The sequence below is a fragment of the Xanthomonas sp. CPBF 426 genome, assembly GCF_903989465.1.
GTDB lineage: Bacteria > Pseudomonadota > Gammaproteobacteria > Xanthomonadales > Xanthomonadaceae > Xanthomonas > Xanthomonas euroxanthea.
The window spans coordinates 4,680,112-4,765,000 of record NZ_LR861805.1 but is presented as its reverse complement, the minus strand read 5'-3'; the positions used below and the strand labels follow the sequence as shown (position 1 = coordinate 4,765,000).

The following is an 84,889-nucleotide window of genomic DNA, read 5'->3' as shown; positions in this document are numbered from 1 at the left end:
AGTGAAATAGATCCTGAAACCGTGTGCGTACAAGCAGTAGGAGCTCGCAAGAGTGACTGCGTACCTTTTGTATAATGGGTCAGCGACTTACTGTTCGTGGCAAGCTTAACCGTATAGGGGAGGCGAAGGGAAACCGAGTCTGATAAGGGCGCATAGTCGCGGGCAGTAGACCCGAAACCGGGTGATCTAGTCATGGCCAGGGTGAAGGTGCCGTAACAGGTACTGGAGGCCCGAACCCACGTCTGTTGCAAAAGACGGGGATGAGCTGTGATTAGGAGTGAAAAGCTAATCGAACCCGGAGATAGCTGGTTCTCCTCGAAAGCTATTTAGGTAGCGCCTCGGACGAATACTACTGGGGGTAGAGCACTGTTATGGCTAGGGGGTCATCGCGACTTACCAAACCATTGCAAACTCCGAATACCAGTACGTACTATCCGGGAGACACACGGCGGGTGCTAACGTCCGTCGTGAAAAGGGAAACAACCCAGACCCACAGCTAAGGTCCCAAATTCACTGCTAAGTGGAAAACGATGTGGAAAGGCATAGACAGCCAGGAGGTTGGCTTAGAAGCAGCCACCCTTTAAAGAAAGCGTAATAGCTCACTGGTCGAGTCGGTCTGCGCGGAAGATTTAACGGGGCTAAGCAGTGAACCGAAGCTTGGGGTGCATAAAACTTGTTTTATGCGCGGTAGAGGAGCGTTCCGTAAGCCTGCGAAGGTGGATTGAGAAGTCTGCTGGAGGTATCGGAAGTGCGAATGCTGACATGAGTAACGATAATGCGGGTGAAAAGCCCGCACGCCGAAAGCCCAAGGTTTCCTTGCGCAACGTTAATCGACGCAGGGTTAGTCGGTCCCTAAGGCGAGGGCGAAAGCCGTAGTCGATGGGAAGCAGGTTAATATTCCTGCACCTCGCGTGAGTGCGATGGAGGGACGGAGAAGGTTAGGTGTACCGGGCGTTGGTTGTCCCGGGGAAAGGCGGTAGGTTTGGATCTTTGGCAAATCCGGGATCCTTTAAGACCGAGCACCGAGACGAGCCTTTATGGCAAAGTCACTGATACCACGCTTCCAGGAAAAGCTCCTAAGCTTCAGCTCACGAAGACCGTACCGTAAACCGACACAGGTGGGTAGGATGAGAATTCTCAGGCGCTTGAGAGAACTCGGGTGAAGGAACTAGGCAACATGGCACCGTAACTTCGGGAGAAGGTGCACCCTTTTTGGTGGCTCATGCGAGCTATAGCTGAAGAGGGTCGCAGAAACCAGGCCGCTGCGACTGTTTATCAAAAACACAGCACTCTGCAAACACGAAAGTGGACGTATAGGGTGTGACGCCTGCCCGGTGCTGGAAGGTTAATTGATGGGGTCAGCCGCAAGGCGAAGCTCTTGATCGAAGCCCCAGTAAACGGCGGCCGTAACTATAACGGTCCTAAGGTAGCGAAATTCCTTGTCGGGTAAGTTCCGACCTGCACGAATGGCGTAACGACAGCGGCGCTGTCTCCACCCGAGACTCAGTGAAATTGAAATCGCTGTGAAGATGCAGCGTTCCCGTGGCAAGACGGAAAGACCCCGTGAACCTTTACTATAGCTTTACACTGAACGTTGAGTTCGTCTGTGTAGGATAGGTGGGAGGCTATGAAACTGTGGCGCTAGCTGCAGTGGAGCCATCCTTGAAATACCACCCTGTCGTGCTTGACGTTCTAACCTAGATCCGTTATCCGGATCAGGGACCGTGTATGGTGGGTAGTTTGACTGGGGCGGTCTCCTCCTAAAGAGTAACGGAGGAGCACGAAGGTACGCTCAGCGCGGTCGGACATCGCGCACTGTGTGCAAAGGCATAAGCGTGCTTGACTGCAAGATCGACGGATCAAGCAGGTACGAAAGTAGGTCTTAGTGATCCGGTGGTTCTGTATGGAAGGGCCATCGCTCAACGGATAAAAGGTACTCCGGGGATAACAGGCTGATACCGCCCAAGAGTTCATATCGACGGCGGTGTTTGGCACCTCGATGTCGGCTCATCACATCCTGGGGCTGTAGTCGGTCCCAAGGGTATGGCTGTTCGCCATTTAAAGTGGTACGCGAGCTGGGTTCAGAACGTCGTGAGACAGTTCGGTCCCTATCTGCCATGGGCGTTGGAAGTTTGAGAGGGGCTGCTCCTAGTACGAGAGGACCGGAGTGGACGAACCTCTGGTGTTCCGGTTGTCACGCCAGTGGCATTGCCGGGTAGCTATGTTCGGAAGCGATAACCGCTGAAAGCATCTAAGCGGGAAGCGCGCCTCAAGATGAGACTTCCCGGGGCACAAGCCCCCTAAAGGAACCATATAGACTATGTGGTTGATAGGTCAGGTGTGTAAGTACAGCAATGTATTGAGCTAACTGATACTAATGATCCGTGCGGCTTGACCATATAACCTCAAGTTGCCTTGGTCCCAACGAACGTTGGTAGATCATCAAACGCAAGCTACGTCACAAGTTAACTATGCGAGACTGGGCGCCTTAATCCGTTTCTTGGATGGCGACGCTCCAACCGTCTCCCTGGTGAAATTAGCGCTGTGGAACCACCCGATCCCATCCCGAACTCGGAAGTGAAACGCAGCTGCGCCGATGGTAGTGTGGCTCAAGCCATGCGAGAGTAGGTCATCGCCAGGGGCTTTACCCGAAACCCTCAGTCCATCAGGACTGGGGGTTTCTTTTTGTCCAAAAATCCGCAATGCAACCGCCAAAAACACCGCGCGAGGACGCACGCTGACCACCGCGTCCGCGTCCGCAGGCTCGACGCTCAGGCTGAGACAGGCACTGGTGGCACGACACGCGCCTGGCGCTTGTGCTCAAGCAGGACGCGCTAGCAAGGCCGAAGGGTCTGAATGTCACTGCAGAACCCGGACCGGCAAGGCGCACTCGGAGCAGGGCACCGATACCAGGACACGCGCTTGACGCTGAGGGCCCACTCACTGGTACTGCAGCGGCATCCACTTTGCCCTGATGATCGCAAAGCTGGATTTACCGCGTTTGGCCACCATATTGATCCGCTCCGGCGTGCCGCCGGCCTGGTCGATTGGAGATGTGCATGCCCGAGCTGCCCGAAGTCGAAACCACCTTGCGTGGGCTGGCACCGCATCTGGTCGGCCAACGCATCCACGGCGTCATCCTGCGGCGGCCCGATCTGCGCTGGCCCATCCCTGAGCAGATCGAACGTCTGCTGCCCGGCGCGACCATCACTGATGTGCGTCGCCGGGCCAAGTACCTGTTGATCGATACCGATGCCGGCGGCAGCGCGCTGCTGCATCTTGGAATGTCCGGAAGTCTGCGCGTGTTACCCGGCGATACCCCGCCGCGGGCGCACGATCATGTGGATATCAGCCTGGAAAATGGCCGTATCCTGCGCTTCAACGATCCGCGCCGGTTTGGTTGCCTGTTGTGGCAGGGCGATGCGCACGTGCACGATCTGCTGGCGGCACTTGGCCCGGAGCCGTTATCGGATGCATTTACTGGCGATTATCTGCATGCACTGGCGAGTGGCCGGCGCGCGGCAGTGAAGACCTTTCTGATGGATCAGGCGGTCGTCGTCGGCGTGGGAAATATCTATGCGGCAGAAAGCCTGCATCGCGCCGGAATCAGCCCATTACGCGAAGCGGGCAAAGTGTCATTGGACCGTTACCGGCGCCTGGCCACGGCAGTGAAGGACATCCTCGGCTACGCCATCCAGCGCGGCGGAACTACGCTGCGCGATTTCATCAGCCCGGACGGGGCGCCCGGTTATTTCGAGCAGGAACTCACGGTGTATGGGCGCGAGGGTGAAACCTGCAAGCAGTGTGGACGTTTGCTGAAACACGCCACGATCGGGCAACGCGCGACGGTGTGGTGCAGCAGCTGCCAGCGTTGAACGCCGGCCAGCTGACCCACGTTGATCGAAACACCAGCCTCCAGCTCTGGATCAGTTACGACTGCTGGCCAGTAGCCCTCGGATAACAGCAAACAGCGCGCTTGGAGCAGCAGCGGCCGATTGCTTGATGGTGCGTTGCCGTGCATCGCGCCACAATCGTGACGTCCCGTGATTGGAGTCGTCCATGCCTGCCTCACTGCGCTACTTAATGCCGATCATGCTTGTGGGTGCATCAGCGTTGCCGCTGGCAACAGGCGCATACGCGGATGAGCTTGCGTCCAGCACCAAACCTGGAGTTGAGCGCATCCAGTTGCACAACGGAGTTGTTGAACTCAGTGCTACGCCCGCCTTCGGTGGGCGCGTGCTGTCCTTCAATTTGCGTGGACACCCCAACGTGTTGAAGACCGGCGAGGCGGTTGATCAGCAGCCCGCGCCAGAAGTGTCCGCGACTGCAGGCGATATCCCGTATCTCGGCCACGATGTGTGGGTGGGGCCGCAGAGTCAGTGGTGGGTGCATCAACAGGTCAACCTCACACGTAAGGCCGCCACCGCGGTTTGGCCACCGGATCCGTATCTGTCGCTGGCAACCACACGTGCAGTCACCCGTAGTGGCGATGAACTGATGTTGGAGGGGGTGCCCAGTCCGGTCACCGGCGTGCAGCTCCGCAAGCGCGTCGCGCTTTCATCCACGCGTGCCGATACCGTGGAGGTGGAGGCCACTGCGCGCAATATCCGCAAGGATCCGATCAGTTGGGACCTGTGGTTCAACACGCGGGTTGCGGCGGGCACGCGCGTGTTCGTGCCGGTTGCCGAGGCGGCAGACATTCGCCTGCAACCACCGACCGAGCCTGGCACGGTTGCGCCCACGTATCGGCATCACGGTGGTGTGTTTGCGTTGCGCGCCGATGCACGAAAGGACGGGCTGATTCAGCGCGGCAAGGTGTTGCTGCAACCTTCGGCGGGCTGGATGGCGGGCTTTGCCGGTGATCAGGTCCTGGTGATCCGCTTTGCGCATCAGCCGCTGGCGGCGATCCATCCGGAACAGGGGCAGGTGGAGTTGTATCTGGATGCGCCGCCGCAGCATCCCGAGCGCGGGCTGCTGGAAATGGAAGTGCACGCGCCGTATCGGCAGCTGGCCCCGGGTGCGCACATGCAGGCGAACGAGCAATGGACCTTGCTGCGTTATTCCGGGCCGGACGCGCAGCAGGCGCAACAACAGTTCCTGTGCAGCAAGGCGCAGGAGCTGCAGCTGATCAATGCCTGCGCGCCTTCGTCTGCGGGGCCCTGACCTGCGCATTACCTCCGTGCCGCGCTGTGGCTATGATGTCGGCCATTCCCTGATCAGATCGATGCGCATGCAACGACGCCATTTCCTGAAGAATGCCGCTGCCGCATTGGCCGCGCTCGGTCTGCCGGCGCTGCCGCAGTGGGCGCTGGCGGCCAAGGCCGTTGGCCTGCGGCGCTTGGGGCAACCGCAGCCGTTCGACTATGCCTGGCTCAAGGGGCAGGCGCGTGCGTTGGCCACGGCGCCCTACAAGAGCCATAAGCAGCTGCTTCCCGGGCCGCTGGAAGCATTGAACTGGGATCAATACCAGTCAATCCGCTACCGCCAGGATCACGCGCTCTGGGCTGACGGCAACGGCAAGTTCCAGGCCAAGTTCTTTCACCTGGGGCTGTATTTCCATACCCCCGTGCACATCTACGACATTGTCGATGGCAAGGCGCAGCAACTGGCCTACGACCCGGCGGCGTTCGATTACGGCAGCAGTGGCCTGGGCGGCAAGCAGTTGCCCAAGGACCTGGGCTTTGCGGGCTTCCGTCTCAATACACGCAAGGACACCGACCGCGATTTCTCCGCCTTCCTGGGCGCGAGCTATTTCCGCGCAGTCGGCAAGGAAGGCCAGTACGGGCAGTCGGCACGCGGGCTGGCGATCGACACCGGCACCGGCGGGCCGGAGGAGTTCCCGGACTTCATCGCCTACTACCTGGAGCAGCCGGCAGACGATTCGAACACCGTGGTGGTGTACGGGCTACTGGACTCACCCAGCGTTGCCGGTGCGTATCGCTTCGCCATCACCAATGGCGAGGTGCTGGTGATGGAAATCGACAGCGCGCTCTACCCGCGCAAGACCATCGAGCGGCTGGGCATCGGCCCGTGCACCAGTATGTATCAGGTCGGCGAAAACGATAACCGCATGGATTGGGACTGGCGCCCGGAGATCCACGACACCGATGGCTTGGCGATGTGGACCGGCGGCGGCGAATGGATCTGGCGGCCGTTGTGCAACCCGCCGCAGCTGCGCTTCAACATGTTCGTCGATGAGAATCCGCGCGGGTTTGGCCTGTTGCAGCGCGATCGCAACTTCGACCATTACCAGGACGACGGCGTGTTCTACGAGAAACGCCCCTGCCTGTGGGTGGAACCGAAGAGCGGCTGGGGCAAGGGTTCGGTACAGCTGGTCGAGATTCCGACCGTGGACGAGACCTTCGACAACATCGTGACGTTCTGGAATCCACAGGACAAGCCGCAGCCGGGCCAGGAATTGCTGATGGGGTACCGGCTGTACTGGGGCGCGCATCCGCCGGCCAGTTCGCCGCTGGCGCATTGCGTGGCCACGCGCACCGGCCTGGGCGGCATCGTCGGGCAGAAGCGCAGCCATTTCTCGTGGCGGTTTGCGGTGGATTTTGCCGGCGGCGAACTGGCTGCGTTGACCAAGGACCCGAACGCCAAGGTCGAGGCCATCCTCCAGGTCTCGCGCGGGAGCACCGAAATCGTGTCGGCGCGTCCGCTGCATGAGCTCAAGGGCTATCGGGCGATGTTCGACCTGGTGCCGCCGGATGACAGCACCCGGCAGATCGATATCCGGCTGTTCCTGCGCGCCAACGGCAAGCCGCTGACCGAAACCTGGCTGTACCAGTGGACGCCGCCGCCGCCGAGCGAGCGCAAGATCTACTAGCGCAAGGCCACGCGCGGCCGGCAGCCACCGCGGTCCTTGCGGCAACGGCGCATCGAGATCGCGCCGGGCCGGGGAGCCGGCACGCTGCTGCTGCTGCCATCACGCGCACGCCGAAGCGGTGCGCGACCGTGCGTCTGCTAGGCCTGGTTCGTTTTGGCGACAAGCTGCATGCGTCCACGCGGACGCATGCACGCCAGCTCCACCCGGAAGCAGGTGCCGTCCTTGCCGCTGATGATGCGCAGCTCGCCTTGATGGGCACGGGCGATCTGCGCGGCCATGTGCAGGCCCAGATCGACTTCGGGCAAGGGGCGTCCGCCGGTGTGCACGTGGGTGGAGGCGTGCAGCACGTCGAGCCGGCGCGGGTCGATACCGTCCAGATTGCAGACCTCGATGCGCAGGCGGCCCTGCTCGGTCACCGCGATCGCCTTGATCAGCGAGCTCTGTTGCCCCTGCACCACGGCGTTGATCATCAGGCTGCCGAACATCTGCGCCAGGCGCACCGCATCGCCATGCACCGGTTCGTCGATGGCCACGTGCGTGGACAGCACCTGGTTCGGATACGCGGCGCGGGTTTCGTCGACGACCTGCGATAGCGCATCGAGCAGATCGCTGCCGTTGCCGTAGTCCAGCTGCAGCCAGTCGCGCTCGATGCCGCGTGCGAAATCGCTGGCAAAGTCGATCAGCTCTTCCATGCGCCGCAGGCTGCGCTGCATCGACCGGATCGCGCCACCCTGGCGCTGGTTGAGCGAGTCGATCGCCAGCATGTCCACCACCGCATGCATGGACTGCAGCGGGTTGCGCAGGTCGTGGCCAAGGATGCCGATGAACTCTTCGCGCAGCCGGGCCGAGGCGCCGACACGCCCCAGTTCGCTGCGCGCGCGCAGCGATTCCTGCGCGCTCTCTTCGGCGCGTTGTTCGGCCTGGATCTGCGCTGCCAGCAGTTGCGCCAGCAGTTCGACCTTTTCCACCAACGGCGCGTCCATGACGCGCGGCAACGGGTCCAGCGCACACAAGGTGCCGAACACGCTGCCATCGTCGAACTTGATCGGCACCGAGACATAGCTTTCGAAGCCGTACAGCCGCGGCGTGGGGTGGTCGCGGAAGACCGGGTGCTCGGAGGCATGGCCGAACCACAACGCGTTGCCCTGGGTGCGCACGCTGTCGCAGAAGGTGGTGACCAGCGGCAGCTCGTCGCCGGGCGCCAGACCGAACGCCAGGTCGTCGCGCACCTGGCAGGTGATCCAGCGCGTATCGGTCACGCGCGCGACGGCGGCGAACCCCATGCCGGTCAGACGGGTGAGAACGGTCAGGACATCGGGCACCGACGATAGCCGGCCAACACGCGCGATATCGGCGCGTAACTCGGGAGGAAGCGGACCCATGTATTGCCTCCCGACAAGTGGATGGTCGCCAGTTTACAGGACTGCGGTTGCGCCTGGTTGCGCGCGGATCGCTGCAACGGCCCCGCAACGATACGCCTCTTGATGTGTAGCGAAGATGCAGCGGCGACCGCATGCCTGCGAGGGTTTAGCGACGCATCACAGGCGCATACCAGGCAGCGCGCCAGAGCATCCGGCTGAATTCTTCAGGCTGCCGCCCCGCCGGGGTTAGCCGTCCGCTGGCACGTAAATACGGGGCCGATAATGCCGAATCATCCGGGAGCTGGAGGATCGCGAGCCGCGCATCAGGTCCATCGGGCGGGATCGGGTAACGGCCGCCGTGTGTCGCTGCAGTTGCGCGTATTCAATGCGTCGCCAGGTGCGAAACGACGTTGGCACGCCATGCCACCCGCGTCGGTGGCCATGTCGATGGCCGGTCCGTGGACGATCGGCGTGGCCAGCCGCGGGCAACCCGTCCAGCGTCGCGCTGCCCTTCCAACAGGGCGTGGGCGTTATGCGCCCGCCGGTGGCAGCGGCAATGCGATCTGCAGCGGGTCGATGCGCCCTTCGCCACGCATGATCTTCTTGAACTCGGCGCGGCTGACCGACACGTAGCGCTCGTTGCCGCCGATCTCCACCTGCGGGCCGTCCTGCACTGCGTGCCCTTGCGCGTCCACGCGCACGGTCATGGTGGCCTTGCTGCCGCTGTGGCAGATGGTCTTGATCTCCTCCAGCTCGTCGGCCCAGGCCAGCAGGAACTGGCTGCCCTCGAACAGCTCGCCGCGGAAGTCCGTGCGCAACCCGTAGCACAGCACCGGAATGCGCAGGCGGTCGACCACCTCGCTCAACTGCCAGACCTGGCCGCGATTTAGGAACTGCGCCTCGTCCACCAGCACGCAGTGCAGCGCGCCTTCGGCCTGGATGTCGCGCTCGATCAGCTGCTGCAACTCGGTGTTGCGATCGAAGGTGCGCCCATCCGCGCGCAGCCCGATCCGCGAGGCCACCACGCCGCTGCCGGCGCGGTGATCGAGCTTGGGCGTGAGGATCAGGGTGCGCATGCCGCGTTCGCGGTAGTTGTGCGCGGACTGCAGCAAGGTGGTGGTCTTGCCGGCATTCATTGCCGAGTAGTAGAAGTAGAGCTTGGCCATCGGTGGATTTTACCGGGCCGGGCGGCCGGCGGTGACAGCCATCTGCATGAACCGGCGGCGCAGGCCTGCCCGACGCGGCGCCGGTACAATGGCCCGCTCTGTTGGAAGTCTCTATGCACGGTCTCAATCCCCCGCAAAGCGCCGCAGTGCTGCACTGCGAAGGTCCCCTGTTGGTGCTGGCCGGCGCCGGCAGCGGCAAGACGCGCGTGATCGTGGAGAAGATCGCGCACCTGATCGCCACCGGCCGCTATCCGGCCAAGCGCATCGCCGCGATCACCTTCACCAACAAGTCGGCCAAGGAAATGCGCGAGCGTGTGGCCAAGCGCATCCGTGGCGATGGCGCCGATGGCCTGACCATCTGTACCTTCCACGCGCTGGGGTTGAAGTTCCTGCAGATCGAGCACGCCGCTGCCGGCTTGAAGCGCGGCTTTTCGATCTTCGATTCCGACGATGCCGCCGCCCAGATCAAGGACCTGATGCACGGCGCCAAGCCGGATGCGATCGAGGATGCCAAGAACCTGATCTCGCGCGCCAAGAACGCCGGCCTGTCTCCCGAACAGGCGATGGCGGCGGCGCGCAGCAATCGCGAAAAGGAAGCCGCCAGCCTGTACGAGCGTTATCAGGCGCGGCTGACCACCTTCAACGCGGTGGACTTCGACGACCTGATCCGCCTGCCGGTGCAGATCCTGGAGGCCAACGAAGAGATCGTACTGGGCTGGCGCGAGCGCATCGGCTACCTGCTGGTGGACGAGTGCCAGGACACCAACGATGCGCAGTACCGGTTGCTGAAAATGCTGGCCGGGCCACGCGGCAACTTCACCTGCGTGGGCGACGACGACCAGAGCATCTACGCCTGGCGTGGCGCCAATCCGGAAAACCTGCAGCAGATGGGACGCGATTATCCGGCGCTGGAAATCATCAAGCTGGAACAGAACTACCGCTGCTCCAACCGCGTGTTGCGTGCGGCCAATGCCTTGATCGCGCACAACCCGCACGAACACTTGAAGACGCTATGGAGCGACCAGGCCGACGGCGAGCGCATCCGCGTGTGGGAATGCCGCGACAGCGAGCACGAAGCGGAAAAGGTCGCCGCCGAGATCTCGTTCCTGGGGACCGCCAAGCAGGTGCCGTGGAGCGATTTCTGCATCCTGTTCCGCGGCAATTTCCAATCGCGGCCGCTGGAAAAGGCGCTGCAGCTGCTGCGCGTGCCGTATCACCTGACCGGTGGCACCGCGTTTCTGGAGCGGCAGGAAGTCAAGGACGTGCTGTCGTGGCTGCGGCTGATCGTCAATCCCGACGATGACGCCGCGTTTCTGCGCGCCGTGCAGTCGCCCAAGCGTGAGGTCGGGGCGACCTCGCTGGCACGGTTGGCCGAGCTTGCCAGTGCGAAGTCGGTACCGATGTCGCGCGCGGCCGAGTCGATGGGCGCGCTGCAGCACCTGCCGCCGCGTGCGGCCAATGGCCTGAGTGCGTTCACCGATATCCTGCGCGATATGCGCGAGCATTCGGCCACGCTGCCGGCGGGAGAACTGGTGCGCATGCTGGCCGAAAAATCCGGCCTGCTCAACGACCTGCGCAACCAGTCCAAGGACGACACCGGCTTCCAGCGCCGCAAGCGCAATCTGGACGAGCTGGCCGAGTGGTTCGAAGGCGGCCCGCGTGGTGCCAGTGCCAGCGACCTGGCCGCGCAGCTGGCGCTGTTGTCGCGCAACGACAAGGACGACGGCGGCAACCAGGTGCGCATGATGACCATGCACGCGTCCAAGGGGCTGGAATTCCGTTATGTGTTCATCGTCGGCTGCGAAGACGGCGTGCTGCCGCATGAAGTGAGCCTGGAAGAAGGCAACCTGCAGGAAGAACGCCGGCTGCTGTACGTGGGCATCACCCGTGCCAAGGAGCAGCTGTGGATGAGCCACAGCAAGTTGACGCGCAAGTTCGGCGAGCATGTGCGGCTCAAGCCCAGCCGCTTCTTCGACGAGATTCCGGCCGAAGAATTGCAGCGCGATGGCGCCGACCCGGTGGCCGATGCCGAGCGCAAGAAGGAGCGCGCCAGCGCGGGCCTGGCGGCGATCCAGGCGTTGTTCGACTAGCGCTTGTTGCGCGCTCTACGCAGGCTTGCCAGCGACACGTCTGCACGGCAGGCTGGGTTGCCCTGATGCCGGAGTGCGCCGTGACCGTCGTGATCGAAACCCCGCGTTTGCGCCTGCGCACGCTCGACCCCGAGCGCGATGCCGATGCGGTGCTGGCATTGGTCAACGACCCCGGTTTCATCGCCGGCATCAACGACCGCGGTGTGCGGACCCGCGAGCAGGCGCGTGATCATCTGCGCGAGTGGGCGCAGGCGCACCAGCAACGCTACGGCTTTGCGCACTGGGCGGTGGAGACGCGCGCCGAGGGCGCCTTTGCCGGCACATTGGGCTTGTTGTGCCGCGAAACCTTGCCGGTGCCGCATATCGGCTTTGCACTGCTGCCCGAACATCGCGGCAAGGGGTTTGTGAGCGAAGCCGGGCGCGCGGTGCTGGCGCATGCGCGCGATGTGCTGGGGTTGTCGCAGCTGTGCGCGATCGTGTCGCCGGGCAATGTCGATTCGATCCGCGCGCTGGAAAAACTCGGGCTGCAGCGGCAAGGCCTGCGCGTGTTGAGCCAGGAGGCCGATCCGGTGCTGTATTACACGATCGAGCTGGGCCCCGTCGACATGGACAGCCGGGCAGGCCTGCGGCACCCTGGCGGCGACGCTCACCGCTGAACGCGGCCGGCACAACGTAACGAGCAGTCGTCAGCGCAGCCTGGACGGCGCGGAAGAACTCCGGTGCACACTTGGCACAGGAGACTGCGCGCACCGACCGCAGCTGCCTGGCGATGAGCGCCGTCGTGGTGTCCGTCGCCCCAACCAGGACACGTGCATGCCATTGCTGGTCAACGCCTATTCCACGCTGCGCGAGCCGATGTGGCCGGATTTCCTGCCGCGCGCCGCCGTGCAGCATCGCGACCACGCCGATCCGGAACTGGCCAATCATCTGCACGGTTTTGTCGGCTACGTGAACCAGGCCGGCGACGGCCAGATGACCCAGCCGCGCTATCACCTGATGCGGCATGTGCAACGGGTACGCCAGCACTTCACGTTCGAGGTCGACGATGCGGCGTTCGGGGAATTGGCGCAGTGGGCCGAGCAAGCCAATGCGGTGTGTTTCCTGGCCGACGGCAGCGTACGCGATCCGCACGGGCGGGTGCTGATCAGCCAGGGCGAGCCGGCGATCGATGCGCAGGCGCAGGTGCCGTATCCGCCGGATGCCTTGCAGCGGCGTGCGCAGCAACTTGCGCAGCTGACCGCGCAAGGCATTCGCGTTCCACCCGGCCTGCCGCCGGTGCCTGGCGAGGCCGAAGCGCGGGTGCGCGATGCTGCGACGGTGACGCAGCGCATGCTGGGCTTGTTTGCGGTGGCCTTGCGCGCGGAGATGCTGGCCGCCGGCGATACGCCACCGGCGTTGGAAGAGATGGACGCCCGCCTGCCCGGCGTGGCGGCGGCACTGTCGCCGCAGGAGCGCGCCTTTTTTGCCCAACCCGCGCCGGAGCCGCAGCAGCTCGCCAACTTCGGCTGGCGCTACGAGAGCCTGGCCGTGCTGCAGTGGGCCCTGGGGCTGGCCGACGCGCTGCCGGAGCCGACCGACCTGTGCGATGTGCCCCTGGCTGCCCAGCGCGCGCTGGAGCATGCCGACGCGGCGACGCGGCCGTCGCTGACGCTACGGCCGGTGCCCGAACTGCTGGATGCGCTGGACCGGCACTTGCGCCTGCACTGGGCAGTGCGCCAGGCCGGCCAGAGCGAGCAACCGCCGCCGGCCGGCATCGTGCCGGGCGTGGTCTACGAGCGGCACTACGCCCTCAACTGGCTGCTGCACTTCGAAGACGCCGACTGGGACGAGGTGGATACGCCGACGTAAGCGGGGCCGGGGCGCAACCTGCGCCATCACCGCCTGGCAGGGCCCCTCGTCCGGTAGCCGGGCCGGTCGGTGCGTGCATTGCGATCGGCGTGGGCGGCGAGGTGCAGGGGGAATCTCCAAGCGCAGACCGTCGCGCTCAGGCGCCCGCCGCCTCCAGGCGCGCCTGCACCGCGGCCAGCGCCTCCTGCAGCTCGGCGACGGTGGCTTCCAGTGTTTGCACGCGCGCGTCCAGCTCGCTGTTGTCGGCGTTGCTGCGAGGGCCTGGCGCAGCGCGCGCGGCCGCAGCCTGCAACGCCTCCACATCCAGCTCGCCACTGAGCAGATGCGCATAACGCTCTTCGCGCTGGCCGCTGGCGCGCGGCAGTTGCACGGCCAGGCCGCGCTGGGTCAGCCGGTCCAGATGGTGGCGCACGTCGTCGGCATCGTTGAAGCGTGTCAGCCGCTCGCTGCGCGCGAACAGCTCGCCCAGCGTCTGCGGGCCGCGCAGCAGCAACAGACCGATCAGGGCGACCTGCTGGCGGGTCAGGTCCAGCACGCTGCCCAGCCGGTGCTCGTAGCGCTCGGCGCGCGAGGAGAACTGCTGGCGCACCAATCCCAGGGTCTCGAGTTGACGCAGGGCGTGATGCACCACGCCGGTCTGCAGGTTCAGCACCGGCTCGCGTGCGGTCTTCTGGTTGGCGGCCACCTGCGCGGCGTTGACCGTGAGCGGATACGCATCCGGCGTGGTCGCCTCCTTTTCGATCAGGCAGCCGAGCACGCGGGCCTGGGCGGTATCGAGGACGGGCGGGGAAGGTGCATCTGTCATGGGGGCGACTCCGGGGCAATCAGCGCACAAGGATATGCCGTTCCTGCATCGGCGTTCTTCAGGCCACGATCCCGCCGGCGATGCCGGCACCGGCAGCGGAAGCGAAGAGGCGGTCAGGTGCGGAGGCGGTCGGTTGCCCGCAGCGTGCGCAGGCGCATGCAGCACTCGCGCATCGCCATGAACCCTGCGATCGCGATGTCTTCTTCCATGCGCCTGCGGCACTGCCATCAGCGGGAGCGGGCGGTGCGGCGCGAACCCGCTAAAATCGCGGTCTTCATTGCCGCTCCTGTTCTGGTGGATGCCATGCGCCCCTCGCTTTACGCACCCTTGTCCCTGCTCGCCTGCACCGCGCTGGCCCTGAGCGCCTGCAAGCCCGCTGACAAGGAGCTGGCCCAGCGCGCGCAGGACGCCGCCGTGTCCGCCAATGCGGCCGCCACCGCCGCCGCCAAGACCACCCCGCAGCCCGCAGCCGCCAGCGCACCGGCCGGCGACGACAACCTCAATGCGGTGCTGTGGATGCAGCGCTCGGAGGAGTACCGCGCGGTGGCCGAGCAGACCTATCGCGCTGCTGCCGACAAGCTGGACGCTGCGCTGAAGCAGCCCAACTGGGATGCGCTGGTGCCCGAGGAGCGCGGCAATGCCGCCAGCGGGCTGAAGCCGGCGGTGGTGCTGGACGTGGACGAAACGGTGCTGGACAACTCGCCCTACCAGGCGCGCCTGCTGCGCGAGGGCAAGGAATACGACGAGCTGAGCTGGGACCAGTGGGTGGCGGAGAAGAAGGCCACCGCGATCCCGGGCGTGGTGGACTTCGCCAAGGCCGCCAACGCGCGCGGCATCACCCTGATCTACATCTCCAACCGCGCGGTGCACCTCAAGGACGCCACGCTGGCCAACCTGCGCAGCGTCGGGCTGCCGGTGGCCGACGACAGCGTGTTTCTGGGCCTGGGCACGGTGGTCAAGGGCTGCGAGCAGAACGGCAGCGAGAAGAACTGCCGGCGCCAGCTGGCCGGGCAGACGTACCGCGTGCTGATGCAGTTCGGCGACCAGCTCGGCGACTTCGTGCAGGTCACCGCCAACACCGGTCAGGCGCGGGGCGCATTGCTGCAGCAGTACCACGACTGGTTCGGCGAGCGCTGGTGGATGCTGCCCAACCCCAGTTACGGCGGCTGGGAGCCGGCGCAGTTCAACAACGACTACGGCCAGCCCTGGCAGCAGCGCCACGACGCCAAGCGCGCCGCGCTGGAGGTGGCCCGATGAGCCGCGCACCGCTGCCGCTGGCCGCGCATGAGCGGCTGATCTTCGCGCTGGATGTGCCCGGCCACGACGAGGCGATCGCCTGGGTCGACCGCCTGGGCGAGTCGGTGTCCTTCTACAAGATCGGCATGGAACTGCTGGCCTCCGGCGAGTACTTCCAGGTGCTCGACGCCCTGGCCAGGCGCGACAAGCGCGTGTTCGTGGACCTGAAGTTCTTCGACATCCCCGCCACCGTGGCCGGCACCATCCGCCGCCTGGCGCAGTGGCCGGTGAGCTATTGCACCGTGCACGGCTGGCACGCCGGCATGCTGCAGGCCGCCGCCGAGGCCAACCACGGCGACATGCGCCTGCTGGCGGTGACCGTGCTGACCTCGATGGGGCGCCCGGACCTGGCCGCGATGGGCATCGACCGCGAGCCGGTGGAGGTGGTGGTGGAGCGCGCGCTGGCCGCACAGGCGGCCGGCATCGACGGGGTGATCGCCTCCGGCCAGGAAGCCGGCCCGATCCGCAGCGCCACCGGCGCCGGGTTTTCGATCGTCTGCCCCGGCATCCGCCCCGGCGGCCCGGTCGGCGACGACCAGCAACGCACCGTGGGCGTGGCGCAGGCCTTCAACGATGGCGCCGATGCCATCGTGGTCGGCCGCCCGATCCGCCTGGCCACCGATCCGGCCGCCGCGGCGGCTGCGATCCAGGCCGAGATTCAAGCGGCGGTGGCGCAGCGCTGACGGAGCCTCCGGCGCGCGCCGGCCATGTCTAAGCAAGCAAAATCAACAAGTTAAAGCGATAGAATTAAAGTGTTGCTTTAACGTTAAAGCCTGCGTACGATGCCCCTCGTCCGATGTCAGTCGGAAGCTGTGCCACTCATTGTCCACCGGGCTTGTCCCGGTTTTCGAAGGGATCGGGCCTTGTGCCCGATCCTTTTTTTTGCCTGCCGATCGGTGCATGTGGCGATTGCGCCTGCCGTGGCGTCGCTCAGCGCGGCGCAGCCGCCTTGCAGTAGCGATCGATGAACTGCTGGTGGGTGGGCATGACATCCACGCAGTGGCCGATGGTCTGCGCCACGCTGGCCAGGAAGCGTTCGGCGTCGTGATCGGGCACCTGGTCCACCAGCGGGTGGTAACCCTGCGGCAGGATGCCCTGGCCCACCATCACCTGCACCCAGCTGATCTCGGCAAACATCTCCTCGGCATTGCGGTAGAAGCGCCCGCTGTCGCGGAACAGGTCCAGCGTGGTCTGCAGCTCCGGGGTGATCGGCATCGTGCGGCAGTGCCGCCAGAACGCGCTGTCGTCGCGCTCGGTGGCGTGGTAGTGCAGCACCAAAAAATCGCGGATGCGGTCGAACTCGAACGCCAGCCGGTCGTTGTAGCGCTGCACCAGCACCGGGCTGATGCCCTCGCGCGGAAACAGCTCCAGCAGCCGCGAAATGCCGGCCTGGATCAGATGGATGCTGGTCGATTCCAGCGGTTCCAGGAAGCCGCTGGCCAGGCCCAGTGCGACCACATTGCGGTTCCAGAACTGCTTGCGCCGCCCGGTGGTGAAGCGCAGCGGGCGCGGGTCGGCCAGCGGCGTGCCCTCCAGGTTGGCGAGCAGGGTGGTGGCGGCTTCGTCGTCGCTGATGTGCGCGCTGGAATACACATAGCCGTTGCCGGTGCGGTGCTGCAGCGGAATGCGCCACTGCCAGCCGGCCGCGCGCGCGGTGGAGCGCGTGTACGGCGTGGGCGGGCCGACGTTTTCGCTCGGCACCGCCAGTGCACGATCGCACGGCAGCCAATGGGTGAAGTCGTGGTAGCCGGTGTGCAAGGCTTCTTCGATCAACAGCCCGCGGAAGCCCGAGCAGTCGATGAACAGGTCGCCGCTGACGACCTGCCCGGAGGCCAGCTGCAGCGATTGCACGTGGCCGGTGTCCGCATGCAGCTGCACCTGTTCGACCAGGCCCTCGATGCGGGTGACGCCGCGCTGTTCGGAGTAGGTGCGCAAGAAGCGCGCGTACTGCGTGGCATCGAAGTGGTACGCGTAGGCGATGTTGGCCAGCGGCGAATTGGCCGGCACATCGCCGGCCGAGGTCATGAACTTGCCGCGCACCGCAGCCACGGTGTTGAGCGTGTAGGCGCCCAGCGGCTGCGCCTTGCCGCGCGCGCGCTGCTTGATCCAGTACTGGTGGAACGGCAGCAGCCCGAGCGGGTGCCCGATCTGGGTGCCGAAGCCATGGATGTACGACGTGCCGGGGCGCTGCCAGTCGACGAACTCGATGCCGAGCTTGAAGCTGCCCTGGGTCTGGCGGACGAACTCGGCTTCGTCGATGCCAAGCAAATTGTTGAAGGCCTTGATGTGCGGCACGGTGGCCTCGCCGACACCGACGGTGCCGAGCTGTTCGGATTCGATCAGCTGCACCTTGAAGCCGGGGCCAAGCACGCGCGCGAAGGCCGCGGCCGCCATCCAGCCGGCGGTACCGCCGCCGACGATGACGATGTTGCGGAGTGGAGCGGGGAGCATGCGGCGTTCGATCCTGTACAAGAGTGGGAACCGCCAACAAGCGAACGGGGCCAGCTGGCCCCGTCCGGATCATCTGCCTGCACAGCGCAGGCAGATGGCGTTGGGCTGCATCAGAACTTGGCGCCCACTTCCAGCACGACACTACGGGGCACATAGCTGATTTCGCCGTTGTCGACCACGGTGATGTCAGGCTGCAGGCGTCCGTTGCTGCCGAAGCTGTTGTACTGGTACTGGGTGAAGTTCTTGAAGTTGAAGGCGTTGAGCACGTTGATGCGTGCGTTGAGCTTGAAGTCGCCCACCACCGTGAACTCCTTGTTGGCCTGCAGGTCCACGGTGCGGTAGCCCCAGATCTTGCCACCCAGCAGGAACTTGCCATTGCCCGGCGGGGTCACGCCCACGGCCTGGCAGGTGCCGCCATCGGGATCGGTAAAGCCGTAGCAGGCGATCGTGTTGATCGGCTCGGGCGTGGCCAGCACCAACTTGGCGCCGAAGGTCACTCCCCACGGGCCATCGATCGAGCCGGACGCGACGAAGCGATGCGCCGACACGGCATCGGACTTCACGAACGGGTAGTCGCGAATGGTGGCCTTGTCGAACGCGAACGGCTCGTCGATGGTGCGGTTCTGGCGCGCGCTGGTGTGGGTGTAGGACAGGTTCAAGCCCCAGCCCGATTCCTTGGTGTAGGGCTTTTCGGCCGACAGCAACACCTGGCTGCTGCGCTGCTCCAGGCCGTTGTAGCCCAGGATCGTATTGCGGTAGCCCGGCACCGGCTCGCCCCAGGGCACGCTGCCGGTGGCGTCGAAGTACGCACCATCGGGGTAGCGGTTGACCAGGCTCATCACCAGGCCGTCATAGGCCAGCACGCGCTGGAAGGTCACGTCGGTCAACCAGTCGCCGACCTGGTTGCTGATACCGATGCTGTACTGGTCGCTGTACGGGGTCTTGAGCTTGTTCTTGAACATGAAAAGCTCGGAGCTGTCACTGGTGCCATCGATCGTATTGAGCTGATCGATGCCGGTGAAATATGCCGGGTTCCACGCCGTGCACGCACGGTCGTCGCGGAAGCAGCTTTGCCCGCTGGCAGCATCGCTGAAGTACACCACCACCGGTGACAGCGCCGCCTTGACCGATTCCAGTGCGAGCTGCTCGAACAGGTTGCGATCGTAGGAGCGACCGGCGCCGCCATGCAGCACCGCGCTCTCGTCGCCGAAGAAGTCATACGAGAAGCCGAAGCGCGGTGCCCAGGCGTCCTTGAAATTCTTGCGGTTGTTGCCGGTGCTGATGTAGTCGGCCACGTTGATGCCGCTGGGCAGCAGACGGTTGGCCCACGGTTGACCCGGGTTGTCGGGGTCGTCCGAATACAGCGCATTGATGAACGGCTGCGAGGTCACGAAGTCGGTGTAGGCCGGGGTGTCCTCATAGTCGTAACGCACGCCGATGTTGAGCATCAGCTTGTCGTTCACTGCCCAGTCGTCCTGCAGGTAGATGCCGTACTGCTTGGACGGCGATTCCACCACCGGCACCTGACCGGGATTGTCGAACGCACGGATATAGCGCACCTGGAAGGGAACCGGCGCAACACCGTTCTGACCGACTTCATAGCTGAACTGCGGGTTGAGCGAACTGGACTCGCGCGACGTCAGCTTGATGTCGCGATAGGTCACACCGGTCTTGATGGTGTGCTCGCCATGCCACTGCAGTGCGTTGAAGGTCAGATCGTTCTGGAACGACCAGCCCTTCTGGCTACGTAGCTTGAAGTCTTCGCCGCTGGCGGCGCCGGTGTTGAGGAAGACCCACTGGCGCGGATCGGCCTGCGTCCGGTCGATGTAGGTATAGATGGAGCCGTTGCCGATGCCGCGCGGTGTCGGCACGTTGCGCGAATCCTCGGTGGTGAGGATGGCTTCGTTGAACCAGCTGTCGGCGCTGTGCTGCCAACGCAGGCTGGTGCGCTTGTCCTTGTTGATCTTGTCCACTGCGCGGACGGGCGCGTTCTGGCCGCCGACGTTGCTGACCTGGGTTTCGTCGCGGTACTGCGTGGCCAGCTCGATGCGGTCGTTATCGGTCGGCTCGAAGTCGATCTTGCCGAAGTACAGGTCTTCGGTGAACGGCATGTTGGACGCGCCGTACTGGTCGCGCAGATTGGACGGCAGCAGGCCGACGAACGGCGCCGCTTCGGCGCTTGGCTGCACGCTCTTGGGCGCCACGTTGTCCTTGCCTTCGTAGGCGAAGAAGAAATGCATGCGGTCCTGGATCAGCGGGCCGCCGATCGCAACGCCGTATTCCTTGGTCTGCGAGTCCACCTTTCCATCTTCTTCGTCCGGGCGCTTCTCACGCAGATCCTGATTGGTGAAGCGATAGAACGCCTCGCCATGGAACTCGTTGGTGCCGGACTTGGTGGCCGCGGTGATCGCCGCGCCACTGATCTGGCCGTATTCGGCCTTGTAGTTGGAGGTGATCACCTTGTACTCGCCGATGGCGAGCTGCGGGAACGGATTGCCCTGGGTCTCGTCCTGCCCGGCAATACCGCCACCGGAGACATAGCTCTTCTGGCTCACGCCGTCGATGTACAGGTTGCTGGAACTGGCGTTGGACGCACCGCCGCGCAACTTGGTGTTGCCGTCCTGGTCGATGGTGAACACCATGCCCGGCACGGTGTCGGCGAACTCCAGGAAGTTGCGCGTGGCCTGCGGCAGCTGCTGGATCTGCCGCAGCGAAACCGTATTACCCACCTCCGATGTCTTGACGTCGCGGATCATCGGCGCGCTGACCGTCACCGTGTCCAGCGTGGTCGCATCGCCGGCCGGCGCTGCCGCCGCCTCGGTGCCGAGATCGACGGTGGCGCTGGAGGCCACCGACAGGGTCACCGTGCGGCTGACGCCGTTGGATTCGACGGTGTAGGTGCCCGGTTGCAGGCCGACGATGGTGTAGTTGCCGTTCGCATTGACCGGTGCACGTCGCACCGAGCCGGTGGCGACATTGGTGACGACGACCTCGCTGCCGCTCTGCGCGGAAGCGACCTGGCCGCGCAAGGTGGCGTTGCTGGACTGTGCCATGGCCGGGGTGGTGGCGAACAACGAGGCAGCCAGGGCGCAGCACAACAGGCTGCGTGCCGGCAGGGTGGAGACGGTGCGGTGAGTCTTCATGACTTTCCCCCTCCCAGGGGTAAAGCGCGAACCAGTGAAGTGACTGGCGCGTCGAGGTTGGTGCTTGGTGTGGATGGAACGGGTACAGCGGCAACAGACAGCAGGGACGGCAAACACAACAAAAAAACGATCGCCGATGGGAGCGTGCTGGCTGCAGCATCGCGCGCATCGCGCGCCGCGCCACAGCAACACACCGCAATCGGGACGATGCAACAAGCCTGCAGGCGGCCCCTCCCCATTGCCGTGGGGCCGATGCAGCTTAAGCAGCGGGGGTGGCACCGGCGCCGGGACGCCGGATGCCGCCAACGCCGCCGTTACCAGATGATGCGTGCGCTCATGAACAAGGTCCGTGGCGGGGTGGACATCGCGCCGTACTGGTTGATGCGCACGCGCGGGTCGTACACGCCGGCACTGCCCCAGTCGATGCTGTACTGATCGTAGTTGCGGAAGTTCAGCGCATTGATCAGGTCGCCGCGCACCTGCACGGTGACCGCGTCGGTGATATGCATGTCCTTGGACAACGACAGGTCCAGCTGGCGGGTGCCGAAGATGTCGCCGCCGGCGATGAACTTGCCGCCGGGCGCATCCACCGACACCACGCGGATATTGTCCGAACTGGGGCCGCCGTACTGGTCGTAGGAGATCGCCTCGTTGCGTGGCGGCACCGTGGCCAGGGTCAGCTTGGCCGAGCCGCTGATGCCCCAGAACAGGTCGTAGATGCCGGTCAGTACCAGGCGGTGGCGCGGTACTGCATTGAGGTCCAGGAACGGGTAGTCGGCGATGGTGGCCGCATCGAAGCCGTAGCGATCGTCGTTGCCGCGATTGCCGCGTGCACGCGAGAACGTATACGCCGCGGTCAGGCCCCAGCCGCTTTCCTGCGTATAGGCCTTGTCCGCCGACAGCAGCAGCTGGCCGGTCTTGGTCTCCACACCGTTGTTGCCGATGATCAGGTTGCCGAAGCCCTGGGGCCGTTGCTCGAACGCCTGGGCGCCGTTCTGGAAGAAATCGCCGTTGGCATAGCGGTTGCCCAGGGTGAAGATGAAGCCGTCCTTGCTGTGGATATAGGACAGCGTGGCGGAGGTGTTCCACTCGCCCAGCTGGGTACGCAGGCCCAGTGAGTACTGGTCCGCGTACGGCGTCTTCAGATCGTTGTTGAGCAGGTTGATCTCGCCGTTGCGCACGCGCGCATCGACCAGGTTGCCCAGGCTGTCGGGGTTGCTCACATACGCCGGATCGAACGCGGTGCAGGTGCCCGGCGCCGGGACGCAGTCGGTGGGTCCGGCAAAGCGGATCGTGTACTGCGCCAGCGCGGATTTGATCTGCTCCAGGCCCATCACGTCGAACAGGTTGCGGTCGTAGCTGCGGCCGGCACCGCCGAACAGCACCAGCGACTCGTCGCCGCGGAAGTCGTAGGAAAAGCCAAGCCGCGGTGCGAAGTTGTTGTTGTCCTGCTTGCGATTGCGGCCGTTGCTGATGTAGTCGTTGATGTTCACCCCGCCCTTGGCCAGCTGCTCGGCGTAGGTGGCGCTCACCGCCGGATCGGTGCCGGGGCCGTTCAAGGCCGCTACCACTTCCGGCGGGGTCACGTTGTCCAGGTACGAGGGAATCTTTTCGCCATCCCAGCGCACGCCGAGGTTCAACTGCAGCTTGTCGTTGACGTCCCAATCGTCCTGGATGTACAGGCCCAGCTGCTTGCTGGTGGTGGTCACCGACGGTGCGGCGCCGGCGAACGGCAGGTTGAAGCGCACCTGGTAGGGAACGGCCGAGGTGCCGACGCCATCGCCCACTGCGTAATAGAACGACGGATTGACTGCCGAGTTCTCGCTCTGGGTCAGCTCCACTTCCTTGTACTTCACGCCCATCTTGATGACGTGGTTGCCGTGCCACTCGAGGTTGTTGAAGGTCAGGTCGTTCTGGAAGCTGGGACCCTTCTGGCCCTTGCGCTGGATCGCCAGGCCGCTGGTGGCGCCGTCGTTGAGCAGCACGTCGTCTTCGGCGATGCCGCGCGTGTACACGGTCTGGCTGCCCAAGGTGTAGGCGGTGGGATTGAACAGCACGTCCTCGTAGGACACACGCGCTTCGTTGACGTAGCGCTCGCCGTAATGCTGCCAGCGCAGGTCGACGCGTTTTTCGGTATTGAGGTTGATCTTGGAGGCGATCGCGGTGGTCTGGCCGCCAACGCTGTCGCGGCTTTCCTCGTCGCGATACTTGCCGGTCAGTTCCAGACGATCGTTTTCGCCGATGTCCCAGTCGACCTTGCCGAAGTACAGGTCTTCGTTGAACGGGCGGGTCACCGAGCCCAGCCGGCCCTGCACGCCGGCCGGCAGGTCGTCGCTGAGCGCGCTGAAGCGGTCGGGCACGGCCACCGGATCGGCCGAGACCTCGAAGCCCTTGCCCTCGTAGCTGAAGAAGAAGTGCGCCTTGTCCTGCACGATCGGCCCGCTCAGCGCGAAGCCGTATTCGTCCTGGTGGGTCTTGCGCTTGCTGCCGTCGGCGTTGGGCGCGCCGGCGCGCTCGTCGGGCTGGCGCGCGCGGAAATCGGTGTTGCTGGTGCGCCCGAAGATCTCGCCGTGGAATTCGTTGCCGCCGGACTTGGTCGAGGCCACGATCGCCGCCGAACCGACCTGGTCGAACTCGGCCTTGTAGTTGGAGGTGATGACCTTGTACTCGCCGATGGCCAGCTGCGGGAACGGGTTGCCCGCGCTCTGCTCCTGCCCGGACACGCCGCCGAACAGGTAGCTCTTCTGGCCGACGCCGTCGATGTAGACGTTCACCGCCGAGCTGCCCTGCGCGCCGCCGCGGATCTGGCTGTTGCCGTTGGAGTTGGTCTCGAACTGCATGCCCGGCACGGTGTCGGCGAACTCCAGGAAGTTGCGCGTCAGCTGCGGCACGGTGCTGATCTGCTTCAGCGACACGTTGGTGCCCACTTCGGACGTCTTAACCTCCTGCAGCGTGGTGGCGGTGACCTGCACCGCATCCAGCGTGGTGGCATCGCCGGCAGGCGCCGCCGCCGCGCCGCCGCCCAGGTTCAAGGTGACCGACGAGGCCACCGACAGGGTCACGGTCTGTTCGCTGCCGGGGCCGGCGTCCACCTTGTAGGTGCCCGGAGGCAGGCCGACCAGCGCGTAGCTGCCGTCGGCGCCGGTGGGCACGCGCCGGACGGCGCCGCTGGCGACATTGGTCGCGGTCACGGTGGTGCCGGCCTGCGCCGAAGCGACCTGGCCGCGCAAGGTGGCGTTGCTGGACTGGGCCATGGCCGGGGTGCTGGCCAGCAACGAGGCGGCAAGGGCGCAGCACAACAGGCTGCGCGCCGGCAGGGTGGAGACAGTGCGGTAATGCTTCATGACTTTCCCCCTCCCAGGGGTAAAGCGCGAACCAGCGAAGTGGCTGGCGCGTCGGTACGGCGTAAAGCGGGACAGCTGGCAACAACGGCAGGGACTGCAAGCAACACACGTTCGGCAAGGCGCGGTGGCGCGTCTCAGGTGGGAGGCGCCGCACGCGGCGCGCTGGATGCGCGCACGATCAGTTCGGGCACCATCTCCGAGAACGCCGGCGGTGCGGCGTCGGGGGGCGGTGCAGGCGCATCGGCCAGTTGCTGGCCCAGCAGCAACTGCAATGCGCGTGCGCCCAGCCCGGCGATATCCACCCGCATGGTGGTCAGTGCCGGCAGCACGTAGCGCGCCATCGGCACGTCGTCGAAGCCGGCCAGCGCGATGTCCTGCGGCACCTTCAGCCCGGCATGGCCAAGCGCGAACAGGCAGCCCAGCGCCATCATGTCGTTGGCCGCGAACACCGCATCCGGGCGGGTGTCCTGCGCCAGCGTCTGGCCGGCGCGGTAGCCGGACTCTTCGTCGAAGTTGCCCGGCAGCACCCACGGCTGCGCGTCGGCATCCAGCGCCAGCTCGTCGCGGTAGCCGCGCAGACGCTCGTGCGCATCGAAGTTGTCGGCCGGCCCGGCGATGAAGGCGATGCGGCGGTGGCCGCTGTCGCGCAGATGCCGCGTCATCATCCGCGCGCCGCCGTAGTTGTCCACGTTGAGCACCGGGCGCTGGCTGGCGGTGCCGGCGCAGTTGAGCAGCACCGCGGGCAGGCCGCCGGGCAGGGCATCCTCGTGCACGCCGGAGTCGCCCAGCGAGGGCGACATCACCACCACCCCGTCCACGCGCCCGGGCAGGCGTTCCAGCGCCTTGCGCTGCGCCTGCGGGTCGCCGTGCGAGCTGGACACCAGCAGGTGGTAGCCCTGCTCGCGCGCCACCTGGTCGATGCCGCGGATCAATTCGGAAAAGAATTCGCCATGCAGGTCCGGCAGCACCACCCCGATGGTGTGGGTGCGCCGGCTGCTGAGGCTGCGCGCGGCGTGATGCGGGATGTAATGCAGCGCACGGGCCACCTGCAGCACGCGTTCGCGCACCGATTCGGCCACGTGCTGATGTCCGTTCATGGTGCGCGAGACCGTTGCCACCGACACCTGCGCTTCGCGCGCGACGTCCTTGATGGTGACGCTGCCGCCTTCGGAGCGTGGCCGACTCATGGCAAAACCTCCAGGACAACGCGGTTGCCGGCGCGCGCCGGGTAGGGGCGCACGGTCCGCTGGCGCAGAACGTTCGTGTCACACATGCACATGAATGACATCGGCCCCAACCGATGGCGACCTCAGAGCGAGATGGCGCGCACGCTAGCAGGAACTGCAAGCGCTTACATGATGCGCTGCACCATTGCGCCAAATGCACGTGGCACAAGGGCTTGGCGACATCACCTGGACAAGTTTGTCCGCAAGGGACAATAGCAGTCAATGTCGGACACCGGACGACATCGTGCGTGGAACTACGAAAACCTAACATTTTGTACCGTACCCGGGCGCACGGTTGTCGCGCGCCTTGCCGCCAGTGCGTTCAGCCAGCAAGATGCGCCGATCGATCAGGGGGAACAGCGTGCGCATGTCGCCATCCACCGTCCGCGCCGGCCGGTTCCAGTCCATCGCGTGGGTGCTGCTGGCAGCGCTGTGCGTCAGCAGCTGCCAGCGTACGGACAAGACCGCCGCATTGCCGGGCGCCAGCGCCGAGCCGGCTGCGGCGATGCAGTCGATGACCCTGCCATTGCGGCGCAACGACCTGGTCGCCTATGCGCGGATCCGGGTCACCCCTGCGCAATACACCCGGCTGGAAGCGGCCTGGCGCAGCGGCGCCAGCCGTTGGCCGCTGACCGAGCTGCCGTTGCCCAACGAGGTCGGCAGCCTGCTCGGGACTTTGTCCGCGCCCGGCGCCGAGCGCCAGCTGCAGCAGGCCTTCGATGCGCAGCTGGCCGGCCAGGCGCAGGGCATCCGCCAGGCCGCGCAGTCGCTGGGCCAGTTCGGCGTGCAATACCTGCGCAGCCGCAGCGACTACCAGCCCGAGCAGCGCGCCCACTACGTGCAGCTGGTCGATGCCCTGAGCGCCTGGGCCGCCACCGCGCCGCTGGCCGATCGCGCGCGCGCCAAGGCCAGCATCACCGACCTGGTGACCGCCGCCCGTGCCACCGGCATCGGCTCGGACGCCGATCTGCAGCGGCTGGGGATGGAAGAGAGCCTGCGCCGGCTTGGGCCGTTCTGGGCCGCGGCCAAGCAGGTGCTGGAGCGTTACGGCCTGTCACTGGACGGCAGCCTGGATGCGCTGCGCACCGGCCTGATCAGCCAGGACGGCGACCGCGCCCAGGTGCGGCTGCGCTATCCGCTGGCCGCGCACGACATCGACCTGAGCATCGCCCTGATCAAGCGCGACGGCCACTGGTACCAGCAGCAGACCCAGGACGAGGTCCAGGCGCTGCTCGACGCCGCGCCGCCGGCCGCGCCCGTACCCGATGCCGCGGCAACGCCTGACACCCCGGCGGCCGCGCCCGCCACGCCCGCCGCCACCGGGCAGCGCCCGGCTGGGCGATAATGACCGTGATGCCAGACCAGAATCCCCTGCCGTTCCCGGACGGCCAGCCCGCCCCGCCCAGCGCTGCCGCCGCCGATCTCGGCGCCACGGCCGCCGCATTGCCGACCGCCACACCGGTTCCGCCGGAGGTTGCGCCGTCGATCGCGCCTGCCGTCGCCGCCGCCCGCAACGCCAAGCGCCCGTGGTGGGCGCGCCTGCTCGGCCGGCTCGCCGACCCCTGGCTGAGCCTGACCATCGAACCGGACCAACCGAGCCGCTACGACGACGGCACGCCGGTGGTCTATGTGCTGGAGGACTACGGCCTGTCCAGCGCGCTGATCCTGGACAAGGCCTGCCGCGAAGCGGGGCTGCCCTCGCCGCTGGTGCCGCTGCCGGGCGACCCGCTGCAGCGCAAGCGCGCCTACCTGGCGCTGTCGCGGCGCAGCAGCAGCAACTCGCTGATCCCCGAGCAGCGCGGCGGCAAGACCCATTCCGATTCGCTGGCCAAGCTGCTGCAGGCGCACCGCGTGCGTGCCGACCTGGACGTGCACCTGGTGCCGGTGTCGATCTTCGTCGGCCGCGCGCCGGACAAGCAGAGCGGCTGGTTCGCGGTGCTGTTCTCGGAAAACTGGGCGCTGGTCGGCCGCTTCCGGCGGCTGCTTGCGGTGCTGCTCAACGGCCGCACCACCATCGTGCGCTTCGCCCCGCCGATTTCGCTGCGCCAGACCATGGCCGAGGGCCTGCCGCCCGAGCGCACCCTGCGCAAGCTGCAGCGCGTGTTGCGCACCCACTTCCGGCGCATCCGCGAGGCGGTCATCGGGCCGGACCTGTCCACCCGCCGCCTGCTGGTGGACCAGGTGCTGGCCGCCGACTCGGTGCGCGAGGCCATCGCCACCCAGGCCAAGCGCGACAACTCCAAGCCGGTCGATGCCTGGCGCAAGGCGCACGCCTACGCCTGGGAAATCGCCGCCGACTATTCCAGCCCGGTGGTGCGCTCGGCCAGCTTCCTGCTCACCCACGTGTGGAACCGCATCTACGCCGGCGTGCTGGTGCACCACCTGGACAAGCTCAAGCAGGCCGCGCCCGGGCACGAAGTGGTCTACGTGCCCAGCCACCGCAGCCACATGGATTACCTGCTGCTGAGCTACCTGCTGTACGAACGCGGCATCGTGCCGCCGCACATCGTGGCCGGCATCAACCTCAACCTGCCGGTGGTGGGCACGCTGCTGCGCAAGGGCGGGGCGTTCTTCATCCGCCGCTCCATCAAGGGCAACGCGCTGTATTCGGCGGTGCTGAGCGAATACGTGGCCCAGCTGGTGGCCGGCGGCTATTCGATCGAATACTTCGTCGAAGGCGGGCGCTCGCGCACCGGGCGCCTGCTGCAGCCCAAGGGCGGCATGATCGCGATGACCTTGCGTGCCTACCTGCGCCAGCCGCGCAAGCCGGTGCTGTTCCAGCCGGTCTACATCGGCTACGAGAAGCTGATGGAAGGCAACAGCTACCTGGACGAGCTCACCGGCCGGCCGAAGGAAAAGGAATCGATCTGGGGCCTGCTGTGGTCCATCCCCAAGGTGCTCAAGCAGAACTACGGCCAGGTGGTGGTGAACTTCGGCGAGCCGATCGCGCTCAACGACGTGCTGGCCAGGCACGCGCCCGATTGGGACGGCCAACCGCTGCCCGACGACGAAAAACCCACCTGGCTGGCACCGGCGGTGGACACGCTGTCCACCCAGATCCAGACCCGCATCAACTGCGCCGCCGACGTCAATCCGATCAACCTGCTGGCGCTGGCGCTGCTGTCCACGCCCAAGCATGCGATGGGCGAGGCCGACCTGATCGCGCAGATCGAGTTGTGCAAGAAGCTGCTGGCGGAAATGCCGTATTCGGACCGCGTCACCGTCACCCCGCACACCCCGGCGCGCATCATCACCCACGCCGAAGAGATCAACGTGCTCACGCGCGTGTCGCATCCGCTGGGCGATGTGCTGAGCGTCAGCGGCGACACCGCGGTGCTGCTGAGCTACTTCCGCAACAACGTGCTGCACCTGTTCACCGCGTCCTCGTGGGTGGCCTGCTGCTTCCAGAACAACCGCCGCATGAGCCGCGCCGGCCTGATCCGCCTGGGCCGCACGGTGTACCCGTTCCTGCAGGCCGAGCTGTTCCTGCCGTGGAGCGAGGACCGCTTTGCCGAGCGCATCGAGCAGACCATCGACATGTTCGTGCGCGAGGGCCTGCTGCTCAACGTCACCGACGACGATGGCGGCATCCTGGCGCGCAACACCGGGCAGACCGATGAAGTGTTCCGCCTGCGGGCGATCGGCCATTCGCTGCAGCAGGCCTTCGAGCGCTATTACATCGCCATTTCGGTGCTGGTGAAGAACGGCCCCGGCGTGCTCGGCGCCGGCGAACTGGAAAGCCTGTGCCAGCAGGCCGCGCAACGCCTGAGCCTGTTGTACGCCCCGGCCGCCCCGGAATTTTTCGACAAGACCCTGTTCCGCAGCTTCATCCAGAAACTGCGCGAGTTGCGCCTGGTGTGGCCGGACGAGAACAGCAAGCTGCTGTTCGACGAGCGCCTGGATGCCTGGGCCAAGGATGCCAAGTTCATCCTTGGCCGCGAACTGCGCCACACCATCGAGCGGGTCAGCCCCGAAGCGGTCAAGCCGGATGTGGTGCTGCCGCCGGCCGAGTAAGGCGGCGCTACAGACGCCAGCGCCTCCCTGCGGTAGGTGATGCGGACGACGGTAGCGCACCAGCAAGGAAAGGAAGCGCAGGTGCGCACGACGCCTTCCTTCTCCCTCCGGGAGAAGGTGCCCGAAGGGCGGGTGAGGGCAGTCAGCATGCAACCCCCCGGCGCTGCAGCAGACCAGAGTCACTTCTGGCGTCCTCCACTGACGCCCGCAACTTCACACAACAGTTCCGCCCGTTTCATCCTCCGCTTGCGGCCGTGCCGATAGCATCGCGCCACCTTTCATCACGATCGGGTGCGTTGGACCACCGGCGTGCCCGGCAGGAGATTCCATGCGCGCAGCCATCCACACCCAATTCGGCGACCCTGCCAAGGTGCTCGAACTCGGCCAGCGGCCCACCCCGCAACCCGGCAAGGGCCAGGTGCGCATCGCCATGCGTCGCTCGCCGATCCACAACCACGACCTGTGGACGGTGCGCGGCAATTACGGCTACAAGCCCGAGCTGCCGGCCATCGGCGGCAGCGAAGCGGCAGGCGTGATCGACGCACTCGGCGAAGGTGTCGACGGCCTGCAGATCGGCCAGCGCGTGGTCGCCGCTGGCGTGCATGAAAGCTGGGCGGAGTACTTCCTCGCCGATGCCTCTGGCGTGGTGCCGCTGCCCGACGCGCTCGACGACGACCGCGGCTGCCAGCTGATCGCCATGCCGCTGAGCGCCTTGATGCTGATCGAGTTCCTGCAGGTCGAAAAAGGCGACTGGATCGTGCAGAACACCGCCAACGGCGCGGTCGGCAAGACCGTGGCCATGCTCGCCGCCGTACGCGGCATCAACGTGATCAACCTGGTGCGCCGCGATGCCGGCGTGGACGAGTTGCAGGCGCTGGGCATTGGCAATGCAGTCTCCACCGCGCAGGAAGGCTGGCAGGACACCGCGCGCGCGCTGGCCGGCGACGCACCCATCGTGCGCGCGATCGACTCGGTTGCCGGCAGCGCGGCCGGCGAGCTGATGGGGCTGCTGGCCGAAGGCGGCGAGCTGGTCTCGTTCGGCTCGATGACTGGCGAGCCGTTGCAGATTTCCACCGGCGATGTGATCTTCAAGCAGGCCAGCGTGCGCGGCTTCTGGGGCAGCAAGGTCATGGCCGCCACCAAGCCCGAGGACAAGCGCCGCATGATCGGCGAACTGCTCAAGGCCGCCGTCGATGGCTGCCTGGCCCTGCCGGTGGAAGCGGTGTTCGACCTGGAAGACGCCGCCAAGGCCGCCGCAGCCAGCGCCGAGCCGGGCCGCCGCGGCAAGATCCTGCTGCGGGCAGGCTGAGCGCTGCACGCAGGGAGTCTGATTGTCTCGCCTTGGCGCTTCCTTCTCCCGCTGGCGGGGGAGGTGCCCGAAGGGCGCATGCGGGAAACGCAGCGACAGTTGGTCAACGTCTGCGGACTCGCAGTCAGGCGGTTACGTGCGCGCAACGCCACGCCAAGGCCACGCTTGCTCCACCAGCCATGACACGCCGCGTCCCCCATCGCGAATCACATGTCGCGCATTCGCAGCCCCGCCAGCCAATCTGCTTACAGGCACCGTAGAAGCACGCCTGAGCGCGACGGGCCTTCCAGGGGAACGCCTCATCGCGCCCAGGTGCGCTCCTACGCAGGGGAATTGGCCCCAAGAGCGGGCAGACGCCGCGATCAGCGCGCAAGGGTCGACAAGCGAACCCAACTGCAGGCATGGCCTCACGCCGGCTCGTCAGGCACCAGCTCCATCTCCAGCCGCGTGATGCAGTCCTTGAGATGCAGCTTGCGCTTCTTCAGGCGCTTCATCTGCAGCTCGTCCTCCAGGTTCGCGGGCACGCGCTGGATCTCCTCGTCCAACGCGCGGTGGGCGCGTCGCAACTCGGCGATCTGCTCGGCGATCTCGGCGGGTGAGAGGGTTTCCACGGCTCCGAGCATACACAACCGCGGCCCGGTCGCGTCACCTGCTTGCCAAGCCGCTTGAGGCTGCGACAACGCCGGCGCGCCGCCGGGGAAGCGGGCGGCGCACCCGATCCGCTCGTTGCCGCGCGGCCACGTCCGTCGAGAAAGGAGCCTTACGATGCGCCTGCGGTCTTCCCTGCCGGCCCTGAGACTGCTCGCCGCCGCCAACCCGGCCAGCGCCGCCGACAACGCAATGTCTGACAATTTCGACCTTGTGGATAAGGCAGCGGTGCGCCTATCGTCCACAAGCTGATGAAAGGTCTGGTAACAAGGCAGGATGATGTCACGCCCACGATGTGGAGCGTGGTCAGAGACCTCACAAGCAATGGCGACCGGAGGACATGCCCCAACCACATGGAGTTTTCACCATTGTCTGAAGTGACCTGTGATCAGCATGGATGCTCAGTCGGTTGCTCTGGATGGCGCCCACCCTGCATGCGGTTGCATGGTCACCACGCGACTCCAGTCGCGCGTCTGATTGGATTCGGGTGCTGAAGCCGGCGGCCAGACGACGGGTCTTGCTGCCTCTGCCCTACCTGCGATAACCGCGCTGCTCAGCGAGCCTCCTGCTCTGCCTGAGTACCTGCTCTCCAGTGCCGCTGGCGGCGCGCCATTGCTACGTCGCGTATGAATACCTGGTAAGAGCCAGGCGCTAGAATTCCTCCTCGGCCAATTGGCCGCAAAAAAATCCAAACCCCCATGCAACGACATCCGGACCTGTATCCCAACGACGACAACGGCGACACCCTCTGGCACATTGCCCAGCAAGGGGTGGATCTATCCAAGCCACGCGAGATTGCGTTCTCCGTGGTCTTCCCCACGAAGGAGTCGGCACTGGAGTTCTCGGTGACGCTGCTGCGCTTCGAGCAGAAGGTGCGTTGCTGCCACTACCCGGACAACACGGCGTTTCCGATGGACGTGACGGTGTATCCGACCATGATCCCAACGTACAAGGCGATTTCGGCGTTCGAGGAAGAGCTGGCAGCCGAAGCCAAGCCGCTGGGTGGCTTGAATGACGGGTGGGAATTTTCCGTGGATGACAAGAACGTCTGACGCGCACGGCATGTAAGCGCCTGCGATGCGGTCACTGCATCGCTGGGCGCGGTCGCAGTTTTTTTTCCGCAGCGGCGCTTTACCGCGTCAGCGCTGCGACTGCGGGACGCGGCGCAGCTGCGAGACGTCGTAGCCCATGGCGGCGATACGTTGGACGGCCTGCTGATAGTCGGCCTCGGAGACCTGCGGCGTGCGCGCCATATACCAGACGTAATCGCGCTTGCTGCGTGCCACGATGGTCTGCGAATAGTCTGCATCGCGCCAGGCGATCACGTACTCGGCCTTGAACGGCCAGAAGAATTGCATGCTCCACAGCGTGCCATTGCCCTCCTTCGCCACCCGGCCGATCGGATGCATGGACTTGAGCGGTGCCTCGAAACTTCCCTTGCGGTAGGTAAACGTGGTCTGGATGCGGCCATCCGGTCGCAGCGCATAGCGCTCGACGGCATCGTAGGCCTTGCGCTCGGGCCGGGTGGGAATGTGCGCGATCACGTACCAGTCGCCCATGAAGCGCGGCACGTCCACGCTGTCTGCGCGCGGCAAGGCGGAGCGCGACTCACCGCCGCTGGCACTTCCGTGGGCCGCGAGCGTCAGTAACAACAGCATCGAACCATGTCGCATGACAATCTCCACCTAAAAGAAACACGTACATGCCCTACGGAGTTGCCATGCGTGCGGATGCAACCCCATGCGATGCAGTTCCGCACTGGCGCACGCCGGCCTGCCGTGCCAGTGAGGCGACGGTAACGTCCAACATGTCATGGCCGCGTTGAAGAGCGAGGCCGACGCGTCGCGCACGCCAGGAGATGCTCGATCAAAGACTTGAGCGCTGGGGCGACGATCGGCCGCAGTAGGATCACGACGTGCTTTGAAAGCATCGCGGTGACAGGACGTGTCGTTCAGTGCCGGCGGTGGAGCCATGACGCGCTGGTGGACGTTCCGGGAAGCAGGAGCGCAACGACATTCACCAGGGTGACACCGCGTCTTCGCCATATGGATAAATCGTCGCAATCCTTCCGTCGGCATCATGCTGCAACGGTGCCATCTTGATGCTGCGCAGATGTGTCTGCCCGCCCGACAAGACAGCGTCGTGATAGAACAGATACCACTGGCCTTCGAACGCACAGATGGAGTGATGCGTGGTCCAGCCGATCACCGGTGCGAGCAGCACGCCCTGGTAGACGAATGGCCCGTACGGGGAGTCGCTGGTGGCGTAGCAGATCAGGTGGGTGTCGCCGGTAGAGTAGGACAGGTAATAGCGGCCCGCATGGCGATGCACCCAGGGGCCTTCGAAGAAGCGGCGGGTGTGGTCGCCGGCGCGGAGCGGGGCGCCGTGTTCGTCGAGGATGACGATCTCGCGGGTGGGCTCTGCCAGTTGCGTCATGTCCTCGCGCAGGCGGGCGACGCGCGGGCCGAGCGCAGGCGCAGCGTCGTCAGGTTCCTGATGGGTCGGCGCGTAGACATTATCGCGGTAGTGCTGCAGCTGGCCGCCCCAGATGCCGCCGAAGTACAGGTAATGCGCGCCGTCGTCGTCGGCCAGGACGGCCGGGTCGATCGAGTAGGTGCCGGCGATGGGTTCGGGCTCGGCGACGAACGGGCCTTGCGGACCATCGCCGACCGCCACGCCGATCTGGAAGATGCCGTCGGCACGTTTGGCGGGAAAATACAGGTAGGTCTTGCCGTCGCGCTGCGCGGCATCCGGTGCCCACATCTGGCGCTGTGCCCAGGGCACGTCGCGCACGTGCAGCACCTGCCCCAGGTCTTCCACCGGCGCGTGCGGATGCGCCATGCGCAGCACGTGGTAGTCGGCCATGTCGAAGTGCGAGCCGTCGTCGCTGAAGGCAACGCCGGCATCGATGTCGTGCGAGGGGTAGATGTACAGCGCGCCGTCGAACACGTGTGCGGACGGGTCGGCGGTGTAGAGGTGGGTGACCAGAGGTGCGGAAATGGCGGTGCGCGCCAGCGCCTGCAGTGCAGCGGTGTGCAGTTCATCGGACATGCGCGTACCTGTGCATGAGGTGGGAGGAGGGAGTCAGGGGGAAGCGAGTGGTGCGGCCTGACGGCGCAGGCCCAGCTCGTGTTCGATGCGGGTTTCCAGCGTCTTGTCGATCTCGTACAGCGCCAGCAACGCGGTGCCGAGCAGGAACGGGATGGACGCATACACGCTGATGGCCAGGCGAATGCCGCTCGTCACCGCAGCGCCTTGCAGCGGCAGGGCGGCGTCGTAGCCATAGAAGGCCAGGATGCCGGCGACCAGGGCGCCGCCGACGCTCAGGCCGATCTTCAGCCCGCACAACATCGCCGAGAAGATGATCGCGGTGGCGCGGCGGTGGTTCTTCCACTCCGAGTAGTCGGCCACGTCGGCGATCATCGCCCACAGCAGCGGGATGGTGATGCCGTAGAAGAAGCCATGCAGCACATAGGAGGCGAACACCCAGCCGATCGCCGCCGGCGGATACACATAGAACGCCAGCAAAAAAAGCGTGGAAACCAGCAGCGCGCCGCCGAACACATTGCGCTTGCCGTGGCGGTCGGCCAGGCGTTTGGAAAAGCCGATGCCCACGATCATCGCCAGGATGCCGCCGGCACTGAACACGCTGAAGGCCGAGGTCGGTGCGTCCTGCGGCCATTGCAGTGCGCTCATGCCAGCGCCGGTGAGCACGCTATTGATTGCAGCGATGAAGCGGTTGAAGCCGGCATTGTCGAGGAACTGCGCCAGCGCGCCGGCATCGAGGTAGTACTTGAAGTAGTAGATGTACATCCCGCCCTTCATGGCGAGATTGATGAAGACCAGGATGGTCAGCGCCAGCATCACCAGCCAGGGCTTGTTGCGGACCAGGTCGGTAAGGTCCTGGCGCACGCTGGTGCGTTGTTCGGCGATCGGCAGCACGCGCTCGCGCGTGGTGAAAAAGGTGATCAAAAAGCACAGCGTGCCGACGGCGGCGAACAGCGCCATGGTGTTGCGAAAGCCCTGCGCCTTGTCGCCATTGCCCAGGATCAGCACCAGCGGCAGCAGCAGCACCTGGATGATGAACTGCGCAAAGGTCACTGCCAGGAAGCGATATGCCGACAGGCTATTGCGCTGCTCCATGCTGCCGGTGAGCACGCCGCTCAATGCCGAATAGGGCAGGTTGTTGGCCACGTACACCAGCATCAGCAGCGTGTAGGTGGCGAAGGCGTAGGCGATCTTGCCCTGCTCGCCGAGGGCGGGCGTGTTGAATGCGGCCAGCGACAACGCACCGAACGGCACTGCCGTCCACAGGATCCACGGGCGGAACTTGCCCCAGCGCGTGCGGGTGCGGTCGGCCAGGATGCCGATGATGGGCGTGAACACGAACGCGCCAAGCATGCCCACCACGAAGATCAGCGTGGCGGCCACACCCGCCGGGATGCGGAACACATCGGTGTAGAAGAACGCCAGGAAGGTGACCAGCGTCTGGAAGATCAGGTTGGCGGCCAGGTCGCCCAGGCTGTAGCCGATCTTTTCGCGCAGGGAGAGCTGTTGTGACGGATCGTTCATGAGGCGGGGCGGGCTCGAGAAGTGCTGCGGGAAACGCCGCGGCGCGCGCCATGCCGCCGACCGCGATCGGTCCGGATCGCGGCGGCAGGCATGGCGCCTGAAGTGTCCGGCAAAACCGCGCGCGCCAGGGGAGCGGCAGCGGCATGCGGTGCGTGGGCCATGCAACAAGGCCACGCGCGCTCCACGGGTCGGCCACACCCGCCTGGCCTTTGTGCGGTCGTGTCGATGACCACGCTCAGAACGTGCCGCGGATGCCGAGCATGACCGTGCGGCCGGGCTCGTACAGATCGTAGGTGGCGTTGGGCCAGGCGTAGGTGGTGCGCAACGGTTCGTCGGTGAGGTTGGTGACGTTGAGGGTGAGCTGCGGCTTGGACGGCAGCCAGTCCAGCGCATAGCTGGCCGACAGGTCCAGCTGGCCACGCGCATCGGCGTTGAGGCGCGCATACGGAATGCCGTTCTGGTTGGCGCCGGAGATCACCATGTCGTCGTTCCAGGTGTAGGACAGGCGCACCGAGGCGGCGTCCTTTTCCCAGTACACGGTGCCGTTCCACAGGTTGGGCGCGACGCCGACCGCCACTGCCGGAATGCCTTCGCCTTCGGAGGATTGGGTGACATGCGTGTAGTTGACGCTGAAGCCCATGCCGTCGACCAGCTTGTCCAGCGGCTGCACCCAGATTGCCTCGGTGCCGCGGATGTTGAGCACGCCGTCGGCGTTGACCTGGGTCTGCACATCCACGGTGGCCGCATTCGGCCCGCCGCGCTGGTCCAGGCCGGCTTGCTGGATCGGCAGCAGGCTGTCGTAGGGCACGCCCAGGTCGTTGAAGGGAATGCGCCGCACGCCGTTGACGGTGAAGCCGCTGATGCGCTTGTTGAACAACGTCAGGCCCACATAGCCTTCGCCGCCGGTGTACCACTCGCCGCCGAAGTCCACGTTGGTGGACAGATACGGCGCCAGGTTCGGATTGCCCTGGGTTGCGGTCTGCGCGGAGGGGTCGCTGAAGTTGGTGTTGGGCAGCATCGCGCTGGGGTCGGGGCGGGTGAGCGTGCGCGAGCTGGACAGGCGCAGCACCACGTTGTCGGCCACGTCCCAGGCGGCGTTGAACGAGGGCAGGGTTTCCTTGTAGTCCGAATCCAGCACCTGGATGCGGCGGATGCCGTTGATGGTGACCGGGCCGGTGATGGTCTGGTCGGTGGTCACGTAGCGCACGCCGGCGTTGAAGCGCAGCGTGCGGTTCCACACTTCGGTTTCGGCGTTGGTTTCGATGTAGAAACCCCAGTTCTTTTCGCGGATGCCGCCGGCCGAGGCGCCGGTGTTGGCGGAGTTGGTTTCCGGGGCGGAATCGCGTAGCGCGTAGTAGTTGGTGTCGCCCAGGAAGCGGTTGAAATCGGCGGTGATGAAGCCGTCCGGGCCGGGGCGCAGATAGCCGGCCAGGGCCGCATTCGGAATTGCCGAGCCGGGGCCGCCGTTGCAGATGGTGCCGCCGCCGCCGCGGCAGATCACCTGCTCCCAGGCGATGCTGTTGTCGAAGCCGCGAATGGTGCGCTCGGCCTGGTCGTAGGCGGCGCCGATCTTGATGTTGCGCTTGTCTTCGCCGAATTGCAGGTCGGCACGTCCGCCACGTGTTTCGGTCACGCGTTTCTCGTTCTGGATATTGACCCGGCCACCGTTCCAGCCCCAGCCCAGGTTCGGGTCGTTGAGATCGAGCGGGCTGCTGATCGACGGGCGGTCGCCGCCTTCGTTGCGGTAGTCGACGGTGGTGAACGGCGAGGTGACCAGGATGCTGGGCGATTCGCGATCGAGCCAGCTGCGCGTGGCATTGGCCTGCACGTTGAGCTTGATGTCCTGGTCCGCGCCGAACAACAGTTCCGCACCCGGATTGACGCTCCAGAACTTGACCTCTTCGCGGTACGGGCGCGCTTCCAGGAAGTACTGCGCATTGGCGAAGGTGGCGCTGGTGACCACGTTGTTCTGGTCCAGCTGCATGCCCAGCGGGATCATGTTGCCGTTGCGGCCGATCAGATTCATGCTGATGCGCTCGGTGGTGCGCTTGGCTTCCGAATACAGCGTATCCAGGTAGAAATGCATGCTGTCGGAGGGGCGCCACTCCAGCGACATCACCGAGGCATCGCGGTCGCGATCGCCATTCATGTACACGCTGCGGCCCAGCCGCGGAATCAGCGCGTCGCTGATCTGGTCGATGCTCAGGCCCGGGTTGCGCGCCAGCAGCCAGGCCGCATCGATGGTCTCGCCGGTGGTCAGGCCGCTGCCGGCGGTGGCCGGCACGCGGTCGGGAATGCGCCAGTTGCCGCCGCCATTGACGTTGCAGGCGGCCGGTTGATTGGTGGCCGGCGTGCCCGCAGGCGGTGTGAGGCCGCACTGGGTGTAGGTCAGGCCGGGGTTGGTCCAGCCCACGCTTTCGAAGCCACGCACGCCCAGCTTGCTGCGCACCGAGGCCACGCCGAACAGCGCGCCGAAGGTGCCTGCCTCGTTGGTCCAGCTGCCCATGAAGGCGCCGCGCGGGGTGGTCTTTTCGCTGGTGCTGTTCCAGTCGGCCTGGGCCTGGTAGGTGAAGTGCACCCCGGGGCGATCGAACGGGCGCGCGCTGCGCATGTCCACCACACCGGACACGCCACCTTCGAGCATGCTCGCGGTGGGCGTCTTGCTCACGGTGAGCTGGGTGAAGAATTCGGTGGGAAACAGGTTCAGATCGACCTCGCGGTTCTGGTTCTGCGCGTTCAGGCCGATCGAGGCGGTGGCGATGCTGGCGCCGTTGAGCGTGGTCTTGGTGAAGCTGGTGCCCAGGCCGCGGATGGCGATGTTCAAGCCCTCGCCATTGACGTCGCGCGAGAGCTGCACGCCGGGGATGCGGTTGAGCGACTCGGCGATATTCATGTCCGGAAACTTGCCGATGTCCTCGGCAAACACGGTGTCGGCAAAACCCACCGAGTCGCGCTTGGCATCGGTGGAGAACTGGATGCTGCGTCGGTAGCCGGACACGGTGACGGTGTCGAGCTGGGTCACCGCATCGCCGCTGGCAGCGGTGGCCGGTGGCGGTTGTGCGGCAGGCGCGGCGCTGCTGGCATCGCTGGACTGCGCCCAGGCGGCAGGGCTGGCCATGCCCAGCAGGATGGACCCCAACGCGCAGGACAACGCGGTTCGTGCGTAGCTGTTCTTCACCGTAATCCCTTCCCTAACAGGTGAGCAGATGTCCCACGCATCGCCCCTGCGCAGGGAGTGCCGCTGCCGATGCGCGGCGCGGCGATGGTGCGGTGGGGAAGAACGGGCGATCAGTGACGCCGGATGGTAGCGCTACCAAATTCAGAACATCACGCTGCAGGGCAGCATAGGCGGCGGGGCAACGCAGCGACTGCGACTGTGGCGCTGATCGAAACCGTGCCGGCTGCGCACAACGCGCTGGCGTGCTGCACTGCGCGATGGTTTTTGCCCGATGGCGTGGTAATGGTAGCGCTATCACCCGTGGCGCAAGGCCACCTTCGTGCAGGTGCAGTGCTCGATGAATCGAACCGAAGAACGCGGCAACCAGAGGCCGGGCCACACGCGACACGTGGCAGCGCATTGCAGTGGCCGTTGCGCGATTGCCCATCGCAGGCTGCGTCCAGCAGCGCTGCGGCGCGCGGGCACATGAGCCAGTTGCCGCACGCCGCAGCGCCCGCCGGCACGCTGGCGCGCCTGGGCCGCATGCGGTGGCGCGTGTGCGCACTGCTGCTAGCCGCCACCACCATCAACTATGTCGACCGCCAGGTGCTCGGCGTGCTGGCGCCGTTTCTGCAGACGCAGATCGGCTGGAACGAGATCCAGTATGGCTATATCGTCACCGCCTTCCAGGCCGCCTACGCACTGGGCCTGTTGTGCAGCGGTGCGGTGATCGACCGCTTCGGGACGCGCGTCGGCTACGCGTTGGCGATCGGCATCTGGAGCCTGGCGGCGATGGGGCATGCGCTGGCCACCAGCGTGGTGGGTTTTGCGATCGCGCGCTTCTTCCTGGGGCTGGGCGAGTCCGGCAACTTCCCCGCCGCGTTGAAGACGGTGGCCGAGTGGTTTCCGCGTCGCGAGCGCGCCCTGGCCACCGGCATCTTCAATTCCGGCTCCAACATCGGTGCCATCGTCGCGCCGTTGCTGGTACCGCTGATCGCCACCGCCTGGGGCTGGCAGGCGGCCTTCCTGTTCACCGGCGTGCTCAGCGCCACCTGGCTGCTGGTGTGGTGGCTCAATTATCACCCGCCGGAGCAGCAGCCCGGCCTGTCGGCGGCAGAGCTGGCGCATATCCGCAGCGATGCGCACGAGCCGGTGCAGCGGCGGCTGTCGTGGCTGCAGGTGCTGCGGCACCGGCAGGCCTGGGCGTTCGTGCTGGGCAAGTTCATCACCGACCCGATCTGGTGGTTCTTCCTGTTCTGGCTGCCCAAGTTCCTGCATGCCGAATACGGTTTGAGCCTGTTGCAACTGGGCGCGCCGTTGATCGTGATCTTCGTGCTGGCCGACATCGGCAGCATCGCCGGTGGCTGGGTCGCCGGGCGCTTCATCGCGCGCGGCTGGAGCGTCAACCGCGCGCGCAAGACCGCCATGCTGATCTGCGCCATCTCGGTGGTGCCGATCGTGTTCGCTGCGCGCGCCGACAATCTGTGGCTGGCGGTCGGCCTGATCGGCCTGGCCACTGCCGCGCACCAGGGCTGGTCGGCCAACCTGTTCACGCTGCCCTCGGACATGTTTCCGCGGCATGCGGTGGCCACGGTGGTCGGCATCGGCGGCTTTGCCGGGGCGGTCGGTGGCATGCTGATCGCCACCTTCATCGGGTTCCTGCTGCAGGCCACCGGCAGTTATGTGCCGGTGTTCCTGATGGCAGGCTCGGCCTACCTGCTGGCGCTGGCGGTGGTGCACGCGCTGGTACCACGCCTGGAGCCGGCGCAGCTGCCGGCAGCGGCCTCACCGGCCGCCACCGCATCGTCCTGAGGGGAGCATCATGCACTTACGCACACTGGCAGCCGGCGTGTTGTTTGCAGCGAACATCGCAAGCCTGGCGCAGGCCGCACCGCTGGCCGCCGGCGCCCCCAGGTTCCTGGGCAGCGCCTACAGCCCGCAACAGGCGCCAGGATTCGCGCAGTACTGGAACAAGCTCACCCCGGAAAACAGCGGCAAGTGGGGCAGCGTGGAAGCGGTGCGCGACCAGATGGACTGGGGCGGGCTGGATACCGCCTACAAACTGGCCAAGGCCAATGGCATGCCGTTCCAGATGCATGTGATGGTGTGGGGCAACCAGCAGCCGGAGTGGATCAAGTCGTTGCCGCCGGCCGAGCAACGCCGCGAGATCGCGCAGTGGTTTGCTGCGGTTGCGCAGCGGTATCCGGACATCGACCTGCTGGAAGTGGTCAACGAACCGCTCAACGACCCGCCCAGCAAGGACGACACCGGCGGCGGCAATTATCTGCAGGCACTCGGCGGCAACGGCGCCAGCGGCTGGGAATGGGTGCTGCAGTCGTTCCGGCTGGCGCGCCAGCACTTCCCGCGTGCGCGGCTGATGATCAACGACTACAGCATCACCAACAGCGCCCAGGCCACGCAGAAGTACCTGCAGATCGTGCAGCTGCTGCAGCGCGAGCAGCTGGTCGATGCGATCGGCGTGCAGGAGCACGCCTTCGAAACCACCCCGAACGTGGCGATGTCGGTGCATCATGCCAATCTGGATACATTGGCCGCGACCGGCCTGCCGATCTACATCACCGAGTTCGATCTGGACGGCCCCAGCGATGCGCAGCAGCTGGCCGACTACCAGCGCGTCTTCCCGGTGTTCTGGGAGCACCCGGCGGTGCGCGGCATCACGCTGTGGGGGTTCCGCCCCGGCCTGTGGCGCGACAAGGAGGCGGCGTACCTGATCCGTGCCGATGGCACCGAACGGCCTGCGCTGACCTGGTTGCGCGATTACGTTGCCAGCCATCCCGGCACGCGCGCGCCATGAAGCGTGCAGTTGCTGGATTTCGTTTTCAGTCTCCTTTGGTGCATTGATTCCATGTCCACGCCTTCTCCCCTGACCTTGCACGACGACCGCCTGCTGCCCGCCGATCCTGGCACGCGCGCGATCGCACGGCGCCTGTATGCGCAGGTCGCCGCGCTGCCGATCATCAGCCCGCACGGCCATACCGACCCGGCATGGTTCGCCACCGATGCGCCATTCGCCAATGCCACCGAGTTGCTGCTGGTGCCGGACCATTATGTGTTCCGCATGCTCTACAGCCAGGGCATCGCGTTGGACGCATTGGGCATCCCGCGGGCGGACGGGTCGCGCGCGGCGGTGGACCCGCGCGCGGCGTGGCGCGTGTTCGCCGAGCACTACACGTTGCTGCGCGGTACGCCGTCAGCGTTGTGGCTCAACCATGTCTTCCATGACGTGTTCGATTTGCGCATCCGGCTGGATGCCGGCACTGCGGATCATTACTACGACCACATCACCGCCGCCTTGCAGACAGCGGCGTTTCGCCCGCGGGCCTTGTTCGAGCGTTTCAACATCGAGGTGATTGCCACCACCGAATCGCCGCTGGACACGCTGCAGCACCACGCGGCCATTCGCGCCAGCGGCTGGAAGGGACGCGTGCTCACCGCGTATCGGCCGGACCCGGTGGTCGACCCCGAACACGAACACTTTGCCGGCGCACTGCAGCAGTTTGGCGCGCTCACCGGCGAGGACGTGCTGAGCTGGCAGGGCTATCTGCGTGCGCATCGGCAGCGCCGCGCGTTCTTTGCCGCACACGGCGCAACCTCCACCGACCATGGCCACCCCAGCGCGGCCACTGCCGATCTGTCGCCGGCCGAGGCGCAGCGCCTGTTCGACACCGTGGTGCGCGGTGCGGCCACGCCGGCGCAGGCCGAGCTGTTCCGCGCGCAGGTGCTGACCGAGATGGCGGCGATGAGCCTGGACGATGGCCTGGTGATGCAGCTGCATCCGGGCTGCTTCCGCAATCACAACCGGCAGCTGTTCCAGACCTTCGGGCGCGACAAGGGTGCCGATATTCCGATGCGCACCGACTACGTGCACGCGCTCAAACCCTTGCTGGACCGGTTCGGCAACGACCCGCGCCTGCACCTGATCGTGTTCACCCTGGACGAGACCAGCTACAGCCGCGAGCTGGCGCCCCTGGCCGGGCATTACCCGTCGCTGTTGCTGGGCCCGGCCTGGTGGTTCCATGACGCGCCGGAGGGGATGTGGCGCTTTCGCGAGCAGACCCTGGCCAGCGCCGGCTTCTACAACACCGTGGGTTTCAACGACGACACCCGCGCCTTCCTGTCGATCCCGGCACGCCACGATGTGGCGCGACGCGTGGACAGCGCGTTTCTCGCCAGGCTGGTTGCCGAGCATCGTCTGGATGAGGATGAAGCGGTCGAGGTGGCGATCGATCTGGCGTATCGCTTGCCCAAGCGGGCCTACCACCTGTGAAGGTGGGCGAGGCAGCAGGCAGCGATGCCCACCCGTGTGCACGAGGGGCGGACATGCCGTGGGCGCATAGATGGCAGAAGGGTGCCGCGCCATGACGCGTGCCGGCAGGCAGGCACCGGTGATGCATGATTTGAGGCGCTGCGCAGGTGTTGCACGTGTGGCGATGCTCTGCATCTTCATCGTCATGCCCGCGCTGGCAGCACCACCGGCGCCTACCGAACTGCCAAGAGAGCGGATCTTGCTCAACGCGCAATGGCGCTTCCACCGCGGCGATCCCCCTGGCAATCGCCAACTCCTGGATTACGACGTCCGCCCGCAGGTGCTACGCAGCGAAGACGGCAAGGTGGCCGATGCCCGGCCCGAGCAGGCGCAGCACCTCGATGCCGCCGCAACACGCGTGCTCAAGCCGTGGATCCTGCCCACGGCCAATGCGTTGATTGCAGACCCGGCAAACCGCCACGTGCGCCCGCCCGGGCATCCGGGCAGCAGCGTGGCCTTCGTGCAGCCGCAGTTCGACGACAGCGGCTGGGAGCGCGTGGATCTGCCGCACGATTGGGCCATCGCCGGGCCGTTCCTGGCCGATGGCCCGTACGGCGGCATGGGGCGCCTGCCGAGCTGGGGCGTGGGCTGGTACCGCAAGACGCTGGACATTCCGGCCAGCGATCGCGGACGTTCGCTGTTTCTGGATCTCGATGGGGCGATGGCCTATGCCACGGTCTGGCTCAACGGCAAGCTGGTCGGCGGCTGGCCGTATGGCTACAGCTCCTGGCGCGTGGACCTGAGCCCGTACGTGGTGTTTGGCGCCAGCAACCAGCTGGCGATCCGCCTGGACAACCCGCCCGACTCGGCGCGTTGGTATCCCGGTGGCGGGCTGTATCGCAATGTATGGCTGACCAGGACCGCGCCGCTGCATGTCGCGCACTGGGGCACGCAGCTGACCACGCCGCAGGTGTCGGCCGACCGGGCGCAGGTGCAGCTGGCAGTCACGCTGGACAATGCCGCCCGCAGTGCGGTGCAGGCGCAGGTGAGCACCGCGATCTATGTGCTCGACGCTGCACGCGGTACGCGCAGTGGCGAGCCGGTCGCGCGCATTGCCGCCATGCAGGTTGCGGTTCCCGTGGGCGGGAGCGCACGCGTGCAGGGCAGCACGCAGATCGACCATCCACGTCTCTGGGGCCCGCCGCCCACCCAGCGCCCACATCGCTATGTCGCAGTGACCGAGGTCCGCCACAATGGCCAGCTGGTGGATCGCTACGAAACACCGTTCGGTGTCCGCAGCATCGTGTTCGATGCCGAGCAGGGCCTGCTGGTCAACGGCGAACATGTGCCGATTCGCGGCGTGAACAATCATCACGACCTCGGCGCGCTGGGCGCGGCGTTCAATGTGCGCGCCGCCGAGCGGCAACTGCAGTTGCTGCTGCAGATGGGCGCCAACGCCATCCGCATGAGCCATAACCCGCCCGCGCCGGAGCTGCTGGAGCTGACCGACCGCATGGGCCTGCTGGTGGTGGACGAGGTGTTCGACAGTTGGCAGATGAAGAAGACCCCGCTGGATTTCCACCTGGTGTTCCCGCAGTGGCACGAGCCGGATCTGCGCGCGATGCTGCGGCGCGACCGCAATCATCCCTCGGTGATGCTGTGGAGCGTTGGCAACGAGGTGGGCGAGCAATACACCGGCGAGCAGGGCGCGGCGATCGCACGCACACTGCACGCCATCGTGCATGAGGAAGACCCCTCGCGCCCGGCCACGGTGGCGATGAACTACGCCTCGCCCGAGATGCCACTGCCCGCTGCACTGGATGTCATCAGCCTCAACTACCAGGGCGAGGGCATTCGCGACACACCGGAGTTCGCCGGCACCGAGCGTATTCGCAAGCAACCGCAATACCCGGCGTTCCATGCGACGTTTCCGCACAAGGCCATCCTCAGCAGCGAGACCGCCTCGGCCTTGAGCAGCCGCGGCGTGTATCTGTTTCCGGTGACGCCGGACGCCAGCGCGCCGGTGCGCGATGGGCGCGGCGGCGATTCGGTCGCGCACCAGGTCAGCGCCTACGAACTGCATGCGGTGGACTTCGGCTCCAGCGCCGACAAGGTGTTCGCGGCCCAGGACCAGCATCGGTATGTTGCCGGCGAATTCGTCTGGACCGGTTTCGATTATCTGGGCGAGCCCACGCCGTACTACAGTTCGCGCAGTTCCTACTCCGGCATCTTCGATCTGGCCGGTTATCCCAAGGACCGCTACTGGCTGTATCAGTCACGCTGGCGCCCCGAGCTGCCGATGGCGCATCTGCTGCCGCACTGGACCTGGCCCGGCCGCGAGGGCCAGGTCACGCCGGTGCATGTGTTCACCTCCGGCGACGAGGCCGAGCTGTTCGTCAACGGCGTCTCGCAGGGGCGCAAGCGCAAGGGCCCGCTGCAGTACCGGCTGCGCTGGGACGGTGTGGTCTACCAGCCCGGCGAGCTGCGCGTGCAGGCGTACAGGCAGGGCAAACCCTGGGCCAGCGACCGCGTGCAGACCGCCGGCAGCGCCGCGCGCATGCAGGTGATGCCCGACCGCAGCCGCATCCGTGGCGACGGGCAGGACCTGAGCTTTGTCACCGTGCGCCTGTTCGATCGCGCCGGACGTCCTGCGCCGACCGCAGGCGACCGCCTGCGTTTCCGCATCGAGGGCCCGGGCGAACTCGTCGCCACCGACAATGGCGACCCCACCAACCTGGAGTCGTTCGCCGCGCCGCAGCGCAACGCCTTCAACGGCCTGTGTCTGGCGATCGTGCGCGGCAAGGCCGGCGTGCGGGGCACGATCACCGTCCATGTCGAGTCCGACAGCGTGCAGGCGGTCAGTGCGCAGGTGGTGGTGGAGTGATGGGTCTGCTGCTCGGCAATTGTGTGGCACGTGCAGGTGAGCTGTCGCGTGCGGATGGCGATGCGGTGCCTGCACGCAACAGATGCGATGGACGCAAACGTGTTTCCGGTATCGCTAGCGTGGTTGCTGGATTCAAACGCACCTCGCAACGCACAAGCTGCGATCCCGCACGCGCGCGCATTGCCAGTCACGGTCACCCGCGAAGAGAACAGAAAACGCATCCGATCAGGAAGCCTGTCATGCAAGAAAACAGTACGCGCGCATCAACCTGCCTGAGCATTGCGTTCGCTGTCATCAGCGCCGTCACTGCACTGCCAGCCTTCGCTGCCTGCGACACCCGCAGCACGTCGCTCCGGCGCGCCTACGCCGCCGGCTTCCTGATCGGCACCGCCGTCAATGCCGACATCGTCTCCGGCAAGGATGCCGCCTCTTCCGCGCTGGTCGCCTGCCACTTCAATGCCGTCACCGCCGAAAACGTGATGAAGGCCGAGGTGGTTGCGCCACGTCCGGGCGTGTTCGACTTCAGCGCTGCCGATGCCTTCGTCGCCTACGGCCGCAGCCGCGACCTGTTCGTGATCGGCCATACGCTGGTCTGGCACAACCAGACGCCGGACTGGTTCTTCGTCGATGCACAGGGCAAGCCCAACACCGCCGATGCGCAGCTGGAGCGCATGCGCGCGCACATCGCGCAGGTGGCAGGGCGTTATGCCGGCAAGGTGCAGGCCTGGGACGTGGTCAACGAGATCATCGACGAAGACGGCAGTTACCGCGATACCAACTGGGTGCAGCGGGTCGGCGACGGTGACACCGTGGTGCGTAACGCCTTCGCCTTTGCCCAGCGGTATGCACCGGATGCGCAGCTCTACTACAACGATTTCAACGCCTGGCGGCCCAGCAAGCGCGACGGGATCGTGCGCATGGTCAGGATGCTGCAGCAGGTCGGCATCCGTATCGACGGCGTCGGCATGCAGGGACACTGGGGGCTCAACTACCCCAGCCTGCGCGACATCGAAGACGCCATCGATGCCTACGCCGCGCTCGGCATCAAGGTCATGATCACCGAGCTGGACATCGACGTGTTGCCGCTCACCAGGGAAGGCCAGGTCATCGGCACCGGCCTTGCACACAAGCAGTTCCAGCTGCCGGAATTCAAGCGCTTTCTCGACCCGTATCGCGATGGCCTGCCAGCGCAGGTGCAGGCGCAACTGCGTGATCGCTACGCCGAATTGTTCGCGCTGTTCTGGCGCAAGCGCGACAAGCTCGCCCGCGTCAGTGTCTGGGGCGTCACCGACGGCATGTCATGGAAGAACGACTACCCCGTGCCGGGGCGTACCAATTATCCGCTGCTGTTCGATCGCAATCACCAGCCCAAGCCGGCAGTGGATGCGATATTGGCGGTGCCGGCGCACGCTGGCGAGCGCTAGCATGGTCGCCGGCGTGCGCAGCAGACCTGCACACGCATGGTGGCATCATGGCCCGACTTCGTTACTGGACTGACCGATGCGCTTACCGCCCTATCTGCTGTTGGCCGTTCCGCTGCTGGCCATTGTCGCTGCCTGCACGAAAAAGGAAGCTCCACCGCCGCGCTTCACGGCGATCGGGCACCTGGAAACCTTCGACCAGCGCTTCGGTAAGGTGGTTGCGGCCGACGCGCGCATCGAGAAGCTCACCGAAGGCTTCACCTGGTCCGAAGGCCCGGCCTGGGTGCGCAATGGCGGCTATCTGTTGTTCACCGATGTGCCGGAAAACACGCTTTATCGTTGGTCCGAGGAGGCGGGCCTGTCGGTCCTGCTGTCGCCGTCCGGTTACAGCGGCCCCGAGCAGGCCACGCTACGCGAGGCCGGCGCCAATGGGTTGTATGCCGAACCCGATGGCACTGTGTTGCTGGCCGATTCCGGCACGCGCATCGTCGCCAGGCTCGACCCGGTCACGCGCAAGAAGACACCGCTGGCAACGCAGTTCGAAGGCCACCGCTTCAACAGCCCCAACGATCTGGTCCGCCGCAGCGATGGCGTGGTGTTCTTCACCGACCCGCCGTATGGCCTGAAGGGCATGAACGACTCGCCGGTCAAGGAACTGCGCTTCAACGGCATCTACCGCCTGGACACCGACGGCAGCGTGCACCTGCTGGACGACAGCCTCAGCCTTCCCAACGGCATCGCCCTGTCGCCCGACGAGCGCACCTTGTATGTAGCCAACTCCGATCCGCAGCGCCCGATCTGGATGGCCTACGCGCTCGACGCCAACGGTGCAGTGACCGGCAAGCGCGTGTTCGCCGACGCCTCCGATCTGGTGGCCAAGGACGCGCCCGGCCTGCCCGACGGCATGGCGGTCTCCGCCGACGGCCACCTGTTCGCCACCGGCCCCGGCGGCGTCATCGTGTTCGCCCCCGACGGCCGCAGGCTGGGCCGCATCGAAACCGGCGAGGCCATCTCCAATTGCGCCTTCGGCGACGACGGCCACACCCTCTACATGACCTCGCACGCGATGCTGACGCGGGTGCGCGTCAAGGCGCGGGGCCTGGAGTTTGCAAGGTAGCACCCGATAGCCCACCACACCCAGTCGCCGCTCTTGTAGGAGCGGCCCTGGCCGCGATGGAGCGTTACCGAAAGACCCGCACGACAAGTCGCTTTCCCTTCGAGCCAAGACTGCGATCCGGCTTGGATGCACCCCACCTCGCTTAGCGTGTGGCTTCCGCCCCGCCCAACACCAACACATCATCCAGCTCCGGCCCGCCGCCACGGTTGCCGCTGCCCGCAACGATGTACAGGTCGTCGCCGACGGCGGCGACCTGGGTGCCATGCCGCCCTTGCGGCAATGCTGCCAGCGTCGTCCAGGTGGATGCGGCTGGGTCGTAGGCTTCCACTTCGTCGTGCGCCTTGACCTGCCGCATGCTCTCGCCACCGATGACCAGCAGGCGGCCATTGCGTGCGATGGCCGCAGTGCCTGCGCGCTGCGTCGGCAGCGCAGCCGGTGCTACCGACCAGGTGCCGCGCTGGATGTCATACACATCGACGTCGGGAATCGTTTGCGCCAGGGTATTGCCGCTTTCGTGCGCCGACCTGCGGCCACCGGCGGCATACAGTTTTCCGTCGAGCACCACTGCATGGAAATGATCGCGGGCACGCGGTGCGTCGGCCAGCTGCGTCCATTGCTGCGTTCTGGTGTCGAACGCATCCAGCCATGGCACATAGCCGCTCATATGGCCGCGCGTGTTGCCGCCGACCAGGTACAGCACGCCGTCGTGCTCCACCGCGCCTGCCGCGCCGCGGCGGCGATGCTTGGGAATCTCCGGCCCCACCTGCCAATGGTCGGTGCGGGGATCGTAGATCAGCAGATTGCTCAGCGACGCTTCCTCGGGATAGTCGCCGGTGAACCCGCCCACGACGTACAGCTTGCCCGACGACACCACCGCCTGCGCGTGGCTCACCATCAGCGGCGGCGCACTGCCCTGCGACCAGCGGCGCGTGCGGGTGTCGAAGATCTCCAGCGGGCGCTGATCGCGTCCACCGACCAGATACAGGCGATCGCCAATGGCCACCATGCTGTTCTCATGCCGCGCATGCGGTTGATTGCGTGTGCTCAGCACCTGCCATTGGGGCGACTGTGTCGATTGCGCCGATGTGGTTGCCGGCGCCGCTGCGTCGGCAGCCTGCGCAAGCACGGGGAGCATGCCGATTGCGGCAGCGAGCAGGCCCGCGTGGAACGAGGTCTTCAACAGGCGCATGCAGCACTCTTGCGATAGCCGTGGCAGGCCAGTGTAGCGACACATGCACGGCGATCCAGCTTCCCAAGCAGGCTGATCTGCGCCTGCGCCTGCGCCTGGCGCGGCGGATGTCGCTTGCCGGTGCATGCTGAGCGAGAGCTCGCCTTGACGAGCGCGCAATCGCGCGCCGCGTGGCGTGCCTGCGTATCGCCGAGTCACCTCCATCGGCGTGTGGCGTGCGCAGGCCCGGCTGCCAGCCTCTTCACATGCAGCAGCACAGCGCATGCGAACACTACGGTAACTCGATGCGACAGGAGCAACCCGTGGCACGCACACCAGCAAAGCAGGCGATTTCCACACTGCCACCCAGGAACGTTGCCAACGCAGCGGCACGCGGACTGCGCTTGCGCGAACAGCACGGGCGTGGCGGCACCGCGATCGGCGTTGCGCGTGCACGCGACCTGTCGGCACAGACGTCGCTGTCAACGCAGACCATCCGGCGCATGCATGCGTACTTCGCGCGTCACAGCGTGGACAAGAACGCCAAGGGCTGGGCCGATCGCAGTGCGCCGTCTGCAGGCTACATCGCCTGGCTGCTCTGGGGCGGCGACGCCGGCCAGCGCTGGGCAGCGCGGCTGTACCAGCGTCTGCAGGATGCAGCCAGCGCGAAGACCAAAGCAGGAAAGGGCACAGGCACCAGCAATACGGCCGCCGCTGGCGCCAGTGGTACGAAGACACGCACCGCCGGGAAGACCGCAGCAAAACGCACCGCAAGGAAGACCGCCGCAAAGAAGGCCGCAAGGAACACAGCGGGAACGGCCTCCGCGAAGAAACCTTCGGCGAGAAAAGACGCAGCCGGCAAAGCAGCGGCCGGTAGCACGGCGACATCAACGTCCAGGTCGTCGACCGGTGCCCGCAAGGCCACCGGCACGACGGCAGCCAAGCAGGCGGCTGTAAAGAAGACCGCAGCAAGGAAGACCACAGTCAAGAAAGCGACGGCGAAGAAAAGACCTGCAAAGAAGACTGCGACAAAAAAGACCGCCGCTCGCCGACCTGCGGCCAGCAAGAGCGCCTCCACGCGCAGCACTGCGAAGAAAGGCGAGGGCAAGGCCTCAGCGCCATGGAACAAGCCCAACCCGAAGCGTACCTCGCGCTCAGGTTCGCTTTCTCCAGCGCAGAAGACGCAGGCCAGACAGCGCGCCAAGGCAGCGGGCCGGCCCTATCCCAACCTGGTCGACAACATGGCCGTGGCACGTAAGGGCAGCGCTGCCAAGCGGGCAGGCGGAGCGGGCGCTGCGAAGAGAACCGGCACGCATTAGCCGCAACCGGGTGCGGGGATGGCCGCCCCTGGCTGGCCCGGGGCGCCGGTGAAAGCTGCGCGCGCAGTGTCTATAGTGGACAAGCTCGCCCGTGCAGATGCGATCCGGAGCTCCGGAAGAGCATACGCATACTCGCCTCATCCTGGACAAGGACGCTCGTGAAGATTTTTCTACCCGTGTTATCGGCCCTGCTGTACGGCGTTGCGCTATGCCTGCCTGCATTGCATGGCGGCAATGATCACCTGGGTGGCTTCGTCATCCTGCTGCTTGGCTGGATGCAGGTGGTCGATGGCCAATGCGTGGCCTGGATGAGCAATCCGTTGTTCTTCCTGGCGTGGCTGTGTTACCTCTTCAAGGTGGACAAGGTGGCGGCGGCGCTGTTGGTAGCGGCGTGCCTGATCGGGCTGGATACCTTTCGCGCAACCCGGTTCGACAAGAACGAGGCGGGCCACCAGGTCATGATCGACCACGTGGGTATCGCGTTCTATGTGTGGGAGTTGAGCTTTGTTGCGCTGCTCGTCGTGGTGCTGATGCGCCTGTTCGGCACCGCTGGTGCCGTGCAGGTGCGGCAGGCGAAGTGATCCGCAAGCAGGCCGAAGACGCCTGGGCAATGCGGATATTCGTCCGGCCCGCACGCCGCCACCGGCATCAGTGCAGCAGCATCGACAGCAGCCACGTGCAAAGACAGACATACGCCAGCAATCCCAGGCTGGCGGCCAGGGTGGTCCGCATGATTGCCGACTCCTGACCCACCAGTTTGACCGCAGCGGCGGCAATGGCGATCGACTGCGGCGAGACCAGCTTGGCCATCACGCCGCCGGCGGTATTGGCCGCCACCAGCAATGCGGCCGGCACGCCGATCTGTGCCGCCGTCACCGCCTGCAGATGCGCAAACAGCGTATTGCTGTTGACCACCGAGCCGGTGATGAACACCCCCATCCAGCCGATGACCGGCGACAGCAGCGGGAACACGCCACCGGCCTGCGCCAGCGCCAGACCGATGCTCGACGATGCGCCGGAATAGTTGGTGACATAGGCCACCGCCATCACCAGCGACACGGTGGCCAGCGGTCTCCACATCTCCCTCGCCGATTGGGCCAATTCGCCGGTCGCCGAGCGCAGGGTCAGGCGCGGCGACAGCAGCACCGTGAGCACCGCGGCGATCAGGATCGCCGTGCCGGACGCGTTGAGCCAACCGACATTCCACACCGCAGGCAGCGTGCGCACGCTGGCCACCAGTGGCGGCACTTCCTGCACGCGCTGATCGAGCAGGCCGATGGGCAGATGCAAGACCGTGGCGGCAAGCGCGCCGTCTGCGGCAAACAGTGCCTTGAACGCAGGCAGGCTCCAAACCAGGATCGCGCCGGTCAGGATGTAGAACGGCGACCACGCACGCAGCACCTGGGCAAGCGTCCAGCGCTGGGTGGAGCACGGCGGCGCCTGTGCTTCGCGGTAGATGCGCTTGGGCCGCCAGAACCGCATGAACAGGGCCAGCCCGCCCATGCCGGCCAGCGGGCCGACAATGTCCACCAGTTCCGGACCCAGCAGGGACAAGGTCACCGTTTGCACGCCGCTGAACACCACGCCGACAAACAGCAGCACCGGCCAGGTCTCGCGCACGCCACGCCAGCCATCGAGCATCGCCACCAGCCCCGCCGGCACCAGCAGTGCGCAGACCTGCACCAGCGCGATCAGCATCAGCGACATCTCGTCCAGGCGCACGCCGCCCTGCTGCGCGCCCACCAGCACCGGGATGCCGATCGCCCCGTAGGCACCCGCCGCGCCATTGGCCAGCAGGCACAGCATTGCCGCCTTGAGCGGACGGAAGCCCAGCTCCACCAGCAACGCCGCGCAGATGGCGATCGGCACGCCAAACCCCGCAGCGCCTTCCAGAAATCCGCCGAAGCAGAACGCGATCAGCAACACCTGGATGCGCTGGTCCTCGGACACCGTGGCAATACTGCCGCGGATCACCTCGAACTTGCCGCTGCGGATCGCCAGCTTGTACAGCCACACCGCCATCAGCACGATAAAGCCGATCGGGAAGATGCCGTTGGCAATGCCCAACAGCGCGGCGCCCACGATGCTGGCCATCGGCATGCCGAACACCAGCGACGACACCGCCCCCGAGACCAGCACCGCCAGCGACGCGGCGGTCAGCCCCTTGAGCCGCAGCAGCGTCAGCGCCAGCAAAAAGAACAGCACCGGTAACGCAGCCAGCAAGGCCGAGAGGTTGGCGTTACCGAGCGGGTCGTAGAGTTGTTGCCACATGGTTGGACCTGCGCGGGTGGTGAACGGGAAAGGTGACGCTTACGGTGTCGGAACAAGATTGGCGCACGGCGAGCCCGCAGCGAAATCAGCGAGGTTGCGCAGGGTGATTTCGGAGATCTCCTGCAGCGCCTCGGCGGTGAAGAATCCCTGGTGCCCGGTGACCAAGACATTGGGGAAGGTCATCAGGCGCTGGAACGCCTCGTCGTCGATGATCTCGCCCGAGCGGTCCTGAAAGAACAAGGCGCTTTCCTGCTCGTAGACATCGATGGCCAGATGGCCGAGCTGGCGGGACTTGAGCGCGCGGATCACCGCATCGGTATCCACCAGTCCACCGCGCGAGGTGTTGACCAGCATCGCGCCCGGCTTCATCGACGCCAGCGCCGCATCGTCGATCAGGTGCTGCGTGGCCGGTGTCAGCGGGCAGTGCAGCGAGACGATGTCTGCACGTGCAAGCAGCGTCTCCAGTTCCACCCGCTGCCCGATCGCAGCGAAGCCGGGTGTGGGATAGGGGTCAAAGCCCAGCACCTCGCAGCCCATCCCATTGAAAATACGTGCAGTCGCCAGCCCGATCTTGCCCAGCCCGACCAGGCCCACCGTCTTGCCATGCAAGGTGCGGCCGAGCAGGCCGTTGAGCATGAAGTTGCCCTCGCGCACGCGGTTGTAGGCGCGGTGCGTCTGCCGGTTGAGCGTCATGACCAGCGCCAGGGTGTGCTCGGCCACCGCTTCGGGCGAGTAGGCCGGCACGCGTGCCACGAACAGGCCAAGTGCGGTGGCAGCGGCAAGGTCCACATTGTTGAAACCGGCGCAGCGCAGCAGCACCGCGCGCACACCGCCGGCGTGTAGCGCCTGCAGCACGGGCGCATCGAGCTGGTCGTTGACGAACACGCACACCACCTGGCACCCCTGCGCCAGTGCGGCCGTCTGCAGATCCAGCGTTGCCTCGAAGTAAACGAACTCGGCTGCGCATTCCACGCCCAGGCGCAGTTTTGCTTCGTCGAGAAAGCGCTTGTCGTAAGGGCGCGTGCTGAAGACAGCCATTTTCATGCGGAAAACTCCATAGGTGCGGGAATACGGTAGCTCACCCGACCGGGCCTCTTCCACCGCGTTTGGCCAATCGCTGCGACCCCGACCAGCTCCAGTGGCGATGCGGACATCGAACCGGTGCCGAGGTTCGTTACTGCACAGCGCGCACCCACACTACGCGAGTGCGCCCGTGTGTGACGGTCTGGCGCTGGTGGGCGCGCGTGGTGGTGACCGGTAATGCGCACATCGTGCAGGTCACGGAGGCGGACGCGTTCGCTTGCTTTCGCCACGGCAACGGTCGGAGCAGTACTTCACCTGGTCCCACACGCGCTCCCACTTCTTGCGCCAACGAAACGGCCGCCCGCAGTGCATGCAGGGTTTCTCAGGCAATTCGTGTTTCTTGCGCATGGCCATGCGGCGCGTGAGCCTAACCGGAGGTGGGTGGAGCGTGGATGAGGCCAAGCATGTCATGTCGCGCGGTGCCCTGCAGATGCCGGTGCAGGCAACACGCTCCGTGCCGCTGGCGACCCACGGGCAACGCGGCCTTGCTTCGCTGCCCCGTCTCGGAACAGACACGTTGCTCTCGCGTGCAGACGGCACAGGCAGCCTTCTGTCTCCAACGCAAGCAGGATCGGGCAGGCTTCCTGCTCCAATCCGGACCAGGGCAATAGCGCACCTGCTCCCGTGCAAGGGAGCAGGTGCCGCAAGCGCCACACCAGGGCCCTCGGCCCATACGGGTCACTTTAGGCGTGGCTTCACCGCAGCCAGCGCGGGTGCCACGCGGCTGATCAACAGCACGCCGCGTCCCACCGTGACCTGCAGCGCATCGCCAACCGCGAAACCGCAGTGTTCCAGCCAACGTCCGGACAGCCGCAGCTTGGGCACCGCGCAGCCGACGACATCCTCGGCCCGCCGCACATCGTAGTGCTGGCAGCTCATGGTGACCCGCTCGGGAATACGGAAGCCGGGCTTGCGCAACGGTGGGGTGGGCGCTGGCGATGGATCTGCCGCCGACTCCATGTCGGTCACGGCGGACACCGAGCTCTGCCTTGATCCGGTACGTGCGACAACAGAGCGCTTGGCCGGCGATGCAGGGCGTGCATGGGCAGTCGCTTTGGGGTGGGTCATATCGAACTCCTTGTGCGATAGGAAGTCCGCCACCTCGCTGCTAAACAAGGGTGGCGAACGATGCGCGGTTAGCAGACCGGTCACAAGGAACCGGCAGACCTTGCGGTCTCCGCGCACCGCCCGCCGTAAAGCGAGCACGCCTGCCCACGCGACACGTCGGGCAAAAGAAAAGCGCCGACATCGTGCAATGGGCGCTGGTGCGCCTTGTGATTACAGGCTGCTAAACCCGGCTGCGGAATGTGCCGCAGCAACGAGATCTTGCTACTCGCCAATGAAGCGAGTCAAGACAGGACGGCACGGCGCTCAACCGATCTGTCGGATATGGCGTATCGTTGCGTCCAACGGCGACTTCGTTCTCCCACTACGAGAAAGCGATGACTTCCAGTGCCCAGGTGCCAGACCGTACGATTCCGCTGCTACCGGCTCGCTCCATCGAGCGCACGGTTGCCTTCTACCGGCGGCTGGGCTTTGTCGGCGATGCGCATCCGCACGATGCAGGCTACGCGATCCTGACCCGTGGCGAGGTGGAACTGCATTTCTTCGCGCACCCGGACCTGGATCCTGCTGCCTGCTATGCGGGGTGCTACATCCGGGTTGGCGATGTCGATGCGGTCTACGCCGCCATGCGTGCGGCGGAGCTTCCGCTGCACGGCATCCCCCGGCTCGATCCTGTCGGCGACAAGCCCTGGGGAATGCGGGAATTTGCGCTTGTCGACGAGAACGGCAACCTGCTCAGGATCGGGCAGGTGATCGGAGGCTGAACCTTCCGTCCACCGGCCCGCCTGATTAACTCGGGTAAGCAGGAGTGAAGCTGGTTGATTGGCTGCATCAACCAGCCTCCACGAACCTCTGATCAAGCTTCCTGAGGCAGGTAGGATGCGACAGTGGCCTTGATCTTGTCTGCAAAGCTGTAGATGTCGTCGATCGAGCCGAGGTCGAGTTGTTCTTCTTCCTTTTCCTGATTGAAGACACCAAGTCGAAGCCGTTGAAGATTGTTGAAGCGCAGCCTGCAGATCGGTTTTCTGTTGTTGTCGTCGAGTAGCACTGCGCAGTAGCTTTGGGCATCCCGCATGAAGACTCGCTTGCCAGGAATCACTTCGCGCACAATGGCCCGAACGATGTGGAACCCTTCGATTTCTTCCGGAGTGGTGACGATCAAAGGGTCAGCCAGCAATGGCGGTGTCGCGACGGCCGGTTGCTCTGCAATGACACTCCCAGCGTGATCGCTGATGGAGATTGCCTCAGGAGCCATGGCGCCTTTAAGCCGTTCATTGATCCGCTCGCTAACCAGCTGATCGAAGGCGCGACGCGTGATCGATGTGAACTGATCGCGGATCGCCGGCGTAAAGCGCCGAGCTCCGACAAGGTCTGCTGAAACCAGTTTGACGAACTCTTCGGTCGGTTGATGCATCCACTCCGTCAGTTTGGTTTGGATGGCGCGCGTATACTTCAACTCATTGGCAGTCGTCAGGATCGTATCCAGATCGAACGCCGTCTTGGCAAACTTCTTCAATTCTTCGACGTCGCGTTCCTTGAAGTCCAAGACGTTGAACTCGAAGAACGGTTTCTCATCCATCTTGTTGGGTTGCTCAAGATCGGTAAAGAACCGATAGACCAAGCCGTTGGTGAGAACTCCGAAGCGGGCAGCAGTGACGTGGAAGTAGCGAAAAAGTTGACTGGCATGGTTGATGCTCAGCTCAGCGCCTGCCTTCTTGCATTCGAAAAGAATGATCGGTTTGCCATCGCGAAGTATCGCGTAATCGACCTTCTCGCCTTTCTTGGTTCCTACATCGGCCACAATTTCTGGCGTGACTTCGAGTGGATCGAAGACGTTGTATCCCAGAATCTGGATTAGCGGCATCACCATCGCATTCTTGGTGGCTTCCTCCGTCTGAATCAGTGCCCGCGTTGTACTAATGCGCGTCGCAAGTACGCGCAGTTGATCAATGAAATCCATCCACGTTGCTCCTTTCCCCAATTTGGCAATTTCTACCACAGCAAAGGCGACGGGTGACGCAGTTACAGCGAATTTTGTCCGGCTTATGGATCAGCTCGTTTTATCGAGCTGGAGTAGCAACGTCATGCGCAGGACAAAGTCAGGCCTGCCAAAAAACTTATTCCCCGGGCCGGATTGGCTTCTGAAATGAGGAATTTCAGCCCTATTCCATTAAGGCATTTTGCACGTGTGCCGGACTGCCGGGAGACAGCGCTGCGTATGAATGTTCTAGGGCCTTCACGAAACGCGCATCGCCGGAAAGCGACGCGAATACCGCATCCACGGTGAGGAATGCCGCGATGTCATGGGCGGCATCGCCGGTGGTCGAGCGGCCGATGTCGCTTAGCTCTTCGCCCAGCGGATCGACCAGGGCCGCTCCATGACCAGCCTGCCTGCACACGAACCGCAGCCAGGCCGCTACCGGAATGCAGAGCCGGTCGATCCGCCTCCCGGCAGCCAGCGCGTCGCCGATGACGCCGAGCAGGCGTACCGGGATCTTCTGCGAGCCGTCCCAGGCGATCTGGGCGAGCAGGTGGCGGATGGCGGGGTTGCGGAAGCGGGCCAGGATGGCGTCGATGTACTGCTGCGCATCGAAGCCTGGCATGGGCTGCAGGGTGGGGGCGATGTCTTCGCGCATCAGGGCTTCGACGAAGGCGGCCAGTGGCCGGTGGCGCATGGCGTCGGCGACGGTTTCCAATTCGAGCAGGCTGCCGAGATAGGCGAGTGCGGAGTGCGGGCCGTTGAGCAGGCGCAGCTTGGCGCGTGCATAGCCGGCGATGTCGTCGCTGAGGATCACGCCGGCACGCTCGAAGGCGGGGCGGCCGTTGCAGAAGCGGTCTTCGATCACCCACTGGCTGTAGCGCTCGCGCTGGATCGGCCAGGCGTCGTGCAGGCCGGTCTGCGCTTGTACTTGCGCGCGCAGTGCGTCGTCGGTGGCGGGGGTGATGCTGTCGACCATCGACCGTGGGAACGTTGCGTGCTGGTCGATCCACGCCGCAAGCGCTGGATCGTGTTGCTGGGCGAGCCGCAGCACCGCGCGGCGCAGCAGGCTGCCGTTGTCGGGCAGGTTGTCGCAGCTGAGCACGGTGAACGGCGCAATACCTTGCTGCCTGCGCTGGTGCAGACCGGCGACGAGATAGCCGATGGCGCTGCGCGGTGTGCCGGGGTGGGCGATGTCGTGCGCGATGTCCGGATGAGTGAGGTCGAGCGTGTCGCCAGCCAGGCAGTAGCCTTTTTCCGTGATGGTGAGGGTGACCAGCCGCACGGCGGGATCGGCCAGGCGCGCGAGCACGGCGGCCTGTTCGTCGGCGGCGCATAGCACCTCGCGGATGGCGCCGATGATGCGCAGTTGCGGGTGCTCGGCGAGCAGGGCGAGGGTGTACAGGCCGTCCTGTGGGCGCAGCACGTCGCGCACGCCTGGGCTGTGCAGGGAGACGGCGCAGATGGCCCAGCTGGGATCGTCTGCGAGCAGGTCATCGATGTAGACGGCCTGGTGGGCGCGATGGAAGGCGCCTGCGCCTAGGTGGACGATGCCGATGGTGGTGGTTGCTGGATCGTAAGCGGGCGTTGAAACCACTGGCGCCAGTGTGGCGAGGGTACCGAGCGAAAGACGTGGGGCTTGCATCGTGGTGTCTGCGTATTAGGGATGTGTGGTGGAGTCGCCTGCGCCGTACCCTCACCCCAACCCCTCTGCCGAGGGGAGAGGGGCTTGGGGCAATCGCGGCCGGAGGGTTTCTTTGCCCACGTCCGCAGAGCGAGGGACTTTGCAAGGCGCTACTTGTCGGTGACGGTGAAGCGTTGCCTGCTGCGGATGTCTGCGCTGGAGGCGCCGATCTGCACCTCGTAGGCGCCTGGGTCCACCGCGTAGGCCTCGCGCTGCTCGTCGTAGATGCGCAGCGCGTCTTGTGCCTTGATGGTGAAGCGCAGCTGGCGTTGTTCGCCCGGCTGCAGGGTGATGCGTTGAAAGCCGCGTAGCTCCTTGCCGGCGCGTTCGCGTTGCGGCGTGAGCGGATGCAGATACAGCTGCACCACTTCATCGCCGGCGCGTTGGCCGGTGTTCTTCAGCGTGACCGTGGCCGTGAGCATGCCGTCGGCCGCCAAGGTGGTGCGATCGAGGCGCAGATCGGAATAGGCGAACTGTGTGTACGACAGGCCATGGCCGAACGGGTACAGCGGCTTGCCGGCAAAGTAGCGATAGGTGCGCCCGCGCATGGCGTAGTCGTCAAAGGCGGGCAGGCGCTCGTCTTCGCGGTAGAAGGTGATCGGCAAACGGCCGCCGGGGCTGGCCTGGCCGAACAGCACATCGCCCACCGCGCTGCCGCCGCGCTGGCCGGGGTACCAGGCCAGCAGGATGGCGGGCACATGCTGCTGCGCCCAGTCGATGGCCAGTGCCGAGCCGGTGGTCAGCACCGCGACCACCGGCGTGCCGGTGGCCTGCAGCGCCTGCAGCAACTCGCGCTGCGGTTTGGGCAGGCGGGTGTCGGTGCGGTCGCCGCCGGCAAAGCCGGGATAGTTGACGTCCATCTCCTCGCCTTCGACATCGCCGGTGAGCCCGCCCACGAACACCACCACCTCGGCATTGCGTGCGGCGTCCACCGCCTCCTGCAGCGGCGGTTTGGCGCCGGGCATGCGCCAGGCCAGGCGCACGCCGGCATCGCGGGTGGCCTCGTAATACTCCACACGCAGGTCGTAGGCCTTGCCGCCTTCCAGCGCCACGCTGGCGTTACCGCCGCGCATGCGCGGCGCATCGCTCCATTGATCGATCAGCAGCTTGCCGTCCAGATACAGGCGCACGCCATCGTCGGCGGCAATCTGCAGCTCGTAGCTGCCCGACACCGGCGGCAGCAGCTGGCCATGCCAACGGACGCTGAAGTCGTCCTTGGCCAGCGCACGCTCGGCCTGCAGTTCACCGCGGCCCACTGCATCATCGGTGGGTGCGTTGCGGTCCCAGCGGAAGGCGATGCGCGGGTCGATGCGGGTCAGCACCGGCTGGCCGGCCAACGCACGTCCACGGAAGTACTCGCCGGTGAGGCCGTTCTGTTTGGCATCCGGCGACGGGCGCAGGTAGCGCGTGTCGATCGGTGCGGCGGCGTTGGGGTCTTCGCGTCCTTCCACCAGGTCGCTGCCGCGTGCGTAGACCACCTGCGCCTGCGGCGCGGCCTCGCGGATGCCCTGCAGGATGGTGACCGGCGCGGCAGGCGTGCCGTAGTAGTTGCCCAGCAGCGACATCGGGTCGTCGGCGGTAGGGCCGATCACGGCGATGCGCTTGAGCGTGGGTTTGAGCGGCAGCAGGCCATCGTTCTTCAGCAGTACCAGCGATTCGCGCGCGGTGCGGCGCGCCAGTGCATCGTGCTGCGGCGATTGATTGGCCGAGGGCGGAATCTGCGCCCACGGCACCTTGGCCGGCGGGTCGAACATGCCCAGCCGCATGCGCGTGGTCATCAGCCGCTTGAGCGCGGTGTCGATGCTGGCTTCGTCGATCAGGCCCGCACGCACCGCCGCCGGCAACGCAGCATAGGTGTCGCCACAATCCAGGTCGGTGCCGTGCTTGACGCCGAGCGCGGCGGCGGCCTCGGGCGTGGGCACGATCTTGTGGTTCTGCCAGATGTCGCGGATGGCGGCGCAGTCGCTGACGATGTAGCCATCGAAGCCCCAGTCGCGGCGCAGGATGCCTTCCAGCCGCGTGCTGGCCGAGGCGGATTCGCCGTTGACGCGGTTGTAGGCGCCCATCACCGCGGCGACCTTGCCTTCCTGCACCAGGGCCTGGAAGGCGGGCAGGTAGGTCTCATACAGATCGCGTTCGCTGGGATGCACGTCGAAGTGATGGCGGTCCGCCTCCGGGCCGCTGTGCACCGCGAAGTGCTTGGCAGTGGCATCGAGCTTGCGGTACGGCCCCTGCTGCGCCTGCAGGCCCTGCACGAAGGTCACGCCCATGCGCGCGGTCAAAAACGGGTCTTCGCCGTAGGTTTCCTGACCACGGCCCCAGCGCGGGTCGCGGAAGATGTTGATGTTGGGTGACCAGAAGGTGAGCCCCTGGTAGCGCTTGTGCTCGCCGCGTGCCAGGAACGCGTGGTGCTTGGCGCGTGCCTCGTCGCCGATGGCGGTGGCCACCTCGGCCATCAACGGTGTGTCGAACGTAGCAGCCAGGCCGATCGCCTGCGGAAACACGGTGGCGCCGCCGGCACGCGCCACGCCGTGCAGCGCCTCGTTCCACCAATCGTATTCGGGCACCTGCAGGCGCGGGATCGCCGGGGTGGCGTTCTGCATCTGCGCGGCCTTTTCCTCCAGCGTCATGCGCGCCACCAAGTCGGCCGCGCGTACATCGAACGGGCGCTGGGTGTCCAGGTATGGCGGCGGCGTTGCGGCCTGCGCGCCGGTGGCGGCAAGCGCCATCGCCAGCAGTAAGCCGCGTGCGAGTGCGCGATGTGGGGCGGTGGCGAGGTGGGCGGGGTGGGAATGCATGGTCAGTCCTCCTGGGTGCGGTGCGGTTCCAGCTGGGCAAACGGCCCGATCATGCTGCCGACGAAACCGCCGGCCTGTGCGGTGCTGAGCATGCCTGCATCGTCGTTGCGAGAGTGGAGCCAGTCGAAGGCGACAGCGGCCTGCGCTTGTGCCGTCGCGGGCGCGGGGATGGCGATGACAGCAACCAACAACGCGTCGCGCGTCAGCATCAGATAAGTGCGGGCGGCGCGCAGAAGCCGCAGTGTCGGCCTGGCAGATGCGGGTTTCGCACAGCCGCCAGGCTCGCCTGGCCGCTGCACAGCGCCTGCATCTGCCGCGTCTGCGCGCGTCGCACAGGCGCCCATGACGGCCCGCATCACCAGTCCCACATCGCGCCGTCTTCCAGCCGCGCCACCGGCAACTGCTTGGGCACGTAAGGGTACTTAGCGGCCAGGGCTTCGTCGATGTCCACGCCATGCCCGGGTGTTTCGCCGCAATGCAGGCGGCCATCGCGGAAGACGTAATCGTGCGGGAACACCGCATTGGCCTCGTCGGAATGGAACATGTATTCCTGGATGCCGAAGTTGGGCACCCAGGTGTCGAAGTGCAGGGCCGCGCCCATGCACACCGGCGACAGATCGGTGGCGCCGTGGAAGCCGGTGCGCACCTGATGCAGCGCGGCGAAGTCGGCCAGCCGGCGCACGTGGGTAATGCCGCCGGCGTGGACGATGGTGGTGCGGATGTAGTCGATCAACTGCTGCTCGATCAGGTGCTTGCAATCCCAGAGCGAGTTGAACACCTCGCCCACCGCCAGCGGCGTCACCGTGTGCTGGCGAATGATCTCGAACGCGCGCTGGTTTTCCGCCGGCGTGGCATCTTCCAGCCAGAACAACCGGTACGGCTCCAGGTCGCGGCCCAGGCGCGCGGCTTCGATCGGTGTGAGCCGGTGATGCGCATCGTGCAGCAACTCGATCTCATCGCCGTGGTCGGCGCGCAGCTGCTCGAACAACTTCGGCACCACACCCAGATAGCGCGGCGTGGACCACACGGTTTCGGTGGGCAGTTCGCTTTCGGCCGGTTCGTACGGCTTGCCGCCGCTGGAAATGCCATAGGTCTTCTTGATGCCGGGCACGCCGCACTGCGCGCGGATCGCGATGAAACCCCGCTCGCGAAAGCGGCCCACCTCATCGCTGGTTTCGGCGATGTCGCGGCCATTGGCATGGCCGTACACCAGCGCGCCCTCGCGCGAGCGCCCGCCCAGCAGCTGATACAACGGCAGGCCGGCCATCTTGCCCAGGATGTCCCACAGCGCCACGTCCACCGCGGCGATGGCGCTCATCGTCACCGGGCCGCGCCGCCAGTACGCGCCCCGATAGAAGAACTGCCAGATGTCCTCGATGCGGCCGGCATCGCGGCCGATCAGGTTCGGCACCAGGTGTTCCTGCAGGTACGCTGCCACCGCCAGCTCACGGCCGTTGAGCGTGGCATCGCCCAGCCCGGTGATGCCCGAGCGGGTGCGGATCTTCAAGGTGACGAAGTTGCGCCCGGGGCAGGTGACGATGACGCGCGCCTCGACGATCTCGCGATCGCGGGCCGAGCCATGCAGCGGAGCAGGGGAGTCGGGAGTCTGTGACATCGTGGTCTCGCTCAGGGAGAAGTGGCGGCAGTGATGGGAAGTTCGAACGGGCCGGCCGGCAGGCCGCTGCGGTCGTACAGCGTGCAAACCGGGCTGTCGGCCCAGCAGTAGCGCACGCGCGTGGGGTCCAGGCCGGGAGGAATGCGCAGAGCGATGGCGTGGTCGTGCACGGTGGCGACGGCATAACGACAGGTGCCGGGGGCGGCGGCACAGACCTCGAAACCGATCGGTGCATCGTTGCCATAACTCAGCAACGTGGTGTCCACGGCATCGAAGGCGATGCGCACGCCGTCGCCTGCGCGTTGCGCGCTGCGCGGTACCGGGCCGGAGGGCGCAAGCGCCTGCCCATACACCACCTGCCGCGCCGCACGCGCCAGGCGCCGGCCCAGTTCCTGCTTGTTGGCCGGATGGATGTCGTAGCGGTCGCCGATGTCGATCGTCACCGCCAGGCCCGCGTGCGCATCGTCGGCGACGAAGCGGCGTTGTGCCTCGCGCAGCTGCGCCCAGCCGCTTTCCACCGGCTGGGTGGGCGGCGCGCCATAGTTGGCCAGCTGCACGATCAGCAGCGGCAATTGAGCACCGAAGCGCTGCCGCCAGTCGCGCTGCCATGCGGTGAGCAAGGCCGGGTAATGCGCGGCATCGCCGGCGTTGGATTCGCCCTGGTACCAAAGCACGCCACGCAGGCCGAGCTGGCCGAGCGGGGCGATCATGCCGTTGTACAAGGTGGTCAGCCCGGCCGCCGACGACCATGGCGCGCGCGGTGGCGAGCCCAGTTGCGGCGGCACGATGCGGTACTGCCAGGGTGCATCCAGCGGCAGCGTGCTGCCATCGGCGAACTGCAGCGCACGCGATTGCGCATCGCCCAGCAACCCGCCACGCCGATAGGTGTTGAGCACATTGAGCACGATGCTGTTGCGCCCGGCGTGCAGGCGCCCGCGCGGCAAGCGGTAGCGACGCGGCTGATCGGCGCCGTAGCTGCTGCCCACGCCGCGCCCGTTGACCCAGGTCTGGTCCAGCTCGTCCACCGGCCCGAGCAGCAGGCTGGCGTCCTGCGCGGCCTGCGCCTGCGTCAGCTCCACGCTGGTGCGGTACCAGACCATGCCGTTGAAGCCGACCAGCTGCGGCACGCCCCAGTCGTCCCACGCGCCCAATGCCGCCGGTGCGGTTTGCCAGGCGCCGGGCGCGTCCGGTTGCCAGGGCTCGCCCTGGCCGTGCGCCTGCCACCAGGCTTCCCAGAGCGCGGCCCAACGCGGCGCCGCATCCACCGGGTCGACGGCGTATCGCGCCAGCACATCCAGTGCCGGGCCATCGTCGCCGGCGGCGCGCAAGGCTGTCTCGCCGATCCAGGCCTGCAGTTGCGAGCCGCCCCAGGAGGCGTTGATCAGGCCCATCGGCACATCGACGGTCTTCTGCAACTCACGTGCGAAGTAATAGCAGGCGGCAGAAAACTCCTTCACCGTCTCCGGCGTGGTGCGCTGCCACGCGGCAGCACCACCGAAGCCACGCTGCGGTGTCGGGCTGGACTGCGCCGGCACCTTGAACATGCGGATGCGCGGGTTGTCGGCATCGGCGATCTCGCTGCGTGAGTCCAGCGTGCGATGCACCGGCAATTCCATATTCGATTGGCCCGAGCACAGCCACACATCGCCGATCAGCACGTCGTTGACCTGCTGCGTCACGCCCGTGCCGGTGCGTGCGCTCAAGGTGTACGGGCCGCCGGCGGCGTGCGCAGGCAGGCGCGCTTCCCAATGGCCCTGCCGGTCTGCGCGCGCCTGCACCTGCTGCGCATCCAGTTGCACGCGCACGCGCGCGCCCGGGGCCGCATCGCCCCACACCCGGATCGGCGCATCGCGCTGCAGCACCACATGCTCCTGAAACAGCGCATGCAGCAGCGGCGCATCGGCCGCCTGCGCCAGGGGCGGCAGCAGCGCTGCCATGACGGCCAGCAGCGTACGCACGCTCATTTCGGATTCCCCGGCGCATACGGAAATTTCAATGCTTGGTAATACGCCAGCGGATGCGCCGGCGGCGCCGTGCCGGCAGGCAACGGCAGCCCGGACACGCTCTGGAAGTAGGCGATGCTGGCATCGCGCCACCACTGCGCTTCGTCCTGCTGGATCGCCAGGAAACTTGCCACCTGCTGGTAACGCGGTGCATCGATCCTGCCGGCCAGGCCCTGCCAGGTCGCGCGCATCGCACGCACCTCGTCAACGCCGTGGTCGTAGTGCCACACCAGCTCGTCCCACAGCGGCCGCCCGGAGGCCATGCGGTGCTCCCAGGGCACATGGTGGAACCACAGCAGGTAACGCTCCGGCACGCGCTGCACATCGCCGAACACGCGCGCCACCGGCCTGGCGTATTGCGCCACCGCATCGCTGCCGCCGGCACTGCGATCGAAGCCGATGCCGTGACGGTCGGCGCGGTGGTAGTAGACCGGGTCCCAGTCCGGGCGCTCGCTGCCGGCATCCCACGGCGCCGGGCCGTAATGATGCCCGCGCCCCATCAGGTGATGCAGGCCCAGTGGGGTCATGTAGTCCACCACCGCCTCGCGCGAGCGCAGCAGCATGTCGACCACGGGCGTCACCACGTCAGCATCGTTGGAGAAGGTCATGCGCACCCAGTCCTGCGCGATGGCCTGCGGCGACGCCTGCGGATTCCACGCCAGCCGCCCGTAGGCGTACCAGTTGGCCTGGTCGAAGATCGAGCCACTCCAGTTGCGGTCCGCCCCGATGTTGGCCACCCCGGCGATACCGGTCAGCCGCGTGCGTTTCGCATCGTTGAAGAGCGTGCCGTCCACGGTTCTGGCAACCGTCGAGCCCTTGCCGCGCGCGTAGGTGTCGGCCTGCAGGGTTTCGGCAAACAGCGTGCCCAGGTAGGCCAGGTGGGTGGAAAAGCCCAGATACTCCTTGGTGATCTGGAATTCCGGCATCAACGGCGTCTTGCGCATCGCGCCGAACAGCGGATGGAATGGCTCGCGCGGCTGGAAGTCGATGGCACCATTTTTGACCTGCACGATCACGTTGTCGCGGAACCGGCCATCCAGCGGCAGGAACTCACTGTAGGCCTGCTTGGCGCGATCGTCCGGTTGCTCGTGCGAATAGACGAACGCGCGCCACATCACCACCCCGCCATGCGGTGCCAGCGCATCGGCCAGCAGATTGGCGCCATCGGCATGGCTGCGCCCGTAGTCCTGCGGGCCGGGCTGGCCTTCGGAATTGGCCTTGACCAGAAAACCGCCAAAATCCGGAATGCGCGCGTAGATGGCGTCGGCGGTGTCGCGCCACCACCGCTGTACCTGCGGATCCAGTGGGTCGGCGGTCGTCAGGCCACCGATCTCGATCGGCGCACTGAAGCGCGCGCTGAGAAACACGCGAATGCCGTAAGGGCGAAACACGCTGGCCAGTGCCGCCGCCTTGTCCAGGTACTGCGGCGTCAGGCTCCAGGCCTTGGCATTGACGTTGTTGAGCACGCTGCCGTTGATGCCCAGCGATGCATTGGCGCGCGCATAGTCGGTGTAGCGCGGATCCAGATACCCGGGCAGGGTCTGCCAGTTCCACAGGGACGCACCGGCATAGCCGCGCTCGACCACCCCGTCCAGGTTGTCCCAGTGATTGAGCAGGCGCAGCTGCAGCCGCGGCGACTCGCGCAGGTCCAGCGCGGCCAGCGATTGACCGGTCTGCAGCAGGCGCAGCAGGTGGAATGCCCCATACAGCGCACCGACATCGCTGCCGCCGACGATGGCGGTGGCGCGATGCCCGTCCACGCGGACACTGCGGATCAGATAGCCGTCGCGGCCCAGGCCGGTGGTCTGCAGGTGCAATGCCGCGATCTGCGGCGCAGCGGCCGCACCCAGCACGATCGCACCATCGCGCGTGACCGCGGCGGACGACGGCGGCGTAGCACCAAGCAGGCCCGACAGCCCACGCTGCAATTCATCGCGTGCGGCCTGCAACGTGGGCGAGTCGCCGGCGACGATCAATTCGCTCGCATTGCCGCGTAATTGCGCCGCGTTGGCCAGCGGGTGGTAGCGCAACCACAAGTCGTAGCCATCTTCGGCGCGCGCACCGGCACTGGCCAGCACCAAGCCACCCAGCAGTGTCACCGCCAGCAACCACGGATGCGCCAACGCACCGCAGTACGCGACGCAGCGCCGCATTGCACGTGCGCTCATGCGGCATGCTCCATCGACATCCACGTACACGGCGGCGTATCGCCGCTCTGCCTGCTTCCCGGTACCATGCGTCGCATCGTCGTGCACGCAGTGAGCGCTTGCGTTATCGCAGCGGTTTGTGTGCATCGTGCAGGTTCGCCACCCACTTGAAGAGGCCACGCTTGGAGAAGGTCAGGAAATCGGTCCGCCGCACCAGCCGCGCGACCACTATCGACGAGGTGGCGGCGCTGGCGAAGGTCTCGCCGATGACGGTCTCGCGCGTGGTCAACAACAACGGCAGCGTGCGCGATGCCACCCGCGCACGTGTGCTGCGCGCAGTCGACAAGCTGGGCTACACGCCCAACCTGGCAGCCAGCGCCCTGGCCGCCGCGCAGAGCACGCGCATTGCGTTGATCTACAGCGACCCCAGCGGCGCCTACCTGCGTGAGCTGCTGCTGGGCGTGTTGCGGGTTGCCTCGCGCACGCCGATCCAGCTGGTGATCGATTGCTGGGACGACCTGGATGCAGACGCCGAACGCCGTGCCGCGCGCAAGCTCGCCAAGGGCGTGGCCGGGGTGATCCTGCCGCCACCGCTGTGCGAATCCAAGGCCGCGGTCTTGGAACTGGTCCGCGCCAAGGTGCCGGTGGTGGCGATCGCCTCCAACCATTTCAGCCCGGATGTGGCCTGCGTGCGCATCGACGAATTCGCCGCCGCCAAGGAAATCACCGAGCATCTGATCGCCCAGGGCCACACGCGTATCGGCTACATCGCCGGGCACCCCAACCTGTCGGCCAGCACGCGTCGCTTTGAAGGCTTTCAGGCGGCGCTGGCCGATGCCGGCCTGCGGCTGGATCGGCATCTGGTGCAGCCGGGCGACTACACCTACAAATCCGGCCTGGTCGCCGCCGAAAAGCTGCTGGCGCGCAAGCGTCGCCCCAGCGCCATCTTCGCCAGCAACGACGATATGGCCGCCGCTGCAATCTCGGTCGCGCATCGGCGCGGGCTGGATGTGCCACGCAATCTGTCGGTGGTCGGCTTCGACGACACCTCCGCCGCCACCGCGGTCTGGCCCGAACTCACCACCGTGCAGCAGCCCATCGCCGCCATGGCCGACGCCGCGCTGGACATCCTGTTGAAGACGATACGCGCCAAGGAGCGCACGGCGAAGATGGTCGATCATGTGGTCGCGCACCTGCTGGTCAAGCGGGATTCGGTGGCCGCACCGGCGGCGCCGGATGCAGCGGAACAGCCCTGACGCTGTACGCGGGTCTGCGCGCAGGCCGCCGGTGATCGCCTGCGCGTGCAGGCGGTCACCGGCACGGCATCAACGCGTCAGATACTGGTTGATCAGGTTCTCGTAGGCTTCCTGGCGGCTGCTGAGTTGCTTGGGCGCGTTACCGGCCGCGTACTGGGCCAGATCCACCAGCGTGCTGCTGCCGTTGGCAAACTCCGCACCCGCGCCGCTGTCGAAGCTGGCGTAGCGCTCGGCGCGCCACTGCTCCAGCGGCGAGGACGTCAGCAGCGCATTGGCCACTTCCAGCCCGCTTGCGAACGCGTCCATGCCGCCGATGTGTGCCAGGAACAGGTCCTGCGGATCGGACGACTCGCGGCGCACCTTGGCATCGAAGTTCAGCCCGCCCGGTGCCAGCCCGCCCTGGCGCAGCACCACCAGCATCGCGCCGACGGTGTCGTACAGGTCGGTCGGGAACTGGTCGGTATCCCAGCCGTTCTGCGGGTTGCCGCGGTTGGCATCGATGCTGCCGAGCAGGCCGGCGTCGGCTGCCACCTGCAGGTCGTGCTCGAAGCTGTGGCCCGACAGCGTGGCGTGGTTGGCTTCGATATTGAGCTTGAAGTCCTGGTCCAGGCCGTGCTGGCGCAGGAAGCCGATCACCGTGGCGCTGTCGAAGTCGTACTGGTGCTTCATCGGCTCCATCGGCTTGGGCTCGATCAGGAAGTTGCCTTGGAAGCCGATCGCACGGCCGTAGTCGCGTGCCAGGGTCAAAAAGCGCGCCATGTTGTCCTGCTCGCGCTTCATCTGGGTGTTGTGCAGGCAGGCATAGCCCTCGCGGCCACCCCAGAACACGTAGTTTTCGCCACCCAGCTCGACGGTGGCATCGATCGCGGCCTTGACCTGCACCGCCGCACGCGCCACCACATTGAAGTCCGGGTTGGTCGATGCGCCGTTCATGTAGCGCGGGTGCGAGAACAGGTTGGCGGTGCCCCACAACAGCTTGACGCCGGTGTCGGCCTGGCGCTGCTTGGCGATGCCGACCATGTGTTTGAGGTTGCGCTCGTACTCACCGATGTCGTCGGCATCGGGCGACAGGTCGATGTCGTGGAAGCAGTAATACGGCACGCCGAGCTTGGTGAAGAATTCGAACGCGGCATCGGCCTTGGCTTCGGCACGGTCCAATGCGGTGTTGCCGATATCCCACGGATACGCGCGCGTGCCCGGGCCGAACGGATCGGCGCCATTGCCGCAGAAGCTGTGCCAGTAGGCCACGGCAAAGCGCAGATGCTCGGCCATGGTCTTGTCGCCGATCTGCTTGTTGGCGTCATAGACCTTGAAGGCCAGCGGGTTGTCCGAGTCGCGGCCTTCGAAGCCGATCTTGCCGATACCGGGGAAATATTCCTTGGCGCCGATGTAGACGGTGTTGCTCATGGGGTGGAACTCCTGCAAAGAGGCGAGGGAAGAAGGAAGGGCGTTGCAGACCAGTGGCCAGTCACGCAGCGCGGCGATCGTGCATGCGCACCGCCGCCGCGGCGCCAGCGCGCACGCTCGATCAGCGCCGGGGACACATACGAGGGCAGGGCCTGACCCACGTCGCACCAAATGTTAGCGCTACCACACCTGCGACCGAAAAAAGCCGCGCGGTGGAGCGAAGCTGGAGATGCCATGCCGATCCCGAGTGAAGCGGTCTGCCCGACTTTACCCAGCCCGGCGCCGAAAGGCTTGCTGCGCTGCGAGATGTGCGCTGCCCCAACCACCTGTGGCACCCGCAGCCGCGTCGGGCCCGCTGACGCCGCAGCACCACCAGACGCACGCCGAACACTCCGCCCGCAAGCGTCTGACCGCCCGTTCAGCCGCGCACGCCCGGCGCCGGCCCGCCGCGCGCCGGGCAGCTACAATGGCCGGCTTATGACCGCTGTCCTGCCGCTGCCGCAACCCCTGGCCGACCCCGCGCCGCGCGACCCGCGCCAGCGGCTGCAGCGTGAGCAGCTGCGCCTGGGCAAACGCCTGCAGCGCCAGGTGGGCCAGGCGATTGCCGACTTCGGCATGATCGCGCCCGGCGACAAGATCATGGTGTGCCTGTCCGGCGGCAAGGACAGCTACACCTTGCTGGACATGCTGCTGCAGCTGCAGCGTAAGGCGCCGGTGCCGTTCACCCTGGTGGCGGTCAATCTGGACCAGAAGCAGCCCGACTTTCCCGCCCATGTCCTGCCCACCTATCTGCGCGGCCTGGACGTGCCGTTCGCCATCGTTGAGCAGGACACCTATTCGGTGGTCAGCCGGGTGATCCCGGCCGGCAAGACCATGTGTTCGCTGTGCTCGCGGCTGCGGCGCGGCGCGCTGTATGCCTATGCGCAGGCGCACGGCGTGACCAAGATCGCGCTCGGCCATCATCGCGACGACATCGTCGCCACGTTCTTCATGAACCTGTTCCATCACGCCCGGCTCGCGGCGATGGCGCCCAAACTGCGCAGCGACGACGGCCAGCACGTGGTGATCCGCCCGCTGGCCTATGTGCGCGAAGCCGACATCGCAGCCTATGCGCAAGCGCGCCAGTTCCCGATCATCCCGTGCAACCTGTGCGGCAGCCAGGAAAACCTGCAGCGCCAGCAGGTCGGCCGCATGCTGCAGCAATGGGACCGCGAGCAGCCCGGGCGGGTCGAGCAGATCGCCCGCGCGCTGGCCGATGTGCGGCCCGAGCAACTGGCCGACCGCACCCTGTTCGATTTCCTGGCGCTGGGCCGCAATGGCGATGCAGCGCCGCCCGATCCTGATCCCGATTCCAGCGCCTGGCTCGCTGCCGGCGACAGCGCACACGACAGCGACTGACGCGGCCACCACGGCGGCGGCAGTCTTCCCACCCTCCACGTTTCTTCCTCCTTTTCGGTCTGACGCATGTTCTTTCGTAATCTCACCCTGTTCCGTTTCCCGACCACGCTGGATTTCTCCGAGATCGACACGCTGCTGCCGCAGGTGCAGCTCAAGCCGGTCGGCCCGCTGGAAATGAGCTCGCGCGGTTTCATCTCCCCGTTCGGCCGCGACGAGCAGGAGGTGCTCTCGCATCGTCTGGAAGATTTCCTCTGGCTCACCGTCGGTGGCGAGGACAAGATCCTGCCCGGCGCGGTGGTCAACGACCTGCTCGAGCGCAAGGTTGCCGAGATCGAGGAAAAGGAAGGCCGTCGCCCCGGCGGCAAGGCGCGCAAGCGCCTGAAGGACGACCTGATCCATGAGCTGTTGCCGCGCGCCTTCGTCAAAAGCTCGCGTACCGATGCCATCCTGGACCTGCAGCACGGCTACATCGCGGTCAACAGCTCCAGCCGCAAGAGCGGCGAGAACGTGATGAGCGAGATCCGCGGCGCGCTCGGCAGCTTCCCGGCACTGCCGTTGAACGCCGAAGTCGCACCGCGCGCCATCCTCACCGGCTGGATCGCCGGTGAACCCCTGCCCGAAGGCCTGAGCCTGGGCGAAGAATGCGAGATGAAGGATCCGATCGAAGGCGGCGCGGTGGTCAAGTGCCAGCACCAGGAATTGCGCGGCGACGAGATCGACAAGCACCTGGAAGCCGGCAAGCAGGTGACCAAGCTGGCGCTGGTGCTGGACGACAATCTGTCGTTCGTGCTCGGCGACGATCTGGTGATCCGCAAGCTCAAGTTCCTCGATGGCGCACTGGACCAGCTCGAACACAGCGAAGACGACGGCGCGCGCGCCGAACTCGACGCGCGCTTCGCACTGATGAGCGCCGAAATCCGGCGCCTGTTCCTGCTGCTGGAAACCGCGCTGAAGCTGAGCAAGGCGGAGTAATCAGGTTTCGAACGGCGGCGGCGTCAAGGGGCGATGCGCCGCTTGAATCATCCGAGGTCTAAAACAACAGCTCGCAGCGTCGCGGGCGCGGTGTCCTCACTGCTTGCGGGACACGCCGTGAACCCATCCCTGGTGACTCGGTGGCGGCATCCATGCCGCCACACGGTCCCGCAACCGGCAAGGACTCCGCACCAGACAGTTGGTCGGTGCTCTTGTGAGAGCTGTCTGTCGTGTGGCGCCCATCAGACATGGAGCCGATACGTCATGAGCGAACGACGCATCCAACACCGCTCTTACCGTGCGCACCGACCATCTCGACAGGTCCTTGCCTGCTCACCGTCGCGGGACCTTACGCGGCATGGATGCCGCGTAAGAGCCTACAGGGACGTACTTGCGGCGTGTCCTGCGATGGTGGGCAGGCAAGGGCCCTGCACCAACGCGCAGCGTCGAGGGCGCGGTGTCCTCACCGCTTGCGGGACACGCCGTGAACCCATCCCTGGGGGCTCGGTGGCGGCATCCATGCCGCCACACGGTCCCGCAACCGGCGAGGACACCGCACCAGACAGTGGGTCGGCTGCTTTCTTGAAAGCGTGGCGCTCGGCTTGCGGTGGGCAGACGCGACGTTTGCAGATTGCGCGTCAAAACGCTTGTCTGCTGCTCGGTCTGCGGTGAGACGAGTGGTGGGAAGCCGGTCGAGGCACAGTGGCTCGACCATCGCACCTCAACTTCTGCTTTCAACGATGCACACCGACCATCTCGACAGGTCCTTGCCCGCTCACCGTCGCGGGACCTTACGCGGCATGGATCCCGCGTAAGAGCCTCCATGGATGGATTCACGGCGTGTCCCGCGATGGTGGGCGGGCAAGGGCCCCGCAGCCACGCCGCAGATCATCGGTTCTACAGATGATCTACACGGCCTTCTATCAGCTGCTCTGTCTTGCGGCGCGTCCCACGATGGTGGGCGGGCAAGGGCCCTGCAGCCAACGCGCAGCGTCGATGGCGCGGTGCCCTCACCGCTCGCAGGACACGCCGTCACATCGCATGTATCAATCGCGCCATCTCACCACCTGACACATCGCAGCGCTATCCTGTGTCCATGTTCAAGCCCGTCCGCCGTCTGATCGCGCCCGCCCCGCAGGTTGTCGAACGCGACTGCGTGCGCGTGCAACTGGACGGGCGCGAAATCGCGGTCCTGCGCGTGCGCGACCCGCGTGCGCGGCGCATCAAGCTCAGCGTCGACGAACGCGGTGCGCGGTTGACCCTGCCGCTGCGCGCAAGCCTGGTGTCGGGCGAGCGCTTTCTGCTGGCGCACCTGGACTGGTTGGGCACGCAGCTGTCGCGTTATCAGCAGGTCGATGCGTTTCCGGCGCTGGCGCGTGGCGTGCCGGGGTTGCTGCCGTTACGCGGCGCCTTGTTGCCGCTGAGCTGGCACGACGGGCGCTACGCACGTATCGAGGTCACCGACGACGGCGCGCAGTTCCATGTGCCTACACGTCTAGGCGATGCAGGCCTGCGCCGCACGTTGAAGGAATTCTACGAAGCACAGGCGCGCGCCGATGTCGGACGCTGGTTGCCGAGCTATCTGCCCGGCCTGCCGCGCGCGCCGGCGCGGGTGCGGCTGAAGGTGATGTCCTCGCAGTGGGGCTCGCTGGCACCGGATGGCTCGATGGCGCTGGATCTGGCGCTGGTGCTTGGCCGCCCGTCCGCGTTCGAATACGTGCTGGTGCACGAGCTCTGCCACCTGCTGCAGGCCAATCACTCGCCTGCGTTCTGGGCCGAGGTGGAGCAGCGCTTTCCCGCCTGGCGCGACGAGCGCAGCTATTTCCACGAACACGGGCGCCAGCTCAAGGCGCAGCTGCGGCGGTTGTTGCAGGCTGAGTGAGCTGTCGCGTGCAGGGCAACAAACGGCAGGAACTTCAGCGCATTCGCATCGCGCCGACGCATGCTTGCCTCACCTGCATCACGCGTGCGGCGGCGGCAGCGACGCCAGGAATCCGTTGATCACCGCCGCCACCGCGTCCGGTGCTTCCATATGCACATGGTGGGTGCCGGGCAACAACTGCAGGCGCGCATCGCGCATCAGCGCCACGCGGTGGTCGCGCAAGGCAGCGGGGAAGTACACCTGCGCCGGCGTGGCGAAGATGGCCTGGACCGGGCAGGCGATGGAGGCCAGCAGCACGTCGATCTGCGCTTCGGTCATGCGGATGGCCGTGGGCAGGGTCAGGCGCGGGTCGCTGCACCAGCTGTAGCCGCCTTCGACCGCGCACACGCCGCGCTCCACCAGCAGCCGCGCGGCCGGTTCGGTGAGCTGGTTGGCCATCATGCGTGCGCGCACCGGCATCTCCATCGACGGAAACACGCGCAGCGGCCGCTGTGACAAGGTGCGTGCCGAGGCAATCGCATCGCGCAGGCGGGTGGCGGTGCCTTCCACCGGCTCGGCCAGTGCACCCAGCGCCTCGATCGCGATCAGCGCCTCCACGCGTTCCGGCGCCGCGGCGGCCAGCAGGCTGGCGACACCGCCGCCCAGCGAGTGGCCGAGCACGCTGAAGCGCTCCCAGCCCAGCGCATCGGCCACCTGCAGCAGAATGCCGATCGCGCTGCTGAGCGTGTACTCGGCACCGACCGGCAACCACGCGCTATGGCCGTGGCCCGGCAGATCGATCAGGACCAGGTCCAGGTCCTGTGCATGCAGGTGCGCGCTCAGCGGCAGGAAGCTGGCGGCGTTGTCCAGCCACCCATGCAGAGCCAGCACCCGGCGCGGGCCACGGTCCGGGTTGCGCAGTCCGGTGACCCGGCCGATCGCCAGGTCGCACGCAAACGGCTCCAACCTCACGCGCGCCGCGCCACGGCGGCCAGTGCCTGCGCATGTGCCGGGCTGGCATTGAGGCAGGGGATGTAACTCAGGGTGGCGCCGCGTTCGGCCAGCGTTTCGGCAAAGCCCAGCGCCACTTCCTCCAGGGTTTCCAGGCAATCGGTGGCAAAACCCGGGCAGACCAGGTCGAAGCTGCGCACGCCGCCTTCGGCCAGTTTCCACAAGGTCGGTTCGGCGTAGGGCTGCAGCCAACGCTCCGAGCCGAAGCGCGACTGGTAGCCCATCTGCCATTCGTCCGCGCCCAGGCCCAGCGCGGCGACGATGGCCTGCGCGCTGCGCTCGCATTGCTGCGGATACGGATCGCCGGCATTGGCCACGCGCTGCGGCAGGCCGTGGAAGGAGAACATCAGCTTCTCGCTGCGCCCGTGCGCCTGCCAGTGCGCACGGATCGAATCGGCGATCGCCGCGACCCAGCCGGCGTCTTCGCAATACTCCTGGATCACCTCCACCGCGATCTCCGGTGCGCCCGGGCGCCAGGCGTCGATCACGTCCTGGATCGATGCGGTCGTCGTGGTCGAATACTGCGGGTACAGCGGCAGCACCACGATGCGCCGGATGCCGCGCGCGCGCAGGCCGTCCAGCGTCTTGCGCAGCGCCGGGGCGCCATAGCGCATGGCCCATTCCACGTGCCAGTCCGGCATGACCTCCTTCAGGCCTTCGGCCAGCCGGCGCGTGTACACCGCCAGTGGCGAGCCGTCCGGCAGCCAGACCTTGGCGTACTTCTCGGCCGACTTGGGCCCGCGGATGGGCAGGATCACCCCGTACAGCAGCGGCTTCCAGAACAGCGGCGGGATCGCGACCACGCGGCGGTCGCTGAGGAACTCGGCCAGGTAGCGGCGCACGGCCGGGGCGGTGGGCGACTCGGGGGTGCCAAGATTGACGACCAGCAGGGCGGTATCGGGGGTGGTGTTCATGCGCGCCATTCTGGCAGAGCGCGGCAGTGCTGCCGAGGACAGCGCATCGATCGCCCCCATTGACCGCCTCTGGCACCCGCTTGCGCTCACCACCGATTCATTGCGCCACCACTAACGTCGCGCCATTGCTATCTTTGACGGATCGTCCCCTGGAGCTTGTCATGCCTCGTCTGTCGCGCCTGGCCCTGTTGTTGTCGCTGACCTTCGCCGCCGGCCATGCCGTTGCCGGCCCGGAAGAGGACCAGCGCGCGCGTAACGCGGTGCGGGTGCTCAACGAGATCATGAAGATTCCCGAGCAGGCCATCCCGGACAAGCTGCTCGACGAGGCGCGCGCCATCGTGGTCATCCCCGATACGCTCAAGGCCGGGTTGGTGATCGGCGGCCGGCGCGGCCATGGCCTGATGTCGATGAAGAATGCCGACGGCAGCTGGTCGCAGCCGGTCTTCGTCAAGCTCACCGGCGGCAGCATCGGCTTCCAGGCCGGCGTGCAGTCCTCCGACGTGGTGCTGGTGTTCCGCAACGACCGCAGCCTGGACAACATCGTCAACGGCAAGTTCACCCTCGGTGCCGATGCCGGCGTGGCCGCCGGCCCGGTCGGCCGCAATGCCGCCGCCGCCACCGATGGCCAGCTCAAGGCCGAAATCTGGTCGTGGTCGCGCGCCCGTGGCCTGTTCGCAGGCGTGGCGCTGGACGGTGCGGTGCTGCAGATCGACGATGCCGCCGACCTCAACGCCTACGGTGGCGGCGCCACCCCGCGGATGATCTTCGAAGGCCGTACCAACGAGCGTGCCTCCACCGACGTAATCGCCTTCCGCGACCGCCTGGAAGAGGCGACCTACACCGCACGCGCCAATCGCGGTACCGATGGCAGCGCCGACGACAGCGCCAGCGCGCCGCGCCCGGCAACGCCGCCACCGGCACAGGCGGCCACCACACCGCCGCCTGCGGTCAACGAGGCCAGCACCGTGCCGATGCAGCCCAGCACCACGCCACCGCCGCAGCAGGGTTTCCAGCCGGTGTCCGATGGCGAAATCCGCACCGAATCGCTGGACGGCAACCGCTGACGCGCTGTCATCCCCCTGCGCGGTGCGCTGGGGTATCCTGCGCCTTCCTTCTTCTTCAGCAAGCGAGCAGATCATGGGCGGTTTCAGCATTTGGCACTGGCTGATCGTGCTGGTGATCGTGTTGCTGGTGTTCGGTACCAAGCGGCTCACCAGCGGTGCCAAGGATCTCGGCAGCGCGGTCAAGGAATTCAAGAAAGGCATGCACGACGAGGACAAGCCGGCCGGCAAGCTTGGCGACGACAGCCGCACGGCCGAGCAGGCACGTGAGGCGCAGGCCGAGCGCGATCGCGACGCGCGTTGATCCGGAGCGGCGTCGGTGTTTGACATAGGTGTTGGCGAACTGACGCTGATTGCGATCGTCGCCCTGGTGGTGCTCGGTCCCGAGCGCCTGCCCAAGGCGGCCCGGTTCGCCGGATTGTGGGTGCGCCGCGCGCGCATGCAATGGGACTCGGTCAAGCAGGAACTGGAACGCGAGCTGGAGGCCGAAGAGCTCAAGCGCAGCCTGCAGGACGTGCAGGCCTCGCTGCGCGAGGCCGAGGACCAGTTGCGCAACAAGCAGCAGCATCTGGAGCAAGGCGCCCGCGCGCTGCACGACGAGGTCGGGCGCGATATCGATATCCGCAGCACCACGACACCGGTGGCGACGCCGCTGGAGCTGGCGCATGCGGACCTGTCGGCTGGTGCCAATGCCGCGCCGGCAGCGGGCGCCGCCGATGCGCCTGAACATGCGGCCGCCGCAGCGGTTGTCGCCCAGGCACGGCCCATGGCGCCGGCGCCCCATCAGACATTGGTGCCGGCCCCCCATGACCCGGTGGTGCCGGCGCCGCATGCAGCGCATCTGGGCAATGCCAGCGCGCAGACGCCGGTTGCCTCGCCAATGGAGCCGGGCACGCCAGAGGCGCTGATCGAGCCGACCGAGCCGGGCAAGCTCCAGGAGAAGCAGCCGTGAGCCTGTTCGACGACGCACAGGCCGAAAGCAGTCTGATCGAGCATCTGGTCGAGCTGCGCGCACGCCTGGTGCGCGCCCTGATCGGCCTGGGCGTGGTGCTGCTGGCGCTGTTGCCGTTTTCTCGCGCAATCTACTCGTGGCTGGCCGCGCCGCTGATTTCGCAGCTGCCGCTGGGGCAGACGATGATCGCGATGAACCCGGCCGGCGCGTTCTTCGCCCCGCTCAAGCTGACCTTCTTCGTGGCGGTGTTCTTCAGCGTGCCGTGGCTGCTGTATCAGGCCTGGGCCTTCGTGGCGCCGGGCCTGTACCAGCGCGAGAAGAAACTCGCATTCCCGTTGCTGGCCTCGGCGGTGGCACTGTTCTACATCGGCTGCGCGTTCGCGTATTTCCTGGTGCTGCCGGCGGTGTTCCACTTCCTGACCACGTTCAAGCCCGACGTGATCGCCATTACCCCGGACGCCAATTCCTACCTGGATTTCGTGCTGGCGATCTTCTTCGCCTTCGGTGCCAGCTTCGAGCTGCCGGTGGCGCTGGTGATCCTGGTGCTGCTGGGCTGGGTCAGCCCCAAGCAGCTGAGCGAAGGCCGCGGCTATGCCATCGTCGGCATCTTCATCCTGGCCGCCGTGCTCACCCCGCCGGACGTGGTCTCGCAGCTGATGCTGGCCATCCCGATGTGCCTGCTCTACGAGCTGGGCATCATCGCCTCGCGCGCGGTGGGGCCGAAGGCGGCCTAGCGCGCGGACGGGGCCAGCATCGCCCCAGACGCCAATCACCCACGTAGGAGCGCACCCGGGCGCGACCGGGGCTTCCTGGCGAACGCTTCGTCGCGCCCGGGTGCGCTCCTACGGGGCGCGGGTCTGAGGCGGCAAGCACATCCGCAGGTCAGGGGCTCAGGCCGCAAACACATCCGGGCGTGAGGGCGTCGTCGGCTGGGCAGAAGCGCCTTGGTGCGTGAACATCTGCTTCCAGGCCGCGTAGACGGAGCCGGCGAACACCGGCATCAGCACCGCCATCAGCAGCAGCTGGGCCAGCCACATCGCCACGGTCTGGCCGGCGACCAGGCCGACGATCAGCGCCACGATCATCACCGCGAAATAGATCGCGAAGATGGCGATGAAGGCCAGCACGAAGAACACCAGCATCGCCGGCAGGTTGTGCAGGCTGGCGCGCAGGCTCTCGCGCAGCGCGTGGCCGCCGGTGCTGCGGTCGAACATCACCTGCGGCGGCATCACGAACAGCGCCAGGGTCATCGCCGCGAAGGTGGCGATGGTCAGCAGCAGCCACAGCAGGATGCGGCCGGCCGGCAGGCTGGCGGCCAGCTGCTCGATCTGCACCGGGTCCGGCTGCGCGCCGGACTGGCTGATCTGGTTGATCTTGATCATCACCTCGGACAGCTGCTGCAGCCCGCTGGCGCCGATCATCACCAGCAGCAGCACGCCCAGCAGCAGGCCGGCGATCAGCTGCGGCAGCAGCGACACCAGCAGGTGCGGCGCGCGGCCGTCCTGCAGGCCGTGCAGCAGATGCGACGGCTTGGCGATGCGGCCTTCGTCGACCTCGCGGATCGCCCACAGCAGGCCGCCCATGAACAGCGGGCCGGCCAGCACCAGCAGGAACTGCAGGGCCGGGCCCAGCAGCGGCACCAGCACCGACAGCGACACCACCAGGGTGGCGGCCACGCTCCAGATCACCCCCAGCGAGCCAAGCGCCAGCGGCGCCCGCTTCAACAGCGAGAAACCGGTCAACAGCCATTCTGCGCCGGCAGACGCCGGCACCTTGCGGATTTCGCTCATTCCCATTCCGGATCGATACGCACCGGACCATCCGGCGTGGCGCGATTATCGCTGCTTTTGCGTGTGTGCGGCGGGATGAGTGCTCACTGTTTGCAGGCCGCGTGCGTGATGCACGAACCGGCGCAGCAGCTTGCGCGCGATCGGCGCGGCGGTGACCTCCCGGGCGACCGTGCGGGCACAGTGGCCGTGGCGGGCGATGCACTCGGCGCGCGCCTGCACATAGCCGCGCATGTGGTGGGTGGCAAACTCGGGGTGGAACTGCACGCCCCAGGTGGCCTGGCCCCAGCGGAAGGCATGGCAACGGTCCTGCCGCGAATGCGCCAGCACGATGGCCCCGTCCGGGGCGCGCACCACGGTCTGCATGTGCGTGGCGTGCGCCGGGAAATGCGCCGGCAGGCCCGCAAACAAAGGGTCCTGCTCGGCTGGCGGGTGCAGTTCCAGCGCGATCGTGCCGGACTCGCGCCCGGCCGGGTTGTAGTCGACCTCGCCGCCCAGCGCGTGCGCCAGCAGCTGGTGCCCGTAGCAGATGCCCAGCAGCGGCATGCCCTGGTGGGCGGCATCGCGCAGCCAGGCGGCACTGCGTTCGCTCCAGTCGGCGCGGTCGGTGACATAGGCGGCCGAGCCACTGACGATGGTGCCGGCAAAGCCGTCGCGGTCGGGCAGGCGGCCGCCGTTGGCGACATCGATGGCGACGGTTTCGTGTTCGGCCAGCCCGGCCGCAACGCGGATCCAGTGCCGAAAGCGGCCGTATCGCTTCATCTCCGGCACGGGATGCCCGGTTTCGATGATCAGGAACGGCAAGGCGGACATGCGGACGAGCATCCAGCAGCGACTGATGTGCCCGATTGTAGGCAGCTCCCGCCGGTTTTTTTCAATTGGCGTGCCAATACATGCAGCTAAGGTTATGCCGGATGGCTATGTGCTGATGGCTGGGGATGGTGGTGGAACGATCGGCGCTCGGGGATGGGGGAATGGCGGCAGTGGACCAGGCAGCGTGGTGCCGCGCGCTGGACCGCGAGTGTCAGGAAGGCATGTGCCTGTGCTGGCATCCCCTCATCCGCCCTTCGGGCACCTTCTCCCGGTGGGAGAAGGGGGCAAGCGAGACCGGACAACCGGCCTTTTCCCGGAAGCAAGCCAGCCAGGCGATCCGCCTAGTCCCGCGGCGGCAGGACCGACAACACCTCTTCCACCGTGGTCAGCCCAGCGGCGACCTTTTCCAGGCCGGTGCGGCGCAGCGTGCGCAGGCCTTCGCCGCGGGCGGCGTGGCTGAAGCTGGCCAGGTCGGTGTCGGCGCGGATCAGGCTGCGCAAACGCGGTGTCACCGGCAGCAGCTCGTACAGGCCGACACGGCCCAGGTAGCCGGTGCGGCGGCATTCCAGGCAGCCGACCGGCGCGTGCACGTTCAGCACTTCCGGCAGCGTTTCGCCCGGCTCGCGGATCGCCGACCAGTCGTCGTCGCTGAGCGTGTGGGGGCGCTTGCAGTGCACGCACAGGGTGCGCACCAGCCGCTGCGCCAGCACGCCGTTGAGCGTGGAGGCGACCAGGTAATGCGGCACGCCCAGGTCCAGCAAACGGGTGATCGCCGAGGCGGCGTCGTTGGTGTGCAGCGTGGACAGCACCAGATGCCCGGTCAGCGAGGCCTGCACCGCCATCTGCGCGGTTTCCAGGTCGCGGATTTCGCCGATCATGATGATGTCCGGGTCCTGGCGCAGCAGCGTGCGCACGCCGCTGGCGAAATCCAGGTCGATGTTCTGCTGGACCTGCATCTGGTTGAATTCCGGCGCGATCATTTCGATCGGGTCTTCCACGCTGCACACGTTCACGTCCGGCGTGGCCAGGCGCTTGAGCGTGGAATACAGCGTGGTGGTCTTGCCCGAGCCGGTCGGGCCGGTGACCAGCACGATGCCATGCGGGCGCTCGACCAGCGCGCTCCAGCCGGCGGCTTCTTCCGGGCTGAAGCCGAGCTGCTCGATGCTCTTGAACGCCGAATCCGGGTCGAAGATGCGCATCACGCACTTCTCGCCGAAGGCGGTGGGCATCGTGGACAGGCGCATTTCCACCTCGCGCCCACCCGGCGACCGGGTCTTGATGCGGCCGTCCTGCGGGCGGCGGCGTTCGGCCAGGTCCATGCGGCCGAGCACCTTGATGCGGCTGACCACCGCGGTCATCACCGACGGCGGCACTTCCAGCACCTTGTGCAGCACCCCGTCGATGCGGAAACGCATGCGCCCGGCCTCGCGACGCGGCTCCAGATGGATATCGCTTGCCCGCTGTTCGTAGGCGTACTGCAGCAGCCAGTCGACGATATGCACGATGTGGTGGTCGTCGGCATTGACGTCGCCGGCGCGGCCCAGTTCCACCAGCTGCTCGAAACTGGGCAGGCCGGCACCGGGTTCGGCGCTGCGCACATCGCCGCGCGCGCCGCGCACCGACTGGGTCACGCCGAAGAACTCCATCGTGTAGCGGTGCAGGTCCAGCGGGTTGATCAGCGCCAGTTCGATGCGGCGCCGGCTCAGGTGCTGCACGTCGGCCAGCCAGTCCAGCGCCAGCGGCTCGCTGGTGGCGATCAGCACGCGCTCGGCATCCAGCGCCAGCGGCAGGATGCGGTGGCGGCGTGCGTAGGCATGCGAGACCACGCCGGTGACCGCGGCCACATCGATGCGGGTCGGGTCGATGCGCAGATAGCGCAGGCCGGTGCGGGTGGCCAGCCATTCGGTCAGCCTTTCCAGCCCGAGTTCGCCGGCCGGCGGCTGCGCGGCATGCAGCTTGAGATTGGCCAGCAGCACCAGCGGATGCACCTCGCTGGCGTTGCGCACGCCGGCGGCGGAGAACTGCACGCGCTCATGTTCGTGCGGCACCACCATGCCGTCTGCAAGCAGGGCGGCGGCCACCGGGTCGAACATCAGGCGGCCGCGCGGCAACAGTGCCGCTGCGCTTTCAGTATCGGCCGTACGCCGCTGTTCCATGCTCGAGGTTCCCCTGCAGCGGTGCTCCGCGGCAAAGCGCTGCGGGTCGGCCGGTATACTAGCGCACCCCTTCCGCACGGCCTTTGCTGCATGTCCGATTCCCGGCGCGTTCCAATCACTTTCCAGGGCCTGATCCAGACCCTCAACCAGTACTGGGCCGAGCAAGGCTGCGTGCTGATCCAGCCGCTGGACCTGGAAGTGGGCGCAGGCACGTTCCATCCGGCCACCTTCCTGCGCGCGCTGGGACCGGAGCCGTGGAATGCGGCCTACGTGCAGCCCTCGCGCCGCCCCACCGACGGCCGCTACGGCGAAAATCCCAACCGCCTGCAGCGCTACTACCAGTACCAGGTGGCGATGAAGCCCAACCCGGACAATATCCAGGACCTGTACCTGGGCTCGCTCAAGGCGCTGGGCATCGACCCGCTGGTGCACGACCTGCGCTTTGTCGAGGACAACTGGGAATCGCCCACCCTGGGCGCCTGGGGCCTGGGCTGGGAAGTCTGGCTCAACGGCATGGAGGTGACCCAGTTCACCTACTTCCAGCAGGCCGGCGGACTGGAGTGCAAGCCGGTACTGGGCGAGATCACCTACGGGCTGGAACGGCTGTGCATGTACCTGCAGAGCTGCGACAACGTCTACGACCTGGTGTGGACCTCCGGCCCGGATGGCACGCCGGTGAGCTATGGCGATGTGTACCACCAGAACGAGGTGGAGCAGAGCGCCTACAACTTCGAGCATGCCAATGTGGCCGAGCTGTTCCATCGGTTCGACGCCTGCGAGGCCGAGGCCAAGCACCTGGTCGAGGTCGGCCTGCCGTTGCCGGCGTACGAGCAGGTCACCAAGGCCAGCCACGCGTTCAACCTGCTGGATGCGCGCCGCGCGATCAGCGTGACCGAACGCCAGCGCTACATCCTGCGCGTGCGCGCGCTGGCGCAGGGCGTGGCGCAGGCGTATTACGCACAACGCGAGAAGCTGGGCTTTCCCGGAGTCAAGCGCTGATGCTGTGTCCTTCCCCCGCCAGCGGGGGAAGGTGCCCGCAGGGCGGATGGGGCAGTACGTCTCCGCCGCCTCGGCACGACCCTCATCCGGCGCGGCGCGCCACCTTCTCCCGCTAGCGGGAGAAGGACATTCTCCAGTCACCTTCGTCCGTTGATGGCAGAAGGGACATAAGCCAAGGTTCACCTGACATGAGCGAACAACTTCCCCTGCTGATCGAACT

General features: G+C 66.3%; 61 protein-coding genes, 2 rRNA genes and 1 other RNA gene (2 of these 64 running past the window's edge). 32 read left to right on the top strand and 32 right to left on the bottom strand.

Annotation, left to right across the window (positions count from 1 at the left end):
* The 5 genes from H7A87_RS20135 to H7A87_RS20115 form a co-directional block, all read left to right on the top strand.
* Positions 1-2,399, top strand: a 23S ribosomal RNA gene (locus H7A87_RS20135); it begins 482 nt to the left of the window's first position.
* A 127-nt stretch (positions 2,400-2,526) separates the two neighbouring features.
* Positions 2,527-2,641 (top strand): 5S ribosomal RNA (rrf, locus tag H7A87_RS20130).
* A gap of 418 nt (positions 2,642-3,059) precedes the next feature.
* Positions 3,060-3,875: a bifunctional DNA-formamidopyrimidine glycosylase/DNA-(apurinic or apyrimidinic site) lyase gene (mutM, locus tag H7A87_RS20125; RefSeq protein WP_119130005.1), complete on the top strand. Its 816-nt coding sequence runs from the start codon at positions 3,060-3,062 to the stop codon at positions 3,873-3,875.
* A gap of 184 nt (positions 3,876-4,059) precedes the next feature.
* A complete protein-coding gene (locus H7A87_RS20120) occupies positions 4,060-5,163 on the top strand; it encodes a DUF4380 domain-containing protein (protein ID WP_119129931.1) in 1,104 nt (367 codons plus the stop codon).
* A 67-nt stretch (positions 5,164-5,230) separates the two neighbouring features.
* On the top strand, positions 5,231-6,832 hold the full coding sequence (locus H7A87_RS20115) for a glucan biosynthesis protein D (RefSeq protein WP_119130004.1): 1,602 nt from the start codon (positions 5,231-5,233) through the stop codon (positions 6,830-6,832).
* 137 nt (positions 6,833-6,969) lie between these two features.
* Here H7A87_RS20115 and H7A87_RS20110 read toward each other — a convergent pair whose 3' ends face one another.
* Positions 6,970-8,214: a GAF domain-containing sensor histidine kinase gene (locus tag H7A87_RS20110; RefSeq protein ID WP_104586277.1), complete on the bottom strand. Its 1,245-nt coding sequence runs from the start codon at positions 8,212-8,214 to the stop codon at positions 6,970-6,972.
* A gap of 509 nt (positions 8,215-8,723) precedes the next feature.
* Positions 8,724-9,359: a thymidine kinase gene (locus tag H7A87_RS20105; RefSeq protein WP_016904282.1), complete on the bottom strand. Its 636-nt coding sequence runs from the start codon at positions 9,357-9,359 to the stop codon at positions 8,724-8,726.
* 113 nt (positions 9,360-9,472) lie between these two features.
* Between H7A87_RS20105 and rep the strand changes: the two genes are divergently transcribed.
* Both rep and H7A87_RS20095 read left to right on the top strand, forming a co-directional pair.
* Entirely contained in the window at positions 9,473-11,449 is a 1,977-nt protein-coding gene (rep, locus tag H7A87_RS20100) for a DNA helicase Rep (RefSeq protein ID WP_016904281.1), read from the top strand.
* Positions 11,450-11,511: 62 nt separating this feature from the next.
* Complete coding sequence (locus H7A87_RS20095) at positions 11,512-12,105, top strand: GNAT family N-acetyltransferase (protein WP_166763587.1); 594 nt, start codon at positions 11,512-11,514, stop codon at positions 12,103-12,105.
* 4 nt (positions 12,106-12,109) lie between these two features.
* On the opposite strand, the gene H7A87_RS20090 is transcribed toward H7A87_RS20095, so the two are convergent.
* Positions 12,110-12,185: non-coding RNA, sX9 sRNA (locus H7A87_RS20090), on the bottom strand.
* A gap of 77 nt (positions 12,186-12,262) precedes the next feature.
* Here H7A87_RS20090 and H7A87_RS20085 point away from each other — a divergent pair.
* Entirely contained in the window at positions 12,263-13,297 is a 1,035-nt protein-coding gene (locus H7A87_RS20085; RefSeq protein WP_119129929.1) for a DUF4272 domain-containing protein, read from the top strand.
* A gap of 136 nt (positions 13,298-13,433) precedes the next feature.
* On the opposite strand, the gene H7A87_RS20080 is transcribed toward H7A87_RS20085, so the two are convergent.
* A complete protein-coding gene (locus H7A87_RS20080; RefSeq protein ID WP_119129928.1) occupies positions 13,434-14,102 on the bottom strand; it encodes a DUF480 domain-containing protein in 669 nt (222 codons plus the stop codon).
* 294 nt (positions 14,103-14,396) lie between these two features.
* Here H7A87_RS20080 and H7A87_RS20075 point away from each other — a divergent pair, with 294 nt between their 5' ends.
* Entirely contained in the window at positions 14,397-15,359 is a 963-nt protein-coding gene (locus H7A87_RS20075; protein WP_119129927.1) for a 5'-nucleotidase, lipoprotein e(P4) family, read from the top strand.
* Entirely contained in the window at positions 15,356-16,081 is a 726-nt protein-coding gene (gene pyrF / locus H7A87_RS20070; RefSeq protein WP_016904023.1) for an orotidine-5'-phosphate decarboxylase, read from the top strand. The genes H7A87_RS20075 and pyrF overlap by 4 nt, the downstream gene beginning before the upstream one ends.
* Before the next feature lie 247 nt (positions 16,082-16,328).
* On the opposite strand, the gene H7A87_RS20065 is transcribed toward pyrF, so the two are convergent.
* The 4 genes from H7A87_RS20065 to H7A87_RS20050 form a co-directional block, all read right to left on the bottom strand.
* Positions 16,329-17,849 carry a tryptophan halogenase family protein gene (locus H7A87_RS20065; RefSeq protein ID WP_119130003.1) on the bottom strand — a complete coding sequence of 507 codons (1,521 nt, stop codon included), beginning with the start codon at positions 17,847-17,849 and terminating at the stop codon, positions 16,329-16,331.
* A 110-nt stretch (positions 17,850-17,959) separates the two neighbouring features.
* The gene (locus H7A87_RS20060) at positions 17,960-20,992 is read right to left on the bottom strand and encodes a TonB-dependent receptor (protein ID WP_115678155.1); all 3,033 of its coding nucleotides are present in this window, start codon (positions 20,990-20,992) and stop codon (positions 17,960-17,962) included.
* A 314-nt stretch (positions 20,993-21,306) separates the two neighbouring features.
* Positions 21,307-24,336, bottom strand: a complete 3,030-nt coding sequence (locus H7A87_RS20055) for a TonB-dependent receptor (protein ID WP_119129926.1) — start codon at positions 24,334-24,336, stop codon at positions 21,307-21,309.
* 134 nt (positions 24,337-24,470) lie between these two features.
* The gene (locus H7A87_RS20050) at positions 24,471-25,523 is read right to left on the bottom strand and encodes a LacI family DNA-binding transcriptional regulator (protein ID WP_119129925.1); all 1,053 of its coding nucleotides are present in this window, start codon (positions 25,521-25,523) and stop codon (positions 24,471-24,473) included.
* A 406-nt stretch (positions 25,524-25,929) separates the two neighbouring features.
* On the opposite strand from H7A87_RS20050, the gene H7A87_RS20045 reads away from it, so the two are divergent.
* The 3 genes from H7A87_RS20045 (at position 25,930) to H7A87_RS20035 (ending at position 30,885) form a co-directional block, all read left to right on the top strand.
* Positions 25,930-26,907: a hypothetical protein gene (locus H7A87_RS20045; protein ID WP_167766832.1), complete on the top strand. Its 978-nt coding sequence runs from the start codon at positions 25,930-25,932 to the stop codon at positions 26,905-26,907.
* Entirely contained in the window at positions 26,907-29,576 is a 2,670-nt protein-coding gene (gene plsB / locus H7A87_RS20040) for a glycerol-3-phosphate 1-O-acyltransferase PlsB (RefSeq protein WP_115678152.1), read from the top strand. Before H7A87_RS20045 ends, plsB begins: the two co-directional genes overlap by 1 nt.
* Positions 29,577-29,904: 328 nt before the next feature.
* Positions 29,905-30,885, top strand: a complete 981-nt coding sequence (locus tag H7A87_RS20035; RefSeq protein ID WP_119129923.1) for a zinc-binding dehydrogenase — start codon at positions 29,905-29,907, stop codon at positions 30,883-30,885.
* 407 nt (positions 30,886-31,292) lie between these two features.
* Here the strand turns inward: H7A87_RS20035 and H7A87_RS20030 are convergent, their stop codons facing one another.
* Positions 31,293-31,496 (bottom strand): YdcH family protein, encoded by a 204-nt coding sequence (locus H7A87_RS20030; RefSeq protein WP_164738977.1) that lies wholly within the window; start codon positions 31,494-31,496, stop codon positions 31,293-31,295.
* Between the two features lie 735 nt (positions 31,497-32,231).
* Between H7A87_RS20030 and H7A87_RS20025 the strand changes: the two genes are divergently transcribed.
* A complete protein-coding gene (locus H7A87_RS20025) occupies positions 32,232-32,585 on the top strand; it encodes a ribonuclease E inhibitor RraB (RefSeq protein WP_115678233.1) in 354 nt (117 codons plus the stop codon).
* 87 nt (positions 32,586-32,672) lie between these two features.
* Here the strand turns inward: H7A87_RS20025 and H7A87_RS20020 are convergent, their stop codons facing one another.
* The 4 genes from H7A87_RS20020 to H7A87_RS20005 all read right to left on the bottom strand — a co-directional run bounded on the left by H7A87_RS20020 (position 32,673) and on the right by H7A87_RS20005 (position 39,283).
* Positions 32,673-33,206 (bottom strand): lipocalin family protein, encoded by a 534-nt coding sequence (locus tag H7A87_RS20020; protein ID WP_119129922.1) that lies wholly within the window; start codon positions 33,204-33,206, stop codon positions 32,673-32,675.
* A gap of 343 nt (positions 33,207-33,549) precedes the next feature.
* Entirely contained in the window at positions 33,550-34,584 is a 1,035-nt protein-coding gene (locus H7A87_RS20015) for a glycoside hydrolase family 43 protein (protein WP_119129921.1), read from the bottom strand.
* Positions 34,585-34,617: 33 nt separating this feature from the next.
* Complete coding sequence (locus H7A87_RS20010; RefSeq protein ID WP_119129920.1) at positions 34,618-36,105, bottom strand: MFS transporter; 1,488 nt, start codon at positions 36,103-36,105, stop codon at positions 34,618-34,620.
* A gap of 235 nt (positions 36,106-36,340) precedes the next feature.
* The gene (locus tag H7A87_RS20005; RefSeq protein WP_180496817.1) at positions 36,341-39,283 is read right to left on the bottom strand and encodes a TonB-dependent receptor; all 2,943 of its coding nucleotides are present in this window, start codon (positions 39,281-39,283) and stop codon (positions 36,341-36,343) included.
* Positions 39,284-39,748: 465 nt separating this feature from the next.
* Between H7A87_RS20005 and H7A87_RS20000 the strand changes: the two genes are divergently transcribed.
* From H7A87_RS20000 to H7A87_RS19975, 6 genes are all read left to right on the top strand, one after another.
* On the top strand, positions 39,749-41,074 hold the full coding sequence (locus tag H7A87_RS20000) for an MFS transporter (RefSeq protein WP_166767682.1): 1,326 nt from the start codon (positions 39,749-39,751) through the stop codon (positions 41,072-41,074).
* 10 nt (positions 41,075-41,084) lie between these two features.
* Positions 41,085-42,077, top strand: coding sequence for an endo-1,4-beta-xylanase (locus H7A87_RS19995; protein WP_104584313.1), 993 nt, complete (start codon positions 41,085-41,087; stop codon positions 42,075-42,077).
* A gap of 51 nt (positions 42,078-42,128) precedes the next feature.
* Positions 42,129-43,550: a glucuronate isomerase gene (gene uxaC, locus H7A87_RS19990; RefSeq protein WP_119129919.1), complete on the top strand. Its 1,422-nt coding sequence runs from the start codon at positions 42,129-42,131 to the stop codon at positions 43,548-43,550.
* Positions 43,551-43,734: 184 nt separating this feature from the next.
* Positions 43,735-46,413 (top strand): beta-galactosidase GalB, encoded by a 2,679-nt coding sequence (gene galB / locus H7A87_RS19985; protein ID WP_180496816.1) that lies wholly within the window; start codon positions 43,735-43,737, stop codon positions 46,411-46,413.
* A 239-nt stretch (positions 46,414-46,652) separates the two neighbouring features.
* Positions 46,653-47,837: an endo-1,4-beta-xylanase gene (locus H7A87_RS19980; protein ID WP_119129918.1), complete on the top strand. Its 1,185-nt coding sequence runs from the start codon at positions 46,653-46,655 to the stop codon at positions 47,835-47,837.
* Between the two features lie 76 nt (positions 47,838-47,913).
* Complete coding sequence (locus tag H7A87_RS19975) at positions 47,914-48,951, top strand: SMP-30/gluconolactonase/LRE family protein (RefSeq protein WP_119129917.1); 1,038 nt, start codon at positions 47,914-47,916, stop codon at positions 48,949-48,951.
* A 142-nt stretch (positions 48,952-49,093) separates the two neighbouring features.
* Here H7A87_RS19975 and H7A87_RS19970 read toward each other — a convergent pair whose 3' ends face one another.
* Both H7A87_RS19970 and H7A87_RS21030 read right to left on the bottom strand, forming a co-directional pair.
* The gene (locus H7A87_RS19970; RefSeq protein ID WP_119129916.1) at positions 49,094-50,140 is read right to left on the bottom strand and encodes a kelch repeat-containing protein; all 1,047 of its coding nucleotides are present in this window, start codon (positions 50,138-50,140) and stop codon (positions 49,094-49,096) included.
* Positions 50,141-50,699: 559 nt separating this feature from the next.
* Positions 50,700-51,311: a hypothetical protein gene (locus H7A87_RS21030; RefSeq protein ID WP_119130000.1), complete on the bottom strand. Its 612-nt coding sequence runs from the start codon at positions 51,309-51,311 to the stop codon at positions 50,700-50,702.
* Positions 51,312-51,596: 285 nt separating this feature from the next.
* Between H7A87_RS21030 and H7A87_RS19960 the strand changes: the two genes are divergently transcribed.
* On the top strand, positions 51,597-52,019 hold the full coding sequence (locus H7A87_RS19960) for a hypothetical protein (protein ID WP_115678142.1): 423 nt from the start codon (positions 51,597-51,599) through the stop codon (positions 52,017-52,019).
* 67 nt (positions 52,020-52,086) lie between these two features.
* Here the strand turns inward: H7A87_RS19960 and H7A87_RS19955 are convergent, their stop codons facing one another.
* The 4 genes from H7A87_RS19955 to H7A87_RS20905 all read right to left on the bottom strand — a co-directional run bounded on the left by H7A87_RS19955 (position 52,087) and on the right by H7A87_RS20905 (position 55,860).
* The gene (locus tag H7A87_RS19955; protein ID WP_119129915.1) at positions 52,087-53,709 is read right to left on the bottom strand and encodes a lactate permease LctP family transporter; all 1,623 of its coding nucleotides are present in this window, start codon (positions 53,707-53,709) and stop codon (positions 52,087-52,089) included.
* 39 nt (positions 53,710-53,748) lie between these two features.
* The gene (locus H7A87_RS19950; protein WP_119129914.1) at positions 53,749-54,753 is read right to left on the bottom strand and encodes a 2-hydroxyacid dehydrogenase; all 1,005 of its coding nucleotides are present in this window, start codon (positions 54,751-54,753) and stop codon (positions 53,749-53,751) included.
* Between the two features lie 234 nt (positions 54,754-54,987).
* Entirely contained in the window at positions 54,988-55,146 is a 159-nt protein-coding gene (locus H7A87_RS19945) for a DUF2256 domain-containing protein (protein ID WP_104584391.1), read from the bottom strand.
* A gap of 324 nt (positions 55,147-55,470) precedes the next feature.
* Positions 55,471-55,860 carry a SymE family type I addiction module toxin gene (locus tag H7A87_RS20905; RefSeq protein WP_232087891.1) on the bottom strand — a complete coding sequence of 130 codons (390 nt, stop codon included), beginning with the start codon at positions 55,858-55,860 and terminating at the stop codon, positions 55,471-55,473.
* 374 nt (positions 55,861-56,234) lie between these two features.
* Here H7A87_RS20905 and H7A87_RS19935 point away from each other — a divergent pair, with 374 nt between their 5' ends.
* Positions 56,235-56,621, top strand: a complete 387-nt coding sequence (locus tag H7A87_RS19935; protein ID WP_104649850.1) for a VOC family protein — start codon at positions 56,235-56,237, stop codon at positions 56,619-56,621.
* Positions 56,622-56,713: 92 nt separating this feature from the next.
* On the opposite strand, the gene H7A87_RS19930 is transcribed toward H7A87_RS19935, so the two are convergent.
* From H7A87_RS19930 to H7A87_RS19900, 7 genes are all read right to left on the bottom strand, one after another.
* Entirely contained in the window at positions 56,714-57,817 is a 1,104-nt protein-coding gene (locus H7A87_RS19930) for a type I restriction endonuclease (protein WP_104649851.1), read from the bottom strand.
* Positions 57,818-58,019: 202 nt separating this feature from the next.
* Positions 58,020-59,480, bottom strand: a complete 1,461-nt coding sequence (locus H7A87_RS19925) for a mannitol dehydrogenase family protein (RefSeq protein WP_119129912.1) — start codon at positions 59,478-59,480, stop codon at positions 58,020-58,022.
* Between the two features lie 149 nt (positions 59,481-59,629).
* Positions 59,630-62,317, bottom strand: coding sequence for a glycoside hydrolase family 3 protein (locus tag H7A87_RS19920; protein WP_119129911.1), 2,688 nt, complete (start codon positions 62,315-62,317; stop codon positions 59,630-59,632).
* A 2-nt stretch (positions 62,318-62,319) separates the two neighbouring features.
* Positions 62,320-62,526: a hypothetical protein gene (locus tag H7A87_RS19915; RefSeq protein WP_119129910.1), complete on the bottom strand. Its 207-nt coding sequence runs from the start codon at positions 62,524-62,526 to the stop codon at positions 62,320-62,322.
* Positions 62,527-62,672: 146 nt separating this feature from the next.
* Positions 62,673-63,932: a D-mannonate dehydratase ManD gene (manD, locus tag H7A87_RS19910; protein WP_119129909.1), complete on the bottom strand. Its 1,260-nt coding sequence runs from the start codon at positions 63,930-63,932 to the stop codon at positions 62,673-62,675.
* A gap of 11 nt (positions 63,933-63,943) precedes the next feature.
* Positions 63,944-65,896, bottom strand: a complete 1,953-nt coding sequence (locus tag H7A87_RS19905; RefSeq protein WP_119129908.1) for a sialate O-acetylesterase — start codon at positions 65,894-65,896, stop codon at positions 63,944-63,946.
* Complete coding sequence (locus H7A87_RS19900; RefSeq protein WP_119129907.1) at positions 65,893-68,103, bottom strand: alpha-glucuronidase family glycosyl hydrolase; 2,211 nt, start codon at positions 68,101-68,103, stop codon at positions 65,893-65,895. The genes H7A87_RS19905 and H7A87_RS19900 overlap by 4 nt, the downstream gene beginning before the upstream one ends.
* A gap of 161 nt (positions 68,104-68,264) precedes the next feature.
* On the opposite strand from H7A87_RS19900, the gene H7A87_RS19895 reads away from it, so the two are divergent.
* Positions 68,265-69,338 (top strand): LacI family DNA-binding transcriptional regulator, encoded by a 1,074-nt coding sequence (locus tag H7A87_RS19895; protein WP_180497055.1) that lies wholly within the window; start codon positions 68,265-68,267, stop codon positions 69,336-69,338.
* 69 nt (positions 69,339-69,407) lie between these two features.
* On the opposite strand, the gene xylA is transcribed toward H7A87_RS19895, so the two are convergent.
* Positions 69,408-70,745 (bottom strand): xylose isomerase, encoded by a 1,338-nt coding sequence (xylA, locus tag H7A87_RS19890; RefSeq protein WP_180496815.1) that lies wholly within the window; start codon positions 70,743-70,745, stop codon positions 69,408-69,410.
* 477 nt (positions 70,746-71,222) lie between these two features.
* Between xylA and ttcA the strand changes: the two genes are divergently transcribed.
* The 3 genes from ttcA (at position 71,223) to H7A87_RS19875 (ending at position 74,997) form a co-directional block, all read left to right on the top strand.
* Positions 71,223-72,143: a tRNA 2-thiocytidine(32) synthetase TtcA gene (ttcA, locus tag H7A87_RS19885; protein WP_119129904.1), complete on the top strand. Its 921-nt coding sequence runs from the start codon at positions 71,223-71,225 to the stop codon at positions 72,141-72,143.
* A 66-nt stretch (positions 72,144-72,209) separates the two neighbouring features.
* A complete protein-coding gene (locus tag H7A87_RS19880; RefSeq protein WP_007974628.1) occupies positions 72,210-73,115 on the top strand; it encodes a recombination-associated protein RdgC in 906 nt (301 codons plus the stop codon).
* Positions 73,116-74,211: 1,096 nt separating this feature from the next.
* Positions 74,212-74,997, top strand: coding sequence for a SprT family zinc-dependent metalloprotease (locus tag H7A87_RS19875; protein WP_164739197.1), 786 nt, complete (start codon positions 74,212-74,214; stop codon positions 74,995-74,997).
* A 78-nt stretch (positions 74,998-75,075) separates the two neighbouring features.
* Here H7A87_RS19875 and H7A87_RS19870 read toward each other — a convergent pair whose 3' ends face one another.
* Both H7A87_RS19870 and hemH read right to left on the bottom strand, forming a co-directional pair.
* Positions 75,076-75,942, bottom strand: a complete 867-nt coding sequence (locus H7A87_RS19870) for an alpha/beta hydrolase (RefSeq protein WP_180497054.1) — start codon at positions 75,940-75,942, stop codon at positions 75,076-75,078.
* Positions 75,943-75,944: 2 nt separating this feature from the next.
* Positions 75,945-76,910 carry a ferrochelatase gene (hemH, locus tag H7A87_RS19865; RefSeq protein WP_104649908.1) on the bottom strand — a complete coding sequence of 322 codons (966 nt, stop codon included), beginning with the start codon at positions 76,908-76,910 and terminating at the stop codon, positions 75,945-75,947.
* Between the two features lie 152 nt (positions 76,911-77,062).
* On the opposite strand from hemH, the gene H7A87_RS19860 reads away from it, so the two are divergent.
* The 4 genes from H7A87_RS19860 to tatC all read left to right on the top strand — a co-directional run bounded on the left by H7A87_RS19860 (position 77,063) and on the right by tatC (position 79,648).
* On the top strand, positions 77,063-77,965 hold the full coding sequence (locus H7A87_RS19860; protein WP_164739198.1) for a YSC84-related protein: 903 nt from the start codon (positions 77,063-77,065) through the stop codon (positions 77,963-77,965).
* A 73-nt stretch (positions 77,966-78,038) separates the two neighbouring features.
* Entirely contained in the window at positions 78,039-78,266 is a 228-nt protein-coding gene (gene tatA, locus H7A87_RS19855) for a Sec-independent protein translocase subunit TatA (RefSeq protein WP_104584354.1), read from the top strand.
* 15 nt (positions 78,267-78,281) lie between these two features.
* Positions 78,282-78,914, top strand: coding sequence for a Sec-independent protein translocase protein TatB (gene tatB, locus H7A87_RS19850; RefSeq protein WP_119129900.1), 633 nt, complete (start codon positions 78,282-78,284; stop codon positions 78,912-78,914).
* A complete protein-coding gene (gene tatC / locus H7A87_RS19845; protein ID WP_104534832.1) occupies positions 78,911-79,648 on the top strand; it encodes a twin-arginine translocase subunit TatC in 738 nt (245 codons plus the stop codon). The genes tatB and tatC overlap by 4 nt, the downstream gene beginning before the upstream one ends.
* A gap of 156 nt (positions 79,649-79,804) precedes the next feature.
* Here tatC and H7A87_RS19840 read toward each other — a convergent pair whose 3' ends face one another.
* The 3 genes from H7A87_RS19840 to H7A87_RS19830 form a co-directional block, all read right to left on the bottom strand.
* Positions 79,805-80,704: a BPSS1780 family membrane protein gene (locus tag H7A87_RS19840; RefSeq protein ID WP_104584360.1), complete on the bottom strand. Its 900-nt coding sequence runs from the start codon at positions 80,702-80,704 to the stop codon at positions 79,805-79,807.
* Between the two features lie 45 nt (positions 80,705-80,749).
* The gene (locus tag H7A87_RS19835) at positions 80,750-81,514 is read right to left on the bottom strand and encodes a glutamine amidotransferase (RefSeq protein ID WP_104599148.1); all 765 of its coding nucleotides are present in this window, start codon (positions 81,512-81,514) and stop codon (positions 80,750-80,752) included.
* Between the two features lie 341 nt (positions 81,515-81,855).
* The gene (locus H7A87_RS19830; RefSeq protein WP_119129899.1) at positions 81,856-83,670 is read right to left on the bottom strand and encodes a GspE/PulE family protein; all 1,815 of its coding nucleotides are present in this window, start codon (positions 83,668-83,670) and stop codon (positions 81,856-81,858) included.
* 90 nt (positions 83,671-83,760) lie between these two features.
* Here H7A87_RS19830 and glyQ point away from each other — a divergent pair, with 90 nt between their 5' ends.
* Both glyQ and glyS read left to right on the top strand, forming a co-directional pair.
* Complete coding sequence (gene glyQ / locus H7A87_RS19825) at positions 83,761-84,669, top strand: glycine--tRNA ligase subunit alpha (RefSeq protein ID WP_119129898.1); 909 nt, start codon at positions 83,761-83,763, stop codon at positions 84,667-84,669.
* A 188-nt stretch (positions 84,670-84,857) separates the two neighbouring features.
* Positions 84,858-84,889: the 5' end (the start) of a glycine--tRNA ligase subunit beta gene (glyS, locus tag H7A87_RS19820; RefSeq protein ID WP_119129897.1), read on the top strand. It continues 2,227 nt past the right edge of the window; only the first 32 of its 2,259 coding nucleotides appear in the window; the start codon lies at positions 84,858-84,860; its stop codon lies beyond the right edge, outside the window.

Excerpts from the sequence above, each read along its gene's own strand:
- mutM (WP_119130005.1), top strand. The coding sequence starts at position 3,060 with ATGCCCGAGCTGCCCGAAGTCGAAACCACCTTGCGTGGGCTGGCACCG.
- H7A87_RS20120 (WP_119129931.1), top strand. The coding sequence starts at position 4,060 with ATGCCTGCCTCACTGCGCTACTTAATGCCGATCATGCTTGTGGGTGCA.
- H7A87_RS20115 (WP_119130004.1), top strand. The coding sequence starts at position 5,231 with ATGCAACGACGCCATTTCCTGAAGAATGCCGCTGCCGCATTGGCCGCG.
- H7A87_RS20110 (WP_104586277.1), bottom strand. The coding sequence starts at position 8,214 with ATGGGTCCGCTTCCTCCCGAGTTACGCGCCGATATCGCGCGTGTTGGC.
- H7A87_RS20105 (WP_016904282.1), bottom strand. The coding sequence starts at position 9,359 with ATGGCCAAGCTCTACTTCTACTACTCGGCAATGAATGCCGGCAAGACC.
- rep (WP_016904281.1), top strand. The coding sequence starts at position 9,473 with ATGCACGGTCTCAATCCCCCGCAAAGCGCCGCAGTGCTGCACTGCGAA.
- H7A87_RS20085 (WP_119129929.1), top strand. The coding sequence starts at position 12,263 with ATGCCATTGCTGGTCAACGCCTATTCCACGCTGCGCGAGCCGATGTGG.
- H7A87_RS20080 (WP_119129928.1), bottom strand. The coding sequence starts at position 14,102 with ATGACAGATGCACCTTCCCCGCCCGTCCTCGATACCGCCCAGGCCCGC.
- pyrF (WP_016904023.1), top strand. The coding sequence starts at position 15,356 with ATGAGCCGCGCACCGCTGCCGCTGGCCGCGCATGAGCGGCTGATCTTC.
- H7A87_RS20065 (WP_119130003.1), bottom strand. The coding sequence starts at position 17,849 with ATGCTCCCCGCTCCACTCCGCAACATCGTCATCGTCGGCGGCGGTACC.
- H7A87_RS20060 (WP_115678155.1), bottom strand. The coding sequence starts at position 20,992 with ATGAAGACTCACCGCACCGTCTCCACCCTGCCGGCACGCAGCCTGTTG.
- H7A87_RS20055 (WP_119129926.1), bottom strand. The coding sequence starts at position 24,336 with ATGAAGCATTACCGCACTGTCTCCACCCTGCCGGCGCGCAGCCTGTTG.
- H7A87_RS20050 (WP_119129925.1), bottom strand. The coding sequence starts at position 25,523 with ATGAGTCGGCCACGCTCCGAAGGCGGCAGCGTCACCATCAAGGACGTC.
- H7A87_RS20045 (WP_167766832.1), top strand. The coding sequence starts at position 25,930 with ATGTCGCCATCCACCGTCCGCGCCGGCCGGTTCCAGTCCATCGCGTGG.
- plsB (WP_115678152.1), top strand. The coding sequence starts at position 26,907 with ATGACCGTGATGCCAGACCAGAATCCCCTGCCGTTCCCGGACGGCCAG.
- H7A87_RS20035 (WP_119129923.1), top strand. The coding sequence starts at position 29,905 with ATGCGCGCAGCCATCCACACCCAATTCGGCGACCCTGCCAAGGTGCTC.
- H7A87_RS20025 (WP_115678233.1), top strand. The coding sequence starts at position 32,232 with ATGCAACGACATCCGGACCTGTATCCCAACGACGACAACGGCGACACC.
- H7A87_RS20020 (WP_119129922.1), bottom strand. The coding sequence starts at position 33,206 with ATGCGACATGGTTCGATGCTGTTGTTACTGACGCTCGCGGCCCACGGA.
- H7A87_RS20015 (WP_119129921.1), bottom strand. The coding sequence starts at position 34,584 with ATGTCCGATGAACTGCACACCGCTGCACTGCAGGCGCTGGCGCGCACC.
- H7A87_RS20010 (WP_119129920.1), bottom strand. The coding sequence starts at position 36,105 with ATGAACGATCCGTCACAACAGCTCTCCCTGCGCGAAAAGATCGGCTAC.
- H7A87_RS20000 (WP_166767682.1), top strand. The coding sequence starts at position 39,749 with ATGAGCCAGTTGCCGCACGCCGCAGCGCCCGCCGGCACGCTGGCGCGC.
- H7A87_RS19995 (WP_104584313.1), top strand. The coding sequence starts at position 41,085 with ATGCACTTACGCACACTGGCAGCCGGCGTGTTGTTTGCAGCGAACATC.
- uxaC (WP_119129919.1), top strand. The coding sequence starts at position 42,129 with ATGTCCACGCCTTCTCCCCTGACCTTGCACGACGACCGCCTGCTGCCC.
- galB (WP_180496816.1), top strand. The coding sequence starts at position 43,735 with ATGCCCGCGCTGGCAGCACCACCGGCGCCTACCGAACTGCCAAGAGAG.
- H7A87_RS19980 (WP_119129918.1), top strand. The coding sequence starts at position 46,653 with ATGCAAGAAAACAGTACGCGCGCATCAACCTGCCTGAGCATTGCGTTC.
- H7A87_RS19975 (WP_119129917.1), top strand. The coding sequence starts at position 47,914 with ATGCGCTTACCGCCCTATCTGCTGTTGGCCGTTCCGCTGCTGGCCATT.
- H7A87_RS19970 (WP_119129916.1), bottom strand. The coding sequence starts at position 50,140 with ATGCGCCTGTTGAAGACCTCGTTCCACGCGGGCCTGCTCGCTGCCGCA.
- H7A87_RS19955 (WP_119129915.1), bottom strand. The coding sequence starts at position 53,709 with ATGTGGCAACAACTCTACGACCCGCTCGGTAACGCCAACCTCTCGGCC.
- H7A87_RS19950 (WP_119129914.1), bottom strand. The coding sequence starts at position 54,753 with ATGAAAATGGCTGTCTTCAGCACGCGCCCTTACGACAAGCGCTTTCTC.
- H7A87_RS19945 (WP_104584391.1), bottom strand. The coding sequence starts at position 55,146 with ATGGCCATGCGCAAGAAACACGAATTGCCTGAGAAACCCTGCATGCAC.
- H7A87_RS20905 (WP_232087891.1), bottom strand. The coding sequence starts at position 55,860 with ATGACCCACCCCAAAGCGACTGCCCATGCACGCCCTGCATCGCCGGCC.
- H7A87_RS19935 (WP_104649850.1), top strand. The coding sequence starts at position 56,235 with ATGACTTCCAGTGCCCAGGTGCCAGACCGTACGATTCCGCTGCTACCG.
- H7A87_RS19930 (WP_104649851.1), bottom strand. The coding sequence starts at position 57,817 with ATGGATTTCATTGATCAACTGCGCGTACTTGCGACGCGCATTAGTACA.
- H7A87_RS19925 (WP_119129912.1), bottom strand. The coding sequence starts at position 59,480 with ATGCAAGCCCCACGTCTTTCGCTCGGTACCCTCGCCACACTGGCGCCA.
- H7A87_RS19920 (WP_119129911.1), bottom strand. The coding sequence starts at position 62,317 with ATGCATTCCCACCCCGCCCACCTCGCCACCGCCCCACATCGCGCACTC.
- H7A87_RS19915 (WP_119129910.1), bottom strand. The coding sequence starts at position 62,526 with ATGCTGACGCGCGACGCGTTGTTGGTTGCTGTCATCGCCATCCCCGCG.
- manD (WP_119129909.1), bottom strand. The coding sequence starts at position 63,932 with ATGTCACAGACTCCCGACTCCCCTGCTCCGCTGCATGGCTCGGCCCGC.
- H7A87_RS19905 (WP_119129908.1), bottom strand. The coding sequence starts at position 65,896 with ATGAGCGTGCGTACGCTGCTGGCCGTCATGGCAGCGCTGCTGCCGCCC.
- H7A87_RS19900 (WP_119129907.1), bottom strand. The coding sequence starts at position 68,103 with ATGAGCGCACGTGCAATGCGGCGCTGCGTCGCGTACTGCGGTGCGTTG.
- xylA (WP_180496815.1), bottom strand. The coding sequence starts at position 70,745 with ATGAGCAACACCGTCTACATCGGCGCCAAGGAATATTTCCCCGGTATC.
- ttcA (WP_119129904.1), top strand. The coding sequence starts at position 71,223 with ATGACCGCTGTCCTGCCGCTGCCGCAACCCCTGGCCGACCCCGCGCCG.
- H7A87_RS19880 (WP_007974628.1), top strand. The coding sequence starts at position 72,210 with ATGTTCTTTCGTAATCTCACCCTGTTCCGTTTCCCGACCACGCTGGAT.
- H7A87_RS19875 (WP_164739197.1), top strand. The coding sequence starts at position 74,212 with ATGTTCAAGCCCGTCCGCCGTCTGATCGCGCCCGCCCCGCAGGTTGTC.
- hemH (WP_104649908.1), bottom strand. The coding sequence starts at position 76,910 with ATGGCGCGCATGAACACCACCCCCGATACCGCCCTGCTGGTCGTCAAT.
- H7A87_RS19860 (WP_164739198.1), top strand. The coding sequence starts at position 77,063 with ATGCCTCGTCTGTCGCGCCTGGCCCTGTTGTTGTCGCTGACCTTCGCC.
- tatA (WP_104584354.1), top strand. The coding sequence starts at position 78,039 with ATGGGCGGTTTCAGCATTTGGCACTGGCTGATCGTGCTGGTGATCGTG.
- H7A87_RS19840 (WP_104584360.1), bottom strand. The coding sequence starts at position 80,704 with ATGAGCGAAATCCGCAAGGTGCCGGCGTCTGCCGGCGCAGAATGGCTG.
- H7A87_RS19835 (WP_104599148.1), bottom strand. The coding sequence starts at position 81,514 with ATGTCCGCCTTGCCGTTCCTGATCATCGAAACCGGGCATCCCGTGCCG.
- H7A87_RS19830 (WP_119129899.1), bottom strand. The coding sequence starts at position 83,670 with ATGGAACAGCGGCGTACGGCCGATACTGAAAGCGCAGCGGCACTGTTG.
- glyQ (WP_119129898.1), top strand. The coding sequence starts at position 83,761 with ATGTCCGATTCCCGGCGCGTTCCAATCACTTTCCAGGGCCTGATCCAG.